Genomic DNA, 113,382 nt, shown 5'->3' on the forward strand with positions numbered 1-113,382 from the left:
TGTTGAGCAGGAAGTTGGGAGTATCAACGTCGGGAAACTCGCGGGTGTTCGTGATGACGAGGACGGTGAGTCAAAGAACTGGGGCCGGCACGGCAACCTCGACTTGCACGGCTGGGCGTTCGACCGCTTCACCAAGATTCTCACGTACAAAGCCAAGGTTTCGGGCATCGAAGTCGTAGAAGTCTCAGAGCGCGACACGAGTAAGACGTGTTGCGTCTGCGGTAGGAAAGACGAGAGTCAGCGTGTCGAGCGTGGGTTGTACGTGTGTGAAGGGCACGACGATGCGTTCAACGCTGACGTGAATGGGGCGGAGAACATCCGTTTCGACTTGAACCAAAGTAACTCTGAATCTTCGGCCAGTTTGGACGAGGATAGGAGTACCGGCTGGTTGGCACAGCCCGGAGTCTACCTTTACGACCTCTCCCGAGGATTCCAACCTCGACGAGAGGTGGTAGACTGCAAACCCTAATATCCCAACTCAGCGGTGCGGTGCCGTGGGATTCCCGCGTTGACGAGACACGACGTGTCTCGTTCGCCCACCAGAACGCTCTGCGTTCTGGGGACGTCTTCAGGCGCGGGAGGATGTCAATGTGTATTCTGGTGCTGGGGATGAATCGCGTATGAAAAGTAAATTAACGATTGGCGTTCCAGATGGACACGAGAGTACCTCACGCCAACCATGACGGATGAATACGACCTAGCCATCATCGGAGGGGGCATCAGCGGGGCGTCGCTACTGTACACGGTAGCGAAGTTCACCGACGTCGAGGACGTCGTGTTGATCGAAAAGGAGCCGGAGATCGCGGCGATCAACTCCCATCACACCAACAACTCCCAGACGCTGCACTTCGGGGACATCGAGACGAACTACACCCTGGAAAAGGCCGAGGAGGTTAAGGAGGGTGCCGAGCTGCTGGCCGGCTACCTCGAGAACCACGATCCCGACCGGGAGATGCACAGCAAGCGCAGCAAGATGGTGCTCGCGGTCGGCGACGAGGAGGTCGAGAAGCTCGAATCGCGGTACCACGACGAGGGCTTTGGCGACCTCTACCCCAAGCTGCGATCGATCGACCGCGAGGAGATCGCGGATCTGGAACCGAAGGTCGTCGAAGGTCGGGACCCGGATATGAAACTGCGCGCGCTGCAGACGCCCGACGGCTACGTCGTCGACTACGGCGCGGTCTCAAAATCGTTCGTCGACCTGGCCGACGAGGAGGACGGCGTCGACGTCTACACCGGCACGACGGTCACCGACATCGACGACGGCGGTGACGGGTTCCGGATCACCACCGACAACGGCATCTTCGAGTCCGACGCCACGGTCGTCGCGGCCGGCTCCCACAGCCTCCAGATCGCCAAGGAGATGGGCTACGGGCAGAACATGTCGCTGTTGCCCGTCGCCGGGAGCTTCTTCCTCGCGGACGACCTGTTGAACGGGAAGGTCTACACCCTGCAGATGAAGAAGCTGCCGTTCGCCGCGGTCCACGGCGACGCCGACGTTCACGACGGCGACATCACGCGGTTCGGCCCGACTGCGAAGGTCGTGCCCACCCTCGAGCGGGGGCGCTTTTCGACCGCCGGCGACTTCCTCGACGTCTTCGGCTTCTCGTCCGACTCGTTCCTCAGCTACGCGAACATCCTCGCCGACCGGATCCTGTTGCCCTACGTCCTCCGGAACCTCGTCTACGACCTTCCGGAGGTCGGCAAGCGCGCCTTCCTCCCGAACGTCCGGAAGGTCGTCCCGACCGTCGAACTCTCCGACATCGATCGGGCGTCGGGCTACGGCGGCGTCAGGCCGCAGATCGTCGACACGGACGCGAAGGACCTCGATATGGGCGAGGCGAAGATCACCGGCGAGGACATCCTGTTCAACATCACGCCCTCGCCGGGCGCTTCGACCTGTCTGAAGAACGCGATGGCCGACACCGAGCAGGTGATCGAGTTCCTCGACGGGGACTACGCGTTCGACGTCGACGCGTTCCGCGCGGAGACGATCGGCCAGTTCCCGCGCGCTGAGGACTCGGACGACGCCACGAACGGCGACGCCGCGGACGATGCCGGTGACACCGGTGACGACGCCGACGTCGCCGAACCCGCTGCCGCCGACTGAGCCGGAAGCCATTCCGTCGTCTCGATCGACCACGTTCGACCGCCGCCGTCGTTCCCGCCACCGCTCCCGGCTCGTCCGAACGGCGTCCCTCGCCGGACGCGCGTCCAGCAAGGCTTTATTATCGCTCCCCCGTACCATTCGGCAGACGATGCCCGGCACGTACGTGACATCGGAAACGAACCTGCCGCCCGACCCGGAGGACGGGGAGATCCGGCTGCAGGTAACCGACCAACACACGAAGGAGATATTCGATACGCGTGCCCGGGTCAGCCGGGATCCCGAATCGCTCTCGGATCCCGAGCCGCTGACGGTACTGAAGGGCCCCCACGAGAACGTCGAGGAGCGGTGGTACATCGACGTCATCGAGGCCGACGTCGAGGAGCCCGACGTCGACGTCGACCTGCTGGAGTCGATTATGGAGGAGACCGCCGACCAAAGCACCGTCATCAACACGCGCTCGGCGGAGGTGAAGACGATCCTGCTGTATCTCGAACGGACCGGCGAGTTCGACTCGGTCTCGGAGGCGAGCCGACGGCTGATGCTCGATCACCTCGCCGAGGAGTATCCGGCGCTGCTTGAGGCATACGTCGATCGCAAGGTCGAACGGGATCGGGCCGGGCTCCGATCGGCGTTGACGGACGCCGAGGAATGATCGGGGACATATCTCACATCGGCGGTGGGCGCCGATGACGGTCGACAGCCTCCGGGAGTACCTCGCGGTCCTCGAGTCACACGACGACCTCCAACGCGTCGAGGAGTCGGTGTCCTGGAACCTCGAGGCCAGCGCGATCACGATGCTGGCCAACGAGCGCGACGCACGGGTCCCGCTTTTCGAACGGACCGAGGCCGCCAGGCTCGTCGGCGATCCCTACCGCGGGAGCGGGAACCGGCCCTGGAACCGGATCGCTCTCGGGCTTGACCTCCCCGCCGACCTCTCGCGATTCGAGTTCTACGAGGAGGTGATCGACCGCCTCCAGGACCCGATCGCGCCGACGGCGGTCGCCGCCGCCGACGCGCCGGTGAAAGACCAGGTCCTGTACGGCGAGGACGTCGACCTCCTCCGGTTCCCGTGGCCATACATCCACGCCGGCGACGGCGGCCGGTACTCGAACCTCCACACGCTCGTCGCACCGGATCCAGACTCGGAGTGGGTCGACTGGTCGTATCACCGCGCGATGATCCACGACGGCGAGACCGCAAGCGTCCTCCTGCTTGCCGGCGAACAGACGCCGAACCTCTACTACTACAAGTACGAACGCCGCGGCGAGCCGATGCCGGTCGCGATCGTCGTCGGCGCAGAGCCGGCCGTCGAGTACACGTCGGTGATGTGGATCCCGACCGACCGCAGCGAGGCCGAGTTCGCCGGCGGGCTCAAGGGCGAACCGATCGAGCTCGTGGAGTGTGAGACGAACGACCTTCGAGTCCCCGCGAACGCCGAGCTCGTCATCGAGGGGGAGATCGTGCCGGATGCCCGGCGAGACGAAGGGCCGTTCGGCGACTACTTCGGCTATATGCACGGCCCCCGTCGGTCGATGCCCGTCCTTGAGGTCTCCGCGATCACCCACCGCGAGGACCCGATCATTCCGTTCTGTGTCGAGGGGTCGGGCGTCGGCTACGCCGAGAACTCCACGAGTTCGATGGAGGCCGGCTGTGTGGGCCCCGACGCAACGCTGGGGCTACGAACCGCCGGGTTCGACGTCGAGTGCTGTGCGCCGTGGACGTCCACCCCGCGAACGGTCTACGTGATCGCCACCGACCGCACCGAACCGGGCTATCTCCACGAACTCGCCAACTTCATCTTCACCACCTGGGGGATGTTGCACGTCGACTTCTTCGTCTTCGTCGACGCCGACGTCGAACCCACCGACTCCCGGGCGGTCGTGGAGGCGCTGGCGCTGCACGCGGATCCGGACGCGGACTTCCACCAGTTCGGCGTCGAGACGATGCCGAAGGTGCCGCTCAACATCTACCAGACCCCCAGCGAGAAGGGCGACATCCAGACCGGCACCTCGAAGGCGAAGACGGCAAAGACCTACATCGACGCGACTCGATCGTCACCGGCGGTCGATCGTCCACCGGAACTGGAGCGACGGGCACGCGAGACGCTCCGTGAGGCGGGCGTGTCGGTCGCTCTCGAGGACGCCCTGCTCGGTGACCGGCCGGATCGTGAACCGACGGCCGGAGGATGGCGCAGATGAACGGACCCGGAATCGGACTCCGCGATCACCTCTCGCGGCTTCGCGATCGGAGTGATATCGTCTCGATAGACGACCGCGTTCACTGGGACGAGGAGGCTGCCGCGGTCGCTTCGGTCGCCGCACGCGAGGGCGGACCCGCCGTCATCTTCGAGGAAACGCCCGGACGCGTTCGGTTCGTCGCGGGCGCGTTCGGCGGCCCCGACCAGCTTGCGGCCCACGATCGCGAACCGTGGGACCGGATCGGCGACGCGTTGACCGCCGGCGAGGACGTCGACGCCGTTCCATCCACCCACGCCTATCACGACCTGCTCGATCTGCTTGCCGGGCGAGGGACCGAACCGATCCCGCGGAGCGACGCGGAGCCGGCAGCGACGCCGGACCCGACTCTCGATCTGCACACCCTCGGGCTGCCGACGCTGTCTGCCAACGCTCGCCCCCTCGTGTCGCTCGGCGTGCTCGCGGTCGATCTGGGTCCCGATGCCGGTACGACGTGGGTCCCGGTCCGCGGCGACGTGCGCGGCAGTTCACGGCTCCGGATCATCCTCCCCCGCGCGTTTCACGACCGTCTCGGGCGCGCTCAGAGCGCTACAGTCGACGGTACTGCGGACGCGGCTGCGACGGGAGTCAGCGTGCTCCTTGGCGTCTCCGCGCCGGTGCTCCTGGCGGCGTTGCAGGGCTGGATCGGCGACCGTGTCCGAACCGACACGCCCGAGCTTGCAGCCGGTCTCGCGCCCGTGGCCGTCTCCCGTGTGGCCGACAGGATCGTCCCTCGCGACGCCGAGGTTCGGATCGACGGCGTTCTCGAACCGACCGCCGATCCGGAGCCGGCCCATCGCGGCGATCGACGATCGGCGACCACGACCGCCGTCGATGCTGCGACCGCGGCCGATGAGTGGCGCGCGGCGTGGGAAGCCACCTGTGCGACCGCCACGGCCGTGGTGCGAGCTGACCGGATCGCGACCCGGGAGGACCCGATCGTGGCGTTCGCACCGCTTGGGGCGCCGCTGTCCGATGACACCCAGCTCGTGAGTCTGCTTGAGGCGGCGCGGCTCTCCCGGCGCGTCAACGGCTACTGGGGCGTCTCGCCGGTCCGATGGGTTCGACTGCCGCCTGAGGGCGGGCTCGGGATCTGTCTGGTCGCCAGCGAGATCCTGTATGCCGGCTTCGAGTGGCAGCTCGCCAACACGCTGTTCTCCTTTTCGAACCTCTTCGATAAGGTCCTGATCGTCGACGAGAACTCGGATCCGACCGACCTCGCGAAGGCGCTCGACGATATGTGGGTGAAGGCGCATCCCGCCAACGACTGGGCCTTCAGCGAGCCGCACGCCCCGAGCGCGACCGCGACGCGCTATCGGCGCGACGGCGAGACCGGCTCGCGGCTCCACATCGCCGCGACGTGGGACCCGCGCTGGGACGAGGAGTACATCGCGCCCCGTGTCACCTTCGAGCAGTCGTTTCCGGAGAACGTTCGCGAATCTGTTCGGGAGCGGTGGGACGAGTTCGGGCTCGATAGGGAGTGATCGCGTCGCCCCGAGGTCGACGACCTACTCGGCGTCCGTGGACTCCGCGTCCGTGGGGACGAACTTCACGCCGTACCGCGGGACGCCCTCCTGTTCGTAGATCCGACGCACCGTCGCGGCCACGGTCTCGCCCACCTCGACGTCGGTCGGGTCGGCGTCGGTCAACTGCCCCGGAAGCGTGATCTCGTCTTCACCCTCCCCGAGATCGACGATCGCGACCCCGTAGGCGCCGTCACGCTGCTGATGGCCGGTGAACTCCGGCGGTGCACCCCCCTGACCGATGACGGTCACGGCGCGGACGGTTCCAGTCCGTGGCGCCTCGAACTCCTCGAAGGTAACGCGCTCGTGACACTCCCGGCAGGCGCCCGTCGGCGGGAACGTCACGCCGCCACACTCCGGACAACGCCCGGCGGCGAGCCGGTACCGCTGGTCGAGCGAGCCCTGCCAGTTCGGCAGACTCACGTGGGCGCCCCCGCCCGCGACCGCGCCGTCGACGATCGTGCCGCGCTTGCGGAGGTAGTCGTCGTAGGTGATCGACTCCCCGCCGTCGAGTTCGTCGACCCCGGCGACCGACAGCGTTCCCCGGCAGGCCATCGAGACCGCGGTGCCGCCGCCGAAGAACGTCGCGACGCCGTGGTGGGCGTCCGGATCGTCCCCGTCGGCGTTCCGGTCGGCCACCGCCGCGAGCAAACCGATCGGGACCGTGGCGGCGCCCGCGTCGCCGATCCGGTCGGCGACGGTGCCGGCCTGCACCGTCCCGGGATCGACCGGAAGATCGCCGGTCGCGCGATACGGGAGGCTCCCGTTCGGCTGATGGACCGCGGCGGCGTCGACCGCCTCGAACCCCGACGCCTCGAGGGGCCCGCCGTCGTCGGCGAGCGTCTCGGTCGCCGCGGTGATCGACTCGCGGATCGCCGTTCGCTGGTAGGTCGTGATGTCGAGGGTGTCGACCGTCTCGGCGCCGCGCTCGCGGTGACGGATCCCCGGATACTCCTCGACGTGCCAGGCCGGATCGCCGACCTCGACCGCGGGGTCGGCCGACAGCACGAACGCGGCCGCGCCGGCGCCCATCGGGTGGTCCGTCTCGGCCGGGTCGCCCGTCGGGCAGTCGGAGACGACGACCAGCGCGGTGCCCGACCTAGCCGCTTCGAGTCCGCGGGCAAGCGCCTCGCCGCCGGCCGCGGTCGATCCGCGAACGGTCGCGGTCGCCACGTCCGTCGGGAGGCCGAGCGCGCGAACGAGCCGCGGCGTGAACTCGCCCTCCTCCATCGGCGGCGTCGTCGTCGCGGTCACGACGAGGTCGATTCGGCCGGGGTCCACGACCGTCGTGGGCGCCTCCGCCGCCCCCTCGTCTCCACCGGCGAGCACGCGCTCGGCGGCGGCGACCGCCATCGTCAGTGCGTCCTCGTCGGCGCCCGCGACGGCCTTCCGCTCGACACCGGGGGCGTGGCTCGTGCCCCAGGCGTCCGCGATCTCCTCACTCGAGAGCCGGAACGCCGGCAGTCGGATCGCCGCGGTCTCGATGCCGACCGGATCGGCGTCCGTCGCGGTCCCGCCGTCGGTCGCGAGATCGCCCGCGACGTCACGCTCGTCGCTCATGCGTCCACCTCCGTGCGCTCGAAGACGTGAACCGTCACCCCGCCGCCGCTGCCGCCGACGTTGTGGGTGAGCCCGTAGGTCGGGTCGTCGACCTGGACGTGGGCCTCCCCGCGCAGCTGGAAGAACGCCTCGACGACCTGGCCGGTTCCGGTGGCGCCGATCGGGTGGCCCTTCGATTTGAGGCCGCCGCTGGTGTTCGTCGGCAGCTCGCCGTCGGGATCGACGACGCCTTCGCGGAGCAGCCGGCCGGCCTCGCCTCGCTCACAGAACCCGAGGTCGTCGTACGCCAGCAGCTCGGCGATCGCGAAGCAGTCGTGAACCTCGGCGAAATCGAGGTCGTCGGGAGTGACTCCCGCCTCCGCGTACGCCTCCTCGCCCGCTTGCACGCTCGCGGGGATGCTCGTGAGCGATTCGCGCTGGAACAGCCCCACGCGCCCGCTCGCTGCGCCGGCGCCGGCGATCTTGACGGACGGGCCGTCGAACTCGGCGGCGACCTCCTCGCTGGCCAGCAGCGCCGCGCTGGCGCCGTCGGTGGTCGGACAGCAGTGATAGAGGTTGAGCGGGTCTGCGACGCCGGGTGCCGAGTTGGCGTCCTCGAGCGAACACTCGAAGCCGAGGTGCGCCTTCGGGTTCTTCGCGCCGTTGCCGTGGTTTTTGACCGCGACCCGGGAGAGGTCCTCGACGGTGGCGTCGTACTCGTCGAGGTAGGCGCTTGCCATCTGTGCGTAGACGCCGGCGAAGGTCGTCCCGCTCATCCGCTCCCACTCGGTCTCGCCGCTGACGCCGAGCCACCACTTGGTCTGGTCGGCGCTCGTGTCGGTCATCACCTCGTAGCCGCCCGCCAACGCGACGTCGGCGGTGCCGGCCCGAACGGCCGTCAGCGCCGAGCGGAACGAGTAGCCGCTTGCCGCACACGCGTTCTCGACGCGGGTCGTCGGGACGCCGTGCAGTCCCAGGTGCTCGGTGACCGCCGGGCTGCTCAGGCCGATCTGTCGGCCGCCGACGCCGAGGGTTCCGAGGAACGCCTCGTCGATGCGGTCGGGGTCCAGTTTGCCGCCCACGCTCTCCAGCGCGTTCTCGTAGGCCGTCTCGAACAGCGTCAGGTAGGTCTCGTCGGGGAAGGAGCCGAACGGCGACTGGCCGGCCCCGATGACGTACACATCCCTCATACCCGCCAGTGGGAGGTCGTTCCACATAAATCGTCCCCTCCGGCGGCGCCGCAGCACGCACGACTCGCGTGAGATCGCGTGTCGTTTGCACGAACTCGCGTGCTGTTTGCGCGAACTCGGGTACCGTTCGCGTGAGCCCGCGGGACTTATTAGGGCGTGTGGCGCTATCACGCCTATGAGCCTCATCGAGAGCGCGCTCTCCGAGGAGCATCGGGAGTTCCGTGACCGGGCGGACGCCTTCGCAACCGACGTGGTCGCCCCGCGGGCCGAGGCGATCGAGGACGCCGACGAGTTCCCCGACGACGTGCTCGCGGAAGCCGGCGACCGTGGACTCCTCGGCGTCCTTCTGCCGGAGGAATACGGTGGGGAAGGGTCCGACTTCCTCTCATACTGTCTCGTGATCGAGCGGATCGCGCAGGCGAGCGGCGCGGTCGCCGAGAGCATCCAGGGCCACACCTTCGCGGCGTTACCCATCGCCCACCACGGCACGGACGCCCAGAAGGAGGCGTACCTCGAGCCGATGGCCCGCGGCGAGTCGATCGGCTCGATGCTGCTCACCGAGCCCGACGCGGGCAGTTCGCCGACCGAGCTGTCGACGGTCGCCGAGGAGACGGACGACGGCTACGCGATCTCCGGGCAGAAGGCCTTCGGAACGAACGCCGGCGTCGCGGACGTCCACCTCGTCGTCGCGCGGAAACGGCCGGCGCCCGAGGAGGGCCACGGCGTCAGCGTCTTCCTCGTTCCGAGCCCCGAGGAGGCACCCGGCTTCACCTTCGACCGCGTGGAGTTCATGGGGATGCGTGGGCACGTCACCGGGGATTCCACCTTCGAGGACGTCGCCGTTCCCGCGGACGCGCTGCTCGGCGAGGTCGGACAGGGCTTCCGGATCGCGATGGGGACGATCGACATGGCCCGAACCGGCCTCGGCGCGATCGCGACCGGCATCGCCACGGCGGCCTTCGAGGAGGCGATCGACTACGCCGGCGACCGCGAACAGGGCGGCAACCCGGTCGGCGAGTATCAGGCCGTTCAGGTGCTCGTCGCCGAGATGGACGCCAAGCTCGACGGCGCACGCCACCTCGTCTATAACTCGGCCCACGACATCGCCGCCGGCGAGGGCGACACCCGCGCCTCCAGCAAGGCGAAGTACGTCGCAAGCGACGTCGTCGAGTACGTCACCCGCAACGCGATCCAGATCCACGGCGGGACGGGCTACCGGACGGATTACCCCCTCGAACGGTACTTCCGCGACGCGAAGATCCTCAGCCTCATCGGCGGGACGACCGAGATCCAGAAGACGACGGTCGCCGAGCACGCGCTCGAGTTATAAGCTCACTGCTGGCTGAGGCACAACCGGCACCAACCGCGTGAGACGCCACCGGTGCCAACTGCCTGAGGCGTCACCGGCACCAACTGCCTGAGACGCCACGATCGGAGTCCACAGCCGGACACCGACCCTTCCCGACATCACTCGTCGCCACGTTCCCTGTCGGGGTCGATCCGGAACCCGACACGGTCGCTCCCGGCGGGACTACCGTGCGCACGGCGGAGCGACCGTTCGAAGGATATTCGCGCGGCTCGCGGACGACACTGCCGAAAAAACGTGAGAACCGATCTGGGACTTGCGTCTCCGTCCGTGGGACCGCGTTGTCGTCGTTACTCGGCGTTGCCCGGTTCCTTCTCGCCCTTCTCGACGGCGAGGAAGTCGGGGTCGCGCTTGCCGAGGTAGGCGTCGACGCCCTCCTTGGCGATGTCCGAGCCGAGCAGGCGGTTCTGCAGCTCACGCTCGTGGGCGAGCGCGTCCGACAGTGGCAGTTCGAGCCCCTCGTTGACGGCGAGCTTGTTGTTGCCAACCGCGAGGTTCGGCTTCTGGACGATCTGGTCGGCGAACTCGCGGGCCGCGTCCTCGATCTCCTCCGGCGGGTGGATCTCGTCGAAGATGCCGCGCTCGGTCGCCTCCTCGGGGGTCAGCGTCTCGCCCGTGATCATCATCTTCAGCGCGGTCGAGCGGTCGATGTACCGCGGCAGCAGCTGCGTGCCGGCCTCGCCGGCGATGAGGCCCAGGTGGACCTCCGGCATCCCGACGCTGTAGTCGTCGTCGTTGCCGACGTAGCGGAAGTCACACGCGAGCGCGAGCTCGAGGCCGCCGCCCATACAGTGGCCGTTGACCATCGCGATGAAGATCGTGTCTGTGGTCCGGATCTTCATGATGACTTCCTTGCTCGTCTGGCTCGCGTAGCCGATCTGCTGGCCGGACTTCTCCTGCAGGACGCCGATGTCGAAGCCGGTCGAGAAGATCTTCTCGTTCGCGCTGCCGAACAGAACCACGCGGACGTCGTCGTCGAACCGGATCACTTCGACGGCGCGCTGGAGCTCCAGCAGGACGTCGATGTGGTGTGCGTTCGCCGGCGGTCGGTTCAATCGGAGATACCCGACGTGGTCGTCGAGGTTGGTCTCGAAGTACTCGAGGTCGAGCTCGGTGAACGATTGCATGTACCCAAACGATCGGAAGCAGTATATAAATAGCTTCTCATACCGAACGACGGTGATATCGGCACAGCAGCCGCTCTCGACGCGATCTACGTCGGATCCCTCTCGTCGGACTCCGGATGGTGGACCACGGATGGCGACGCCGGTGGTACGGAACGCCGCGCCGATCGCCGACGGCGACGCCGGGTTATCCCGATCGCGACGTCGAGTTCGACCCGACGATCGGGTCGACCCGTTCCGATTCGGCTCGTTCCGGCCCGATCCGGATCGTGGATGCGGCCCTCAGCTCGTGTCGGGCCGCTTGCCGTCGTACTTGATCCGCTCGAAGACGGTGTGGCAGCCGTTGCAGTAGTACTGCGACTTCGAGATCTCGCTGCCGAACTGCGACTCCTGCTCGACGTCCGTGGAGTCACAGAACGGACATCCGACCGTCGGCTCGTCGGCGTCGCGGTCGGTCTCGGCGGCGGCGTCAGCAGCGTCCTCGACGTCGGACTCCGCGCCCTCGACGTCGGGGTCCACCTCCCCGCCGGTCCGGCCCTCTGATGCCACCGTCATCAGTCCATCACGTACAGTTCGTTGCTGTCCCCGCGGATCTGAACGAGGTCGGCTTCGGGGATCGAGCCGCCGTTCACGCGGCGACGCGTCTCGTTCCATGCCTCGATGTCGGGGACCGAGCGGTCCACGTTCTCGAGTGAGACCGGCGTTCCCTCGAAGAGGTCCTCGAAGTGGCCGAGGTACGACTCGCGGATCTCGCTTACAGGACGGTCGGTGAACCCGGCCTCGTAGAGCGGGTCCGACTCGGCGTCGTATTCGGCGGGGCCGATGAACGCGAGCGTGTGCGGCAGCGTCTCCTCGAGCGTCGACTGGATGGCGTCGGTCTCCTTCTCGGCGAGGCTCTCGAGACGGGCGTCGTGGTACTCCAGGTGGAAGTACTCGTCCTCGCCCATCTTCGTCACCATTCCGCCGAAGTCCTCGTGGTCGATCGCATCGAGCAGGTACCACGCGGCGCGATCGGCGGTGGCCATCGTCGTGAGATATTCGGGCCACTCGCCGTCGATCGAATCGAGGCTGGCGACGTTGTTGACCGCCTCGGGGTCACGGTGTCCATCGAGCCAGTCCGAGTCGCGCCCCTGGTCCTCGAGGAGCCGGAAGAGCTGTCGGACGTGGCCGACCTCCTCCTGGGCGGCGCTTGCGCCGCCGATGTCGTCCTCCAGCGAGGGACCGGTCAGGGACCACTGTGCGTAGCGGTGTCCAAGAACGATCTTGGTGTCCGTGATCGCCTGGACGTAATCCACGGCGATGTCGGGCCACTCGCTCATGCTGGGGAGAGCACCTCCTGCTCGATGTTGACTTCGTGAACGTCCTCTCGGCGAACGACCGCCAGGAAGTCCCAGTCCTCCTCGTCGAAGGTGTTGTGTGCGTACAGCTTCGCGAGGCGATCGCTGTCCGCCTGTACGTTTCCGATGTGGAGCGTCTCATCGCCCTGGTTGATCCGGGCGAAGACTTCGTAGTATCGTGTCATCGTTGAGTGGTAGTGTGTTTCGTGTGGTGTGTGTCCGTCGTTCGTCTCACAGGCTGATCCCCGATTCGTTCATCTTCCGGCGGACGTCCGCCGTCAACATCTCCTTCGACCAGACGGGCTCCCAGACGACGTCCACGTCGACCGAGTCCACCTCCTCGTACACGAGTAGGCAGCTCTCGATGTCGTTGTGGATCATGTCGTAGGCGGGACAGCCCATACAGGGAAAGGTCATCTCGACGTCGACGTGACCGTCCGCGTAGTCGACGTCGTAGATCATCCCCATCTCGACGAGGCTCACCGGGATGTGCGGGTCCGGGATCTCGTCGACGACGTCCCAGGCCTCCGCCTCGAAGCCGGTCGCGTTCCGGCGGCGGCGCTCGATGAAGTCGCTCGAGGTCGCGGGCGCCGTCGAGTCGTCCGGCGTCGAATCGTCAGGCGTCGGGGTGCTACAGGACATCTTACACCTGCACTTCGACCGTCTTCGACTGGATCAGGTCGACGTATTTCTCGTTGGCCGGGCCACGACCGCGCCAGCGGTCGATGACGTCGTCCCACGAGATAGGCTCGTCGAAGCGCCATTCCTTGTTGTCCTCGTCGAAGGCGACCGGGAACTCGTAATCGAGGACGTACTCGTCGGACGCCTCGTCATAGTGGGCCGGGACGTCCAGATCGAGTTCGTTCATCAGCGGCATCGCACGTTCGAGCCAGTCCTCGCGCAGCTCGTCGTTCGTCTTGCCCTTGATGCAGTACTCGAGCTGGTCGTCGTGTTTCTTCTTGTCGTCCGGCAGGCCGAACCACTCGATCGCCATCGGGAACATCCAGTCGATGGCGTCCTGGAGCTTCGCCCGCGTCTTGTCGCTTTTGTTGGCGAGCCGACGCATCCAGGTCTCGCCGTGGCGCAGGTGGAACTGCTCCTCCTTGTTCACCTTCGTGAGCGCGCGCTTCCAGGGCGCGTAGGAGGTGTTCTCGTGAACGTCGCTGAGGAGGACGATCCCCGCGCGATCGAACATCCCGTGGGCGCTGACGAGTTCCGCGAAATTGTCGATGTGCTGGTCGAATCCGTACGTGTTCCGGAACTCGTGGGGTTCACGCTCGTAGATGAGTTCGTGACGGTCCTCGCCGAGATCCTCGAGGAGTCGGTAGGCGATGTGGCCGTGACCGAGCTCGTCCTGGATGACGCTGATACAGGACGCACGGGCGTCCATCGAGGGGGCGTTGAGCGACTGCTCGTAGTAGGCCGGTGCGCTCATCAGTTCGGTGTCACCCGAAACCGTGAGGATCTGCTTGAGTGCCTTCTCGTAGCCCTCAGTCATCTCCTCGCGCGATTCGATCATCTTGCCGTTCTGTACTTGCTCTTTGAGTTTCGCTTCCGTGGGCATAGCTGACTCGCTATCATCCCTTTGGCTGCGGAGGGTTATAATCCTTTTCTGTATACGAACGGCGTAATTGACCGCCCGAACGTGGCGGGCTCATCCCGGTGAGCCGGCCGTCGTGGAGGGCGACTTTTTTAATCCTCGACGACGTTCGGGCTCGTATGACCTACGAGGTTCGACACGCGGAACCCGGCGATGGCGAGGAACTCCTCGAGCTCTGGCACGGATTCACCGAACACCTCTCGAAATACGACGAGCGCTATCGCCACAAGGAGAGCGCCAACGACCGCTGGCTGCAGTACTTCGAGAACCAGTTGCTCAACTCGAAATACGGAACCGTCGTCGTCGCCGAGGACACCGACACCGGCGACCTCGTCGGCGTCCTCGAGGCCCGCGTGAGGGGAAACCACCCGATCTTCCGCCTGCAGAACCACGGCTACATCAACGGCCACTTCGTCACCGAGGAGCACCGTGGCGAGGGACTGGGCACACGGATGATCGACGCCGTCCGTGAGTGGTTCGGCGAGGATCCCCGTGAGATCGACTTCTACCGCGTCGACGTGATGCACGGCGACGAGGACTCCGCGGAGTTCTACCGCGCCCACGAGTTCGAACCGGTCGAACACGTCTACGAACAGCGCCTCGACGAGGACGCCTAAGTATGGTCGAGACCCATACCGTCGAGTTCGTCGACCTCGATCAGACGATCGAGGTCGCGGAGAACGAGCCGATCCTGGAGGCCGCCGAGGCCGCCGGGATCGATATGCCCTACCAGTGCCGGATGGGCGTCTGTGGGGTCTGTTCGGCCAAGCTCGCCGGCGACAGCGACCCGAGCGACGTCGATCAGACCGAGGGAATGTTCCTCTCCGACTCGGAGAAGGAGGAGGGATACGTGTTGACCTGTATCGCGAAGCCGCGTACGGACCTGAAAATCGAAACCGACCGCGGTCCCTGACCCTGACGACGATCGTCGCCCACGGACTGGCTCGTTGTGCCGTCCGGTGCCCGTCTGCCCTCTCGGGCGTGCCGTCACAGTTTCTTGATCATCGTTCTGTTCGTGATAGCTCTGTTTGCCACTCGTCCCGTCGGTCGCCACTTCGATCGTTCCCGCCCGCAGTTGTGTGTATACGGTAAATGTATACGTTATTTCGATCGGCTGACCGCGCCGACCGGGCCGTCCGTTCGACCGTCTGGTTCATTCGATCATTCGTGGTCGGGTCGGCCTTGGTTCGTCACTTTCGGTTATACAAACAGACATAGTCTTGTAATCTTCTGTGCTCCGACCGGAGAACGGCGGCCGCTCGAGCGCCCGAGTTCGTATACGTAATCGTATACGCAACCGTATACAAAATACGTTTACACCCATAGGGTCGGTCTATGCGTGAAACGAAACGCCCGGACACGCTACAAGACGGCGTGGGACGCCTCCTGGACGGACAGCGGTTCTTCGGGAGCTAGTGCCGGCAACGAAATGGAAAAGGCGTCGTCTGGAAAACGCGTCGTCTCGGCCCTGTTCGTGGGCCGGCTCCGTGTCTACTGACGTTCGCGCTCGCGTAGTTCCGTCCGGCGGATCTTGCCCGTCTCGGTCCGCGGGAGGGACTCGACGAACTCGACCGCGCGGGGGTACTTGTAGGGCGCGAGCGTGTCCTTGACGTGGTTCTGGATCTTCTCGACGAGCGCGTCGTCGCCCGTGACGCCCTCGGCGGTGACGACGAACGCCTTCACGATCTCACCGCGCTCCTCGTGCGGGCTGCCGACGACGGCGACCTCGGAGGTCTCCTCGACCTCCTCGACGACTGCCTCGACCTCGGGGCCGGGGATGTTGTACCCGCTGGAGACGATGAGGTCGTCGTTGCGTGATTTGTACTCGAAGCGTCCGTCCTCTCGCTGGACGAAGATGTCGCCCGGCAGCGACCAGCCATCCGCGACGGCGTCCTCCTGTTTTTCGGGTCGGTTCCAGTACTCGACGCCGGTCGGACCGCGAACCGCCAGGAGCCCGGCCTCGCCGCGTTCACACTCTTCACCCGTGTCCGGGTCGATGATCTTCCCCTCGTAGCCGGGGGCCGCGAAGCCGGTCGCGGTCGGATCGATCTCCTCGTCGTGTCGGTGGCTGATGAAGATGTGGAGCATCTCCGTCGTGCCGATCCCGTCGAGAAGCTTGATGCCGTATTCCTCCTTGACGTTCTCGAAGGTGGTCGGCGTGAGCGGCTCGCCGGCGCTGAGCCCGAGCCGGAGCGAGGAGAGGTCGTACTCGTCGGTCGCGTTCGGATGCTGGGAGAGCATCTGGTTGTAGCCGGTCGGGATCGAGCACATCACGGTGATGCCGTGCTCCTCGGTCGCCTCGAGGAGGTCCTCCGGTGAGGCGTCCTCGACCAGGCTCACGCTCGCGCCGAATCGAAGCGGGAACGTGACCAGATCGCCGTAGCCGTACGCGAACGGCAGCGGCGGATTACCCCCGAAGACGTCGTCCTCGGTCGGCTCGATGCAGTAGCGTGCGTATCCGTCGGCGGTCGACAGCACGTGTCGGTGGGTGTGGACCGCGCCCTTCGGTCGACCCGTCGTTCCGCTCGTGTACAGCATCAACGCGAGGTCGTCGCGCTCGGTCGGGTACGCGTCGAGTTCGGAGCTGGCTGCCTCGAGGAGCTCGTCGTAGTCGTGGTGGTCGTGCTCGACGCCGTTGCGCTGGGCCACGATCACGTCGTCGACCGTGTCGAGATCCGGGAGCGCGTTGTTGACCTCCTCGACCAGGCCGTCGTAGACGACGACTGCCGACGCCTCGGCGTTGTTGATGATGTAGCGAAGCTCCTTCGCACGCAGCAGCTTCATCGACGGGAGCGCGACCGCGCCGATCTTCTGAACGGCCAGACACGTAACGATCGCCTCGGGGCGGTTCGGGAACCGAGCAACGACGCGGTCGCCGGCCTCGACGCCGAGGTCGGTCAGCGCGTTCCCCATCCGGTTGACCCGTTCCTGCAGCTCGGCGTAGGTGATCTCCTCGTCCTCGAAGTGGATCGCCACGGCGTCGCCGTGGCCGTTACGGACGTGGACGTCGACGAGCTGTTCGGCGGCGTTGATCTCCTGTGAGTAGTGGAGCTCCGGGAGCGGGTGGATGTAATCCGGCCGGTCCGATTCGTCCGGGAGGTACTCCTGTGGTACTGATGGCTGCATCTACCCTATCTCATACTATTTCGTCGCGTTATACTTGTTGGTTTTCCTCGGCGATACTTATGGCGCCGGGACGATGCCGTGCCCATCGCCGGAAAGTATAAACCCCTCAATCGACCACCGATTCGGTATGAACCCCGTATCGCAGGCAGTGATCTCCAGATGACGTCGAGACGACCCGGCCGGATCGTCCCGAATACGGGCCAGCGATGATGGCCGAGTACGAGGTCGAACGCGTCCACGAGGAGGTTCGTATCGAGCGTCCTGACGGCAGCGATCGTGGCGACGTCGGCGACGAACGGAGCGGACGCGTCGCCAGGCTGGTGATGGAGCGCGGCGACGGTAGCCTGAACGTCTTCCGACCGCCCAAACTCGAGGCGATGGCCGCGGCGGTCGAGGCGCTTGCCGACGATGTCGACTGTCTCGTCGTCTACGGCGAGGGAGAGTTCTCGGCCGGTGCCGACCTCGAGTTCATTCGTGAGGCACCCATCGAGATGCGGCCGGTCACGATCGACACGATCGCGGCGGCCTCGAGCCGGTATATCCGTGCCGTCCGGGAGTTCCCCGGACCGGTGATCTCGGCCGTGACCGGGATCGCGGCGGGCGGCGGGCTCGGGTTTATGCTCGCGTCGGACCTCAACTACCTCCACGAATCCGCGATCCTCGACACCGCCTTCGCCCGGATCGGCCTCACGCCCGATAACGCGATCTCCTTTTTTCTCGTGAAGACGGTCGGCCCGTACAAGGCTCGCGAGCTGCTGTTCGATCCCGAGCCGATCGACGCCGCGGAGGCGGTCGATCTCGGCTTCGCGAACGCGACCTACGGCGGCTCCGCCGACGACTTCCTCGAGACGGTGACGGATCGTGCACGCGAGCTTGCCGCCGGTCCGACCGCCGTCCACGCGGAGACGAAGACCCTCGTCGACGCCTCCTACGAGGGCCGGCTCAGTCAACATCTCGAACAGGAGCGGACCGCGATCAAGCGAATGAGCGGGACCGACACCTTCGACGAGGGGCTCTCGGCGTTCCTCGACCGACGTGAGCCGGAGTGGCACTGAACCGCGGTCGCACAGCGACACGGGTCGCTCGCGCCCCACGCGCGGGATCGATCGACACAAGTTAGTTCCCGTCGAGCCACCACGTATCGATGACCGACCAGCAGCCCACGTTCGACACGCTCGAGGTCACGGTTTCCGAGGAGGGAGTCGCGACCGTCCGACTCGCCAGCGATCCCGTCAACGCGATCAGCCAGGCGATGCGCCACGAGCTGGCCGACGCGCTCGAAGTGCTCCGTGAGGACCGGGTCCGCGTCGTCGTCTTCGCCGGCACCCCGACGGTCTTCTCGGTGGGTGCCGACGTCGGCCTCTTCGAGGAAGCGCAGGAGTGGACGACCGCCGAGTTCCGCAGCAACTCCCGCGTCCTCGGTCGCGTCTTCGACGGACTCGAGACGATCGAAAAGCCCGTGATCGCCGCGATCGAGGGAACCTGCGTCGGCGGCGGCCTCGAGCTCGCGCTCGCGTGTGACGTCCGAATCGTCGCGCCCGACGCAACGCTCGGGTTCCCGGAGCACAACATCGGACTTATCCCCGGCCTCGGCGGCTGCTCCCGCTTCGTCGAGCTGGTGGGGCCCGGAGTCGCGAAGGATATGATCTTCTCGGGTGATCTGATCGACGGCGCGGAGGCGGCCGAGATCGGCCTCGTGGAACGCGTCGAGGACGACCCCGACGCCGCCGCCGCGGCCTACGCTGAGGACCTCCTTGATCGGCCGCCGCAGGCGCTCGGGCTGGCGAAGCGGGCGGTCAACACGGCACGGGACACCGACACCCGGACCGCCGGCTTCGTCGAGTCGCTCGCCCAGAGCACGCTCCTGAAAACGGCGGACCACGAGGAGGGCGTGGCGGCGTTCCGAGAGGATCGGGATCCGGAGTTCACCGGGGAGTGAGGTGACGGTCCCGATCGGGCGTCATCCTGCTCGGATCGCAGTCAGGCTTCGTCCCGCTTGGGTCGCAGTCAGGCGTCGTTCCACTCGGGGTCGCGGTCCTCGAAGAACGCGGCGATCCCCTCGTCCTTGTCGGCGGTTGCGAACAGCTGGCTGAACAGTTCCGCTTCGTAGTCGATGCCGTCCTCAAGCCCGAGCTGCCCGCTGGCTCGGACCGCGTCCTTGGCGAACTCGAGCGCGACGAGGCTCTTGTCGGCCATCATCCCCGCCAGCTCGGCGACCCGGTCGTCGAGCTCGTCGGGTTCATAGACTTCGTCGACGAGGCCGATGTCGGCGGCCTCCGCGGCATCGATCAGCTCGCCGGAGAGGATCAACCGCAATGCCTGGCCAGTGCCGACGATCCGGGGGAGGCGCTGCGTGCCGCCGCCGCCGGGGATAATGCCCAGGTTGATCTCGGGCTGGCCGAGCTTCGCTCGCGTGGAGGCGATCCGGACGTCGCACGCCTGGGCCAGCTCGCAGCCGCCGCCGAGGGCGTGGCCGTTGATCCGGGCGATCACGGGCTTCGACAGCTCCGCGACGCGTTCGTAGATCCGGGGCCGTTCGCTGACCTCACGCTGGTCGATCGCATCCCGGTCGCGAAACTCGCTCACGTCCGCACCCGCAACGAACGCCTTTCCCTCGGCGTCGCCGGTCACCACGACGACGCGAACCGCATCGTCGTCGTCGATCGCCGCGAGGACGCCGGAGAACTCCTCGCGGACGGTCGCGTCGAGCGCGTTCCGTGCGTCCGGTCGCGAGATCGTGACCGTCGCGACTCCCTCGGCGAGGTCGTCGAGCACCACGTCGACGGTGTCGCAGTCGGCGGAGACGGCCGCGGTGCCGTCCGCGGCGGCATCGTCCGCGGCGGCGCCGTCGTTCCCGGTTCCGTCGGCGTCGACATCGTCCGAAGCGGCGTCACTCGCGTTGGAATCACTCCCAGTCATCGGTCGTCGTCCCCGCTCACGCCGACGATCTCGCCGTCCTCCCAGACGTAGAAGCCCTCGCCGGATTTCTTCCCGAGCTTGCCCGCGCGAACCTTCCGCTTGAGCGTCTGGGGCGGCTTGAACCGCTCGCCGAGCTCCTCACGGAGGTACTCGAGGATGTCGAGCCGGACGTCGAGGCCGACCACGTCGGTCAGCTCGAGGGGCCCCATCGGGTGGTTGTAGCCGAGCTCCATCGCCTGATCGATGTCCTCGGCGGAGGCGACGCCCTCCTCGAGCATCCGGATCGCTTCGACGCCGAGCGCGACGCCGAGCCGCGAGGAGGCGAACCCCGCAGTATCAGTGACCGTCACGGGTTCCTTGTCGATCTCCTCGACGAGGTCGGTCGCCGCCGCGAGCGTGTCCTCGCTCGTCTGTTCGGCGACGATGATCTCCACGAGCCCCATGATGTGGACGGGGTTGAAGAAGTGGAGTCCGACCGCGCGCTCGGGATGCTCGAGCGCGTCGGCGATCGCCGTCATCGACAGCGAGGAGGTGTTGCTGGCGATGATCGTGTCGTCGGTGACGTGCTCCTCGACGTCGGTGAACGTGTCGCGTTTGAGGTCGAGGTCCTCGGGGACGGCCTCGATCACGAACGCCGCGTCCGTGACCGCGCCCGCGAGGTCGGTCGTCGTGTCGATCCGGTCGAGGGCCGCGTCGGCCTCCGCCTGCGTGAGCTTGTCGCGCTCGACGCCGCCCTGCAGGTTCCTCTCGATCGCCTCGACCCCGTCCTCGAGGATCGACTCCTCGATGTCGCGGATCGTGACGTCGTGGCCCGCCATCGCGGTCACCTGTGCGATACCGTGTCCCATCGTCCCGGCTCCGAGTACGGTAACGTTCATCAGTCATAGCTTGCCGAACGGACTCATTAAGATTGTTATCGAGTTCGATGACCCTCGTCGGTTGAAATATCGAATAAACTACTTTTCCAAGTAATTATATTATATATTATGTTTAAGGGCGGTTCAAAAACACGAGCGACGTTCGACGTCTTGGTATCCAAAGTGGACGTTCGTGGAGGGGTTCTCCGGCCAGTCACCCTTTCAGTTACTGAATTGATTTTATACTCGATTCGTTCGGCCCCGATCGATCCCGTCGCCGATCGGTTTTCCATCGTCCGTGATCTTTTCCACCGGCCGTGATCCTTTCCACCGGTCGTGATCCGTGTGTTCACGCGATCGGCTGTAACCTAAAATATCAGTATTGAATACATAATCGTTTCCAGAAACGTACCGTGTGGAGGATCGCCTCCGCACGGTCGGACAACGAAGTCCCGGGGACGAGCGGGACGTGTTCACGCAGTGGGCAGATGGGTTTCGGTGACGGCCGGGGTGGCCGCGCATGTCAGGACTGCCCACTCGCGACGAGCGTCGGGATATATAAGTCGTTCCTGGCGATTCCCTACCGACCGGAAGCGGCGGTGAATTTATATATGGTGACGTAATTAATCGAGGATTCTCCAACCGCACTTCCCAACCGTTCTACAGCAAGACGCGCTCGGCGCCGTCGGCGGCGTCGCGGGCCGCGTCCCGGAGCCACTCCGGCTCGACGTCGGCGATCTGATCGAGGCCGGCCCGCGTCTCGACGCGATCGGGCGCGAACCGGTCGCAGCCGACCGTGATGTCGGCCGTGCCGCGGGTCCCGATCCGCTCGGCGCGCTCCGTGATCGTCGGTTTGTCGAGCGTGAGCAGCGGTCGATGGATCGGGAAGTCGGTGACCGAATCGAGCACCGAGAGGTTTTGGGTGGTCTGACTCGACTTCTGGCCGATGACCTCTCCCGTGACGACTCCGGTGGCCCCGCGGTCCGCCGCGATGTCGGCGGCGACCCGGTACATAAAGCGGCGGAAGACGAGCATCCGGCCCTGCTCGATCGTGTCGGCGAGCCGCCGACAGACGTCGCCGGCGTCGGCGACGTGGATCGCGTCGAGGTGGTTCGGCGCGTACCGTGCCAGCTGCCGCGCCGACTCCTCGGCCCGAGCGCGGTGGTCGGGGCCGCCGAAATCGCCCAGATCGAGGTAGGCCGGCGTGACCGGGACCCCCCGCCGCATCAGCTCGAAGGCGGCAACCGGCGAGTCGATCCCGCCCGAGAGCAGCGCGACGACGGGCCGTTGACTCCCCAGTGGAAGCCCGCCCGGACCCGGGTGCTTCTCAACGAAGACGAACGCCTCGTCGTCGGCGACGTCGGCGCGGAACGTCAGATCCGGGTCCTCCAGATCCACCGTCGGATCCGGGTCCGCGACCGCCTCGAAGACCGCGCTACCCCCCTCGCGCTCGAGCTCCTCGCTCGTGAACGGATGGTCGCCGACGCGGTTGGCCCGAACCGCGAAGCTTCCGCCGTCGAACCGGTCGATTGCGACGGCCGCAAGCGCGTCCGTGACCGCCGCCATCGTCGGAGCGACGGTCATCGCGGGGCTCGCGGAGACCACGCCCGCGGCGTCTGTCGCGGCGTCCACCGCTGCGGCGACGCCCGCGGGATCCGGCGCCTGATCCGACGACGCTGTCGGCTCGATGACCAGGCGGTTTCGTCGATGGCGGACCGGCGCGTCGATCCCGCGGTCCGCCAGGAGCGCGCGCAGGTTCCGGCCGAGCTGTGACTGCATCTCGTAGCGGACGCGCTCGCTTTTCGTGCCGATCGCGCCGACTCGAACCAGGACCGCGTCCGCGTTCGGCGGCACACGATCGACGCCGATCGACGGCGCGGGACCACGTGTCATCGACGATCGTTCGCGGGGCACGGATATATGACCGACGAAACGGGACGATCCGTCGATCCGGCACGTTTTGAACGCCGCCGCCGAGCATCCCGGTATGAACGTCAAAACGTCCGATATGAACGTCAAAACGTCCGGTATGAACGTCATCGTCACCGGCGGTCGCGGGAGTTCGGGCCGCTGGGTCGTCGACGCGCTTGCAGCCGATCACGACGTGGTCGTCCTGGATCGGTCCCTGCCGTCGAACGGCGGCCATCCCGACGTCGAGTATCGGGCGCTGGATCTCACGAAGGCGGGCGGGACCTTCGACGCGATCACCGCGATCGACCCCGACGCGGTGATCCACTGGGCCGCGATCCCAGTGGCCGGCACGCATCCGGGTGTCGACGTCTACCGGAACAACACGCTGGCTGCTCACAACGTCCTCACGGCCGCCGGGCGCGTCGGCGCGGACGTCGTCCAGGCGTCCTCCGACGGGACCTACGGGTTCTTCTTCGCCGAGGAGACGCCGGTCCCCGACGCGCTTCCGGTGACGGAGGACCACGCCTTGCGTCCCGAGGACGCCTACGGGCTTTCCAAGGTCGTGACCGAGGAGATCGCCGAGACGGTCGCACGCCGCGACGACGTCTCGATCGCCTCGATCCGCCCCACCTGGATCCAGGAACCGGGAGCGTACCCCTGCCGGGACCCCGAGTACGTCACGGACCGATCGGCCGGTGCCGGGAACTACTGGTCGTACGTCGACGTCCGCGACGTCGTCGATCTCGTCGTCGTCGCACTGGCCGGCGTCACGGCGCAGGCATCCGAAACGGAGACGGGCGACGAGGGGGAAGGCGTCGAGGGCGTAGACGATGACGGGACGCCGGCCGTGATCGCGGGCCACGAGGCGTTCAACTGCGCCGCTCCCGACAACGCGCTCGGCGAGCCGCTTCGGGAGCTGTTGCGGGACCACTACGGTCGGCTCCCGGCGGACTGCTCGATCGAGGGGGACGCGTCGGCGTACGCCACCGCCAAGGCCGAGCGACTGCTCGGGTGGAAACCCACGCGGTCCTGGCGCGACGCCGCCGACGAGGCGGTCGCGCCGCCGGAGGTCTGACGATCCTCGGCGGAGGCAGGACCCACCGTCTACAGTAACCGTTCCTTGCGTACACGAAATGTTTTTACACCGGCTCGACGACCGTCTACGTGAGATCCGTCGCCATGCCACGAGACCTCTTCACCGAATCGGAGTACGAACGGCGCGTCGAACGCACGAAACAGCGGCTACGCGAGGAGGGATTGGACGCGATCGTCGTCGCCGACCCGGCGAACATGAACTATCTGGCCGGCTACGACGGCTGGTCATTTTACGTCCACCAGGCCGTGATCGTCACCCGCGAGCGCGACGAGCCGGTGTGGGTCGGCCGGGATATGGACGGCAACGGCGCCCGGGCGACGACGTGGCTCTCCGAGGAGAGCATCCGTGCCTACAGCGACGACCACGTCCACTCGCCGCACGATCTCCACCCGATGGACTACGTCGCCGGCGTGCTCGAGGACCTCGACGTCGACGACGGACGCATCGGCCTGGAGATGGACGCGTCCTACTTCACCGCCAAGTCCTACACGCGGCTGCAGTCGAACCTCCCCGAGGCAGACTTCGAGGACGCCACCCTGCTGGTCGGCTGGATCCGGATCAAGAAGTCCGAGCAGGAACTCGAGTATATGCGCGAGGCGACCCGCATCTCCGAGGAGGCGATGCTGGCCGGTCTGGACGCGATCGAAGCCGGCATCCCCGAGTACGAGGCCGCCGCGGCCATCTACGACCGCCTGATCCGGGGCACTGACGACTACGGCGGCGACTATCCCTCGATCGTTCCGCTGATGCCCTCCGGCGACCACACCGGAACGCCCCACCTCACCTGGACCGACCGCCCGTTCACCGACGACGAACTCGTGCTCATCGAACTGTCCGGCTGTCGCCACCGGTACCACTCGCCGCTGGCTCGAACCGCGTACGTCGGCGATCCCCCTGCAGCCGTCCAGGAAACCGCCGACGTCGTGATCGAGGGGATCGAGGCCGCCCTCGACGCCGTCGAGCCCGGCGTCACCTGCGAGGCCGTCGAGACGGCCTGGCGGGAGACGATCGCCCAGTACGGACTCGAAAAGGAGGACCGGATCGGCTACTCGATGGGGCTCGGCTACCCGCCGGACTGGGGCGAACACACCGCCAGCATTCGGCCGGGCGACGAGACGGTTCTCGAGGAGGACATGACGTTCCACATGATCCCCGGCATCTGGGAGGACGACTTCGGCGTCGAGCTCTCGGAGACCTTCCACGTGACCGCCACCGGTGCCGAGCCGCTGGCCGACTTCCCGCGCGAGTTGTTCACGATCTAGCTCGGATCGGTGGTTCCCACGCACGATCGATGGCTCCCCACCACCATCGACGGCTCCCCTGCCACGATCGGCGGACGCGATCGAAACACGGTTCCACGCGGCCCGTCAACCCCCGAGTACCGATGGGCCTCGTGACCGAACTCGTCGACGACGTCAAAGGGGCGGTTCTGGATCCGACCGATGAGCAGAAGGCGATCCTGCTCGCGATCGTCGCGATCATCATCGTCGACAGATACGCCTGGTACCACGACATCCCGTTCGTCGTCCAGACGACTGCCGCGGTCGGCGCGGGCTTTCTCGTCTTCATCCTCGTGAGCTTCCTCATCTCCGGCCAGTTCCCGCCGGACGACGGGACCGGTGACGGGGGGAACTGACGCCGATCCGCGTTGGCCGACGACGCCGAATGACGCAGACCGAGTCGGCGCCCCCACGTTCCCCTCGCTCCGCCCGTTCCGTTCTTCCGCCAGTCCCACGCCCAACGCGTTCCAAACCGTTTATACCGGCCGCGAGGGAAGCGGAGGTATGCCTCGTGAGCAAAAGCAGGTTCGCGAACTGCAAGAGGGAAGCTACGTGATGATGGACGAAGCGCCGTGTAAGATCAACCACTACAGCACCGCGAAACCGGGCAAACACGGCAGCGCCAAGGCCCGCATCGAGGGCAAGGGCGTCTTCGACGACAGGAAGCGGTCCCTGTCCCAGCCGGTCGACGCGAAGGTCTGGGTCCCGATCATCGAGCGCAAGCAGGGCCAGGTCGTCTCCGTCTCCGGCGACGACGCCCAGGTGATGGACCTGGACACCTACGAGACGTTCACGATGCGCATCCCCGAGGACGAGAGCCTCGCCTCCGACGACGAGATCGAGTACCTCGAGTACGAGGGCCAACGCAAGATCGTCGGATAATCGAGATGTTTCCGGGAGCGACGACCGATCGCGAGGCCGCATCCTACGTGGTCGTCGGCGCTCCCCTCGACGCCACGACCACCTTTCAGCCGGGCACCCGGTTCGGACCGGACCGGATCCGGCGGTTTTCCGAATCCTCCGACGATTACGACCACCGGACGGACAGCCGCTTCACCGAACTCGGCGTCCACGATGCCGGCGACGTTCATCCCTGGGACGACGTCGAATCGTACCTCGACCATCTCGCCGCGGAACTCCGCGGCATCACCTTCGACGACGCCGTCCCGGCGCTTCTCGGCGGCGAGCACACCGTCACGTACGCCGGCGTCGAGGCGGTCGATCCGGACGTGCTCGTCGTGCTCGACGCACACTTGGACCTCCGGGAGGACTACGCCGGGAACCCCTGGAGCCACGCCTGCGTCACCCGGCGGACGCTCGACGTCGTCGACCACGCGTACGTGATCGGCGCCCGCACGGGTTCGGCCGCGGAATGGGAACGCGCCGAGGCGGACGACGTGACCGTCGTCCCGCCCGAGAACGTTGGCGAGTGGACGCGGTCGGTTCAGGATGGCGACATCCTCCCGGGCGAGGACTCGTCCGTCTACCTCTCCGTCGACATCGACGCCGCGGATCCCGGATACGCGCCCGGAACCGGCACGATGGAGCCGTTCGGCCTGTCGCCGCGGGAACTGCGGGACGCGGTTCGGGCGGTCGCACCACACGCCGACGGCGTCGACGTCGTCGAGGTGAACGACCGCGACGACGGCCAGACGGCGGCGCTCGCGGGGAAACTGCTTCGGGAGTTCGTGTTCACCCACGCCCATGCCGCCACACGCCGGGACTGACGGGGTGCTCGCGGCGGAGCGTTACTGCTCGGGCGCCGGCGGCAGTCGGCGTTTGTGCGCGCTCGCCTCGTGGAGGTCGACGACGGACTCGACCTGCTCGGGGTCGACGCCGAGTTCACGGACGGTCGCGGCCTTCGAGAGGGGCCCGTGGACGTGCATCGCGAGGATCGCGTCCAGGGTGTCGTACCCGACGCCCATCTCCTCCTCGTCGGTCTGTCCGGTCCACATTCCTGCCGTTGGCGTCTGCATCACCAGATCCTGGGGAACGCCGACGTGGGCGGCCAGCTGGCGTACCTGCATCTTGTAGAGGTTGCCGATCGGGTTGCAGTCGACCGCCTGGTCGCCGTACTTGGTGAAATAGCCCGTCGCCGCCTCCGACCGGTTACCGGTGCCGAGAACGATCCGGTTCTCGGCGTTGGCGACGAAGTAGTTGAGAACCGCCCGCGTCCGGACGTAGACGTTCCCTGCCGCCATCGTGTCTTCGGCGGCCTCCGGATAGCGATCGAAGATCGTCTCGGCGATCGGGTCGATCTCGACGACGTCGTACTCGATATCCAACTCCTCGGCGACGCGCTCGGCGTCGCTCATCGTCTCGGGATCGTTGACCGACGCCGGCATCGTGATCCCGTGAAGCCCGTCCGCGCCGAGCGCTTCGACGGCGAGATACGCGGTGAGCGTCGAGTCGATCCCGCCGGAGAGCCCGAGAACGGCCCCCTCGGCGCCGGCGGCGGCGACCGTGTCCTCGATGAAGGAGACGATCCGGTCGCGGGTCGTTTCAAGTTCGGTCTCCGAGAGCCGGAGGTCGAGCGGCGGGTCCTCGGACAACAGGACGGATTCCGCGGGCGGGTTCGTCATCGAGTCGGGTTTGCGTCGCCGGCGACTAATAGGCTATTGATGGCACCAATTTTTGATCGATCGGGTGGTTATAAACTCACAGGAAGACGATCGATCACTGTTCGTCGAGATGGTCGTCCGCTTTCGCGAGCAATAGCCCCTCCAGCGTCGCGTCGTTACAGCCGGGCTGGCGAGCGGTCGCGAGCGCGTCCTCGATCGGAACCGCACGCGGCTCCAGAAACTCGTTCGTGTCCAACGTCCGCTTGACCGGCTCCAGGTCCCGGGCGAGGACGTAGCCACGACGGTGGCGCAGCACGCCGGTCGAACACCACACCTCCTGCAGCAGCGTCGTCTCGGCCGGCGCGAAGCCGGTCTCCTCGGCCAGCTCGCGCGCGGCGGCGTCCATGTAGGACTCGTCGGATTCGACGATCCCGGCCGGCAACTCGAGCTGTCGCTGCCGGATCGTGGGGCGGTACTGCTCGACGAACAGGACGCCGCCGTCGGCGATCGCGACGACGACGGTGGCGGGCGGCAGCTCGGCCCAGTAGTAGTCCTTTGCCGTTCCGTCCGGCTGTTCGACGCGGTCGTAGCCCGCGGTCAGCCAGCCCGTCTCGTACTCGACCGCGACCGATTCGACGGGCCAATCCGGATCGCCGGGCAGCGAGTGGACCCGGCCATCCCTGAACGCCGGGAGATCCCGGAGGTCGGCGGCCGGTTCGTGGGCGATCGGCCGCTCGCTCGCGCCGGGGCCGTCCGGTTCGTGGTCGGTCGCGTGATCATCGTCGTCGGCCGCGCGGTCGCCGCCGGTCGCGTCGTGATCAGTCACGCCGATCCCCTCCGCACGTCGACGTAAAGGCGCCGGCCATCGTGGACCACCCGGACCCGCCCGTCCTCGCGGACCGCCTCGCGGTTTCGCCGCTGGAGCGCGTCCAGCTCGTCGAACGGGGTGTGCGTGAAGTGCTCTTTGACCCCGAACGGTCCCTCCTGATACCCCGGCGATCGACCGTCGTCCGACGCGAGCGCCCCGGCCAGGTACGGATACCGGCGATCGGTCACGTTCGAGACGTCGACGGTGGGCCCTTCGTCATCGGTCGGCTCCACGGTGAGGTGGTAGGGTTCCCCCGTCCCGAGATAGCTCGGCAGGGCGCCGAGCGCGAGCAGGGCGAGGGCAACGATGCCGATCGCGATGAGGAGGTTCCGCGTGACGCGGCGCATACGACCGGGGTACGGACCCCGAGCGAATACGGGTTTCGAAGCGGTGGGGGAGGGGACTCGCGCCGACGAAGCGGGGAGGTGAGGATCGCGTCGAACGAGTTTTCCTCGTTCGGGACCTGTCACCGGGTATGGTGCCCTCGCCCGGTTCGGAGTTCGGCTTCGAGCTGGCGCTGTGTGCCGCCCTCGAGAAACCCGACCGCGTGGTGGCTCGACAGCTGGGCGGTGCGGTCGCGCGATCGGGCGCGCGGGTCGTCGACGTCTGCGTGCTCGAACCCGGCCCGGGGTTCGCCGATCGAACGTCGATCACCCCGGCGGCGATCCCGGACGCGGCCCTGGCGGCCGACGTTGGTCCCGGAACGGCCGTCCCGGTCGCCGACGCGTTCGATCTGCCGCCGGAACGAGCACGAACCGTGGTCGACGCCGCCGTTGACGCCGGCTACCTCGAACGGGAGCGACGTGATGGGCGAGACCTCGTGCGCGCGATCGCACGCTACCCGGACGACTGGGTCAGCAAACTCGTCGCAATCGAGAATAAGCCGGACCTCGACCGTCCCGGCAACCTACGGGCGCAGCTCCGGTTCGACGTCGAACTCGGCCTCTTCGACCGGGTCTGGCTCGCGACGGCGTCACACGTCACCCGCGCACATTTAAACCGGATCCCGACGGAGGTCGGCGTGCAGCGCGTCGACCCCGAGACCGGCGATCGGGAGGTCGTTCGCGAGCCGACGGCGCTTCCCGTCGCCGATCCGGGGATCGAGATCGTCGCGGCGGAGGGCCTTCGAACCGACGTCGAGGTCGTGACTCCGGCAGCAAAGTCTCGGAAGCGACGCCGGATCGCGGAGCGCGCCTACGGGAAGGGCTGGCGACCGGACCCGCCGGGGTGTGCCCACGCGAGCACGACCGCGGACGGTCGTCCCTACTGCGACCGCTTCGACCGTGTGGTGGACCCCGGTCGAGACTGCGGAAACGGCTGTACGGCGTACGATCCAGCCGATCCGCCCCAGACCGATCACCGGGCGCTGCGGGCGGCCAATTCGGCGTGGGTCGCCGGCCCCGATCGCGCGCCGCGCAGGCAGACGGGGCTCGACCGATTCGGGTGACTGCAGCGCCCCGGACCGTCCAGATTCACCCCAACCGGTACCGTTCGCCGTCGATCGCCAGCGGCTCCTCGAAGGCCTCGTCGGCCGGGTAGAAGTGTGCGAGGTGGACCAGCCGCGTCTCGCTCGCGTTCAACTCGTCGGCCAGATCGAGCGCGCCCTCGCGGGTCATGTGCTTCGTGCCGAAGGTACGCGGCGTGCCGTCCGGACGCTCGTGGCGGCCGCCCATCGGGTGGTGTTCACACAGGGGGGCGGGGACGATCGCGTCGGCCAGCAGCAGGTCCGGGTCGGCGAGGACCTCCCGAGATCGCTCGGGGATGTCGTAGCTCGAATCTCCTGTCAGAGACAGTTTCGTGCCCGTTTCGGGCTCCTCGATCGTGACGCCGTAGCAGACGAGCGGCGGGTGGTCGACCGGGACGAACCGGACCTCGAACCCGCAGGTCTCGAAGGGTTCGATCGGGTCGTGGCCCGCGACGCCGATCCGGTCCTCGAGGTAGTCGTACTTGCGGCGGACCGTCTCGGCGACGCTCTCGTCGGTCACCGGATCGACCTCGTCAGGGGCGTGGACCGTGAGGGCGTCGAAGACGCGATAGGCGTTTCCCAGCCCGTCGAGGTGATCGAAATGGATGTGCGTGACGAGCCCGGCGTCCGGCAGTGGAACGTCGTTCTCAAGGAACTGTTGGCGGAAGTCGGGGCTGAAGTCCACGAGCAGCGACTCGCCGGTCGTCTCGTGTTCGACGTGAACCGAGAACCGCGATCGGGAGATTCCACGCTCGCGGGCCGCGGTGCAGGTGTCACAGTCGCAGCCGACGGTCGGCGTCCCGGTCGTGTCGCCGGTCCCGAGGAGGGTGACCTGCATCTCACCGATAGGTTCGCCGTCACCCGATAAAAACGCGGGGGTGTGTCATCGACGGTCGTCGGAGGACCGACGCGCCAGAGCGACCCGCGGTGCGGCTCCGATACGGTTTTGGGTGCGCCGGCGAAAGCCTTCCCAAATGCTGTCGCGTCAATTCGTCCGGGAGAACCCGGAAACGGTCCGCGAGGCCCTGCAGAACAAGGGCGTCGACGTCGACCTCGATCGGATCCTCAAGGTCGACGAGGAGTGGCGGGAGCTCAAATCGCGGGGCGACGACCTCCGTCACGAGCGCAACGAGGTCTCCTCACGGATCGGTGAGTTGAAACAGGCCGGCGACGAGGCGGCCGCCCAGGAGGCGATCGAGCGCTCCCAGGAGCTCAAAGCCGAGCTGCAGGACGTCGAGGAGCGCGCCGACGAACTCGAGGCGGAGCTCGAGGCGGCGCTGTTGGAGCTGCCGCAGATCCCCGACGAGTCGGTGCCGGTCGGCGCCGACGAGTCCGAGAACGTCGAGCGCCGCCGCGAACTGTTCGACGACGTCCGCGATCTGCCCACGGACGTGGAGCCCCACTACGACCTCGGCGAGAAACTCGGGATCCTCGAGTTCGACCGCGCGGCGAAGGTCTCCGGCGGCGGCTTCTACTTCGCGATGGGCCAGGGCGCCCAGCTCGAACACGCCCTGGTTCAGTTTATGCTCGACGTCCACCGCGAGCAGGGCTATCGCGACGTCTTTCCGCCGCTGCCGGTCGCCAGCCGGTCGATGGAGGGGACCGGTCAGTTCCCGAAGTTCACCGAGGACGCCTACCGGATCGAGGGGTCGAACGACGAGCCCTACGACGAGGACGACCTGTGGCTGTTGCCGACCGCGGAGGTCCCCGTCACCAACCTCCACCGCGAGGAGATCCTCCTCTCGGAGGACCTGCCCCTGAAGTATCAGGCCTACTCCCCGAACTTCCGCCAGGAGGCGGGCGAACACGGCACTGAGACGCGCGGGATCGTCCGCGTCCACCAGTTCAACAAGGTCGAGATGGTGAACTTCGTCCGCCCCGAGGAGAGCGACGAGCGGTTCGAGGGGCTGCTTGACGAGGCCGAGGAGGTCCTCCGCCGGCTGGAACTTCCCTACCGGATCCTCGAGATGTGTACCGGCGATCTCGGCTTCACGCAGGCGAAGAAGTACGACATCGAGGTGTGGGCACCCGCCGACGATATGCCGGAGGGCCCCGACCGCGGCGGGCGATGGCTTGAGGTCTCCAGCGTCTCGAACTTCGAGGATTTCCAGGCGCGACGTGCGGACATCAAGTACCGGGAGGAGCACCACGAGTCGGCCGAGCACCTCCACACGCTCAACGGATCCGGACTCGCCGTGCCCCGCATCGTCGTCGCGATCCTGGAGTATTACCAGAACCCCGACGGGACGGTCACCGTCCCCGAGGCGCTCCGACCGTATATGGGCGGGATGGAGCGGATCGAGGGCCACGATCCGGTCGGCGAGTCCGCGCTCGGCAGCGACGACTGACCGGTCCGGCTCCCCTCGCTTTCCCGCGCCGGACTCCCTCGCTTTCCCGCGCCGAACCCCCTTGCATTCCCGCGCCGGACCGTGGGTTTTTCTCGCGGGTGTCCGTACGCCGGGTATGGACATCGGTCTCGTCGGCGACGGCCCCGCGATCGAGTCGGTCGAAGCGGCACTCGGCGACGTCGAGGTGAACGTTCTCCCGATGGGTGCCGACCCGGATCTCCTCGCCGGGGTGGATTTCGCCGTGGTCGCGGCCACGACCGGTGACCCGGTCTTCGCGACGGCAAACGAGGCCCTTGACGCCTGGATCGCGATCGAGATCGGCGGCATCGGCGGCCACCCGATCGAGTCGATCGACGCCGCGGTGACCGTCCTGCAGGAGGCCTGTTACGACTGTCTCCGCCGTCGCGTGGCGGCCGGCGACCCCGAAACGTGCGACCGACCGACCGGCGTTCGGTCCGCGGTCCGGTATGCCGGCGCGGTGGCCGGGCGACACGCGATCGGCGTCCTCTCGGGCGGAGCGGACGCGGTCCGCGACACGGTCGTGGAGATTCCGGGGCCCGAACGCACCCTGCTTCCGGTTCCGGGCTGTGCGTGCGCCGAGGGGAATGCCACGGCGGCTGCCGGGAAGAATGCCACGGCGGCCGCCAACGAGAACCCCCGCAGCGACCGGTCGGGCAGCCGGTCGATCGGGGTCCTGCGGACGCACCGCGAAGCGTCGCTGGCCGAGACGCTCGATCGGGGCGAACGCGCCGTCGACGACCGGATCGGTCCGATCGAGACGGTCGGCGAGCGCGAGTCCTTCCCGGTCCCCTACTACATCGCACGGACCGCGGACACCCGCGGGTTCAGTGACGTGCGGGCCGCCGAGTTCGCCGCTGGCGTCGACGTCGACTGGGACGCCGCCTTTATGAAGGCGCTCGGCGAGGGGCTCGAGCGATACGCCGCCGGCGTCCATCGTGCGGCCGATCTCGAACGGCAACCCCTCGCCGCCGTCGATGACCCGGTTCACCCCGACGCGTTCGTCACGCCGGAGCGGGTTGCGGTGGATCCGAACGAGTCGATCCCCTGGGTCTCCGGCGTTCGGCTCGACACGTCCGGCGATGAACCCGTCCATCTTCCGGCCGAGTTCGTCCACTTTCCGCCCCCGGAACGCCGGTTTCGCCCCTCGATCACGACGGGCCTCGGCGTCGGCAGTTCCGGCGTCGACGCCCTGCTGTCGGGGCTCTACGAGACGATCGAGCGTGATGCAACGATGGTGGCGTGGTACTCGACGTTCGAGCCCCTCGGGCTGTCGCTCGATGGCATCGCCGATCGGGCCGCCGACTCGGCTGCAGCCGGTGCCGATACCGCGTCCGACCCGGACGGGCCGACCGACGACGCGACGGCGCTCGTCGAGCTTCGGAAACGGGCCCGTGCGGAGGGGCTCACGGTCAGGACGGTGCTCGTGACGACCGACGTCGACGTGCCGGTCGTCGCCGCCGCCGTCCATCGCGACGGCGCGTGGCCCCGATTCGCCGCGGGATCGGCCGCGGATCTGGACCCGATCGCGGCGGCTCGGTCGGCCGTCTCGGAGGCGCTCCAGAACTGGATGGAGCTCCGGTCGATGGGGCCCGAGGCGGCCGCGACCGAGGGTGGCGCGATCGCACACCACGCCGAGTTCCCCGACGAGACCCGGCGGTTCTTCGACCCCGAAACGGCCGTCGGCCCGGACACCGTCGGGAAGTCCGAATACGCCGGAACCACGGAGCTGGATGCCGTTCTCGATCATCTCGACGACGCCGGACTGACGGCGTATGCGGCCCGCCTCACCACCCGGGATCTCGAGACGCTCGGGTTCGAGGCGACGCGCGTGCTCGTTCCGTCGGCACAGCCGCTTTTCACCGGTGATCCCTTCTTCGGCGATCGAGCCCGGTCGGTGCCGGCGACGATGGGCTTCGAACCCGACCTCGACCGGGAGTATCACCCGTTCCCGTGATCAGCCGTTCCCGTGATCGAGGTCGCCGTGTGGGGGATCGCCGTCCGAGTCGACGCCGGTCCGATCGTCAGTCCGCTCATCCCCGGTAGTGGAGGGTTCCACAGGGGCGTCGACGGGGTCCTCGGCGGCATCGTCGACGGGGTCATCGACTGGACCCGCGGGATCGCCGTCGATCGGTTTCCCCACGCGAGCCACCCCACTCGTGTCGTCGAAGACGATGTGTCGATGCGGGTAGGCGACCTCGACGTCGGCGTCGGCGAGCAGCTCCCAGATGCGGGAGTTCACCTGTGACTGGAGTTTGGGGATCTTGTAGGGCTTTTTCGCCCAGTAGCGAAGCTGGAGGAGGATCCCGTCGTCGGCGTACTCCGCCAGCCGGCAGTCGGGCCCGGCGGCGTATCTCGCGGCCCCGATCCGGATGTCGGGGCCGCCGTCGATGACGTCCTCACAGTCGCGGGCGGCACGTTCCATCAGCTGGCGTGCCGCGTCCACGTCGCACTCGTAGGTCACGAGAAGTTCGAGCGTCAGCCGGGTACGTTCGTCCTCGGCGGAGTAGTTGGTGATGTCCCGCTCCCGGGTGTTGGAGTTCGGGATCACGAGGAACGTGTTGTCGATGGTGATCACCTTCGTGTACCGAATGGTGATGTCCTCGACGAAGCCGCGCCGGCCGTCGTCGAGCTCGATCATGTCGCCGATCTCGAAGGGCTGGTCGGCGAGCACGAACAGTCCGTTGATGACGTTCCCGATCAGCGGCGCGAGGACGACGCCCACCACGGCCGAGAAGACGGTGACCGACAACACGAGGTCCGGCAGGCCGAGCCCGGCGACCCACCCGGCAAGGAACAGCGACGAGAGCACCGTCGCGACGCGGACCGACCGGAGGATTGTCTGGGCGACGCTTTGTCTGTGGAACCGGCGGGCCACCGGCCTGCCCAGCAGGCGGACGAGCAGCTTCGAGAGCCACACCCCGACGACGACGACACCGACGGCCACCAGAAGATCGACACCGGGAATCCGCGAGAGCCAGTTGGGCACCGCATCCGTCATCGACGTGGACTGGAGGGCCGCCGTGGCATCCATAGCGTATGGGTGACCCCCATCGGAAAAAGCGTTTCCTCCCACCATCCCTCGATCGCGCTTGTCGGCTGCCGTCGGGTCGCCGCCCGCAGTCGTCTGATTTCACCCGAACCGATAAGCAGTCCCCGACCGAACCCATCGATTATGTCCGCACCCCACCGACACGATCCGACCTTCGAAGTGACACACGAGTCGGCCCCAAGCGACGTCCTTCTGGCCGGATTCTCCAATTACGGGCTGGCGGGATTGACGGCGGTCAACTATCTCGTCGACGCCCTCGATCTCACACAGACCGGTCACGTTGCCGTCGATGGATTCCCCTCGATCACTCCCTTCGAGAACGGCCGTCCCCGGCGTCCGAACCGGTTGTTCTCCCGCGACGACCTCGACATCACCGTGTTGGTCGGCGAACTGCTCGTCCCCGTCCAGTTCGGGGACGCCTTCGCGGCGTCGATCCTCGAGTGGACCGGGGGCGCAGGCGATGCCGACGCCGCGGACGGCGTCGACGATCCCGCCGCCGACCCGACTGCCGTCGCGGACGGGACCGACGCCGCCGAGGTCGCCGTGTTGTCCGGCGTTCCCGTCCCACACGGACCGGAGGGCCATCGGACCTACTACGTCGCGACCGACGACTATCGCGAACGCCGGCTCACTGACGCCGGGATCGAGGGGATGGGGTCGGGCTTTCTCGACGGAACGAACGCGGCGCTGCTCGAACGCGGCATCGACTCGCCGCTCGGCGTGTGCGTGTACGTGACGCCGGTGCACGCCCAGGTCCCCGACGTCGAGGCCGCGATCCGCCTCGTCGAAACGGTCTCGACGATCTACGACCTCGAGATCGATTCGGGACCACTCGAGACGTTCGCGACCGATATACAGCAGTATTACGCCGATCTGGCCGAGCGAATGGACGACCGGAACGCCGACCTTCCCGACGACCGGATGTACATGTAGTCGCCAACACACGTCCGGTCAGCGGGACGTGCTCAGGGCTCAGGCCCGCGCGGGGAACCGGGACCGAAGGAGCCCGCGGATCGCGTCCCGTTCGAGGACGAGGAACCCGACGAGGATGGCCAGGAAGCCGAGCAGCGCGTCGCCGTCGACGAGATGTCCGAGGCCAGCCAGCTGGCCGCCGCGGCCGTGACGGGCTCGGCATAGCCGATCAGGTGCAGCTGCGTCGGGCCGATCGTGTCCAGCAGGGCGAAGTAGATGAGGAACGCGACCACGCCCGACAGCAGCGCGAGGTACGCGAGCGTCCCGATGGCTGCGGGTGTGAGCGTGACGTCGGCGATCGACTCGCCGGTGACCGCGGCGCCGACGCCGAGCAGTCCGGCACCGACCACCATCGCCCAGCCCTGGAGGGCGACGATCGAGAACTCCGTGCGGAGCGGCCGGAGGAGGACCGCGCCCAGCGCGAACGACGCGGCGCTGGCGAGCACGAGCCCGACCCCGATCAGCTCGGTGGAGACGAGCCCGCCGGTCGAGGGATTCGCGATCAGTGCGACGCCGAGAATGCCGATCAGAAAGCCGCCGATCTCGACCGGGCCGACCCGCTCGTTCGGCAACAGGACGGCGGCGAAGGCGGCGGTCAACACCGGCGAGAGGCTGACGACGACCGCCGCGATCGCGGCCGGGACGTAGAGTTCCCCGACGTAGAGGAAGGCGTGATAGACGGCGATGACGAGCACGCCCGTGACGGCGATGCTCGTCCACTCGGTCCGGGTTCGCGGCAGCCATCGTGTTCCGACGACCATCGCGTACCCCAACACGATCCCGCCCGCGATCGCGTAGCGCGCCCCCGCGAACAACAGCGGGGGGAAATACTCCAGCCCGATCTCGATCGCGACGAACGACCCGCCCCACAGCACCGCCAACAGCGAGAACGCCGCGGCGATCGAGATCGGAGACGACAACAACGAATCTCCATTCATTGGTTGTTCGATCGAAGTATCTCTATACTCTTAAACTCATCTCTAACAAAGTTGGTTTTGGGGATGATATATCAAACGGTTGTTTCTGGATCGATCCAGCTCCGATCCCCGTCGGTCCGCTTGGAGGTTCCTCCAAGCGTGTCGATCGGAATACCAATGGATCCCGACGCGAAACTCCGCCCCATGGACGACCGCGACGTTCGCCTGCTCAAGGCGATCGCCGACCTCGGCACCGGCAGCCCGGAACGACTCCACGAGGAGACCGACATCCCGGTCTCGACGATCCACTACCGGCTGAACAACCTGCGTGATGCGGGGGTCATTCGGAACGACCTCTACGACTTCGACCACGAGGAGCTGGGTCTGGGGGTCACGGTGATCGTCGAGATCCTCGCCGACTACGACGGCCCCTACGAGGAGTTCGCCGACGAGCTGTTGACGGTCGAGGGCGTCACGCAGGCGTACTTCACGATGGGCGAGACCGACTTCATCGTCCTCGCGCGGCTCTCCTCATCGGACGCCGTCGAGCGGCTGATCGGCGACTTCGAGGCGCTTCCGGAGGTCGAGCGGACGAACTCCACGTTCGTCATCTCGACGCTGCGCGATGAGCCACGCGGCCCGGCGACCTACGACCTGGAGTCGCTGAACGAAGAGCTCACCGAGTAACTACGACCGTTTGCCGATCTCCTCGCGGAGGACCTCGGAGACGACCTCGCCGTCCGCCTTCCCGCGGAGCGCGCCCATCGCCTCGCCCATCAACCCGGAGAAGGCGCCCATCCCCTCCTCCGCGACCTGATCGGCGTTGCGTTCGACGACCTCACTGACCGCCTCGCGAACAGTCTCTCGATCGACGCCCGCAAGACCCGCCGCCTCGACGGCTTCGTCGGCTGATAGCGTCGGATCTGCGGCGATCTCGGAGAGCACCTCGCCGACGCCCTCCTTAGCGAGGTCGCCGGACTCGACGAGATCGAGCACGCCGAGGAACTGCTCGTCGCCAACGCGCTCGATCGCGACGCCGTTTCGTCGGAGCTCGGTCGTCGTCGACGCCAGCGTGGTGGCAGCAAGCGTCGGGTCGATCCCGCGATCGACGGCCGTGTCGAACAGCGGGAATCGCTGTCCGAAGGCGATCTGCTCGGCGAGACCGGGATCGAGACCGAAGTCCTCGACGTATCGGTCGGTCTTCTCGTCGAGCAGCTCCGGCGTCTCAACCTCGCTCGGATCGGGTTCGACCGGCGGCACGTCGGTCTCGGGGTACATCCGGGCGGCGCCGGGGAGCGGTCGGAGATAGCGGGTGGTTCCGTCCTCGTTCGCGTCCCGGGTCTCCTCGGGAACGCCCTCGATCGCGTCCGCGGCGCGATCGGCAGCCGCCTCGATCGCCAACTCGGAGGTCTCCGGATCCGCGGCGACGATCGCGACCGCGTCGTCGGGGCCCGCTCCGACCGCCTCACGGAGGGAGTCGACCTCGGCCTCGGTGACGCCGTAGGCCGGGAGCTCGTCGGTGTGGAAGATGCCGCCGGCACCGTGCCGTTTGGCGTGGTCGGACAGTTCCGTCCCGAGCCGCCGATCGGGTTGGATCTCCCGACCCACGAGGCCGTCGAAGCCGTACAGCGGGACCGCGGTGACGGCGCCGTCGTCCTCGAGCGCGCCGCGGATGACGCCGGAATCGGTGTCCGCGAACAGGTCGGTCACCTCGCGGGGCTCGCCGACGGCTGCGTCGCGTGCGGCCAGCTCGTCGGCGATCGCGACGAGTTCGGTCTGGCGCCCGACCTCGTTGCGGACGATGTCCTCGATCCCCTGGAGGTCCTGGACGCCCTTGATCTCCACGCGGGCGCCATCGGCGATGGAGACGTTGACGTCCTGGCGGATCGTCCCGAGGCCGCGTTTGACCGAGCCCGTCGACCGGAGCAGGGTCCCTATCCGTTCGGCGGCCTCTCGCGCCTGTGCCGGCGATCGGATGTCCGGCCCGGTGCCGATCTCCACGAGGGGGATCCCCAGTCGGTCCAGCGAGTAGACGACGCCGTCGTCGGTCTCCTCGACGCGCTGGGCCGACTCCTCCTCGAGCAGCAGGTCGACGATCGAGACCGGGCCCTCCTCGGTCTCGATCTCGCCGTCCTGGCCCAGCAACAGCGTGCGCTGGAACCCCGAGGTGTTCGAGCCGTCGATGACCAGCTTGCGCATCACGTGGGCCTGATCGACGACGGACACGTCGAGCAGGTCGGCGATCTGGAGGGCGACCGCGAGCGCCTCCTCGTCGAGGCGTTTCGGCGGCTCGTCGTCCTCCTCGACGAGGCAGGTGGTGTCGTACGCCAGATACGTGAACTCGCGGTCGACGCGGCTCTCCTCGAGGGCGGCCTCGTCGAGTTCGCCGAGCTCGCTCTTCGTCGGGTGGAGGTATCGGGTGAACTCGCGGTCGGCCTCCTCGGGCTCCCGGAGCGTCGTGGGGGAGTCACAGAACAGCTTCGTCGCCGTATCGAGCTGCTGGTGGATCTCCAGCCCGGCGACGAGGCCCAGCTCCTCGTAATCGTACTCGCTCATTGGCAGCGTCTCCGGCTCGCCGGAGTAAAAAGGGTGGCAGTTCGACGCGGACGGATCGCCCCGGAGCGTTCCGTGTGCCGACTGCGTGCGCTCCGGACCAGCACGTTCACGTCCGCGGGGACACAACGCGTGTGTATGTACGCGGTCGTCGGGTGCAACGGTTGTGCGACGATGTGGCTGCTCACCGATCCCGAGACGAGCGAGACGGCTACCTGTCCCCGCTGTCAGAAACGGCACCGGACCGATCGACTCAAGCGCTTCTTCGAGTCCGAAGACCGCGAGGCGGCGCGGGAGGCACGGTCGGCGCTGCTCGCGAAGAAACACGGCGATTCCGAGGCGTTTGCGGAGGTGGACCACGCGAGCGAGCTCGCGGCCCGCGCCGAGGACGCCGGGATCGACGACCGCGAGTACCTCGAGGGCGTCGGCCTCGATCCCGACGAAATCGGGAGCACGGACGATCACACCGCCTCGGGATCCGACGGGGCGTCAGCCGGCCGCTCCCGGCTCGACGTCGTCCGGGAGGCGGTCGACGCGGTCGAGGATCCCACCGAGGAGTCGATCGTCTCGTACGCGACGGCTGACGGCGTCCCGGCCGAGGCGGCCCGCGACCTCCTCGAGCGCCTTCGGCGTCGCGGCGAGGTGTCGGAGTCGGGCGGCACCTATCGCCGGCTCTGAACGAACCTAGAAAACCAAGCCCACTCGGCGGGATCCGTGATGACGGCTGTCTGACGCGGTTTTAAACGATTGCTATGTGTATTCATACCAAATGGCGTCCAGGATCCGAGCCGCCCTCGTGGCCGTGGCCGTTCTCGGCGGGGCGAGTGCGACGGCGCTTGTGGTACGCGCCTTTGCCCCCGGCGTCGCAAGCGCCGAGGCCGTGCGCGTCGCCTTCGGGGCGTGTGGGGTCGGGTTTGTGGCCATCGCGCTCGTTTACGCTCGCGAGGGACGCGCCGAACAGCTCGCGGGGCATCTGCTCGCGAGCGCCGGCTTCCTCGTCGTCGCGGTGGGCGGCGGCGGCCGGATCGCCTGGCTGGGGATCGTGCTCCTGGTGATCGGCGGCGGCGTCCTGTTGCAGGACGCGTTCCTTCGGGGCGGCCGTGGCGGCGCCTCGGTGTGATCGCTGGACGCCACCTGACCACCTGACCGTTCCAGGTGGTTCCAGGAGACCCTCGTTCTCGGTCCGCTGCCGGTCCAGATCCGCTATCGGCTCGAGTCCGCTACCGGCTCAAGTCCGCTATCGGCCCAGGTCCGCGTGTGCCGAGGAGAGGTGTCGCGACCCGAGCGCAGCCAGCAGCGACAGTTCGCCGGCGAGCGCGCCGACCGTGATCGCCTCCGCGAGCGCGTCGGCGTTGCTTCCCGCCGGCTCCCCGCCGCCGCGGACGCCGAGGATCTCGAGCCCTTCGGCCTGTGTCGGGAGCTTCGTTCCGCCGCCGACGGTGCCGACCTCCAGACTCGCGATCGAGACGGAGACGTAGAGATCGCCGCCGTCGGTCACCTCCGCGGTCGTGATCGCGTTGGCCCCCTCCACGACCTGCGCCTCGTCCTGGCCGGTTGCGAGGAACATCGCGGCGACGACGTTCGCGACGTGCGCGTTGAACCCGAGCGAGCCCGCCTTCGCGGACCCGACCAGGTTCTTCCGGGTGTTTATCTCCGCGACGGCCCCGGGAGTGGTGTGCAGTCGGTCTTCAACGATCTCGGCCGGGATCGTGACGTCGGCGGTCACCGACCGGCCGCGTCCCTCGATCGCGTTGATCGCGGCCGGCTTTTTGTCGGTACAGAGGTTGCCCGAGAGCGCCACGAGCGAGGCGTCGGTCTCCGCCTCGATCAGCTCGCAGGCCTCGCCGGTGGCGATGGTGGCCATGTTCATCCCCATCGCGTCCTTCGTGTCGTAGCGGAACCGGAGGTAGACGTTGTTCCCGACGACGTAGGGCGTGACGTCGGTCACCTCCCCGTGGCTCGTCGTCGACTCGGCCGCCTCCCGGAGCCGGTCCGCGTTGTCGCGCGTCCACGCGGCGAGCGCCTCCGACTCGACGATCCCGTCGGTCTTGAACACCGGCGCCCGGGTCATCCCGGTCTTCGTCACGCGCGCGTTCGCGCCGCCGGCCGCATCGAGCACTCCGCAGCCGCGGTTGACCGACGCGATGAGCGCCCCTTCGGTGGTCGCAAGCGGGAGGTATCGGTCGCCCGAGAGCGCCCCGCCCGAGATCGTCACGGGCCCGGCGACGCCGAGGGGGATCTGCACCGCGCCGACCATGTTCTCGACGTTCGGCTCCGCGACGGCGGCGTCGAAGGCGTACGCCCCGGTCGCCTCCAGGTCGGCGCCCGACTCGTCGGCGACGAGCAGCCGGCGAGCCGTCGCCGCCGCGTCCGCGTCGGTGTGGTCCTCGAGTTCGTGCAGGCGGATCTCGCCCTCGCGGACGCGCTCCGCGAGGTCCTCGGCGAGTGACATACCCGGGTGTGCTCGCGGCGCGGGCTAAGGCGTGTCGGTTCGACGCACGCGGACGCCGAACTGACGGCCGGATCCGGGGCCCGAACCGTTAACCCGGTTCGCGTCGGTCCAACGCGTATGACCGACGCCGCGGACCTCGTCCTGCTGGACGGGGAGATCCACACGCTGGCGGAGCCGGACGAGACGGACGAGGCGCTCGCGGTCCGGGACGGCGAGATCGTCCGTCTCGGGTCGAGCGACGACGTCGAGTTCCTCGCCGGAACCGGCACGACCGTCCTCGACCTCGACGGCCGCGTCCTCCTGCCGGGATTCATCGACGCGCACACGCACGTGACGATCGCCGGCCGGAAGCTCGTGCACGCCGATCTGTCGGACGCGACGGGGCCGGCCGACGCCGTCGATCGGCTGCAGGCGCGCGCCGACGAGTTGGACGGGGACTCGGCCGACCCCGACGGCGACCGCTGGGTCATCGGCTACGGCTATGACGAGTCGACCTGGAACGAGGATCGGTACCTCACTCGCGAGGACCTCGATCGGGTAGGGACCGACTGGCCGGTCGTCGCGTTTCGGGCGGATATGCATCTCGCCTCGGTCGACTCGACCGCCTTGGACCGGATCGTCGGATCGATCCCCGATGACTGCCTCCGGACCGACGCCGGCGAGCCGACGGGCGTGATCGTCGAGGACGGGATCGACCCCGTCCGGGACGCCACCGACCCGGGTCTCGCCGAGACGCGCGAGCTCGTCACGAGGGCGCTGACGGACGCCGCCGCGAGGGGGATAACCGGCGTGCACGATATGGTTCGCCGCTCGCACGCCCCGCGCGTCTACCGGGAGCTCGACGCCGCGGACGAGCTGCCGGTCCGCGTCCGGATCAACTACTGGAGCGACCACCTCGATGCGCTCCTGGAGGCCGGACTCCCGTCGAACGCCGGCAGTGACGTCGTCCGGGTCGGCGCGATCAAGACGTTCACCGACGGCAGCTTCGGGGGACGTACGGCGAAGCTTTCGAACCCCTACGCCGACGCGTCCGGTGAAACCGGCCAGTGGGTCGTCGAACCCGACGAGCTGGCCGCTCTCGTGGCCGACGCCGCCGGCGCCGGCCTCCAGGTCGCCGCTCACGCGATCGGCGACGAGGCGATCGACGCGGTCCTCGACGCCTATGAGGACGTAACGGAATCGGGCACTGATGCACGCCACCGGATCGAACACGTCGAACTGGCCAGCGACGAGGCGATCGACCGGATCGCCGCGGACGACGTCGTGGCCTCGGTCCAGCCGAACTTCCGCAAGTGGGCCGGCGACGGCGGCCTCTACGAGCGCCGACTCGGCGATCGACGGACCCGGACGAACCGATTCCGCGACCTCCTCGACGCCGGGGTGACCCTCGCGTTCGGCTCCGACGGGATGCCGATGGACCCCCTCGTCGGGCTCCACTGGGCGGTCAACGACCCCGCTGCGGATCAAGGACTCTCGGTCACCGAGGCGCTCCGTGCCTACACCTGCGGCGGCGCGGTCGCCGGCTTCGACGAGGACCGACTGGGAACGATCGAGACCGGCAAGCGGGCAGATCTCGTCGCCCTGGACGACTCGCCATGGGACCGTCCCGAGTCGATCCGCGACATCGACGTCGACCTTACGGTCGTCGACGGCGACGTCGTTTATAAGGAACTGTGACGGCGTCCGGGGACGGTTTATAAGGGTGGTGGGTCCGGAATCCGACCGAGTCTCGCCATCCCGATAGTGGTATACGTGGCCACGAACCGTGTGGAACGAGACCGATCGACGAGATCGACGGACATCAACGTCCCTGATCAATATAAGGTCCTTCAGGATTCGAATTATATATCTCGATGGTTTTGTGGGAAATATGAGGCCAGAGACGGAGATAAATACTGATTCAGTATACGAATGCTTTGACTGCCTTGATCGAACGGTCGATCCGGAAACCCCGACCTGTGACGACTGCGGCGGCGACCTGTGGAACATCGGCCGATCGCGCGATATGTGATGCCGGCCGCCCTGGCGGTCGCTTCCTTCGTTTTCGGGTCCGGGTTCCAGTGTGTCGAGTGATGTCCTCTCACGGGGAATCCGACGCCGGCGACGACACGCTTAAGGCGATGTACAGATATGTACACTACAAGACGAACCTATACATCGGTGCCCACAATGAACATCACAACCATCATCGAGCGCGTCACGGAGGGCGAGGATCTGACCGTCGAGGAGGCCCGCGAGGCGGCCCGGATCGTCTTCGAGGAGGCCACGGAGGCACAGATCGGGGCGTTGCTTGCGGCGCTCCGGACGAAGGGCGAGACGGAGACGGAGATCGCGGGGTTCGCGACGGGAATGCGCGATGCGGCCCGGACGATCGACCCGGACCGGGAGTCCCTCGTCGACACCTGCGGTACCGGCGGCGACGATTACGACACGATCAACGTCTCCACCACCGCGGCCATCGTCGCGGCTGGAGCGGGGGCCGCCGTGGCCAAACACGGCAACTACTCGGTGTCCTCCACCTCGGGGAGCGCGGACGTGCTCGAGGTGGCGGGCGTCGACATCGAGGCCGAGCCGCCGGCCGTCGAGGCGGCGATCGACGAGGACGGCATCGGCTTCATGCTCGCGCCGGTGTTCCACCCCGCGATGAAGGCCGTGATCGGCCCGCGCAAGGAGCTCGGCGTGCGGACGGTCTTCAACGTGCTCGGCCCGCTCACGAACCCGGCCGGGGCCGACGGGCAGGTCCTCGGGGTCTACGACGCCGATCTCGTCCCGCAGATCGCCCGGTCGCTCGCGCATATGCCCGTCGAGCACGCGCTGGTCGTCCACGGCTCCGGGATGGACGAGATCGCACTCCACGACGAGACGGTCGTTGCCGAAGTCGAAGGCGAGGACGTCACCGAGTACACCATCGCGCCGGCCGACCTCGGCCTCGAACGCGCGCCGATCGAGGACGTCGCGGGCGGCGGTCCCGAGGAGAACGCGGCCGACCTCCGCGGGATCGTCACCGGCGAGGTGACCGGCCCGAAGCGCGACCTGATCCTCGCGAACGCCGGCGCGGCCGTCTACGTCGCGGGCCTGGTCGACTCCCTCGAGGCGGGCGTCGACGCGGCCGCCGAGGCGATCGACTCCGGCGCCGCCGCCGAGAAGCTCGCCGCGTTGTGCGGCGACACCGCCGAATCGGGGCCTGAGGAGACGGACGTTGGCGCCGAGGCGGACGACTGATGGCCCGCGCGAAGGTCTGCGGACTCACCCGCGGCGCCGACGTCCGCGCAACGATCGAGGCCGGTGCCGACGCCGTCGGGGCCATCACCGAGGTTCCGGTCGACACGCCGCGGGAGGTCGACCCGGCGACTGCGGCCGACCTGCTGGCCGGCGTGCCGCCGTTCGTGACCGCCACGCTCGTGACGATGCCCGACTCCCCGGAACGGGCGGTCGAACTCGTTCGAACCGTCGGCCCCGACGCGCTGCAACTGCACGGCGAGTGGACTCCCGAGGAGATCGGCTACGTCCGCGCGGAGACCGGCGTGAAGGTGCTCGTCACCGTCGACGCCGACGAGCACGCGCTGGCCGAGCGGCTGGACGAGGCGGTCGACGCGCTCGTGGTCGACTCGACGACCGAGGAGGGCGCGGGCGGCACCGGCCGGACCCACGATTGGGAGGCGACCGGCTCGCTTGCGACCCGGCTCACCTCGCCGGTCGTACTTGCGGGGGGTTTGGACCCCGAGAACGTCGCCGAGGCCGTTGAGACTGCCGACCCGTATGCAGTCGACGTCGCCTCCGGCGTGGAGCTGTCCGGCGGCCGCAAGGACCACAATGCGCTCGCGCGGTTCGTTCGTAACGCCGGTCGGGAGGTGACGCTCGCGTGACGACTCGCTCCGAGTCGGAGTCCGCTCCCTCGCGTACGGATCTCGATCCCTCGTTGTCACGGGAGGCATTCGTCGACCACGTTGCGGACGCCGACGGTCCAGCCGTGGTTCGGATCGCGATCGAGCTCGACGTCGACGTCTCGCCGCTGACCGCCTACGCCGCGCTCGCCGACCGGAGCGACCACAGCTTCCTGCTGGAGTCGGCGGAGAAGGTCGCCTCGAGCGACCCGGACGGCGCCTTCGCGCCCAGCACCGGCGCCGACCGCCACGCGCGCTACTCCTTCGTGGGGTACGACCCCGAAGCCGTTCTCTCGGTGTATCCCGACCGAACCGACCTGACGCGGCTCGGCCCCGCTGCCGATCTGCTCGAGGGGGACGTCACGCCGGCTGACGGGGACGTTCTCGACCGTGTTCGCGGCGCGTTCCCGGACGTGGAGCGTTGCGGATTCCCCGAGACGGACCGGCAGACGCTCTCGGGTGGATTCGTCGGCTTTCTGGCGTACGACGCGGTCTACGACCTCTGGCTCGATGAGATCGGCGTCGACCGTCCCGATCCGGTCGTGCCCGACGCCGAGTTCTGTCTCACGACGCGCACGCTCGTCTTCGACGAGGTCGCCGAGACCGTCGACCTCGTTCTCACGCCGGTCGTCACGCCCGCCGACGATCCCGGTGCGGTCTACGACGACCGGGTCGCGGAGGCGGCCGACGTTCTCGCGGACCTTCGGGCTGCCACCGATCCGGACCCCGGCGGATTCACGGGGATCGCGGAGACGGCGGGACCACAGGAGGACTACGAGGCGGCGGTTCGGACGACCAAGGAGCGCGTCCTCGACGGCGAGGTCTACCAGGGCGTCGTCTCCCGGACGCGGGAGCTGTACGGCGACGTCGACCCGCTGGGGCTCTACGAGGCGCTCCGGGAGATCAACCCGTCGCCGTACATGTACCTCCTGGACCACGGCGATCGGTCGATCGTCGGCGCGAGCCCGGAGACGCTCGTGTCGGTGCAGGACGACAGGATCGTCTCGAACCCGATCGCCGGGACCTGTTCCCGCGGTGACAGCCCGGTCGAGGACCGGCGCCTCGCCGGCGAGATGCTCGCCGACGAGAAGGAGCGCGCCGAGCACACGATGCTCGTCGACCTCGCCCGCAACGACGTCCGGCGCGTCTCCGAGCCGGGATCGGTGCGCGTCGAGGAGTTCATGAACGTCCTCAAGTACAGTCACGTTCAGCACATCGAGTCGACTGTCACGGGAGCGCTCGCCGACGACGTCGACGCCTTCGACGCGACGCGCGCGACGTTCCCCGCGGGCACGCTCACCGGCGCGCCGAAGGTGCGCGCGATGGAGATCATCGACGAGCTCGAACGCTCGCCTCGCGGCGTCTACGGCGGCGGCGTGGGCTATTACTCCTGGACCGGCGACGCGGACTTCGCGATCGTCATCCGGACGGCGACGATCGACCACGACGTTTCGGTCGGCCACGACGTTCCGACTGACCACGACGTCCCGATCGACGCCGTATCGGATGTGTCATCCTCCCCTTCCTCCTCCGAGACCCGGCCCACGGACCGGATCACGATCCAGGCCGGCGCGGGCCTGGTCGCCGACTCGGACCCGACCGCCGAGTACGAGGAAACCGAACAGAAGATGGACGGCGTGCGCGCCGCAGTCGAGGCGATTCGGGAGGCAGGAGGTGATGCGGACCGATGACGACCCGAGTCACGTTCGTGGACAACTACGACTCGTTCACGTACAACCTCGTGGAGTACGTCTCCGAACAGCCGCTTCCGGGCGGCGTCGAGACGACCGTGCTGAAGAACCGGGCGACGCTGTCGGACGTCCGGGAGACCGACCCGGACGCGATCGTCATCAGTCCGGGCCCGGGACACCCGAAGAACGACCGGGACGTCGGCGTCACGACCGCGGTCCTGCGGGAGCTCTCGCCGACGATCCCGACGCTCGGCGTCTGTCTGGGGCTCGAGGCCGCCGTCTACGAGTACGGCGGATCGGTGGGCCACGCGCCCGAGCCGGTCCACGGGAAGGCCTTCCCGATCGACCACGACGGCAAAGGCGTCTTCGCCGACCTCGACCAGGGATTCCGCGCCGGGCGATACCACTCGCTGATCGCGACCGAGGTTCCCGACTGCTTTGCGGTCACCGCGACCACCGACCATAACGGAACGGAGCTCGTGATGGGGATCCGCCACCGCGAGCATCCGATCGAGTGTGTGCAGTTCCACCCCGAAAGCGTCCTCACGGGCGTCGGCCACGACGTGATCCGGAACTTCCTGGCCGCGGTCGCGGCGCCGACGCCGTGACCGCTATCACGGCCCGCTATCGCCGCGCGACGACCACTTCCGAACGAGTCGCTCGACGGTCGGGCCGTTTCTAGACGATTCCGGACGTCGACAGCAGCAACAGCAGCGCGACGACGACCGCGGCGATCGTGACGAGTTTCCAGGCGATCGCAAGCACGATCCGCCCGACCACGATCACGATGGCCGCGGCGACCAGCGCGATCAGGATCTGGCGGAGCGGGGTCGACGCGAACCCCGGCTGCAGGAGCAGCGACCCGGCCGTCGCCGTGAGTTCGGAGTCGACTGCTGCGGTCTCGGCGGCGGGAAGGATCCCGTTCATACCGTCCCGGAGGGACAGCGACGACATAAGTCTGTGGCCGATCCAGTGTCAGACACATATATAAAATACGTCAGATAGAGCACGTATCGGGCACGTACCGGGCACGTTCGGCCCGTTTCGGGGAGCTGTGCCGCTGATGTGTGGTCCGGTCGATATTCCAACCAAATCCTCGAACACCCCTTCGATTCCACTGTATAAACCGCTGCCTGCTACCGGTATTCGGGTTTTCGGATTCACTTTCGCTCCGGAGGGGGCATCCTTATGAGGCTCGGTAACTGAATACTGAACCGTACGGGCGCGATATCGGTTCGCGCCGTCGAGAAATACTAACGTATCCGACACGATCGCCACCTATTGGGCCGGGAAGGGAAGATACAAGGGTCCACCACAACAGTACCATATCACGATAGATGCACGAGACAGCACACGATCGAGGGGGCGTCATCCCGCGATGAGCGGGAGCGATCTCTCCGCCGACGAGCTCGAACTGCCGATCAAACGCACCACGGGCGAGACACTCGAAGACCGACTGACGGCCAACGCCTATCACAACATTCTGCCGGCCCGCTACCTCCGCAAGGACGCCGACGGAAACCAGATCGAAACCCAGGAAGAACTGTTTGTCCGCGTCGCGAAGAACGTCGCGCTCGCGGAGGCAGTCTATGAAGCCGAGAAACGGGACACCGAGATCACGGTCACGCCCGACCAGCTCAAGCCCGACCACCCGCGCCGCGATGAACTCGCGGCCGAGGTCTTTGGGGCCGGGGTCACCGCCGCCGACGACAGCGAAACGACGCTCACCGCCCACAACGTCAACAAATTCGCCTACGAAACGATCGTTCCGGATCTCCCGGCCGAGATCCGCGACCACGTCGAGGACACGGCCGCGACGTTCCGCGAGGGGATGGAGTCGCTGTCCTTTATGCCGAACTCGCCGACGCTGATGAACGCCGGCGACGAGCTCCAGCAGCTGTCGGCGTGTTTCGTCGACTCACCCGCCGACGACATCACCGACATCCATCAGACCGCCAAGGAGGCCGCAGAGGTTTTCCAAAGCGGCGGCGGAATGGGGTATGCGTTTTGGAAACTCCGCCCCTACGGTGACGCGGTCGGCTCCACGGGCGGGATCGCCTCCGGGCCGATCACCTTTATGCGGACCTACGACCAGATGTGCGAGACGATCGCCCAGGGCGGCGCCCGGCGCGGCGCCCAGATGGGCGTGATGCGCGTCTCCCACCCCGACGTCATCCAGTTCATCCACGCGAAGAACAAGGACGTCTCGCTGGCCCACTCCCTGCGGCTCAACGACCCCGACGACTACACCCACACCTCCTTCAAGGACGCCCTTGCGGAGGCCCGCGAACTGATCGACGACGAGGGGCGCGTCCCCAAACACCTCCGAAACGCCGTCGAGGGGCACCTCTCGAACTTCAACATCTCCGTGGGCGTCACCGACGACTTCATGGAGGCGCTGTACAACGACGAGGAGTTCGTCTTCACGAATCCCCGCACCGAGGAGCCCCACATCGCGACCGCGGAGACGAAGGAGCTCTACGAGATGTTCGACCTCGGCCACCACGTCGAGGTCGGCGAGGAATTGTCGATCCCGGCCGACGAGATTTGGGAACATATGGTCGAGGGCGCCCACGAGAACGGCGAACCCGGCGTCATCTACCTCGAACGGGTGAACAAACAGCACTCCTTCGACGTCGAGGAGCATCCCGACCACCGCATCCTTGCAACGAATCCGTGTGTCACCGGTGACACGCTGATCAGTACAGAAAACGGCCTCGTCGAAGCTGAAGAACTCTACGAACAGGGCGTCGCGCGTGACGTCGTGGTCGACGGTCGTCTCAGTGAGGAGACGCTCAAGGAGGCGAGCAGCGTCTACAAGACCGGTGAAAAGGACGTTTATAAACTCTCCACCGAGGAAGGGTATGAACTCCGTCTGACCGCCGACCATCGCGTGATGACCGACGACGGCTGGGTCGAGGCGGAGAACCTCGATACCGGTGATACCGTCCACGTTCAGAACCGGAAAGGCGCGTTTGGACAGCACGGATCGACCGAGGAAGGCCGAGTCCTTGGCTGGCTCGTCGGTGACGGGCACCTCAAGCACGGCGAGGAACGCGCGGTTCTCAATTTCTACGACGAGGACAGTCAGATTTCCGACGCGTTCGCCACGGACGTAAATGACGTCGTCCGTGAGCCGACCGGAAACGCTGACTACGAGGTCGGTGTTTCGGAGATCTCTCGAAGCGATGACTATCGCGGTGCACAGGCAGTCGAGCAGCGCGTTCGGTCGTCTCGACTGTACGAGTACGCTGCAGAGGCTGACCTCGTCGACGAGAAACTCCAGGTACCCGACGCAGTAATGCGAGGAAGCGAGGAGATGGCCCGCGGATTCCTTCGCGCCCTGTTTACTGCTGATGGCGGCGTACACGGAACTCACGAGAAGGGGAACTCGGTTCGTCTGACAAGCACGAGTACGGACCTTCTGAAGCAGGTTCAGCGACTTCTGCTTAACTTCGGAGTCCACAGCAAAATCTACGAGGAACGCCACGAAGCTGGCGTTCAGGAGATGCCGGACGGAAACGGTGGAACGGCCGAGTACGAACGTCAGGCGGATCACGATCTCGTCATCTCCAAGGACAATCTGTTACGGTTCCGCGACGAGATCGGCTTCCTGCTCGACTCGAAGAGTGAGGCACTCGAGGAGCGACTCGACGACTACGATCGTGGTCCCTATTCCGAGCGATTTGAAGCGACGGTCGCGTCCGTTGAGCCGGACGGCCACGAGGCCGTGTATGACCTGACTGAACCCGACACCAGTTCGTTCGTTGCTAACGGTCTCGTGGTTCACAACTGCGGAGAACAGCCGCTCGAGGAGTACGAGGCCTGTAACCTCGGCCACATCAACCTCTCGACGCTCGCCGACCAGGGCGCGCCCGACTGGCGCGTCTGGAGCGAGGAGCACGCCGACGAGTACGACTCCCAGGAGGCGGCCGTTGACGCCTTCCTTGAGGAGGCGATCGACTTCGAGGAGTTCGACCAGCGCATCGACTACGGCACGCGCTTCCTCGAGAACGTGGTCACGATGTCGGACTTCCCGGTTTCGGAGATCGAACAGAAGGTCCGGGATATGCGGAAGATCGGCCTCGGCGTGATGGGGCTGGCCCAGCTGTACATCCAGCTCGGCGTCCGGTACGGCTCCGAGACCGGCAACGAGATCGCCGGCCAGCTGATGACCCACATCAACCACGTCTCGAAGGAGACTTCCCACGAGCTGGCCGCGGAGCGCGGCTCCTTCAACGACTGGGCCGACTCGAAGTACGCGGATCCGACGGAGTACCGCGAGTGGTTCGAACACCACACGGGCGAGGACGCCGACGAGTGGGCGGACGGGTACCCGATCCGGAACCACAACACGACGACGATCGCGCCGACGGGAACGACGTCGATGATCGGCAACACGACCGGTGGCTGTGAGCCGATCTACAACGTCGCCTTCTACAAGAACGTCTCCGACGACGTCCAGGGCGACGAGATGCTCGTGGAGTTCGACGACTACTTCCTGCGAACGCTTGAGGCCAACGACGTCGACGTCGAGGCGGTCAAACGCGAGGCCCAGGAGCAGATGTCGAACAACGAGTTCGACGGCGTCGAGGGGCTCGACACCGTTCCCAACCCCATCGGCGAGCTATTCGTCGTCACCGGCGACCTCTCGGGCAAACAGCACGCGGCGGTCCAGTGTGCCTGCCAACGCGGGGTCGACTCGGCCATCTCGAAGACCTGTAACTTCCCCAACTCGGCGTCGCCCGAGGACATGGACGAGGTGTACCGATACATCTACGACCACGGCGGAAAGGGCGTCACCGTCTACCGCGACGGCACGCGCTCGAAGCAGGTGCTGACGACCCGTGCGAAGAACGCGGAGTTCGCGGACGAGTCCGAGGCGGCCGAGACGATCGTCGAACAGATCGAGGAGGTCTTCGGCGGCGTCGAGGCGTTCCTCGACAACGAGGACGTTCGGGCGCAGATCGACGCGGAGATCGACGGCCTGCTCGAGGCCAGCGAGCGACCGACGGTCAACTACGCGGAGACGCGTCCCCGTCCCGACTCGCTCAACGGCGTCACCCAGCGGGTCGAAACCGGCTACGGCAAGCTCTACGTGACCATCAACGAGGACGAGAACGGCGGGCCCTTCGAGCTGTTCGCCAACATCGGCCACTCGGGCGGCTACACGAACTCCTTCACGGAGGCGCTCGCGAAGGTCATCTCGACGGCGCTCCGCTCGGGGGTCGACCCGGTCGAGATCGTCGACGAGCTGCAGGGTACGCGCAGCCCGAAGGTCGCCTGGGACAAAGGCGAGCAGATCCAGTCCATCCCGGACGCGATCGGCACGGCGCTGCGTCGCTACCTCGACGACGAGATCGACAAGGGGATCCCCCAGCAGCAGTCGCTGAGCGAGCTCGAGGAGGACGGCACAGAGGACGTGCCGGCAACCGGCGCGGAACAGACCGACGGCGGCGGGGTTGCTGCTGACGCGGCGGCCGACGAGGTCGGTCCGGCGCCGGGTACCGGCAGCGACGTCGCCGAGCCCGAGCAGGACGCCACGCAGGACCTGATCGCGGCCGGCGAGTCGCCGGAGTGTCCCGAGTGTGGCGGTCTCAGCCTCTACTTCTCGGAGGGCTGTAAGACGTGCGAGTCCTGCGGCTGGTCCGAGTGCTGAATCGGTAACGGTACCCTGACGTTCGGGTTCGCGTTCGTGCGGTCTTTTCGTTTTCGCGGTTTTGCGGCCGGGTTCTCACCGCGAGAGGTACGACATCAGCTGACAGTCCCGCCAGCTGTGCGTGTGTGTGGTTCGCGCCGGCGCCTCGACGTCGAAGGAATCGACTGCCGCATAGAAAACGGTCTCCGGGTCGTCGTACCGCCGGAAGAGCCACCAGGTGCGCGCGAGCAGTCGGAGCCGCCGCGCGATCGAGAGCTCGGGGGTTTGCGAGAGCGTATCATAGTCGAGATCCCGGATCAGTCGGTGGTGGTCGGCGTACAACACCGCCGCGAGCAGGACCGCGAGCTGGCAGTCCGCGGGCAGATACCGGATCCCCGCCACACCCTCAGCGTAGAGATCCTCGGTGCGGGCCAGTTCCGCCCGGATCGCGGCGGCGACCGACCCGTCAAAGCGCAGCTCGCGGACCTGATCGACCGAGGCGCCGTGTTCGCGTAGCGTTTCGGCGGGCAGGTAGACCCGGTCACGCTCGCGGACGTCCTCGCCGACGTCCCGCAGGAAGTTGGTCATCTGGAACGCCTCGCCGAGCGTCGTGGCGTGTGGAAGCGCCCGTTCCGGGTCCTCGACGTCCATCACTGCGGTCATCATCCGACCGACCGCCGCCGCCGACCCATCCATATACGCCTCGAGGTCGGCGTACGTCTCGTACCGCGATCGGTCGACATCGCTGGCCATCGCCTCGAGGAACACCGCCACGTCCGTCCGGGCGATTCCGGTCTCGGTCCTGAGGTCACGGAACGCGGCGAGCACCTCGTCGTCCGGATCCTCGCCCGGGGGCTCCTCACCGAGGACGATCCGTCGGATCCGTTCGATCTCGGCCCGTTGTTCGGCCGGCGGAGCGGTGTTGGCCGCGTCGACGATCTCGTCGGCGACGCGGAAGAAGCCGTAGAGGACGTAGGTGGGGTACCGGATCCGCTCCGGCAGGAGGCGCGTGGCGACGTGGAAGGTTGCCCCCGTTTGCCGCTGGATCCGCTTGCCGCGGGCGACCCGGTCGTCGTCGATCATCGGTCCACCCGTGACGCGTCACGATCGGCCGTGATCGATCGATCGGACGTGTATGTGCGGGTTCCCATACCATCGGATCACACGGGACGTAGACCCATAATTGTTCGTGCGCTTTCGATCGACGGCGACGGCGTCGACGGCCCGATCGTCGTCCGGTTCGACCTGCTCAATAGAACGTATCGCTGCAGTCGTAGACCACGCCGTGGGTCGGACAGACGTACTTGCAGTGGCGGTGCTGCATCGGTCGCGTACACAGCGGACAGGGTCGTCCGCCGGCGTCGGTGGGCGTCGCCTCCGGGTCGGTCGCCTCCGGGTCGGTTGCTTGTGCCGACCCGTCACCCTGCCGTGACATACCCTCGAAGAGGCACCGACCGGCCTTAACTCCGATCGGTTTCGAGGTCGTGTGTGACGTCGTCGGACGCCGGTTCCTGCGGGTCGGCGGCGCGACCCCACGTCCCGCGGTGGCGGGGATCGAAGACGCGGGCGTCGAACCGGTCGGCACGAACGAGCCCGACACCGAAGACTACGGCGACGGCGGCCGGCAGAAGGGCCCCGAACCAGAGACTGATCCCGCCCCAGAGGATCACGAAGCTCACCATATCGTCGAGCATGAACGGGCACGACTCGAGCCGGTCGAGCAGTCGCCGCCGGTCGAAGGCCCGATCGAGCGCGACGACGGCAACGGTCGCCGAGAGCACCCAGCCGCGGTAGTTCGAGAGTGGAACGTCGTAGAAGGCGCCGCCGGCGTCGTAGCGCCAGAACCCGAGCGCGACCGCGCCGGGATCCAACACGACGTCCATCGCGATCACGGCCGCGATCACGGCCAGCAGGCGGGCGATCGCGGTCTCCGCGCGCGTATCCAGCAACAACAGACACAGCAGGTACGCGTTCACCACGAGCGGGATGAAAAAGACCGGCAGCGCCAGCGGGACGCCGCCGAGCATCGGCCCCAGATCGATCCCGTAGGTGAACGCGCCGTATGGCCACCCCGTCGCCACCCCGACTGCCTCGATCGCGTAGGTGTAGGCGACGAGCACGCCGATCCAGGCCGCCGCCCGCCGATCGACCAGCGGCAACACCCCGGCGACGAGCGGCGAGCGCATCACCACGACCCCCATCAGCAGGAACCACGGGTTGAACGCCAGCGGTTCGGGAAGCCACCCCGCCGCGCTCGCAACCAGCGAAACTGCTCCGACGATCGGGAACACCACCGCGATCGTGAACCGATTCTCCGCAACGAGCCGGTCGAAGGCGACCTCGACGTCCGCACGCGTTCGCGGGAATCGATTCAGTGCGCTGCCGAGCGGTCCGCCCCCGTCTTCACGCGACACCTACGATCACCCCAACGAGGGCCCACACCTCGACAACGAGGGCCCACACCTCGACAACGAGGGCCCACACCTCGATCGGCAGTCCCGCGTCTGCCGGCCGGACGATCCTGGTTAGGCCGCCGATCGTGAGGGCCGTCCCCACGACGGTGTTGAGCGCCGGGAACCACCAGTAGGCCCGCTCAACCGCCACGTCGGTCGCCGCGACGGCGACGACGAAGATCGGGTAGACGCCCAGCAACGCTCCGAGCCCGGGATCGACGGTTGCGAACGCGGCCGCCGCCAGCGCCCAGCAGCCGGCACAGTACATGTACGTGCGTCGCTCGCCCAGCACGGTCGCGGTCGTCCGGATCCCCGCCGCGCGGTCGGGCTTGATGTCGGGAACCGCGGAGAACGTGTGCATCGCCATTGCCCACACCCAGGCGCTGACGAGGGCGGCCGTCGGTGGATACGTCCCCGAGACTGCGACGTAGGCGGCCGCGCCCGGGAGAACGTACAGGCCGTTCGAGACGGAATCGAGAAGCGGCGTCGTCTTCAACCGGGCCGGCGGCGCGCTGTAGCCGACCGCAAGCAGGAGGAAGCCGCCGAGGTACGGCCACGCGATCGGCGGCGTCACGGCCAGCGTCACGAGGCTCAGAAGGCCGGCCGCCACGATCGCGGCGGTGACGACGCGGTCGCCGCGCCACCGTGACTCGCGTCCGTCCTCGGCCGCCTTCTTCGGGTTCTCGGCGTCGATGTCGGCATCGAACAGGTCGTTAACTCCGTACAGGAGGACGTTGGCGGGCACCAGGAAGTAGCCGAACAGGACGAGTGCCGCCGGACCGAACAGTTCCGGAACGGCGTCGGCACCGTATGCGACGCCCACGATGACCGGTCCGGCCAGATAGAACCAGAACCGGGGCCGTGACAGCACCAGCAGGTATCGGAGCCGGCCACGAACCGTCGGGACGGGAGCCTGGCTCGCGGCGTCGGATCCGCCGTCGCATCCGGTCGACTCGGTCGGCTCGGTCGACGTCACGATCCCGTCATGTACTCCGCGGTCAGTTGGCCGCTGATGAGACACATCGGGACGCCGATCCCCGGGGTGGTGTACGAGCCGGTGAAGTAGAGCCCGTCGACCGCCTCGGAGACGTGCGGCGGCCGCAGTAGCGACGTCTGCCGGAGCGTGTGTGCGAGCCCGAGCGCGGAGCCTCGGTAGCTGTTGTAGCGGTCGTCGAACTCGCTCACCGAGAACGTCTCCTCGAGGACGATCCGGTCGCGCAGGTCGGTTCCGGTGTGCTCGGCGATGTCCTCGAGGATCAGGTCGCGGTACCACGACCGTGTCTCCGCGTCATCGTCGAGGCCGGGCGCGATCGGCACGAGGGCAAAGAGGTTGCTGTGGCCCGCCGGCGCTACCGTGTCGTCGGTCTTCGACGGGACACAGAGGTAGTAGGCAGGGTCTTCGGGCCACGCGGGATTCGCAAAGATCCGGTCGAAGTGTTGCTCCCACTCCGTGGGCAACACGAGCGTGTGGTGGGCCAACTTGGGGACCTCACCCTCGACGCCGAGGTAGATCAGGAACGCCGAGGGCGCGTAGGTCCGCGAGTCCCAGTACTCGTCGGTGTACTGCCGCTTTTTCGGCGGGAGGAGTTCCCGTTCGGTGTGGGCGTAATCGGCGTCCGAGACGACCAGGTCGGCGAGGTACCGCTCGCCGTTTTCGGCGTCGACCGCGAACCCCCCGCGACGACCCTCGATCGCGGTCGCCTCGGCACCCGTAACGTACTCGACGCCCAGCTCCGCCCCGAGATCGACGACGGCGTCGACGACCGCGCCGATCCCGCCGTCGGGATAGTGGACGCCCATGTTGAAATCGACGTGGCTCATCAGGTTGTACAGCCCCGGCGTGTTCCGCGGCGATCCGCCGAGAAACACCAGCGAATACTGCATCAGCTGTTGCAGCTTCGGATGGTCGAAATAGCTCTCGACGTGGTCCTGCATCGAGCCGAGCAGCGAGAGCCCGTGGGCGTGTCGGAGGACGTCGCGATCGACGTAGTCCCGGAGTCGTGGCCGGTCCTCGTAGACGAAGTGTTCCATCCCGACCTCGTAGGTGTATTCCGCCTCCGTGAGATATCGTTCCAGGGCGTCCCCGGCGCCCGGTTCGTAGGACTCGAACAGCTTCCTGTTCGTCTCGAGATCGGGAACGACGTCGACCTGATCGCCATCCTTCCAGAAGACGCGATAGTGCGGATCGAGCTGCGAGATCGAGTAATAGTCGGACGGCGATCGACCGAAATGCCCGAAGAAGCGCTCGAACACGTCCGGCATCAGGTACCACGACGGCCCCATATCGAACCGGAACCCGTCGGTCTCGAGTCGGCTCGCCCGCCCGCCGAGCTGCTCGTTCTTCTCGAGGAGGGTCACCTCGGCGCCCGCATCGGCCAGGTAACACGCCGTCGAGAGCCCGCCGAACCCGCCGCCGATGACGATGATCGACTCGCCCGAAAGCGACCCGATCTCCGGATCCACATCCATAGCGATCGTACGTGCGTCCGGGGTATAAAGGTCGTCCAGAACGCGTCGTCGGTGCGTCGTTCCGGCGTCGAATCGGGCACGTCGTTCCGGGGTCGGATCGAGCGCGTCGTCGGTTCGTTCCGGCGCCGGACCGGTCGGATCCGGAACCACAGGGGTTATCGGGTACAACGGTGAAACGAGCCGATACATGGCTCAACGAGAAACCTGGGCGACCCGTGTCGGGTTCATCCTCGCGGCGATCGGTAGCGCGGTCGGACTCGGGAACCTCTGGCAGTTCCCGTTCAAGACGGCGACGAACGGCGGCGCGGCCTTCGTCGTCTTCTACCTCGCTGCCGTCCTCCTGATCGGCTTTCCGGCGATGCTTTCGGAGTTCGTGCTCGGTCGCCGGACGAAACGCAACGCGATCGACGCCTTCGGCCGGCTTGGCTCCGGTCCGTGGCGGATCGCCGGCGCACTCGCGGTGGTGACCGGCTTCTGGATCCTCTCGTACTACAACGTCGTCGGCGGGTGGGTCCTGCGGTACATCGTTGGGAGCATCAACGGCGCGTACTTCGCGAACCCCGGCGAGTACTTCGCCGCCGTCTCCGCCGGTCCGGGGGCGGTCCTCGCACAGGCGGTCTTCCTTGCGATCGTCGTCGGTATCGTCGCGCTCGGGATCGAGGACGGCATCGAGAAGGCGACCAAGGTGATGGTGCCCAGCATCGTGATCCTGATGGTCGCGCTGGCGATCTGGGTGGCGACGCTGCCCGGATCCGGCGAGGGCTACGCCTTCTTCCTGTCGCCGGACCTCTCGACGATGATCGAGAACGCCGGCACCATCATCCCGTTCGCGGTCGGCCAGGCCTTCTTCACCCTCTCGCTCGGGATGGCGATCATGATCACCTACTCCTCGTACGTGGGGCGTGACGACAACCTGATCCTCGACGGCGGCTCCGTAGTCATCACGAACACCCTCGTCGGGATCCTCGCCGGACTGGTCGTCTTCCCGATCCTGTTGACGATCGGTGCCGGGGCGGACATCACCACCGACACCGGCGGCGCCGGCGCGCTGTTCGTCGCCACCGCGGCCGGCTTCGGATCGGTCCCCTTCGGCCGGCTCTTCGGCGTCGTCTTCTTCGGCGTCGTGTTCATCGCGGCGCTCTCCTCGGCGATCAGCCTGCTCGAGGTGACCGTCTCGTACGCCAACGACAACTACGACGTGCCGCGGCCGATGCTGTCGATCGCGATCGGTATCGCCCTCTTCCTGCTCGGGGTGCCCTCCGCGTGGGACACCGCCTGGTTGACCTGGTTCGACAACATCGCCTACCAGGCACTCCTCCCGCTGTCCGTACTGCTTACGGTCCTGTTCGTCGGGTGGGTCATCGGCCGGGAGTCCGTCGAGGAACTGCTCTCGGGCGCCGAGGGATACGCGACGTTCGGTACCGTCTGGCTATGGACCATCCGCCTCGTGGTCGTCGGCGGCGTGCTGCTCACGCTCGCGCTCGGCATCAACGAGCTGTTCCTCGTGGAGGACGCGGCGTTCTTCGCGCCGTTCTGAGCGTCGGCGTCCTTCGCGCCGCCGCCCGCCGTCGATGCGTCTCGTCAGCCTTTTTCGCGCCGGTCCCCGAGCGCACGACGATGACGAGATCCACGTGGCGGACCCGGATCGGCTTCATTCTCGCCGCCGTCGGGAGCGCGGTCGGGATCGGGAACATCTGGCGGTTCCCGTGGTTAACCGCCGAGAACGGCGGGGCGGCGTTTTTGACGCTGTATCTCGTGTTGGTCGTCGGCGTCGGCGTTCCGGGACTCATCGGCGAGTTCGTGATCGGCCGTCGAAGCAACCGCAATCCGGTCGGGGCCTTCGACGAATTGGCCGGACGGTGGTACCGCCCACTCGGCGCGATCGCGTTGATCGCGTGTCTGGTGATCCTCTCGTTTTACTCGGTCGTCGGCGGGTGGATACTGCGGTACACGTTCGCGAGCACCACCGGAGCCTACTTCGCGGCGCCCCAGCAGTACTTCGCCGCGATCGATTACGGGCTCGGCGCGGTCGGGTTCCACGTCCTCTTTCTGGCGGCGACGGTCGCCATCGTCTACCTCGGCGTCGAACGGGGGATCGAGCTGTCGACGACGGTGATGGTGCCCGGGATCGTCGTCCTCTTCGGCGGGCTCGCCGTCTGGGTCTCGACGCTGCCGGGGGCCGGCGGCGGCTACGACTTCTACCTCTCGCTGGACGTCTCGTACCTTCGTGAGAACTTCTTCAGCGTCCTGCCGGCCGCCGCCGGACAGGCGCTTTTCACCCTCTCGGTCGGGGCCGGCACGATGCTCACCTACTCGTCGTACCTCGGCGAGGACCGGTCGCTTGCCGCCGACGGCACCCTGATCGCGGTTCTCAACACCGCCATCGGCGTGCTTGCGGGACTGGTCATCTTCCCGCTGCTGTTCTCGCTCGGCGTCTCACCCGGCCAGGGCGGTCCTGGCGCCCTGTTCGTGAGCCTCGCCGGTGCCTTCGCCGAGCTTCCGTATAGCCGTCTCGTCGGCGTCGTCTTCTTCGGCGTCGTTCTGCTGGCGGCGCTCTCCTCGGCGATCAGCATCCTCGAGGTGCTCGTCGCCTACCTCGTCGACGAACACGACCTTTCACGTGGCTGGGCGACCCTCGGAACGGGCGGAATCTTCCTCGTCACCGGAACGATCGCCGCGCTCTCGCCGTCCGCCTTCGGGCTGCTCGCCGACACGCTCTCGAACGTCGTGCTCACGGCCGGCTTGATCGGCTTTCTGCTCTTCGACGGGTGGGTGCTCGGCCGACTCGCCCGTGAGGAGTTCGGCCGAGGGGCCGGCCCGATCGCCCAGATATTCGAAGCGCCGTGGTACTACGCGATCGCGGTCGTTCTGCCGGTCTTTCTCGCGTTCACGCTCGTCACAAGCGTGGCGGGAATCGTCGGGATCGACACCTCCACCGGCTCGGCTATGGCACTGGCCCTGATCGGCATCACCGCGGTGGTCCTCACGTTCCGTCGTCACGGGATCCCGGTCGAACGCTCGGCCTGAAACACCTCGATCGGCCGGAGTACCTCTCAAAGGGTACAATTATACCGATCCGTGTCGTATATACCTTCCGTGCGTGCACAGTCGTCGGCGATCGGCGCGATCATGATTCTGGGGGTAGTCATTGCCCTCACAACGACGGTCGGAGTCGCCGGCCTCGCCGCCGTGACCGACGACGCCCCGGGGAGCACCGGGGCGACCATCGTCGAGACTGAGGTGACCGAATCGGCCGTTTCCGTGATTCACGGCGGCGGCGACGCGCTCGCCGCCGATTCGGTCTCGATACGGATCGAACACGACGACCAGGTCGACCGCTATCGGCTGGACAGGACCGACGGTCCGGGCACCGTCACCCCGGTCACCGGGACGTGGCGCCCCGGTGACGAGTGGCGACTCACGTCTCCGCCGTACGGCGACGCGGACACCGTCGTCGTTTCCGTCGTCCACGACGCCTCGGGTGAGGTGCTCGACCGGACCACCCGCGACCTCGCCGCCACGAACGATGCCGGTGACGGCGACGACACCGATGACGGCGACGACACCGATGACGGCGATGCTGATGATGACGAGGAGGAGCCCACCGCACCGACCCTCGAGTTCGCCTCGATCGACGGGCTCGAGGACGCCGACACGGACCACGAGTACGAACCCACCGTCACGGTCGCCGAAACCGCGGGTGTGACCGCCGAGAACGTGACCGTGACGCTCACGATCGAGGCCGACGACGGCGTCGAGGAGACGATCGACGTCGGAACCGTCTCCGCGGACGGGACCGCGACGGTCACCTTCGAGGACGTCGGCGACTTCGACGCGGGGCGTTACGAGTGGACCCTGACTGTCGAGTCCGACACGACCGACCCGATGGCGGAGACCGGGACGATCCTGGTCGAGGAGGAGGACGAGTCGCCGGCGATCGAGATCGAGGAGGTTCGCGGCCTCGAGGATGGCAGCACGTCGGGGTCCTACGCGCCGGCGATCGATATCAAGGAGGATAACGGCGCGCTCGCGGAGAACGTTTCCGTCTCACTCCAGATATATGCTGGCGACGACGTGGACGAAGAGGACGAAGTCGACGAAGAGGACGAGAGCGAGGGGTCGATCGTCTACGAGGAGACGAACACCTCCATCGGGTCCCTCATCGCGGAGACCGCCACCGTGGAGTTCAGGGTCGGGACCCTGGGTCCCGGCGAGTACACCTACGAGGTCACCGCCGACGCGGATGACGTGGATCCGGTTTCCGAGGACGGCGACTTCGAGGTTGACGGCCCCGAGCTGGAGATCGAGGACGTCAACGGGCTGGACGACGCCGACTCCGTTACTCCGACTGCGGCGTCCGTCGAGATCGAGGAGGACGAGGGCGTTCGGGCGGAGAACGTGTCGGTTCGGTTCCTTGTCACCGACGGGGACGGAAACGAGGTCTTCAACGTGACGAACGACTCTCTCGGTGCCATCCACGACGAGTCTCGGACCGTACCCTTCGATACGGGACAGCTTGAATCGGGCGAGTACAGCTACGAGATCACGGTCGATGCCGACGACACGGATCCGATCACCGAGAACGACGACTTCGAGGTCGCGGCGGTCAGTCACTTCGAGACGCTGACCGCGACGACCGAGGAGACCGGGAAATCGGGGAAGGTGAAGGACGCGACCGTCTCCTGGCGCGCGGACGACGTCGAGATGGTCACGATCGCGATCGAGGGGATCGACGACGATCTCGAGGCGGAGTTCGAGGGGTCCGAGGCCGTATCGGGGACCACCACCTTCGAAAATGTGAACGACCAGGGCATCACGATCCGTGCGACCGTGGAGGGTCCCGATGACGGGATGACGTGTACGGTCGAGGACGTCGACGGCTCAACGTCGTTCACCCGGGCGGACTTCTCGTGTGAACGGGACTGAGACCCCTCCCCGTGGCTCCGGCGGAAACGGTCCACTCCGTGATCGTCGCTTCCGTTTCGATCATTGACGTACCATCCTATCGACAGGCCCTTATGGGCGGTTCCCGAACCCCCGGCTATGACTGCCGTCGGCATCGACGCGATCGAGATCCGCACGGGCAAGCTACAGCTCGACCTGCCGAACACCTTCGCCCCCAAGAAGGGCGAGGACCCCGAGAAGTACACGAAGGGGCTCGGCCTTGAGACCTCCTCGTTCCCGGACGTCTACGAGGACATCGTCACGATGGGGGCCAACGCGGCCAAGTCGTTGCTCGACCGGAAGGGACTGGCGCCCGACGAGATCGGCCGGATCGACGTCGCGACCGAGTCGGCCTTCGACCACTCGAAGCCGGTCTCGACCTACATCGCCGGCTGTCTCGAACAGGTCTACGACGGCGACTTCCGACACGCCAACAAGGGCGAACGGAAGTTCGCCTGCGTCTCGGGCACCCAGGCGATCGACGACGCGTACAACTGGATCCGCGCCGGCCGCAACCGCGGGCGCGCGGCGCTGGTGATCGCGACCGACACGGCGCTGTACGAGCGGGGCGACCCCGGCGAGGCCACCCAGGGCGCCGGCGCCGTCGCGATGCTCGTCACCGAAGACCCCTCGATCGTCGAGTTATCCACCGAACAGGGCTACGGAAGCATGGACGAGACGGACTTCCTCAAGCCGAACCAGCAGTTCCCCAGCGTCGACGGCAAGCGCTCGATGCAGGTGTACCTGTCCCGGATGCGCGAGGCGCTCGAGGACTACGAGTCGATCGTCGGTCCAGTCGAACCCGACACCGTCGCGTACGCCCCGTTCCACACCCCGTTCCCGGGAATGGTCCGGAAGGCGGGGCTGTTCGCCTACCGACACATCACCCGAAACACCTCGATCGAGGACGAGCTGGCCGACTCGATCGGTCGCCAGCCCCGCGAGGACGACTACGGCTCCCGGGAGGCCTACGAGGAGGCGATCAGCGAGTATATGGACGCGCTCAAGGGAACCGACCGGTATCAGGACTGGTACGCCGAGACGATCGAACCGACCCTCGGGCTCTCGCGGGTGGTCGGCAACTGGTACACCGGATCGGTCCACCTCGCTCGCACGAGCGCGCTCCGTGATGCGGCCGAGCGCGGCCTCGACGACGCGTTCGTCGGCGAACGCCTGTTGGTCGGCTCGTACGGCTCCGGCGCCCAGGCGGAGATCCACTCCGAGACGGTCCGGCCCGGCTGGCGCGAGGAGATCGAGGCGCTCGACATCGACGAGCAGCTCGCGTCGCGGTACGACCTCTCCTTCGAGGAGTACACGCAGGTCCACGAGGTCCACGACTACGACAAGTCGGTCGACGTCGAGGAGTTCACCGTCCCCGACGGCGAGTTCGTCTTCACCGGCTGGGGCCGGATGAACGAGCGCACCTACGACTACGTCGAGTAGGACCCGTATTCGCCCACCGCGGGACGCACGGATCCGCGTCGATCAGGCGTCCGGGTCGATCGGCACCCCATCCTCGGTCCGCGGGGCGATGTGGTCGATGAACGACTCGACGTCCGGCTCCCGGACCGTCACCGAGACGTCGATGTCGCCGAGTTCATCCGGCGAGCCGACCGCGAAGGTCACGACACCCTCGAAGGCGGGCTGTTTCTTGATCGCGAACTCGAAGCCGTCCTCGTCGGCGGTCTCGAAGAACACGCGGCGAGCCGTGTCGAGGATCTCCTGCTCGTGGAGCACGTCCGAGAACGGATCCAGCGTGTGCGTCTCCGCGACGAGTCGGCCGTCGCGGAACGTCAGCTCCGCCTCCGGGAAGACGTGTCTGACGGCGTCGGCGACCCGGTCGGTGACCTCCGTGTCGTTGACCGGAGCCTCGATCCGCACGTCGATGCTGTAGATCACGATCCGTCGCCCCGTTCGGCCCGAACGGCAGTGTCCCCGGTCGTGTCGTCGGATCCCGCGTCGATCCTGAGGAGGTCCCGGACCCGGTCGCGAAACGCCGACAGTGAGTCGGTGTTGTCGATCTCGACGTCGGCCGCGTCGATCACCGCTCCCAGCCCGAGATCGAGTTCCCGCTCGTCGCGTTCCCGAAGCGCCTCGACGTCCGCGTCGGCCGCGTCACGGCCACGGGCGGCGAGGCGCTTCGCGCGAACGTCGAACGGTGCCCGGATCGCCACGAGCGTGAAGTCGTCACCGAACGCCTCCCGGAACCGCTTGAGCTCGACCGGTGACCGGAGCCCGTCGACGAGCACCGTTTCCACGTCCGACCCCGCCGTCTCGATCGCCTCCCGGATCCGGGGGACGGTCCGGGCCGCGATGGCGTCGGGTCCCTCCTCCTCGCGAAGCTCGCCGGCGACTCGACCGTGGTGCTCGGCCGGATCGATCCCGCGGTTCCGACACGCCTCGCGGATCACGTCGCCCATCACGACGACCGGGATTCCCGCTTCCGTCGCGACCGTCGCCGCTTCCCCTTTTCCGCTCCCGGGAAGCCCGACGGTACCGATAACGCGCATTACTCCGTCGTCGGCCGCGACCGCCATTAAGCGCTGCGAAGCGACCCCGATCCGTTCGAGCACGCCGGCGACGACGTCGATCGACGGTGATCGACGGCCGAGAACCTCATCCCTTATAAGCGATCGACCGTACGTTCCGATGAGGGCACGTAGCTCAGCCAGGAGAGAGCGTCGGACTTCTAATCCGATGGTCGTGGGTTCGAATCCCACCGTGCTCGTTGAATTCACCGTGAGCGTGCATTTGTGAGTTACTGGTGAGTACGGTCCGGGACAAACAGCACTTGACCGGCAACGTCGTCGATGTTCGGCAGCTCAACAATCTTCAGTCGTTCGAGAACCGTGGCCGTTTCCCGGAAGTTCACCATCATTCACCTAGTCAACCGCGACCGAGGAGACGGAGCAGAACTGCTTAACGGTTCCAGGTATTCGGACGGCGTAGACGATGGGAAACGGGACCGTACACTACATCGAGTGGGTCGAATATCCACACGCTCGGCTTCGCGTCGAAATCGACAAAACCGCGGGCGTTCCCACTCGATTCGTCGTTCAACTCGAACGGCGTGTCGACGAGTTCTGGCAGCAGGTCGTTCGATTCGATCACGACCCGGAGAATCCGATGGGACACGACATCATCGAGGAAGGACTCCATATGGACGTGTACCGTAATGGTGAAAAGAGCCGCGTGAAAGACGACTTCCCACCCGTGGACTTAACACGAGCGCCGCGCTACTGTATTGCGTACATTGAGCAGCACGCAGGGATACTGCTCCGGAGGTTCGAACAATGGCACGATCTGAATCAGGATCCGACCCGCGGGATGAGCCGATGAGCGACGCCGAACTCGACGCGTTCGAGGACGCCGTCGACGACCTCGGCGAGCGCGTGAGCGAGTACCTTGCGGACGGGACCGACCACACCGCAGCCGAAATAGAAACCGACGTCGACGAGCTTCCGATGCCCGACCCACTTGACGATCGAGCCGTCAACGAGTAGCTACTCCCTGCCAGCGTCTCAACGATATCCTTATAGCCCCCGGCGGCGGCCCTAGAGCCCCTCGCCCTGATACGCGCCGTCGTAGGTGTCCTCGTGGTCCGCCGCGGCGAGGACGAGCTGGGCGATCCGTGCATCGCGTTCGATCGTGATCGGCCGGCCGACCTGCAGGAGTCCCTCGCCGACCCCCTCATAGCCCGCGTCCCAGACCGCGGTGTTGAGCATACAGGAGTTCCGCAACAGCGAGGAGCGTGGGTAGACGAACCCGACGTGCCCCTCGGGGATCCGGACCGGTTCGCCGTACTCGACGACGTAGGCACCGGGTTCGAACCGATAGACATCCGCATCGCCATCTGCATCACCACCCTCGATCGGCACCGGCGTCCGGTCGCCGACTGTCTTTCCGTCGCGGCCGATGTGTCCCGGGGTGGTCTGCTCGTAGGCGGTTCCGAGGGTGAGATCGACGCCGTTCGGCTGTCGCTGTGCGGCTGTGAGGTCGGCGCCGGCCGCCTCGAGCGCGGCGGCGACGCGGGCTCCGGATTCGAACATACCCAGCGATCGACCCCCGGCCGGCAAAACCGTATCGACGGGTCCACGCCGAAGCACACGACGGGCCCACGTCGAAGTCACGCGCCGACGTTCCATCGACGCCGTCGAGACCGATCGGCGTCGATCGTCGTCGATCGCCGTCCGTGTCCTCTGTTCTCACTGGCCAGTTTTGTTGCGTGTTACCGCGATCTCGATCACCCCAAAATTGCCGGACACAGCGATCCTACACGGTCGTATAGGCGAAAAACTCGCGGGATTTATATCCGAGGCGACTCGACTTACGGTCGATATGGGACAAACGATAACTGAGAAAATCCTCGATGACCATCTCGTCGACGGCGAGCTGACGCCCGGCGAGGAGATCGGCATCGATATCGATCAGGTACTCACGCAGGACACCACGGGGACGATGGTCTGGCTCCAGTTCGAGGCGCTGGACATGGACGAGGTCCAGACGGAGCTGGCCGCGCAGTACTGTGACCACCAGACTTACCAGTTCGACTTCAAGAACACCGACGACCACCGCTTCCTCCGTTCGGCCGCGGGCACCTATGGCGCATACTTCTCCCGCCCCGGCAACGGCATCTGTCACCAGGTACACAAGGAGAACTTCGCGGCGCCCGGCAAGACGCTCCTCGGCTCCGACTCGCACACCCCGACCCCCGGCGGGCTCGGCCAGTTCGCGATCGGCGCCGGCGGGCTCGATATCGCCGTCGCGATGGGCGGCGGCGCCTACTACGTCGAGATGCCCGAGATCGTCAACGTCCACCTCGAGGGCGAGCTGCCCGAGTGGGCGACGGCCAAGGACATCGCGCTGCACCTGCTCGGCGAGCTGACGGTCAAGGGCGGCGTCGGCAAGGTCTTCGAGTACACCGGCCCCGGCGCGGAGTCGCTCACCATCCCCGAGCGGACGACGATCACCAACCTCGGCACCGAGCTCGGCGCCACCTCCTCCATCTTCCCGACCGACGAGAAGACGAAGAGCTGGCTCGCCCGACAGGGCCGCGAGGACGAGTACGTCGAGCTGCAGCCCGACGACGACGCCGAGTACGCCGAGGAGATCACGGTGAACCTCGACGAGCTCGAGCCGCTCATCGCGTGCCCGTCGATGCCCGACAAGGTCGTCCCGGTCAGCGAGGTCGCCGGGACCGAGGTCGAGCAGACGATCATCGGCTCCTGTACGAACGGCGCCTACGAGGACATCCTCCCGGCCGCGAAGATGCTCGAGGGCCGCGAGGTCGCCAAACACACCGAGATGATCATCGCGCCCGGCTCCAAGCAGGCCTCTGAGATGCTGGCCCGTGAGGGCTGGACGTCCGAGCTGATGGCCGCCGGCGTCAACTTCTCCGAGGCGACGTGTGGCGCCTGCATCGGCATCGGCCACGTGCCCGCCTCCGACTCCGTCTCCCTGCGGACCTTCAACCGCAACTTCGAGGGACGGACGGGCATCGAGGACGACTCCGTCTACCTCTGTTCGCCCGAGGTGGCCACCGCGGCCGCGATCAAGGGCGAGATCGTCGACCCGCGGGACCTGGCCGACGAGCTCGACGACCTCGAGGCCCCCGGCCTCGAGATGGGCACCACCTATACCGACGGTATGGGCCAGGACGACGCCGACATCATCACGCCCGAGGAGGCTATCGACGACGAGCTGATCAAGGGTCCGAACATCGGCGACGTTCCCCTCCGGGACGGCATCGACTCCGAGGTCGCGGGTGAGGCCCTCCTCAAGATGGAGGACAACATCACGACCGACCACATCATCCCGGCGACGGCGGACATCCTCAAGTTCCGCTCGAACATCGACAAGCTCTCGGACTTCACGCTCTCGCGCATCGACGACACGTTCGCCGACCGCGCCCGCGAGGCCGACGGCGGCGTGCTCGTTGCCGGCGAGAACTACGGTCAGGGCTCCTCGCGTGAACACGCGGCCCTGTGTCCGATGTACCTCGGCATCGAGGCGGTCTTCGCGCAGAGCTTCGCCCGCATCCACAAGGCGAACCTCTTCAACTTCGGGATCGTCCCGCTCGAGATCGACGCCGAGACCTACGACCGGATCGACCAGGGTGACGACCTCGATATCCTCGAGGACGTCGACGCCGCGGTCCGCGCGGGCCAGGAGGAGTTCCAGGTCAGCGTGAACGGCGACTGGGAGTTCAGCGCGACGCTTGACGCCTCCGACCGCGAGCTCGACATCCTCGCGGCCGGCGGCAAGCTCTCCTGGACGAAACGGCAGCACCAGTCCGACGGCGCCGCGCCCGCCGACGACTGATCACGGTCGAACCGCTCGGTCGACCCGAGCACCGACTCTCACGTTCTTTGCCACGTTCGACGGAACCGAGCACCGACCGGCGTCGGCCATAGCCTTACAAGACGGGACGACGAACGGGACGGGTATGGATGACCTCCCCGATGATGCAGACGTCGTCATCGTCGGCGGCGGGGTGATGGGAACGAGCACGGCGTTCTTTCTCGCCCGGGAGACCGACCGCGACGTGCTGCTTCTCGAGAAGGACGCGATCGCCGCGGGGTCGACGGGCGACTCCTCGGCGATCCTCCGACACCACTACGGAGACCAAGCGATCTACAGCCGGATGGCCTGGTGGAGCCACGAGTTCTACCGGCGCTTCGAGGCGGAGACGGGTCAGCCGCTCTCACACGCCGAAAACCCGCTCGTCCGATTCGGTGTCGAGGGGACGCCGAGCGGCGAGTACGCCCAGGACGGGTACGAGGTCCTCTCGGAGCTGGACGTTCCGGTCACGCGGTACGAACGCGAGTCGCTCCCCGACCGATATCCGATGGTCGCGGACGCCGAGCGGTACGACTTCGCGGTCTCCGACGACGCGGCCGGCTACTCGGACGGCTCCGACGCCGCGAAGGGGTTCGAACGCGCCGCGCGGGAGCAGGGGGCGACCGTCGTCACCGGCACCGCCGTCGAGTCGATCGTGACCGATGAGAACGGGAGCACGGTCGTCGGCGTCGACGCCGACGGGACACGGATCGTGTGTTCGGAAGTCGTAATCGCCGCGGGTCCCTGGACGCCGCGGCTCGCGGCGACGGTGGGCGTGGAGCTGCCGATCGTCCCAACCAGGGAGCAGGTCCTCATCCTCGACCCGCCCGCGGAGTACGCCGAGACGCATCCGTCGCTCGTGCCCACAACCGCGCTGCCCGGCGGGGAGTGGTACGTCCGACCCGACGTCGGCGACGGGATCCTCGTCGGAACCCATCACACCGGGGAGGCGGTCGATCCCGACGAGTACGACGCGACGCCGGACGAGTCGACGATCCTTGAGCTGGTCGACCGGCTCGGCGACCTGATCCCCGAGCTGCGCGATGCGGGGATCCAGGGCCGCTACTGCGGCGTCTACTCGAACACGCCCGATCACGACTTCATCATCGACGCGGTCGGCCCGACAGGCTGTTACGTCGCCTGCGGCTTCTCGGGACACGGCTTCAAACAGGCGCCCGCGGTGGGCCGGATCGTGACCGACCTGGTCACCGAGGGCACGAGCGAGTTCGTCGACCTCGAGTACTTCTCGCTGAGCCGGTTCGAGGGGTCCCCGGAGGGGCACGGCGCGCCTGCCGACAACGTGTGACCAACGTCGAACTGGGGGAGCAAACTCGGATCGGGAAACGCGGATCCGAAGTCTCGAAGCGATCCGTCTACTCGACGAGCTCGATCTCGTCGTCGCCGTGGGGAACCACGCAGATGAACGCCCCGCGCTCGGGGCCGTCGTTGTGGTAGGCGTGTTCGGCGCCGGCCGGAATGAACAGCGAATCGCCGTGTGAGACCGTCCGTTCCTCGCCGTCGAGGGTGATGGTGTACTCGCCGGCGAGGACGTACTGGACGTGCTCGACCGCGTTGGTGTGCAGCGGGACGGTCGCCTCAGGCTCGAGGATGAACCGACGCATCGCGAAGTTGGGCGCGCCGTCCGTCTCGTCGATCAGCACGCCGCGACCCAGCCCCTCTGCGGCTGTGACGACCTCGTAGTCGACCTCCGAATCGCGGGTTATCGTCGGCGTCGGTGACATACCGGAACGAAGGCGGCGCCGGCGTAAAACCGTGCGGATCGGTCGACGCAAGCCGCGTTACAGGAAGTCCTCGACGTGGTCGGCGACTTCCTCGGGGGTATCGCCGACGGGGACGCCCGCGTCGTTGAGCGCGTTGATCTTGGACTCGGCGGTGCCGGTGCCGGAGCCGGAGACGATGGCACCGGCGTGGCCCATCCGCTTGCCCGGCGGCGCGGTGCGGCCGGCGATGAAGCCGGCGACCGGCGTGTCCATGTGCTCGCCGATGTACTTGGCGGCCTGCTCTTCGTCCTCGCCGCCGATCTCGCCGCACATCACGACGGCGTCGGTCTCCTCGTCGGCCTCGAACGCCTCGAGCGCGTCGATGAAGGAGGTGCCGATGATCGGGTCGCCGCCGATGCCGACCGCGGTCGTCTGGCCGATGCCGCGGTTGGTGAGGTTATCGACGACCTGGTAGGTGAGCGTGCCCGACCGCGAGACGAGCCCGACGTTGCCGTCGGTGAAGATGTTGCCCGGCAGGATGCCGAGTTTCGACTCGCCCGGCGTGATGATCCCGGGACAGTTGGGGCCGAGCAGTCGCGTGTCGACCTCCGAAAGGCGCTTGTTCACCTTGGCCATGTCCTGGGTCGGGACGCCCTCGGTGATCGCCACCACGAGATCGAGGCTGGTGTCGAGCGCCTCGAAGATCGCGTCCGCGGCGAACGCCGGCGGCACGAAGATCACGGAGGCGTCCGCGTCCTCGGCCTCGACGGCCTCGTCGACGGTGTCGTAGACGGGGACGCCGGCGACTTCCTCGCCACCCTTGCCGGGGACTGCGCCCCCGACGACGTTCGTCCCGTATTCGATCATCTGTTCGGCGTGGAACTTCCCCTCCCCGCCGGTGATGCCCTGTACTACGACTCGTGTGTCATCGTCCACGAATACACTCATTGTTCTACCTCCGCGGCATTGGCGACCGCACGCTGGACGGCGTCCTCCAGCGTCTCCTCGACCTCGACGAGGTCGGCGTTCAGGATCTCCATCCCCTCCTCGGCGTTCGTTCCGGCCAGCCGGACGACCACCTTCTTGGGGATCTCGTCGAACTGCTCGAGGGCCTCGTTGATCCCCTTGGCGACCTCGTCGCCGCGAGTGATCCCGCCGAAGATGTTGAAGACGACGGCGTCGACGTTCTCGTCGGAGAAGACCATGTCCAGCGCGTTCGTGACGCGCTCGGCCTTCGCGCCGCCGCCGATGTCGAGGAAGTTCGCGGGCGACCCGCCGTAGTGGTCGACCAGATCGAGCGTCGTCATCACGAGCCCGGCACCGTTGCCGATGATGCCGACGTTTCCGGACAGGCGGACGTAATCGAAACCGTACTCGCCGGCCTTTCGTTCGAGGTCGTCCTCGTAGGACTCCTCGGCCATCTCGGAGAGTTCGGGCTGGCGGAACAGCGCGTCCTCGTCGATGTTCATCACGGCGTCGGCCGCGATCACGTCGCGGTCGCCCGTGATCATCACCGGGTTTACCTCGATCTCGGAGGCGTCGCTGTCCTCGTAGAGGTCGTACAGCGTCGAGAGGATCGAGGCGACGTCGAGTGCGACGTCGGCGTCGACGCCGGCCTCGTAGACGACCTTGCGGGCCTGATAGGGGTGCAGGCCGAAGGCGGGGTCGACGTGCTCGCGGGCGATCGCGTCGGGGCTCTCGGCGGCGACCTCCTCGATGTCAACGCCGCCCTCGGTCGAGACCATCAGGACCGGCTGGCCCTCGCCGCGGTCCATCGTCACGCCGACGTAGAGTTCATCGACGAAATCGACGCCGGACTCGACGAGGACGCGGTCGACGGTGTAGCCCTTCAGATCCATCCCTAGGATCTCCTCGGCGTACCGTTCGGCCTCCTCGCGGTCGGTCGCGATCTTGATGCCGCCGGCCTTGCCGCGGCCGCCGACGTGTACCTGTGCCTTGATGGCGGCCGGGTACCCGATCTCGTCGACCGCGTCGAGGACCTCCTCGACGGATTCGGCCAGCTGCGAGTCGGGAACCGGGATCCCGGCATCGGCGAAGATTCCCTTCGCCTGATACTCGTGAAGTTTCATTGGCGTCCGAAAAGGGGGTCGTCGGGCGCTTAAATCCCGCTCTTTCGACTCGCGAACCGGCGGCCCGTTCGACCCCGAACGGCAACGGTTTTGCCGGTGGCGGACGCGTTCCTCCGACGATGGATCGGGAGTTCCTCCGCCGGCTCCTCGTCGAGGAGGCGTTCGCCTATGGCTTCACGATCGCCTTCTGGGGATCCGGGGTTCTCCTCGTCGATGCCTTCGGCGTGTTCGGGATCCGTGGGGTCCTCGCGTACGCGGTCGGAGCGGTCACCGGCTTCGGGCTCCTGCTCGTGGGAACTTTCGACGGGGTACTCGCGGCCGTCGACGTCGACGGCGACCCGAGCTACCACGTGCTCGCGGGGATCCACTACGTCGCCGCACTCGTGCCGATCGTGACGGCGCATTTCCTGGTTCGGGCGGACATTGGGCAAACGCCCACCGTCTTCCTCGTCGGCGTCTCCGTCCCGGTCTGGTACAATCTGTTCGTGACGGCCGAGGAGGTTCTCACGACGTGGCTCCGGCGGATCGAGCGGACGACGGAGCGGCGTCGATGAGGGTCGTGGTCCGAGTGTCGATGAGGAACGTCGACCGGGCATCGATCGTCGTGGTCACGTCGGCGAATCCGACCCTGCCCGGGTTCCGAGATCGTGATCGGCGATGAAGGCGTCGATCCGGTCCCACGTGAGCGTCGTTCGGGCGCCGTACTCCCGGGTCGCGAGCGCGCCGGCGGCGTTGCCGATCCGGAGCGCGTACGCGAGATCGGCGTCACGGAGATGAGGAGCGGTCGTCCCCGGAATCCCGCGGTTCGATCCCCCGAGATCGGTCGAATCGCCGGCGTCCACGTCCCCCGCGAGTTCGTTCCCGATCTCGGGTTCGCGGCCGCGAGCGGACTCGAAACACGCGGCGATGAAGCCGGCAGCGAACGCGTCGCCGGCGCCGGTCGTGTCGACCGGATCGACCGGGAAGGCGGGCGCACGACACAGATCACGGTCGGCGGTGTCGACGGTGCCGGTGGTGTCGACGGCATCGGCGTCGCCGACGATGTCGATGGCGCCGGCGGTAGGGTCCCGGACCGCGGCCCCCTCGCTGCCGAGCTTGACGACGAGAATCGGCGCGTCCGTCGCCGTCGAGTCGAAGCCGGATTCCTCGAGCGTCGCCGCCTCGCGTCGGTTCACCAGGAGGACGTCGACGTGCTCGAAGGCGCTCGTGTAGCCCCGGTCGCCGATCCGCCGACCGGGGTCGAAACTCACCGCGGCGCCGTGGTCGGCCGCCGTCCGCGCGAGTTCCGTCGCAACCTTCGGGTCCTGTCCGGTCAGATGCAGGTGGTCGAGGTCGGCGAGTCGAGCCGCGGGGAGGTCGGCGGCGGTATACGCCTCGTTGGCGCCCGACGCGGACAGCACCATCACCTCGCCGCCGGCGTCGACGATGAGGTACTTCACCGACGTTTGGCGGCCCTCTCGGACCGACACGGGGTCGCAGTCGACCCCAGTGCGGTCGAGTTCGCGCAGCGTTAACGTACCCGGATCGTCGTCCCCGACGCTGCCGAACAGCTCGGCACGAACCCCGAACCCCGACAGACCCGTGGCGACGTTCGCCGCGCTTCCGCCGCCGGCCTGCCGGAGGTGGTCGATCGGTCGTTCACCGTCCGGCTCGGGAAGCCGCTCGACCTGCATCGTGACGTCCCAGTTGACGTGGCCGGCGCACAACGCCCGCGGCGCCTCGGAGACGTGGTCGGCCGGCCCGTCCGCGTTCCGGGTCACGGCTCCGCCCACGGGGTTTCGGCCCCATCGCCGAACAGCTCGCGCATCAGCGTGACGATGCTTTCGGGCGGGAACTGGCCGCTTTCGGTGACGATCGCGTCCATGTATCGCGGCGGCGTCACGTCGAAGGCGGGGTTCTCGACCGCGATGTCGCCGATCCCCGCGCGCGTTTCGGGGTCGATCACTTCGTCCTCGTCGCGGGTCTCGATTTCGACGGTGTGGCCCGTCAGCGTCTCCGGATGGAGCTTGATCGTCTGGGCCGCCGTCATGATCGGGACGCCGCGCTCCCGGGCGTTGACCGCGAGTCCGGAGGTGCCGATCTTGTTGATGACGGAGCCGTCGGCGGCGATCGAGTCCGCTCCGACGAGCACGTGGTCGGTCTCATCGAGGTACCGACGCGCCGCGGAGTCGACGATGAGGGTGACCGGCACGTCGAGTTCCCGGAGCGCCTCGGCGGTGATGTGTCCCTGCCTCCGGGGGCGGGTCTCCTTGACGATCGCCGACAGGGATTTCCCCTGGTTCAGGGCGGCCTCGATACAGGCCAGCGCGTCCGTGGAGTGACAATGCGTCATCACCACGTCGCCGTCCTGCAGCCGGTTCGCGCCGACCTCCCCGAGCCGGCCGCGGGCCTCCTCGAGTCGGCGCGTGAATCGGGCGCTCGCCCGAACCACGCGTCGCCGGAGCGCTTCGACGTCCTCGCCCTCCATCCGCTGGAGCACGTACCGGAGCGCGTTCGGCAGCGAGACCGCCGTGGGACGGGTCTCGTGAAGTCGGCGGGCGGCGGCCCGCATCGTCGCCCGGAACCGCGCGGGATCGTCGACGTCGATTTCCCGGGCCTGTTCGGCGAGCGCCTCCGCGGCGGCGCCGGCGATCGTCGCGGCGCCCCGGATCTCCATCGATGCGATCGACTCGGCGGTCTCCTCGACGGCCGGCACGAGGTCGGCGGCTCCGCGGTCGTCGGTCATTCCATAAAGGTTCATGCCCCGACCACTTATACGACTATCCCGGATCCGGCGTCGCCGATCCCGATATTTCGACGATCGTCGATCTCAAAATCGTCGCATAACAGAACCCTTTTGCCCCGTCTGGCGGACTCACACACAATGAGTCAGGGTGGTCCGACGTGACGATGGACGACCGGATCGACGACCTCCGCGAGCGTCGGGAGCGGGCGCGGAAGGGCGGCGGCGAGGACCGCATCGCGTCCCAACACGAGAAGGGCAAGATGACCGCTCGCGAGCGGATCGACTACTTCCTCGACGACGGGACGTTCCACGAGTTCGACCAGTTCCGGACCCACCGTAACCACTCCTTCGGGATGGAGGAGACGAAGATTCCCGGCGACGGCGTCGTGACGGGATACGGCGACGTGAACGGCCGCAAGACGTTCGTCTTCGCGCACGACTTCACCGTCTTCGGCGGATCGCTCGGCGAGGTGTTCGCCGAGAAGATCTGCAAGCTGATGGACACGGCGATGGAGGTCGGCGCGCCCGTCGTCGGCCTGAACGACTCGGCCGGCGCCCGGATCCAGGAGGGCGTCGGCGCGCTGGGCGGGTTCGCGGAGATCTTCCGGCGCAACACCGAGGCCTCCGGCGTGGTCCCACAGATATCCGGGATCATGGGCCCCTGTGCCGGCGGCGCCGTCTACTCCCCGGCGATCACCGACTTCACCGTGATGGTGAAGGACACCTCCCACATGTTCATCACCGGGCCGGACGTGATCGAGACGGTGACCGGCGAGGAGGTGACCTTCGAGGAGCTCGGCGGCGCGGTCACCCACTCCTCGCGAACCGGCGTCGCCCACTTCGCCGAGGAGTCCGAGGAGGCGGCGCTCGACCGGATCGCTCGCCTGCTGTCGTACCTCCCGCAGAACAACGTCGAGGACCCGCCGCGAGTCGATCCCTGGGACGATCCCGAACGCGCCGACGAGGAGCTCGAGACGATCGTTCCGGACGCGCCGCGAAAGCCCTACGACATGACCGAGGTGATCGAGCGCATCGTGGACGAGGGATCGTTCCTCGAGGTGCAGGCGAACTTCGCGAAGAACCTCGTGATCGGCTTCGCCAGGCTCGACGGTCGGTCGGTCGGGATCGTCGCGAACAACCCGCGGGTCAACGCCGGCACGCTCGACATCGAGGCCAGCCAGAAGGGCGCTCGCTTCATCCGGCTGTGTGACGCGTTCAACGTCCCGATCCTCACCTTCGAGGACGTGCCGGGCTTTATGCCCGGCACCGACCAGGAGCACAACGGGATCATCCGCCACGGCGCGAAGCTGCTGTACGCCTACTCGGAGGCGACCGTCCCGCTGCTCACCGTCATCACCCGCAAGGCCTACGGCGGCGCCTACTGCGTGATGGCCTCGAAACACGTCGGCGGCGACGTCAACTACGCCTGGCCGACCGCCGAGATCGCGGTAATGGGCCCGAAGGGCGCGGTGAACGTCCTCTATCGCGAGGAGCTGGCCAACGCCGAGGACCCCGAGGCACGCCGGCAGGAGCTGATCGAGGAGTATCGCGAGGAGTTCGCGAACCCCTACACCGCCGCCGACCGCGGCTACATCGACGACGTGATTGAACCGACCGAGACCCGGGCACGGCTCGTCGACGACCTCGAGCTGCTCGCGAGCAAGCGGACCGATCTCCCCGAGAAGAAACACGGTAACCTCCCGATCTAACCAGATGCCGACGAACACGACGGGCACGGACTCCCCGGATGCGGACGCTCCCAGGGCGAGATCCGCCGACGCGGACGTCCGCGACCGACTCTCGATCCCCGCCGACGCCGACGACGAGGAGGCCGCCGCCATCGTCGCCGCCATCGCGGCCCATCTGCGGGATCAGGATCGCGCTCGCGCCGTCGCGGTGGCGGCCGAACGCGCCCACGGCGAGACGGACGACGGCTGGACCGGTGATCGATGGGCGTTCGCGGGACGAACGGCCGCACTTGGAGGACGGACCGGCCGTGTTCCCGACGGGGCGCCCCGTGACGCCTGGACCGCCGCCGGCCGGCGTGACCGTTTTTAAACCTATCAGTCGTCGTCGCCGTCGCCGCCGTCGTCGCCGCCATCGTGTCGTGCCGCGGTCGGGTTCACGCGCGCGAACTCGACCCCGGCCCGGCGGGCGGTGCGCGCGTCGCGGTCGGAATCCCCGACGAACATCGATCGCTCCGGGTCGGCCGACAGCGCCTCGATCGTCGCCCGAAGCGGCTCGGGATCGGGTTTGTACGTCCCGATCGTGTCGCGGCCGACGATCGCGCTCACTCGGTCGTCGAGCCCGTGGGCCCGCAGGGCGATCCGGCAGGCCTCCTCGGCGTTGAGCGAGCAGACCCCGGTCCGGGACGCTCGATCGGTCGAGAGCGCGTCCGCGACCGCGAGCCGTCGCGACTCCCGGGCGCCGTCGTGTTCGTGGGCGGCGATGGCCGCCTCGACGGCGTCCGCGATGCCGTACTCGGGGGCCGCCTCGAGGAGGTCCCAGAGGCGGTCGCTCGGGGGTTTGACCGCGTGTTCGGTGTACACGGCGAGCACGTCCTCTGCGACGACGTTCCAGTCGACGGTCAGCCGGACGAGCGTCCCGTCGAGGTCGTAGATCACGGCGTCGTAGGCGTCGGGGTCGAACCCGAGATCGAACTCGGTCATACCTCACGATTGGGAGGCAGTCACACTGTGTGTTTCGGTCCGCGTGATCGCCGCAGGGTCCCTCGCTCCCCGGCAGTTACTCCCCGTCGGCCGCTTCCCACAGGGCGTACATATCGTCACGCGGGGGCTCGGGAATCGGGGTCCCGTCGAGGACGACGGACCCGCCGGCATCGGCCCCGCCTTGGTCGCCCGATCCGCCGGCGTCGGTCCCGCCGTGGTCGCCCGACCCGCCATCGGTCGGCAGTATCTCGCCGATCGTCGCCGCCGCGATGCCGAGCGATTCGACGGCCTCGATGGCCTCCGCGGTCCGGTTCGACGGGACGGCCGCAAGCAGCGCGCCGGAGCCGAAGGTTCGGAGCGGATCGACGTCGACCGCCGCACAACACGCCCGGGTTTCCGGGCGGATCGGGACGTCCGCGCGGTGGATCTCCGCACGGACGCCGGCCGCGTTCGCCATCTCGTGGAGGGCGGTGAGCAGGCCGCCCTCCGTCGGGTCGTGCATTGCCGTGGCGAACTCCCGGATCGCGGCTGCCTCGGGCACGACGCTGACGTCGTCGAAGAAGCTGCGGGCGGCCTCGAGGGTCGCCTCCTCGACGCCGGCGGCTCGACACTCCTCGGCGAAGTCGCTCGCGAGGATCGCCGTCGCCTCGATGCCGGCACCCGTCGTCAACACGAGCCGATCGCCGGGACGTGCGCCGCCGGACGGGAGGAATCGATCCGTGGTTCCCATCGCGGTCATCGAGAGGAGCGGCCGGTCGATCGCGGGCAGGTATTCGGTGTGGCCGCCGACGATCGCGACGCCGAGGTCGCTCGCCGTCTCGTCCAGTTGCGTGGCGAGCGTCCGGCGCGTGTCGGGGTCCTCATCGGGGAGAAAGACGGTGCTCGTCACCCACCGTGGGTCCGCGCCGCTGACCGCGACGTCATTGCACGCGACGTGGATCCCGAGCTGGCCGGCACGTTCGGCCGCCAGCGAGATGGGATCGGCGCTCACCACGAGCGTCCGGTCGCCCAGGTCGATCGCGGCCGCGTCCTCGCCGTAGGCGGCGCCCTGGATCACGGACGGGTCGTCAGCGCCCACCGCACCGAGGAAATCCGCGAGCCCCTCGGGATCGAGTTTGCCCGTCATCGCTCGGCGCCAGGAGTGGCGAGGGCGGTTGTCTCGGACCGGAGGAACTCGGCGACCGCCGCGGGATCGGCGTCCAGCCCGCCACCCTGGGCGAACGTCCGGCTACCGCCGCCCCCGCCGCCGAACTCGTCGGTGACTGTGTCGACGATCCCGCCGGCGTCGAGGGGCGCCTCCCCCGTCGTCGCGACGACCACGAACGGCGTGCCGTCCGCGCCGACGACGGCCACGACGTCCGGGAATTCGGGGTCGGTCCCCACGGCGTCCTCGACCGGTCCCTGCAGATCGTTCGGGCCGACGTCGGCAAGCGGGCCGTCATCGTCGATCGTCCCGACGGCCCAGGTCGCCGTGGCTGCGTCACCGTCGCCGTCGCCGTCGCCGTGGTCGGAGCCCGCATCGAGGGCGGAAGAACCGGACGCATCGACCGTCTCGAGGTCCGCGATCCGGGCCGACAGGACCGCCTTTCGCAGCGACGCCACCTCGGCGGCCAACTCATCGGCCTCCTCGCGAAGCCGGTCCACGGTCTCGGGGAGATCGGCCACGCTCGCGTCCGCCGCGCGACTCGCGGCCCGCGCGGCTCGGTGGACGGTGGCGCGGTGCTCGATCCCGGTCGGGCCGACGGCGAACTCGATCCGGGTTCGGCCCTCGCCGGGGTTCGACCGGTCGATGAGTTCGATCGGACCGATCTCGCGCGTGTTCGAGACGTGGGTGCCGCCGCAGGCGGCGGTATCCCATCCTTCGATCGTCACGACGCGGACTGACGCTGCCCGGTGGGCCATCGCACCCTCCTCGGTTCGCTCGTTGAACGCGATGTCGGGCAGCGCTCGCGCCTCCTCGGCCGGCATCGTCTCCCACGTAACGGGGAGGGCGTCCCACACGGCACGGTTCGAGAGCCGCTCGAGCTCGATCAGGTCGTCCTCGTCGATCGGGTCTGCGGTCGTGAGGTCCACGCGTATCGTCTCGGTGCCGATGTCGAAGCCGGCGTAGCCGAGATCGTCGAAACAACGCCGGGCAGCGCCGTAGAGCACGTGAGAGGCCGTATGTGCCCGCATACAGTAGGTTCGGAACGTGGGGTCGATCGAACACGCGACCGTCTCCCCGACCGTGACCGGCGGTTTCTCGGCGAGGTGGTGGACGACGCCGCCGTCGACCGTCTCGCCATGGGTGACGGCGACGTCGGCGATCGTTCCCCGGTCCGCGGGCTGACCGCCCGACTCGGGGTAAAAGTACGTCTCCGCGAGTTCGACTGCGGTCCCGTCGATCCGCTCGACGGTCGTCTCGAACGCCAGCACGTCGGGATCGGCGGGTGCACGTGAGGCCGTCATACCCACCGGTGGGCGGCGATGATCCAAAAAGGTGCGCGCTTCGGCGGGCGTTACTGTGTAATCGTCGGTCGACCCGAAGTGCTACTCCGCCAACTCAAAGGCGATCTCAACTTCCGCCTGGTACTCCCGCTCGGGCGCGTTCTTCACCTCGACGCCGAACTCCTGTACCTCCGCCCAGTAGACGTTCTCGAGGGTGTCCTCGGCGCGGTCGATCGCGTCGTCGGCCGCGTCGTCGAAGCTCTCGGTGCTCGTTCCGATCAGGGATATCTTCTTATATACCATACCGCGAGATAGCGCGCGCGGCAGTATAAAAGTACCCCGCGACCCGTTCGGGCCGCCGGCTCCGTCCCGCAGCCGGACCGATCGTCGTCTCAGGGACTTCCCGGCCGCCCCTGCATCACGTCGAACTCGCCGGCGTCGTCGACGCCGATGACCGCCCAGTCGAACGGCGGTTTGAGTTTCAGGAGGTGGTCACGGAGGTCCGTCGCCGCCCGCCGCCACGTCACGAAACATCGCAAGCGCGGCGTCTCGCCGCCATCGGCCAGATACGGCTCCGGGTCGGTGGCGTCGTCGGCACACACCGGTGTGACGAGGACGCGTCGCCACTTCCGCTCGGCGACGAATTCGGACCCGTCCCCGTCGACGGTGTATCCTAGTTCACGGAAAACGTCTCTGGCCTCCGTCGTCGGTGGCATGCTAACAGGGGCCATCTACTCGAGCGTTCGGGCTCCTGTGTGATAAACTTTCTCACGACCCGCCGCTGACCGGCGGGAAGAGCGCGAGTTCGTCGCCGTCCTCCAGCTCGGTCGCGAGCCCGTCCTGGTGGAGGACGTTCCGGCCGTTCCGCAGTAGATTGATGTGGTCGGCGAGATCGCCGTCCTCGAGCACTCGATTGCGGAGATCCGGTCGCTCCGCGAGAAGCGCGTCGAGCGCGTCCCCGACCGTATCGCCGGGAGCGGCCGCGACGGTCACGGTCCGGTCGCCGGCCAGTTCCGCGAGATCAGCGAACAGCTTCCACTCCATATCCGACACACCGGTTGCCGGGAGTATGAGGGTTGCGTCCCGACTCGCGATCAGCCGCCGTCTTGGGTTCGGTCAGCCGTGCCGTCCCCGCCACCATCGTTCCCGATCTCGTCCGTCGACTCGGCGTCGGCCCCGGCCGCAGCGTCGGACGCCGCCGGTGTCGTTGCCGAGGTTTCGAACCGACGGATGGCATCGAGCCGACCGACGAGGTAGACGGCGTCTCCGGGCTCGAAGACGTGGCTTCTTGGCGGAAGTGCTCGAACGGACCCTTCGGCGGGCCGGATCGCCGCAACGACGGCGGAGACGTCGCCGACCGCGGTGCCGACCAGCTCGCTTCCCGCAGCGACGGTGACGACGCTCATCGTCTCGTCGGCGCTCCGCAGCAGGCTCGCGAACTCGCGGTCGGCCTGCGGCTGGGCGGGAAGCGTCACCAGCCGGTACGTCGCCGCATCGTCGAGGCGCTCCGCGTCCGCGGCGTCGAGCGCGAGCGTCGCCACGTCGCCGGCCGTCGCGCGGAGCTCGGCGGTCGCGACCCGTTCGGGGGTCTCACCGCCGCGCCACACCTGTACGACGTCGCCGGGTGTCGCGGTGTTGGCCGGATCGGCGATGATCGCCACCGCGGCGGTACCCGGCGCGAGCGTCGGCCCGAGGCCGGCCGCCCGGGTTCCGACGGCGAAGTACTCGATCTCGCCGCGCTCGTCGACGTCGACGTCGACGTACGTGATCCCGAAATCTTCCTTCACGCGGGCGACGAGCCGGGTTCGAAGCTCCTCGACGGTCAGCTGCCGGGGGAACAGCAGCGTTTTCTCCGCCATCTCGGCCTTCCGATCGGGGGAGACGGCCTCGTAGGATTCCATATCCTCGATCTCCTCGGCCGGCGGGAGCGTGACCGGAGTCACGCGGCCGACCGTCCGCACGACTGCACCGACCTCTCCCTCGAGCCGCTTGCCGCCGGCCAGCGAGAAGACGTTCCGCGCAACCGTGTCGCCGACGCGGAGGCCTGCCGGGGAGACCGCCGCCGCGACGCCGACGGCGACGACGTTGAACAGGACGGCGTCGAGCCGCAGGAGTTCGAACTCTCCGCCGCCGATCAGCCCGCCCAGCGAGGTCGTGTTGAGGTACAACACGACCACCGCGACGCCGAACAGGATCGCGACGCCCTCCGGGGCCCGCTGACGGAAATACCACCGGTAGAGCGCGGCGATCGCCCCCGTGATCAGCAGCGCCAGACACGCGAACAGCAGGAGGGTCGCGGCCGCCCGCAGGGGCTCGCTGAAGGTGACCACCGAGGCAAGCGGTACGGCGTCGGTCGCGACCGAGAGACCCGCCTCGAGAGCCGATGCTCCGGTTCCGGTCACGCCGCCACCTCCGTGAACCGGTCGAGCGCGTCGCGGGTTCCCACGACGAACAGCTCGTCGCCGGCCGACAGCTCTTGCCCCCCGCGCGGGGCGATCACCCACGATCCGTGCTTCGCGGCCACGATCGCGACCTCGTACCGGTCGCGGACGTCGACGTCCCCGATCGTAGCCCCGTCGAGCGGGCCGCCGGCGACGACCGAGACGCGCCGGAAACGATTTCCGGCCCGGCGGATCAGGGCGGTCAGCTCGAACTCCCGCCGCGTCCCGCGCGAACGGACCAGGACGCTCCCACGGTCGGCCTCGAGCAACGGACGCGCGTCGGACCGCGTCACTGCGACCGTGATCCGCCCCTCTCCGCCCGTGGTGACGGGAACCGAGAGGGACGGTGCGTCGGCGTCGGCTTCGGAATCGGCTCCCCCGTCGGTGGCGAGGTCGTCATCGGTGGGGTTCCGAGCAGCGGGGGCGCCGTCCACGCGGTCGGCGTCCGGGCTCGATCGTGCCGAGACGACGGTGCCGTCGACGGCGCTGCCGGGCGTAAAAACCGTCACCTCGTCGCCGCGGGCGATGCCGGTCGGTATCAACGCGGCGATCGAGACCGCCCGTCGCCCGTCCGGAACCCGCCGCGAAAGGCCACCCGTCGGGGGCGCAGCCTGGACGGTTGCCCGTGCGTGTTCATCGATGCCCACGGAGACGTCCGCAAGCTCAAACTCCGTCCGAAGCCGGTCGGCAAAGCGGGTCTCGAGCTCCGCGATCGGGAGGTCCGCCGGGAATGTCCACTCCCCGTCGGCGATCGATTGACGAGTTTCGGCCGACAGCGGCGGGTAGCCCTCCATATCGCCGACCTCTCCGACGATCTCGACTCGTGCCCGGCCGCGGCCACCGACGAAGTCGACGACGTCCGCCGACAGGGTCCGGTTCCGCAGCGAGCGCAACGACAGGCGTTTTGGGGCGTTTGCGCCGAGTGTGTCCCCTTGTGCGTGTGCGTACAGCGCGAGCATCAGGACGACGATGATCGCCGTCAGGATCGCCGGCGCGCGCTCGGATGCGCGAACCGAAGGATCGTTGAGCGCAAGCAGACCGCCGTTGACCCCGGCTATCGCAAGCGCCAGGACGACGACACCGAACCCCGGGATCGTCACCCCGGTGAAGTACTTGAACAGGAAGCCGAGGACGCCCGAAACGATCGCCGGAATGATCCCGGTGAGCAGTCCGAGGTAGATCCCGTAGAGTATCTCGACTGGCAGTTCCATATCCGCCGGTCACACGGCTCACGTATACCGTTATCGGCGGCCGCCACGTCGTGGGACGACGCCGGATCACCCGGACCCGGAACCGGTATCGGAACCGCGTCCGGATCCGGCGTAATCGCTCCCGACGACCTCGCGGATCCGTTCGGCGGTGACCGTCCCGACGCCCTCGACCTCCCGGAGGTCGTCCTCGCGGGCGGTCATCACGGCCTCGACGGTGCTGAAGTGGTCGAGCAGCGATCGGGCGGTGACGGGGCCGATGTCCGCGATAGCGGAGACCACGTACTCCTGCTGTTCGGCCATCGTCTTCGTCGTCTTCTCGCCGTGGACGCTTACCTCGCGGTCGCGGGTCTCCTGTTCGCGGCGGGCGATCGTCTCGAAGAGTTCGGTCGTGTCCTCCTCGTCGTCGGTGCGCAGCACGCTGAGTCCGAAGTCGACCGCGAGCGAGGCGATCGCGCCCCGGATCGCGTTCGGGTTCACGTTCCGCTGCGTGTAGAGGTCGCCGCCCTCGATGACGATCACGGGGCGGGCGTAGGCCCGCGAGAGCTCGCCGACCTGCTCGAAGACCGATCGGTCGCCGTCGAGGAGGGAGTCGACGAAGTCGGCCGCCGATTTGCGCTCGACGGCGACCCGGTCCGAGAGCACGTAGTCGCCGACCGCGAGCGTCTCCAGACGGGTGCGGATCCCCGAGCGCGTCGAGAGGTCCTTGGCGATCCCGGCGTCGAGCTCGCGCTGGTCGATCACGACCTCGACGACGTCGTCAGCGTCGGCGACGCCAGCCGTGGCGACCACGCCGTCGTCGTCAATACCGTCCCCGATCGCGTCCGCCGTTGCCTCATCGGCGGTCGTCTCCGCCGCGAAGTCGGTCAGACCTGGCTGTCCGTCGGCGTCGGGACTCGCGGCGTCGTCGGGGCCGACGCTTCCGCGATCGACGTCTCCGGAGCCGGCAACCTCGGCGTCGGCAGCCTCGGAACCGGCGTCCTCGTGGTCGGTTGCGTTCCCCGTCTCGCCGCCCGGCTCCTCGAACGCGTCCAGGTTCGCCTGGTCCTCGTCGGCTATTTCGGCCTCGAGGTCGCCGGTCGCGGCCTTGAGGTCGCGAAGCTCCTGGCGCATCTGTTTCTCCCGGCGGCGGGAGATCCAGAAGAACGCCTCGTCGCGGGTGTCCTCGGCCATCAACACGACCACGCGTCCGCTGGCCTGCCGGCCGGTCCGACCCTTCCGCTGGATCGACCGGATCGCGGTCGGAACCGGCTCGTAGAACAACACGAGGTCGACCTCGGGAACGTCGAGCCCCTCCTCGGCGACCGACGTCGAGACGAGCACTTCGAACTCGCCGGCGCGGAAGGCGTCGAGCGTCTCCTGCTGTTCGGTCTGGCTCATTCCGTCCGAGCCTTCCTTGTCGCCCTGTCCGACGAACCGCTCGACGTCGACGCTTGCCTCGAGGAACTCCACGAGCGCCTCCGCGGTATCCCGTGATTCGGTGAAGACGATCGCACGGTCGCCGCCGTTGACGCCGAGCGTCTCCGCGAGCAACAGCCGCGTCTTCGAGAACTTCGGGTGGAGATCGTCGAACGCCTCCGCTTTGCGCATCGCCTCGCGGACCTTCGGCTCGGCGACGAGCCGCTGGCTCGCCTTGGAGGCACCCGAGGAGCGGGCCGCGTTCCGCTGGCGCTCGAAGTACCGGCGCAGCGACTCGACCGACTGCGTCTCCACGAGCTCGACCGCGCGCCGGAGCTTCATCACCTCGGCGTGGGTCGACATCCCGGTGTACCCGTCCGAGTTCCCGGCGTCCATCATCCGCTTGAGCTCCCCGCGCATCGCGTTGAGCTGGCGCTGTGAGAGGTCGGGATCGGTCGTGTCCGCGACGCCGATGGACTTGAGCTTCTCGAGCCGGTCGGCGATCACCTCGTTCAGCGCGTCGCGGATCGCCAGCAGCTCATCGGGAAGTTCGATCTGCTCCCAGCGAACGTCGGTGTCGTGGGTGTACTCGTCGACGTCGGCGTCGTCCTCGGTCATCACCTCGACGTTGTCGATCCCGAGGTTCTCACAGACGATCTCGATCTCCTCGAGGTCGCCGCCCGGGGAGGCGGACATCCCGGTGACAAGCGGGTCGGCGGCGTCGGCGTGGTAGCGCTCGGCGATATAGACGTACGAATAGTCCCCGGTGCCCCGGTGACACTCGTCGAAGGTGAGATGCGTGACGTCCCGCAGCGATATCCGGTTGCCGACGAGGTCGTTCTCGATCACCTGCGGGGTCGCGATCACGATCCGCGCCGACTCCCAGAGATCGCCGCGGTCGTCCGGCGAGACGTCGCCGGTGAACACGACGATCTCGTCGTCGGGGACCGACAGCGCCTCCCGGTAGAAGTCGGCGTGCTGTTGGACGAGCGGCTTGGTCGGCGCCAGAAACAGCGCCGTTCCGCCCGCCTCCGCGAGTCGGTCGGCGGTGACGAGCAGGCTCACCGTCGTCTTTCCGAGGCCCGTCGGGAGGCACACGAGGGTGTGGCCCGCACGCGCCGCGGTCGCGAGCTCGATCTGGTAGCGGCGTCGCTGGAGAACGCCCTCGACGAGCAGGGGGTGGTCGATGCTCACCGCGTCGGCCTCGGTCGCCATCGGCGGGTCTTGGCCGGCATCGCGGAAAAGGGTTCGCGATGCGTGGTGGAAGTGGTCGACGGACTCGAGACCGGATCCGTCGGCCGCTGACGCGAGCCAGCGGCCGAATCGAACCAGCGACCGGAGGCGGGTGACCTATCGGTCCGTGTCGTCGTCGGGGATGCGGTCCTCCGACAGCCGGTCCTCCGGGACGTCCTCGCCCACGAGCGCGGCCCACTCCGCGACCCGCGATCGGCTCGTTCCGGCCGGGGTGGTGGGTGTGTGACCGTTCATCACTTGTACCTGATCGAAGCCGTCGTCTTAATCGTTACTCCGGTTGCCGCCGCTCGGGAACCCGTTCGGCGTCGTCGTCGGCCCGAAGCACCCGATACCCCTCGAGTACGCGACCCAGTCGGGGCATCGAGGCGACGACGGCGTCACAGGACGGTCGAACCGCGTCTTTCGGGACGAATCCGATCGAGAGCCCGGCGACCTCGAGCATCGGGAGGTCGTTGGCGCCGTCGCCGATCGCCACCGTGTCGGCCATCGGGACGCCGACCTCCTCGGCCAGCGACTCGAGGGCGTCGTCCTTGGTTCCCTCGATGAGCGGCCCCTCGGCGTCCCCGGTCAGGCGACCGCCGGACTGCGGTAGCCGGTTCGCGACGATCGTGTCGACGGAAACGCCCTCGCGTTCGAGGGCCGCCTCGACGCCGCGCTCGAACCCGCCGGTGAGGATCGCGACGTGATGGCCCGCCGCCTGTAGCCGTTCGATGAGAGCCGCCGATCCCGGTCGAACCCGGACGTCGTCGAAGGCGGCCTCGACGTCCGCCTCGGGGAGCCCCTCCAGCAGTTCCGCCCGCTGGTAGAGGCTCTCCGCGTAGCTGATCTCGTCGTTCATCGCCCGCTCGGTGATCGCCGCGACCTCGTCGGCGACGCCGGCGCGCTCGGCGAGCAACACCGTCATCTCGGAGTCGGAGAGCGTCCCGTCGAAGTCGAACGCGATGAGTCGCATACCCACGGTTGCGTGGCGATCGATTAAACGTCGATGATCCGTCGTCTGGACGGATCGCTCCCGAACACCAGACTTCCTCCCGGACACACGACTTTTTACCGGACAGGCCGTCAATGACGTATATGGGTATCCTCTCACGCGCCTCGTACGTCATCCGCTCGAAGGTGAACTCGATCCTGAACCGGGCGGAGGACCCGACCGAGACGCTCGACTACTCCTACGAACAGATGCGCGACGAGCTCCAGGACGTCAAACAGGGGATCGCCGACCTGACGACCCAGAAGAAACGGCTGGAGATCCAGAAGCGTCGCCTCGAGGAGAACGTCGAGAAGCACAACCGCCAGGCGCGGGAGGCCGTCCAACAGGACCGCGACGACCTGGCGCGGCAGGCCCTCGAGAAGAAGAACTCCAAGATGCAGCAGATCGAGGAGATCGAGGGCCAGATCGCCGAGCTCCAGTCCACACAGGACTCGCTGGTCGAGAAAAAGAACGAACTCCAGAGCCGGATCGAGGAGTTCAGAACGAAAAAGGAGACGATGAAGGCGCGCTACGAGGCGGCGGAGGCGTCCACGCGCGTGTCGGAGGCGATGACCGGCGTCGGCGACGAGATGGACGACGTCGGGCGGGCGATCGAGCGCGCGGAGGACCGGACCGACGAGATGGAGGCGCGGTCGCAGGCGATGGACGAGCTGCAGGACACCGGCGCCTTCGACGACGCCCTCTCGGACAAGGACAGCATCGACCGCGAGCTCGAGGAGGTCTCCTCGGACCGGGAGGTCGAGGCCGAACTGGAGACGCTCAAGTCCGAGGCCGGAACCGGCGCCGATGGCGATGGGTCGGGTTCCGCGGCGTCGACGGACGAGGTCGAGTCGGAACTCGCTGATCTCGAGGCGGAGGTCGACACGGCGGACGCGGACGAGGACGTCGATGTGGCCGACCTGGAGACTGAGGACCTCGGGGCGGAGGACGTCGACGCAGAGAATCGGTAACCGCCCGTCAGAACACCGATCTCACTCCGTCCGAACGCCGATCCCTTACTCCCGGACGCCGATCCCCTACTCCCGGACGCCGATCCCGTTTGCGTCCGCATCGAGCTGGATCCGTCCACTCGAGAGGTCGGGGCCGGTGAAGGGATCGGCGGCAAGCAACAGTGAGCCGTCGAGGTCGGCGTAATCGACGAGCGGCGCGAGCTGTGCCGCGGCGGCGATCGACGCGTTCGTCTCGATCATACAGCCAAGCATCACCTCGAGCCCGTGCGCGCGGGCCGCCGCGATCATCCGTCTCGCCTCCCGGATCCCCCCGGTCTTCATCAGCTTCAGGTTCGCGATGTCACACCGGTCGGCGATCCGCGGGACGTCTGAGAGCGTGACGCAGGATTCGTCGGCGGCGATGGGCAGCGCGGACCGTTCGTAGGCCACGCGCAGCCCCTCGGGGTTTTCCGCCGGTACGGGCTGTTCGATGAACTCGACCCCGTACTCCGCGAGCCACTCGCTTTTCCGGACGGTCTCGGATGGTGACCACGCCTCGTTGGCGTCGACGCGGATCGTCGCCTCCGGCGCGGCCGACCGGACGGCCTCGATCAGCTCGCGGTCGCGATCGGTCCCGAGTTTGATCTTCAAGATCGGGTATCCTGCGTCGACGGCGGCCTCGGTCTTCTCGCGGACGCGCTCCGTCGTGTCGAGGCCGATCGTGTAGGAGGTCCGCGGTGTCGCCGTCGGGTCGAGCCCCCACAATCGGTGGAGCGGAACGCCGAGCCGGCGGGCCGCGAGATCGTGTACGGCGATCGAGACGGCCGTTCGGGCGGCGGGATTCCCGCGAACCGTGTCGGCCATTCGGGACTCGATCGCGGCGAGCGCGTGGGGGTCATCGATCTCCTCGACGACGGCGAGCAGGTCCGGCAACACCGCCGCGACGGTCTCCGGCGTGTCACCGTAGTGGGCCGCCGGCGCGGCGCCGCCGATGCCGGTCATTCCGCCGCCGTCGGTGACCCTGACGATCACGTTCTCGGCGTGGGTCTGTGTTCCCCTGGAGATGGAAAAGGCGGTCTCGAGCTCGACGGAGAGGCGCTCGAACGACGTCGAGAGGCTCATCCCTCGAGGACCTCCGCCTCGATCGCCTCGACGATCGGGCCGGCACCGAAGCGGACCGGATCGCTGACGGGCGCCGCGAGGTCGGCGGCCAGCTCGTCGACGGCGCTCCGGGCTGTCGCGTCGTCCGCCACGTCCTTGGTGTTGAGCGCGCCTGCGATCACGTCCGCGTCCGCGACCGGGGCCGAGAGGCCCTCATAGAGGTCGACGTACTCGGGGATCGGCGGCAGCTCGAAGGACTCGTAGCCGTGGATCGCCTCGCGGCCGGCCGCGTGACACAGCACCAGCGCGTCGGGCATCGACCCGTGAAGGATGCCGCAGGTGACCGCCGAGTAGGCCGGGTGGACGATGCTGCCCTGTCCCTCGACGACGAGCAGGTCGTGTTCGTCGCCCTTCTCGAGGATCATCTCCTCGACCGCGCCGGCGGTGAAATCGGATATCACCCGGTCGATCGGGTTGCCCCAGCCCTCGATCAGGATCCCCGTCTGTCCGGTCGGGATCACCGCCGCATCGATCCCGCGATCGCGAGCGGCCGCCACGATCTCCATCGTCGCCGTCATCTTCCCGACCGAACAGTCGGTCCCGACGGTACAGATCACGTCCGCGTCCACGTCGCCGGCACGTCCCTCGGCGACGCCGAGCCCCTCGTGGGGATCGCGCACGTCGATCAGTTCGACGCCGTGCTCGGCTGCGAGCGTGGCGAACTCCTCGTCCTCGTTCAGGAAGTAATGAAGCCCTGCGACCACGTCACAACCCGCCTCGATCGCCGCCCGGATGTCCGCGCGCCAGGAGTCGTCCAGGCCGCCGCCGATCGGCGCGATCCCGACGAGGAGGGCGTCGATGCCGTGGTCGTCGGGACCGCCCTCCGCCTCCAGAAGGTCCGCGAAGGACGCCGCGATCGGCGCATCGTCGATCGTCGCCGCGTCGCTCTCGACGAGGTGGTCGTGCACACGCGTGCCGGCGGTTTCGCGGTCGAGAACCGCAGCGACCTCCTGATCACCGTACCGCATCACGCCGAGGGCGGTCTTCGCTCGGTCCGGGAACTTCTCGTGGGCGAGGATCGCGATTCGCTGGTGGTCCATACCGGATACAGATCCGGGATGGATATAAAAACGAGCGACTGGTCCTCGTCGAGGGCGCCGTCGAACGAGGTCCGAAACGCCGGTGGGCCGGCGATCAGTAGAGCAGGTCGTCGTTGTTCTCGATCATGTACAGCGAGCGGGCCGCGATGTTGACGCCGTGATCGCCGACGCGTTCGAGATCGCGGATCGTGAGTAGCAGCCGTGAGACGTCGCGCATCGTCCCCTCGATGTCCTCGTCGCTTCCGAGCTGATCGCGCTGGATCAGGTCGCGCACGACCAGTTCGCTGGCAGCCTCACACAGCTCATCCACCTCGTCGTCCATCTCCGAGACCGCATAACACGCCTCGGCCGTCTCCTCGCGATAGGCGTTCATCGCGGTCTCGAGCATCTCCAGCGTGGCGTCGCCGATACGCTGGATGTCGACGTCGGGGTAGAGCTCCTGGTGTGCCTCGCCGGCGTATCCGCCGAGATTGGTGGCGAGGTCCGCGATCCGCTCGAGGTCGGTGATTATCTTAAAGGAGGCGGCGATGAACCGGAGGTCGCCGGCCACCGGCTGTTGGAGCGCGATGAGGTCGATACAGTCCTGTTCGAGATCGAGGTAGAGCTCGTTGACCTCCGCGTCGCCGGTGATCACCTCCTCGCCGAGGTCGCCGTCCTGTTGTTCGAGTGCGTCGAGCGCCAGCCGCAGACGCTCCGCGACGACCTCGCTCATGTAGAGCACGTCGTCGCGCAGTTCGTCGAGTTTGGTCTGGTATTCCTTGCGAACCATCGGTGAACCCGTATGTCGGTGAACCCGTGTCGTCGTTCCGTCGGGGACGAACGCCCCGACTTCGTGCGTCGATCCGATCGCTTCCAGTCGAATGGTCGGGGATACTTAAATATGCCCCCCGCAGTGGCCCGTCGGGTATCTCGCCGCGTGTCCGATCGTCGATCGTCAACCGCTGACGGTTGAGCGGCGATCGTCGATCGCCGACCTCCGAAACGGCGTGTCGCTACCCGAACTTGCCGGTGATGTAGTCCTCCACGCGCTGGTTCTCGGGGTTCTCGAAGATCTGGTCCGTATTGCCGAACTCGACGAGCTGGCCGCCGGTGAGAAACACCGCGGTCTTATCGGAGATCCGGGCCGCCTGTTGCATATTGTGCGTGACGATGATCACGGTGTACTGTTCGGAGAGGTCCGCGATCAGGTCCTCGACCTTCGCGGTCGCGACGGGATCGAGCGCGGAGGCCGGTTCGTCCATCAGGACGACCTCCGGATCCGGCGCGATCGCGCGGGCGATACAGAGCCGCTGTTGTTGGCCGCCGGAGAGGTCGAGTCCGGAGCTGTCCAGTTGGTCTTTCACCTCATCCCACAGGGCGGCGTTGCGCAGCGCCTCCTCGACGCGGGCATCCATATCGCCCTCGAAGCCCTGGATCTTCAGTCCGTAGGCGACGTTGTCGTAGATGGACTTCGGGAACGGATTCGGCTTCTGGAACACCATCCCGATCTTCCGGCGGAGCGCGACCGGATCGATGTCCTCGGCGTAGATGTCGGTTCCGCGGAACCGGACGGTTCCGGATATCTTCGCTGCGTCGATCATATCGTTCATCCGGTTGAGACACCGGAGATACGTTGATTTCCCACAGCCGGACGGACCAATGATCGCCGTCACTTCCCGTTCGGGGATGCCGACCGTAACCGACTGTAGCGCCTGTTCGTCGCCGTAGTGAACCGTCAGATCCTCGGATCGGATCACCGACTGCGACTCGGGGACGTCCTCGATCGTCGGCACGAGGTCGTCGGTCTCGCCGGGCCGAACCGTGTCGTCCGTGGACGAGTCGTCCGGTGTTGGATCGGGTGAGGATGACGAGTCGGCGTCGGTTTCTTGGATGTGGTAACTGTCGCTCATTGGTAGATCGATCGCGGTGAGAACGCACAACGGGAACACGTCTGGACGGACGGGAGCCGTCGCCGGCGAGTTCGGCCAACCGGGAGCGCCCAGGAGTCGTCCGTCATCACCTAGTGGAGGGCTTCGTGGACGTAAATAACCTACTATAAGATCTATATAGATATATATTCAGACACGGATCTCTGCGGAAAATCCGCGATTTACTCCAATTCCCGTTCTGGTATATCACGCCGACATCCGAAGATGTAACGGGTATATGGTGGATTGGCGATCCGAAGTCTGGGCGGTATATATATAGTTACATTTATACATAGCCTACAGAGAGATACGCTATGGAAACGCGGAAAGTCCAGGTGACGGGTGGGTCCACGTACACGGTGTCGATCCCCAAGACGTGGGCGAACCGGAACGACGTCGAGGCCGGCAGCGAGGTCGAGTTCTACCCCGACGGGGACTCGCTGCTTTTGAGCCCGCGATCCGACGACGAGGGGACCACCGGAACCCTCGACATCACCGACCTCACTGATCGCGAGCTCACTCGGGCAGTGATGACGATGTACGTGAGCGGCTTCGACGTCATCGCGCTTGAGGGCTCGGAGATCACCACCGAGCAGCGGTCGACGATCCGGGACGCGACCCAGAGCCTCGTCGGGCTGGAGGTGCTCGAGGAGACCCGCGATCGAGTCGTGGTCCGGGACCTACTCGATTCCTCGGAGCTGTCGATCCACAACGCGGTCACCCGAATGCGGCTGATCTCGACGTCGATGCTTTCGGACGCGCTGACGGCGCTTCGCGATCTCGACGACGGTCTCGCGCGCGACGTCATCCGGCGTGACGACGATCTCGACCGGCTGTGGATGGTCGTCTCCCGCATCTTCCGGTCGACGCTGCGGACGCCGAAGGCGGCCGAGGAGCTCGGGTTGCCCCGTGAGGCGTGTTTCGATAACCACTCCAGCGCCCGCCAGCTCGAGCGGATCGGCGATCACGCGACCAAGATCGCCCATCTGACCCTCAACATCGACGAGCCGCTCCCCGACGACGTCCTCTCGGCGATCGATGACCTTCACGAGGACGCCGTCGAGGTGATCGACACCGCCATGGACGCCCTCTTCGAGGACGACACGGAGCAGGCGACGGCGATGGCGAACGACGCGCGCGAACACGTCCGCGACATCGACGACCGGGTTCGCCAGATCGACGAGCTGCTCCGCGATCTGGACCCGACGCGGGCACAACTGCTCGGGCTCGTCGTCGATTCAGTCCTCCGGAGCGCCGATTACGGCGGCAACATCGCCGAGACGGCGCTGCAGAAGGCCGCGCCGACGCCGTAGATCCGGTCGATCGGTTTCCTGGATCCGGGGCTGTCGGCCGGTCCCGCAACCTCTTTCCGCTCGCTCCGCGAACCGCTGGGTATGAGCGACGAGCCGTTCGATCCGGACGAGATCGAGAGCTACCGGGAGGCGGGGGCGATACTCGCCGATGCGATGAATGAGGCACGGGAGATGGTCGAGCCCGGCACGACCCATCTCGAGATCGCCGAGTGGACCGAGGACTACGTCCGGGAGCAGGGCGCCGGGTTGGCGTTTCCCGTCAACATCAGCGTCGATGAGGAGGCCTCCCACGCGACGCCGGGCGTCGACGACGACGCGGCGATCGGCGAGGAGATGGTGTGTCTGGACGTCGGCGTCCACGTCGACGGCTACATCGCCGACGCCGCGGTGACGGTCGACCACACCGGATCGACCGAGCTCGTCGAGGCCTCGGAGATGGCCCTCGAGGCCGCGGTCGACGAGGCCGGTCCGGGCGTCCCGGTCGGCGAGATCGGGCAGGCGGTCGAGGACGTTATCCGTGGCTACGGCTACACCCCGGTGTTGAACCTCTCGGGCCACGGCGTCGAGCGGTACGACGCCCACACCGGCCCGAACGTCCCGAACCGCGGCGTCGACCGGTCGGTTACGCTCGAGCCCGGCCAGGCGGTGGCGATCGAGCCGTTCGCGACCGACGGCCGCGGCAAGGTCGGGGAGGGGCCGACCGAGGAGATCTTCGAGCTCAAACACGACCGGAGCGTTCGCGACCGCCGCGCCCGGCAGGTCCTCGACGCGATCCGGGAGTTCGACGGGCTCCCGTTCGCCGCCAGATGGCTCGACATCGAGGGCGTCGAGATGGCGCTGCGCCGGCTCAAACAGCGGGACGTGATCACGGGCTACCCGGTGCTCAAGGAATCCGACGGACAGCTCGTGAGCCAGGCCGAACACACGATCCTGGTCACCGAGGACGGCGTCGAGGTCACGACCGCGGGCATTCACCGGTTCGATTGAGACCGTCGTGGTCGCGGCAGTGTGTCGTGTCCCGCCTCACGCGTTGTTCATTCTGGTCGCGGTCTCGTGGCCACAGCGCGTACAGACCGCAACGCGGTACGGCTCCCGGGAGAAGGCGGCGTTCTCGGGGTCCTCGCTTTCGGTCCGGATCTCGACGCGGACGCGATGGTGGGTCTCCTCACCGCAATCGGCACAGCGCTCACGAACGTCGTCGGGACCGGCGGCGGGCATCGCCATACGGCTCCGCCTACTCGGGAGCTCCGCAAAAAGCCTCGCCTCCCGGCGGATTTCGATCGATCCCGACGGCGAGCGGCGCGTCGATCGGGACGCCCGCGAGCGTCCCGAACGAGTGGATTCAAGTCCGCGCCCTCGCAACCGGAGAGTATGAACCCAGGGGATCGCGTCCGCGTCGAACGGGCGGACGTCACGAACGAGGGCGTGTTGATGCCCTCCTCGACGGCCGAACATCTCGTGATCAAACTCGATGGCGGATACAATGTCGGCGTCGACCGCGAGGCGGCGTCGGTCGACGTCCTCGAGTCGGACGTCCACGTGGTCGACGACGAGCCGGACCCCGAGGCCGGCGACGTCTCGGAGATCACCTTCGACGACGACCTGCCGACGATTTCGCTCATCTCGACCGGCGGGACGATCGCCTCGACGGTGGATTACCGGACCGGCGCGGTGACCGCGCGGTTCGACGCCGAGGACGTTCTCCGGGCAGTCCCCGATCTGGCCGGGCGGGCGAACTACCGCGGGCGGGTGGTCGCGAACATCCTCTCGGAAAACATGGACCCGTCCATCTGGCAGGACCTCGCGCATGCGGTCCACGAGGAGATCGCGGCCGGAGCCGACGGCGTCGTCGTGATGCACGGCACCGACACGATGCAGTACTCCGCCGCCGCGCTCTCGTTCATCCTCGAGACGCCGGTCCCGATCGTTCTCACGGGCAGCCAGCGCTCCGCGGACCGCCCCTCCTCGGACAACGTGATGAACGCTGTCTGTGCGGTCGAGGCAGCCAAATCCGACTGCGCGGAGGTGCTCGTCTGTATGCACGCCGATGAGTCCGACGATGCGTGCGCGCTCCACCGCGGGACGCGCGTGCGGAAGAACCATACCTCCCGGCGGGACGCCTTCGAGACGGTCGGCGCGAAGCCGCTCGGGGAGATCGACTACGAAACCGCCACGGAGGACGGTTCGGACGGGGCGGTCGCAGACGAGGCGATTACGCTCCGCCGCGAGTACGCGAGCCGCGGAGAGACCCTCGACATTGAGCCCGACCTCGCCGCCGACGTCGAACTTGCCACCTTCGCTCCGGGAATGGACCCGGCCGCCTGGGAGTACCTCGAGGACGCGGCGGGCGTCGTGGTCGCGGGCACGGGGCTCGGACACGTCCACACCGATCTCATCCCGCGGATCGAGGCGCTCGTCGACGACGGGACGCCGGTCGTGATGACGAGTCAGTGTCTCGAGGGGCGCGTCTGTGACCGCGTCTACGACACCGGCCGGGACCTGCTCGATGCGGGCGTGATCGAGGGCGGCGACATGCTTCTCGAGACGGCGATGGTGAAGCTGATGTGGGCGGTCGCCAACGCCGACGACGTCGCGGGGACGATGCGAACGTCGCTTGCGGGCGAGCTCACCGCCGAGTCACGGCCCTGGCGATGACCCGTCGCGATCGATCCGGCTGCGATCGGCGGTTCGGGGGCCGTTGATGGCGCCACCCGCCGCCTCCGATCTCCTCGTCACGGTGGTTCCCCTCGCCGTCGACCTCGCGACGGTCCGGTCGCTCGTGTATTACGGCGCCATCTACGGCGTCGTCCTCGCGGTCGCGGTCTGGATCTACCGCGACGCACGCGACCGTGGCATCGGCTATCCGGCCGTCTGGGCGGTCGCGACGCTCGTGTTGACGATCGTGCCGGTGCTCGCGTACCTCTACGTCCGCGGCCAGCGAACCCGAGAGCACGCGACCGAGCCGGCCGATCGGGATCCGTAGGGAACGGAACCGCCCGATCGAGACTTCCCAGAACCGACGGGAACTTGCCTTATGCCGTCTCGGTGTCCGTCTCGGCCCCGTTTCGTGGGAGCACGATGACGGGTCGATCGCTGTTCGTTACGAGCTTCGTGCGAACGCTGCCAGAGAGGAAATCGAGGATCCGTCCGCCGCCGCGTGACCGAAAGGCGACCGTGGTCGCATCGTGCTCGGCGGCAGCGGCGGTGATCGTTTCGGCGACGTCGGTTCCGTAGTGAATCGCGGTCTCGATCGGGACGTCGTCGTTCTCGGCGAGCCCGCGGATCGCCTCGAAGGCCTCCTCGGCGACCTCGCGACGCTGTTCGACGCTCGCCTTGTCGATCCCGCCGCCGGCCTTTTCGATCACGTTGATGACGACGAGTGCGGTCTCCGTGTCGAGGTATCCCGAGAGGGCGTCGTAGGTGGCGACGGCGTCGGCCTCGCTCGAGATCGGGACGAGTATGCGGTCGGTGAGATCGGTCATACTAGACGGTTTGAACCCCGTCGGTATAGTGTTGTGCGCTTCAGATTTCGCTCGCCCACACCCGGTAGTCGTCGTCGAGCTCGAAGACGGTTCGGAAGGTCCGCTCGATGAAGTCGGCGATCCGGTTGGCGTCCGAACGAGCCGTGATCACGGCGTTCGTCCCCTCGGCGTCCTCGGGGCTGTGCAGCTCGTCGATCCGGAACTCGGGATAGTCGTCAAGCAGGGTTTTCAGTCGATCGAGCTCGTCGTCGGTGACGTCGAGAACGACCTCGGTGCCCGCCACCTGGATCCACGGCGGGAGGTCGTCCTCGGTCGTCGTGGTGTCGCTGTCGGCGTCGACGTCGAGGGTCGCCACCGGGCTCGACCGGGCACGGTGGGCACTCACCGCGTCGGCGAACAGCGCGTGCCGCTCCGTCTCCTCGGCGGCGTCGAATCGGGTCATACGGCACGGTTTCGCGGCGGGCCTAATAAGGCGGGCGGTGGGACGGAGTTCTCGGATAGTGGAACGAGTTTTGGACGGTGGGACGGAACATACGATCTCGATGTGGGAGCATTCGATCGCGATGCAGGATCGATCGACAACGCGCGTCGCAGCTGAATGGTGGCATAGCGCAACTATAAATATATAAATTAAATATAATATATTGTATATTTATAATTCTGCAGATTAAAAACGCAGGAACTGGTACCATCGACCCCCTTCGGACCGGTTTGAGATCGACGGATGAACTATTTGATCACCGAGTAGCGACGATAGAGCGACCGTACTACGGAGAAACGGCTGAGAAAGACCACTCAAACACTCCTTTCGGTGACGGCTGTTCACGGCTGATCGCCGAGTGACGGCTGCTCGACGCCGACCTGCGATCACCTTATCCACCGGAATCGTGGCGGTCTCCCGGACGATAGATAGTATGTATCTAAGTAAAATATACGAGGTATTTGTATATTAGTATTATAACTAATCGTTCTGGCCCGCGATCGTTTTTGGTAATGACAAAAACTAACCGTCTCGAACGAGATGTGGTAGTATGGCTCGTGAGACCGAAAAACGAACCATCCAATCGGTCGATCGGGGGTGTGAGATCCTGGAGACCCTTCGCCGGAACGGACCGTCGACGATCTCGGAACTGGCGGCCGACTCGGAGCTGTCGGCCGGCAGCATCCACACGTACCTTGCGACGCTGCGGGATCACGGTTTCGTCGACAAGGACGGGACACAGTATCGGCTGGGATCGATGTTCATTCCCTTCGGCGTCCGTGTTCGAAACCGATCGGACCTCTATGCCGCCTCGAAGACCATCCTTCAGGAACTCGCCCAGGAGACCGGCGGCTGTGTCCACCTGACACGTGAGTACGACGATCGGCTTCTGATACTCGAGGAGGTCTACGGAGCGAACGCGATCGGCCAGGAGTTCCACGTCGAAAAGCGTGGCCGGCTGCAGCGACATCTGCACTGTACGGCGAACGGAAAGTCGATCCTGGCGTATCTGTCCGACGATCGGGTACGGGAGCTGCTTGCGGACCACGGACTCCCGTCCCGAACCTCACACACGATTACGGACCGCGAGACGCTGCTCACGGAACTCGAAACGATCCGGGAACACGGATACGCGCGGAACGATCAGGAACATATGCCGGGCATACGGGCGGTCGGCGCACCGATCCGCCGTGATGAGGATGGCGCGGTCATTGGATCGGTTAGCGTCTCCGGATCGGCCGCGAGCTGGACCGGCACCCGGTTCGAGGAGACGATTCCGGCTGCCGTCACGGAGGCGGCCACCGACATCGAAATACGGATTCACTCGCGAGAACGAGAGGTTTGGTGAGACGGGAGTTGGGGGGGCTTGGTGAAGCAAGAGCCAGGGAGATCCCTCGTCGATCCTCCGGAATAATTACACGTATATAGGTGTAATTCACCGGGGTGTGATGGCGAGATCTGTCTGGCTCGGCGCGCGAATACCCGCTGAGTTTGACTGTATTTGTCATTACCAAAAGATCTCATCGTGAGGCGATTCGGTCCTCGGGCGGTTGGCACAGCGATCCGTACCGGGCCGACGGAGTCGATCGACGACTCGTTGGAGGGCTGACGACGGAATGGGTGCGGTTTTCTGTCACGATTATAGTCCCCACGGAATATGTTCACAACCACCGGAATATTTATAACGATTGTAACCAAGAGTTCGGTCGCATGGCAGAGGATGACTACTACGTGAGCATCGACACCGGTGGGACCTTCACCGACGGTTACGTGTCGTATCCTGATGGATCGACGACGGTCAAGGTCCCGACGACGGACCACGACCTCACGGTGTGTTTCCGTAACTGTATCGACAAGGCGGCGGATAAGCTCGACAAACCGACCGAGGAGTTCCTCGTCGACACGGACGTTATCCGATTCTCGACGACGATCGGGACGAACACGATCATCGAGCGGTCGGGACCGAAGATCGGGCTCATCGCGACGGCCGGCGAGGAGGACGGCCTGTTCAGCGCCGAGGACGATGACGGTCTGATCTCGGGGGAAGACCTCGTGATCGGCGTCGAGGAGCGGACCGACGCCGACGGCGAGGTGGTCGATCCCGTGGACGCCGACGAGGTACAGGCGGCCGCAAAGACCCTGATGAACAGGGGCGCGAAGCTCATCCTGATCAGCTTCGCCAACTCGTTCCACGACGAGACGAACGAGGAGCGGGCACGCACGGTCATCGAGACCGAGTATCCGCCCCACTACCTCGGCCCCAACCAGGTGCTGACCGCCAACGAGGTCAGCAGCCGACCGGGGTATCGAACGCGCACGTACACGGCTCTGGTCAACGCGTACGTCCATCGGCCGATGGCCCGCTCGCTTTACAAGGCGGAGGACGACGCCCGAAACAGCGGCTACTCGAACCCGCTGCTCATCGGCCAGTCGACCGGCGGCGTCGCCGGCGTCTCCAAGACCGTCGCGTTGCACACCTACAACTCCGGCCCGGTCGCGGGAGTGCTCAGCGCCGACGCGTTCCGGGAGCTGTACGACCTGGAGTCGGTGATGAGCGCGGATATGGGCGGCACGAGCATCGACCTCGGCACGATCGTCGACGGCGAGCTCGAACGAAACCTCCTGCCGGAGGTCGCCGATATGCCGGTCCACGTCCCGATGATCGACGTCCACACGGCCGGCGCCGGCGGCGGCAGCGTCGCCTCGGTGAGCGACGGGGAGCTCTCGGTGGGCCCCGAGAGCGCCGGTGCGGAACCGGGACCGGCGTGTTACGACCTCGGCGGGTTCCAGCCGACGACGACGGACGCGGACGTCGCGCTTGGGTACATCGACCCGGACTACTTCCTCGGCGGGGACCAGCAGCTCAGCGCGGACCGGGCCGAGGAGGCGATCGAGCGGCAGGTCGCCGACCCGCTCGACGCCTCGGTCGCGGAGGCCGCGCTCCAGGTCAGACGGCGCGTCGACCGAAACATCGCCGACAGCATCGAGTCGCAGCTGGCCGAGCGTGGCGAGGACCCGGCCGACGTCACCCTGATCGCCTACGGGGGCGCGGGGCCGACCCACTGCTGTACCTTCGCCGCAGCGGCCGGCGTCAACCGCATCATCACCGCCCCTGCCGCGGCCGAGTTCAGCGCCTTCGGCGGCGCGACTCTGGACGTCGAACACCGCTACTCGGCGGCGCTCGGCGAGACCATCGCCGGAGACGTTCCCTCGGTCGACGGGAACGCGTTCCGCCGAACCGTCGAGCGGCTGGAGGCGGAGGCGATCCAGGACATGGCCGGTGAGGGATTCGACGCGGACGACGTCGCGCTCCAGACGTCGATCCTGGCGCGTCTCGGCGACGAGATCCACGAGGTCGACGTGCCGTCCCGAATCGGCGGTCCGGACGACCTCGACCCCGTGATCGACGCGTTCGACGCCGATCCGGAGGACGAGATCGACCTTGACACGCTGGTGTTGACCGCGGTCGGGCCCGTCGCCACCGAGGATCTCGCTCGACACGAACTCGGGGACGCGGATCCCAGCGACGCCCGGAAGGGATCCCGCGAGGCGTACTGGCCCGTCGACGGCTGGGTCGAGACCGACGTCTACCAGCGTGAGGAGCTCGAGCCCGGCAACGTCGTCGAGGGACGGGCGCTGATCGAGGCGACCGACACGACCTACGTCGTTCCCGACGACTGGACCTACACGATCGACGAATACGCCAACGGGATCATCGAACGATGAGCTTCGGATCGCCGCCGGCCGTCGACTACCTCGAAGGACTCTCGACGGAGCAGCCGTTCGTGCCCCTCGTCGACACGCTGGCGGCGGAGATCAACCAGGTGCCCCACGAGATCTACCACCGGAACGCCACGCAGTCCGCGAACGGCCGGCAGCGCGCACAGCGGCTCTTCGAGCACGACGCAGTGGCGACCACCCTCGACCGGACGCTGCTGTGTGACGTCCTCGACGCGGCCGTCGAGTGGAGCGATGACGCCGATCGCTTCGTCGTCGACTCAGTCTCCGGCGGCGGCGAGCTGAGCGCGCCGACCGACGTGGCCGCCGCGGGACGCGTCCCGACGGTCCTCGACGTGGCCGAACGACTCACCACGACCCTCGAGGACGTCGCGGTCGTCGGCGGACTCCCCGGTCCGGTCGCGACCTTCAACGAGCTGCTGCCGGACGCACGCCTCGACGCGAACCAGGAGACGACGGCGCTGATACGGGAGGTCTTCGGCGACGTGGCACGGGCCTACGGCCGGGCGGGCGTCGACGCGTTCCTCGTGACCGAGTTCGCCACGGGAGCCCAATCGCCGTCCGCCGTCATCGAGACGAACGTCGCGGCGTTGGAGATGCTCGGGAACATCGCCGAGTTCTTCGGCGTTCCCGTGGCGTTCGTGCCGGAGGGGTACGACGTGGACGTCGCGGCCGAGATCGCCGAGCGGACGTCGATCGACGGCGTGCTCCTCGACAGCAGCGATCCCGCGACGCTCGCCGACCGATTCCCCGACCTCCGCGTCGGCGGCGGGATCACTCCCGAGCTGCTCGCGGAGTCGACGGACGAGATCGAGTCCACGATCGAGGATCGCTTCACGGACGCGCCGGACGCGGTGTTTCCCGCCAGTGGAACCGAGATCCCGCCGGAAACGCACCCGAGCAAGCTCACGGCCGTCTCCCGCGTCGTGGAGGCGACGACGTGAGCGGACCGAGAAACCATGACAGGACATACCGACACATCGAACTCGACCGACCGCATCACAGCGACAGACAGCATCGACCGGCCAACCGAGCAGACCGACGGAACCGATCCGACTGACGGAATCGCAGCGACCGACGCGTTCGAACACGACCGACGGAGTGAGACCAGATGAGCACGACGAAACGGATCACGGAATACCTGGAGATCGACCTCGAGGACCGGACGTGGACCTGCACCGAGTGTGCCGAGACCATCGCGCCGGCCGACGAGAACTACAAACGCGGCTGTGTGGTGCGTGAACGCCATCCGCACGAGGTCCATCGACCCCTGATCGAGGACGCCGAGTACTCGTTCGCGCCGGACCCCGACTGGGTGCGGATCGTGGAGTTCTACTGCCCGGGCTGCGGGACGATGATCGAGAACGAGTACCTCCCGCCGGGTCATCCGATCACCCACGACACCGAGTTGGACGTGGACGCGCTCGTCGAAAACGGAGGGTCGCGATGACGACGCGCATCAACATCGACGCGGGCGGGACGTTCACCGACTGCTTCACCCTTCACGACGGCGAGGCGGTGTCGGCGAAGACGCCGACGACCGAACACGACATGTCGGAGTGTTTCTTCAAGGGGATCCGCAAGTGTGCGTCCCAGCTCGATGTCGACCTCGACGAACTCATCGCCGACGTGGACTCGATCCGGTACTCCACGACGACCGCGATGAACCGACTGATCGAGCGAAAGGGGCCCAAGCTCGGGCTGCTCACCACGGCCGGCGTGCAGGACTACCCGCAGATCGGTCGCGGCCCGCGGTGGGCGGACGGTCTCACCGACAACGAGCAGCGGAACATCTCCGACGCGGAGAAGCCGGAGTACCTCGTCCCCGACTCCCGAACCAATGGGATCCGTGAGCGCGTCGACAGCGAGGGAACCGTCCTCCGGCCACTCGACGAGGAGCACGCCCGCGAGCAGATCCGCGACCTCGTCGACCGGGGCGCGCGGGCGATCGTCGTCAACCTGCTGTGGTCCTACGAGTACCCCGAACACGAACAGCGGATCCGGGAGCTCGTCCGCGAGGAGTACCCGCCCTCGTACCTCGGGAGCATCCCCGTGTTCCTCTCCTCGGAGGTAATGCCGACCAAACAGGAGTACGAGCGGACCAACACGACGCTGCTGGACGCCTACCTCTCGGAGCTGATGCAGGAACACATCGCCGACATCAAGGAGCGGCTGGAGGCGTACGGCTACGAGGGGGACGTCCAGATGCTGCACAACACCGGCGGGATGGCCGAATCCTACAAGACGACCGCCGTCGAGACGTTCAACGGCGGGCCCGTCGCCGGGCTGAAGGGAGGCGAGTACCTCTGTGACCTGCTCGGCTACGACAAGGCGGTCGTGACGGACATGGGCGGCACGAGCTTCGACATCGGCATCCTCACCCAGGGCGGCGTCCAGTCCTACGAGTTCGAGCCCATCATCGACCGCTGGCGCGTCTCGGGGACGATGATCGAGTCGAAGTCGATCGGCGCGGGCGGCGGGTCGATCGCCTCCGTCAACGACGAGCTCGGCGGCCGGCTGGAGGTCGGCCCCGAGAGCGCCGGCGCGGACCCCGGTCCGGCCTGTTACAACCGCGGCGGCACGAAGCCGACCGTCACGGACGCGGACGTGGTGCTCGGGTTCATCAACCCGGAGAAGTTCTACGCCGGCAACCAGCGGCTGGCGGTGGACCGCGCCGAGGAGGCGATCGAGACCCACGTCGCCGACCCCGCGGGAATGTCGGTCACCGAGGCCGCGCGCAACATCCGCCGGATCGCCGACGGCAATATGGGTAACACGGTCCGCAAGGAGACGATGCTTCGGGGTCACGATCCCCGGGAGTTCATCCTCTACAGTTTCGGCGGGGCCGGACCCCTCCACGCCGCCTCCTACTCGTCGTACCTCGACATCGACACCGTCGTGACGACGCCCTACTCGCCGGTCTTTTGCGCGATGGGGTCGGCGACGATGGACACGCTGCACCTCTACGAGCAGTCCAACTCGATGTACCTGCGCGAGTCGGGCGAGGAGGCCGTCTACTCGGCCGACTACGAGTCGTTCAACGAGACCGTCGCGGATCTCCGTGCGAAGGGGCGTCGCGACATCGAGAGCGAGGGCTACGACCCCGACGACATCACCTACGAACTCGAGCTGGATATGCGGTTCGGCGGACAGATCCACGTCGCCCGCATCAGGTCGCCGCGGCTCGAGATCCACGACGAGTCCGACGTCGAGGCGATCTGTGACCACTTCATCGACCAGTACACGGACCGCTTCTCCTCGTACTCGGTGACGCCGAGCCACGGCATCACCGTCGAGAACTTCGCGCTGAAGTCCCGCGTCGAGAGCTCGGACATCGACCTGCCGACCACGACGGTCGGCGAGCGCGACCCGGCGGCGGCGAAGGCGGGCTCCCGGGACGTCCACTGGGAGTCGAGCGACGGGACCGTCTCGACCCCGGTCTTTGAATACGACGACGTCCGACCGGGAATGGCGATCCGGGGGCCGGCAGTCGTCGACGCGGACTACACGACGACCGCGGTCCCCGACGGCTGGACGTACCGGATGGACGAGTACCGCAACGGAATCCTCGAAACCGACGGAGCAACCCAATGACTGTCAACCGCGACCAACTGATCGACTGGCTCGACCTGGAAGAACCGACCGACGAGGAACTGGCCTGTATGGACGACCTCGGCCACGGCGACTACGAGATCTACTCGGAACGCCTCCGGCTGATCCTCGACGAGGGCGTCGACGTCTTCGTCCGCTCGGGCGTCTCACAGTTCATTGCCGCCCGCGACCTGGCGGTGGCGATCTACACGCCACAGGGGGACCTCATCGACTCGGCGGCGGGAGCGTACCTGCACGTCGTCACGGGCATCCCGCCGCTGAAGTACGTCATCAACAACTTCGCCGACGACGAGACCGTCGGCGTCGAACCGGGCGACGTCTTCTACGCCAACGACGCCCTCTACGGCGGCATCCACAACCCGGACCAGATCGCCTTTATGCCGATCTTCCACGAGGGGGAGATCATGGCGTGGGTCTCCGCCGCCGTTCACACGACCGAGACCGGCGCGATCGAGCCCGGCGGGATGCCCATCTCGGCGCGGACCCGCCACGACGAGGGAATGAAGCTCTCGCCGATCAAGATCGGCGAGGACTACCAGCTCAAGACCGATATGCTCGAGATGCAGAAGAACTTCATCTCGCGAGCCCCCCGGATGCACGAGATCGATCTCCGGGCGCGGCTGACGACCTGTGACCGGGTCAGACGCCGGGTGAAGGACCTCATCATCGAGAAGCAGGGCCCCGACTTCTTCAAGGGACTCATCCGCCGGAACATCGAGGAATCCCGGACGGGCGCGAAGGAACGGGTCGACTCCTGGAACGACGGGACCTTCCGGACCGTCCACTTCGCTGACTCCGTCGGGTACGAGGACGGCCTCTGGCGATTGAACGCGACGATGGAGAAGGAGGGACCGGAGATCTCCATCGACTACACCGGGACCTCCCCGGAGAACGACGGATCGTTCAACTCCCAGCCGGTCGCCTCGATCGCCCACACGGCGAACTACCTGTTCAGCGTTCCCTTCCACGACCTGCCGAAGAGCAACGGGACCTACGACCTGATCGACTTCGAGATCCCGAAGGGATCGATCCTGTACCCGGACGCCGAGGCGTCGACCGTCCAGGCCGTGATGGTCAATCAGGTGGTGATGGACTCCACGACGACGCTGTTCTCGCGGTCGATGTACGACGACGAGACCGAGAACGAACACGTCACGGCCCCGATGGCCAACACCGGCGCCGGATACGCCTTCGGGGCGGTGAGCCAGCACGGGGAGCCGGTCGCCGACCTGATGTCGCACGCCCTGAACACCGACGGCACGGGGGGACAGGCTCGCCGGGACGGCGAGGACGAGGCGATCTTCCCGTGGTGTCCGTTCGGGCACGCCTCGAATATGGAGTTCGTCGAGAACGAGTACCCGTTCACCCACCAGTACTTCCGACACGGAACCGACTCGTGTGGCCACGGGAAACACCGCGGCGGGATCGGGATGCAGATGGCGTACATGCAACACCACGTGCCCGCCGTCGAGTGGCTCTCGATCTGTCACAACTCGAAGCTCGTCACCGGACAGGGGCTGTTCGGCGGATATCCGCCCCGAACCATCCCCGGTCTCACGGTCACCGATTCGGATCTGAAGGAACGGATGGCGAACGGGGAGTACGTCCCGGACGACATGATCGAGCTCCTCCAGGAGCAGCCGCTCGACGCCGACTACAACGTCACGAGCCACGTCCGGGAGTCACAGCCCTACGAGAACGGCGACCTCTTCATCGGCCACTCCGGCGGCGGCTGCGGCTACGGCGACGCGCTCGAGCGCGACCCCGAGGCCGTGATGGAGGACATCGAAGCCGATCGTGTCTCCCACTGGGCCGCGGAGAACATCTACGAGATCGAATACGACGAGGAGTCGCTGACCGTCGATGAGGAGGCGACCGAAAAGCGCCGCGAGCGCTACCGGGAGCAGCGCCTCGAGGAGGCGGTCCCGTTCGAGGAGTTCCAGGACGATTGGGAGCAAAAGAAACCGCCGGAGGAGATCCTCGAGCACTACGGCAGCTGGCCCGAGGCGGAGAAGGAAGGTCCCGTGCTCCGGATGTAACGATCCGGAGCCGGTATCGACACACATATTTCACTATCAACACACCATGACCGACGTATACGACCCGATCGAGACGGACCCGTGGGACGACGTCGTGGCACGCCACGAGTCGCTGCTGTCCGACCAGCTCGCGTACCTCGCCGAGCACTCCGACTACTACCGCCGGAAGTTCCGGGAGTGGGACGTCGACCCGGCGTCGATCACGACCCTCGAGGCGTTCCGGGAGATCCCCTTCACGACGAAGGAGGACGAGCGACGCAACCAGGCCGACCCGGACCCCGACCAACCCCTCGGCGCGCACCAGGCGGTCCCGACCGCGGACCTGAACCGCACCATCTCGTCGTCGGGAACGACCGGCAAGCCGACCTACTTCGGGCTGACGGCGAGCGACCGCGAGCACTGGAACGCGGTCATCAAGCGGTGTTTTTACGCCACCGGGATCCGCCCCGAGGAGACGGTGATCTTCGGCGTCGGCCAGACGATGGTCCCCGGCGGCACGCCGTACTTCGAGGCGATGACCGAGCTGGGGGCCAACGTCGTCCCCGCCGGCGGCGGGAGCACCGAGCGGCTGCTGGACGCCCTGCAGGACCTACACGCGCCGGTATTGTTCACGACGACCTCGCACCTTCGGTACCTTACGGAGCGGGCGCCGGAGATCATCGACCGGAGCGTCGACGAGCTGCCGGCCGTCAAGCTGATCGGCGGCGGCGGGCCGGGGATCTCCTCCCCCGAAATTCGGCGGACGCTCTACGAGGCGTGGGACGCCGATCTGGTCCGCGAGCTGATGGGTCTCGGCGACGTCGTCGGCTGTCTGTGGGCCGAGTGCGCCGCGGAGGCCGGGATGCACTACTGCGGACAGGGATACGCCCACGTCGAGCTGCTCGATCCCGACACGGAGACGGTGATCCCGTTCGAGGAGGGTGCGGAGGGCGAGCTCGTGTACACCCCGCTCGGCCGCGAGGCGACGCCGCTGCTCCGGTACCGGTCGGGCGATTACGTCCGGATCACGGGCACCGACTGCGAGTGCGGGCGCACGTCGCCGCGGATGCAGTGTATCGGCCGCGTGGACGAGATGCTCATTTATAAGGGAATGAACGTGTTCCCGTCCGCGATCCGCGACGTCGTCGCCGAGGTCGAGGGCACGCTCCCGTACGCCCGGGTCACGGTCCCCGACTCCGACACCGTCCGCTTCGAGTCGCCGATCCCGGTGACCGTCGTCCTGGATCCGGATTCGGACCGGGAGGCCGACGCCGTCGTCGAGGACGCGATCGACCGCGTCCGGTCACGACTCAAGGTCCGGATCGACCCGCAGCCGGTCTCACCCTCGGCGATCGAGCTCTCCGAGTACAAGACGAACCTCGTGGAGGTGGAGTCGGAAGCGACGGAGGCGTAGGCGTCTCCCGGACGAACACAGTTATGTACGATATAATGTATAAATACAAACTATTCATACTACAAACACGTTTGATCACCGACTGAACGTCGATCGATGGCGGGTTCTCCGGTCCAGGACGTTCGATCGAGTCGTCCCCTCCCGCTTCGTCGTGTCGATCCGGGCACAGGATCAGCTCCCGCCATACTGAGCGACGTAGCGCCGATGCGGGTCGAACGACCACATACACGTTATAAATAAATACGGTGACTACCGCGTTCGAACCGGTGACTGCCGATCACCACTGCAGAGACGCGACCCGCGAGATCGAGGATCGGTGGTTCCGACCGATGTAGTCGAACGTCACACAGATATTTAGAATACATACATATAATTTAAAATACATTTAGGATACGAAGCGGAGAGAGGTACCGTGACGGAACCGCGGCTCACGATCGATATCGACCCACCCACGGCCGGGCCACCATCGGACGCCGATCAACCCACCCACGGCCGGGCCACCATCGGACGCCGATCAACCCACTTACGACCGGGCCACCATCCGCGCCGATCGACCCACAGGTCTTTCCCCTCGTGCGGTGACCGGACGGTATGCACCGACGGGAACTCGCCCCGCTGATCGACCACACCGTGCTCGGACCGACGACGACCTGGGACGACGTCCGGATCGTCCTCGAGGCCGCGGTCGAGCACGGGATGAACGCGTGCGTGCCGCCGTGTTACCTCGAGGAGGCGACCGCGTTCCTCGACGCGGAGCCGGCCGAGGCGTCGACGGAGACGCTGCTCGTGACCGTGATCGACTTTCCCCACGGACAGGGCTCGACCGCCGCCAGGCGGGAGGCGGCCGTCGCCGCCTGGAACGACGGCGCCGACGAGTTGGACGTCGTGATCTCCATCGGTCGGCTGAAAGCCGGCGCGGACGACGCCGTTGCGGCCGATCTGGCGGAGGTGGTCGCCGCGGTCCCGATCCCGGTGAAGGTCATCGTCGAGACGGCCCTGCTGACCGACGCGGAGACGCGGCGCGCCTGCGAGGCCGCGGTCGCCGCCGACGCCGATATGGTCAAGACCTCGACCGGATTCGCCGACGGCGGGGCGACGACCGACGACGTCGAACTGATGAGCGAACATCTCCCGGTGAAGGCGTCCGGCGGGATCGGCAGCTACGAGGCGGCGATGGCGATGATCGAGGCGGGCGCGGAACGGATCGGTGCGTCCTCCGGCGTGGCGATCCTCGAGGGCGCGCCGGAGTGACGAACGGTCCGGGGTCGTGAGCGGTCCCGAGTGACGGGCGGTCTCGAGTACGATCGACGACGAGGACCGATCCGATCAACCGTCGGCTCGGTCTCCGGGCCGGTTCGGTCCTCGCGTCGGATCAGTCTTCGGATCGATCGTCGTCGGACGTTCGCGACCGAGCGCCCGATCCGAACAGCCGGGACCGGATGCCGCGGTCGTGTTTCTTCTCGGCGAGCAACACCGAACAGTCGACGTCATAGAGGACGTCGAGCACGAGCGAGCCGCGCACGAGCCGCGAGAGCAGCCCCTTCTCGGTGGCGCCGATCACGAGCATCGTCGCGTCGGCGGCGGCCTCGGCGATCCGGGTCTGGACGTCGCCGGATTCGATCCGAAGGGTTGCGTCCGCGAGGTCGTTCTCACTCGCCCAGTCCTCGAGGAACCGCCGGCCTGCGGCCGGATCGTCGGCGACGTGTAACAGCGTGACCTCGGAGCCGTACTCCGCGCGCAGCATTCGGGCGACGGCCGCCGACAGCTCCGAGTCGGGGCCGCCGGCGGTCGGGACGAGGATCCGCGAGGGGTCGTAGCCGCGGTCCTTGAACACGAGGATGTCGCTGGGCAGCGAGTGGGCGATCTCGTCGATCGCGGACTCGGCGCGGCCGGGCGAACCGTGGACGTCCTCGCCCCACCCCATCACCGTGAGGTCGGCGCCGTAGGTCCGGGCGGCGTCGAAGACCTCCTCGAACGTTCGGTGCGAGAGGATCACGTGCGTCTCGACGTCGACGCCGAAGGTCTCGGCGTCCTCCTTGGCGCGCTCGAGGAGGTCATAGGCCGCATCGTGAGCCCCGCGTTCGCGGGCCGCCTCGAGGGAGGTCTGGTCGGGAACGTTGGCGATGTTGACGGCGACGACGGTTCCGTCCCGCTGCTTGGCGACGGCGGCCGCAAGCGAGATGAGGTGGCCCTCGGTCGCGGGGTTCGCGAGGGGAACCATCACGCGGTAGTCGGCAGCCTCGGGCTGGACGGACGTGGCCGCGGAGACGGCCGCATCGGGCATCTCCTCGGCGCGATCGAGGACCCACGTCCCGAGCACGCCGGAGCTCTCCACCCGGCTCCGGGCGTAGCCGAAGTACCAGAGGGTCGCGAACGCGACCAGTCCGGCCGAGAGCACGATGACCCGCGGTTCGATGTAGGCGATGAGCGCGAAGGAGGTGATCGCTCCGACGATCGGGACGATCGGATACAGCGGCACCGTGAAGTCGGGATCGTAGCCATCGGGCTCGGCCTCACGCATCACGATCAACGCGATGTTCAACAGCCCGTAGACGATGAGGTGAAGCACCGATCCCGCCGTCGCGAGGGTTTCGAGGTTCCCGAACACGAGGAAGACGATGATGAGCGCGCCCGTCACCGCGATCGATTTATATGGCGTCCCGAATCGACCGTGGATCTCGTTGAGTTTCGGGGTGACGATCTTCTCCCGACCCATCGCGAAGTTGATCCGGGACGAGGAGAGGATCGAGGCGTTCGCCGAGGAGGCCGTCGCGAGCAGGCCGCCGAACAGCAACGCGCCCCAGCCGAGAATCCCGATGCTGTACCCCAGTATCGAGTACTGGCCGAACAGCAGCTGTGCGGCCTCGACGACCGCGGTATCGTTGTTCGCCACCATCTCGGTCGGCACCGCCGCAAGCAGGACGACCAAGAACAGCGCGTAGATGGTGGTGACGATCACGACGGAGCCGATGACCGCGATCGGGAGGTTCCGTCCCGGGTTCTTGATCTCCTCGGCGACGGAGGTGATCTGGACGAACCCGAGGTAGGAGACGAAGATGATGGCCGTGACCGGCAACACTTCCCCGGCAGCGCCCGGCGGGGCGATCGGGCGCAGCGATGAGAGCTCGGCGTTCAGCATGCCGACGATCGTGAACAACCCGAGGATCGCAAGCAGGGTAAGCACGATGATGTTCTGCAGGCCACCGGTCTCCTTGGCGCCGACGTAGTTGACCCCAACGAACAGGACGGCCCCGATCAGGCCGATCGTCTGGGCCGCGGACAACGATACCGGGCCGAGCGCGAGCGCCGGTGCGCCCACGAGCGCGTTGACGTACTCGCCGAAGCCGTACATGTAGAACGAGGACGCGAACGCGAGCCCGAGCCAGTTCGCCCACCCGCTTATCGACCCGAACAGGGGCCCGAGTGCACGGTTGATGTAGAAATACGCCCCGCCGGACTTCGGCATCGCGGTCCCAAGCTCGGAGGCGGACAACGCCGTGAACAGGGCGACGACGCCGCCGATCACG

Annotated in this window: 105 protein-coding genes, 1 tRNA gene and 2 pseudogenes (1 of these 108 only partly in view); 55 read left to right on the forward strand and 53 right to left on the reverse strand. The window is 67.1% G+C overall.

What is annotated here, in order from left to right; translation table 11 throughout:
• The 5 genes from BLW38_RS08695 to BLW38_RS08715 form a co-directional block, all read left to right on the forward strand.
• The coding region (locus BLW38_RS08695; protein ID WP_143040829.1) for a zinc ribbon domain-containing protein at window positions 1–469 on the forward strand (469 nt) is incomplete at its 5' end.
• Between the two features lie 210 nt (window positions 470–679).
• On the forward strand, window positions 680–2,110 hold the full coding sequence (locus tag BLW38_RS08700) for an FAD-dependent oxidoreductase (protein ID WP_092816870.1): 1,431 nt from the start codon (window positions 680–682) through the stop codon (window positions 2,108–2,110).
• A 148-nt stretch (window positions 2,111–2,258) separates the two neighbouring features.
• Window positions 2,259–2,762 (forward strand): hypothetical protein, encoded by a 504-nt coding sequence (locus tag BLW38_RS08705; RefSeq protein WP_092816871.1) that lies wholly within the window; start codon window positions 2,259–2,261, stop codon window positions 2,760–2,762.
• Between the two features lie 34 nt (window positions 2,763–2,796).
• A complete protein-coding gene (locus BLW38_RS08710; protein ID WP_092816872.1) occupies window positions 2,797–4,308 on the forward strand; it encodes a UbiD family decarboxylase in 1,512 nt (503 codons plus the stop codon).
• Window positions 4,305–5,828 carry a UbiD family decarboxylase gene (locus BLW38_RS08715; protein WP_092817017.1) on the forward strand — a complete coding sequence of 508 codons (1,524 nt, stop codon included), beginning with the start codon at window positions 4,305–4,307 and terminating at the stop codon, window positions 5,826–5,828. The genes BLW38_RS08710 and BLW38_RS08715 overlap by 4 nt, the downstream gene beginning before the upstream one ends.
• A 24-nt stretch (window positions 5,829–5,852) precedes the next feature.
• Here BLW38_RS08715 and BLW38_RS08720 read toward each other — a convergent pair whose 3' ends face one another.
• Window positions 5,853–7,427 (reverse strand): zinc ribbon domain-containing protein, encoded by a 1,575-nt coding sequence (locus BLW38_RS08720; RefSeq protein ID WP_092816873.1) that lies wholly within the window; start codon window positions 7,425–7,427, stop codon window positions 5,853–5,855.
• The gene (locus tag BLW38_RS08725) at window positions 7,424–8,596 is read right to left on the reverse strand and encodes a thiolase C-terminal domain-containing protein (RefSeq protein ID WP_092816874.1); all 1,173 of its coding nucleotides are present in this window, start codon (window positions 8,594–8,596) and stop codon (window positions 7,424–7,426) included. The genes BLW38_RS08720 and BLW38_RS08725 overlap by 4 nt, the downstream gene beginning before the upstream one ends.
• A gap of 175 nt (window positions 8,597–8,771) precedes the next feature.
• On the opposite strand from BLW38_RS08725, the gene BLW38_RS08730 reads away from it, so the two are divergent.
• Window positions 8,772–9,926, forward strand: coding sequence for an acyl-CoA dehydrogenase family protein (locus BLW38_RS08730; RefSeq protein ID WP_092816875.1), 1,155 nt, complete (start codon window positions 8,772–8,774; stop codon window positions 9,924–9,926).
• A gap of 326 nt (window positions 9,927–10,252) precedes the next feature.
• Here the strand turns inward: BLW38_RS08730 and BLW38_RS08735 are convergent, their stop codons facing one another.
• From BLW38_RS08735 to BLW38_RS08760, 6 genes are all read right to left on the reverse strand, one after another.
• Window positions 10,253–11,089 carry an enoyl-CoA hydratase/isomerase family protein gene (locus BLW38_RS08735; RefSeq protein ID WP_092816876.1) on the reverse strand — a complete coding sequence of 279 codons (837 nt, stop codon included), beginning with the start codon at window positions 11,087–11,089 and terminating at the stop codon, window positions 10,253–10,255.
• A 279-nt stretch (window positions 11,090–11,368) separates the two neighbouring features.
• The gene (locus BLW38_RS08740) at window positions 11,369–11,641 is read right to left on the reverse strand and encodes a PaaD-like zinc ribbon domain-containing protein (RefSeq protein WP_092816877.1); all 273 of its coding nucleotides are present in this window, start codon (window positions 11,639–11,641) and stop codon (window positions 11,369–11,371) included.
• Window positions 11,641–12,405 (reverse strand): Phenylacetic acid catabolic protein, encoded by a 765-nt coding sequence (locus BLW38_RS08745; protein ID WP_092816878.1) that lies wholly within the window; start codon window positions 12,403–12,405, stop codon window positions 11,641–11,643. Before BLW38_RS08745 ends, BLW38_RS08740 begins: the two co-directional genes overlap by 1 nt.
• A complete protein-coding gene (locus tag BLW38_RS08750; RefSeq protein ID WP_092816879.1) occupies window positions 12,402–12,608 on the reverse strand; it encodes a phenylacetic acid degradation PaaB family protein in 207 nt (68 codons plus the stop codon). The genes BLW38_RS08745 and BLW38_RS08750 overlap by 4 nt, the downstream gene beginning before the upstream one ends.
• 46 nt (window positions 12,609–12,654) lie before the next feature.
• On the reverse strand, window positions 12,655–13,065 hold the full coding sequence (locus BLW38_RS08755; RefSeq protein WP_092816880.1) for a metal-sulfur cluster assembly factor: 411 nt from the start codon (window positions 13,063–13,065) through the stop codon (window positions 12,655–12,657).
• Between the two features lies 1 nt (window position 13,066).
• On the reverse strand, window positions 13,067–13,987 hold the full coding sequence (locus BLW38_RS08760; RefSeq protein WP_092816881.1) for a 1,2-phenylacetyl-CoA epoxidase subunit PaaC: 921 nt from the start codon (window positions 13,985–13,987) through the stop codon (window positions 13,067–13,069).
• Between the two features lie 155 nt (window positions 13,988–14,142).
• Between BLW38_RS08760 and BLW38_RS08765 the strand changes: the two genes are divergently transcribed.
• A complete protein-coding gene (locus tag BLW38_RS08765) occupies window positions 14,143–14,640 on the forward strand; it encodes a GNAT family N-acetyltransferase (RefSeq protein ID WP_092816882.1) in 498 nt (165 codons plus the stop codon).
• Between the two features lie 2 nt (window positions 14,641–14,642).
• Complete coding sequence (locus tag BLW38_RS08770) at window positions 14,643–14,936, forward strand: 2Fe-2S iron-sulfur cluster-binding protein (RefSeq protein WP_092816883.1); 294 nt, start codon at window positions 14,643–14,645, stop codon at window positions 14,934–14,936.
• A 578-nt stretch (window positions 14,937–15,514) separates the two neighbouring features.
• On the opposite strand, the gene BLW38_RS08775 is transcribed toward BLW38_RS08770, so the two are convergent.
• Window positions 15,515–17,149: an acyl-CoA synthetase gene (locus BLW38_RS08775; RefSeq protein ID WP_092816884.1), complete on the reverse strand. Its 1,635-nt coding sequence runs from the start codon at window positions 17,147–17,149 to the stop codon at window positions 15,515–15,517.
• 209 nt (window positions 17,150–17,358) lie between these two features.
• Here BLW38_RS08775 and BLW38_RS08780 point away from each other — a divergent pair, with 209 nt between their 5' ends.
• Window positions 17,359–18,204: an enoyl-CoA hydratase/isomerase family protein gene (locus BLW38_RS08780; RefSeq protein WP_218143047.1), complete on the forward strand. Its 846-nt coding sequence runs from the start codon at window positions 17,359–17,361 to the stop codon at window positions 18,202–18,204.
• 89 nt (window positions 18,205–18,293) lie between these two features.
• Window positions 18,294–19,088: an enoyl-CoA hydratase/isomerase family protein gene (locus tag BLW38_RS08785; protein ID WP_092816886.1), complete on the forward strand. Its 795-nt coding sequence runs from the start codon at window positions 18,294–18,296 to the stop codon at window positions 19,086–19,088.
• 68 nt (window positions 19,089–19,156) lie between these two features.
• Here BLW38_RS08785 and BLW38_RS08790 read toward each other — a convergent pair whose 3' ends face one another.
• From BLW38_RS08790 to BLW38_RS08800, 3 genes are all read right to left on the reverse strand, one after another.
• The gene (locus BLW38_RS08790; protein ID WP_092816887.1) at window positions 19,157–20,068 is read right to left on the reverse strand and encodes an enoyl-CoA hydratase/isomerase family protein; all 912 of its coding nucleotides are present in this window, start codon (window positions 20,066–20,068) and stop codon (window positions 19,157–19,159) included.
• Window positions 20,065–20,946 (reverse strand): 3-hydroxyacyl-CoA dehydrogenase family protein, encoded by an 882-nt coding sequence (locus BLW38_RS08795; RefSeq protein ID WP_092816888.1) that lies wholly within the window; start codon window positions 20,944–20,946, stop codon window positions 20,065–20,067. Before BLW38_RS08795 ends, BLW38_RS08790 begins: the two co-directional genes overlap by 4 nt.
• Before the next feature lie 639 nt (window positions 20,947–21,585).
• Window positions 21,586–22,818 (reverse strand): tRNA sulfurtransferase, encoded by a 1,233-nt coding sequence (locus tag BLW38_RS08800; protein ID WP_092816889.1) that lies wholly within the window; start codon window positions 22,816–22,818, stop codon window positions 21,586–21,588.
• Between the two features lie 136 nt (window positions 22,819–22,954).
• Between BLW38_RS08800 and BLW38_RS08805 the strand changes: the two genes are divergently transcribed.
• The 5 genes from BLW38_RS08805 (at window position 22,955) to speB (ending at window position 26,939) form a co-directional block, all read left to right on the forward strand.
• Window positions 22,955–23,911, forward strand: coding sequence for an NAD-dependent epimerase/dehydratase family protein (locus BLW38_RS08805; protein WP_092817018.1), 957 nt, complete (start codon window positions 22,955–22,957; stop codon window positions 23,909–23,911).
• A gap of 104 nt (window positions 23,912–24,015) precedes the next feature.
• Window positions 24,016–25,194 (forward strand): M24 family metallopeptidase, encoded by a 1,179-nt coding sequence (locus BLW38_RS08810; protein WP_092816890.1) that lies wholly within the window; start codon window positions 24,016–24,018, stop codon window positions 25,192–25,194.
• 122 nt (window positions 25,195–25,316) lie between these two features.
• Complete coding sequence (locus tag BLW38_RS08815) at window positions 25,317–25,568, forward strand: hypothetical protein (protein ID WP_092816891.1); 252 nt, start codon at window positions 25,317–25,319, stop codon at window positions 25,566–25,568.
• A 148-nt stretch (window positions 25,569–25,716) separates the two neighbouring features.
• Window positions 25,717–26,094, forward strand: coding sequence for a translation initiation factor IF-5A (locus BLW38_RS08820; RefSeq protein ID WP_092816892.1), 378 nt, complete (start codon window positions 25,717–25,719; stop codon window positions 26,092–26,094).
• Window positions 26,095–26,099: 5 nt separating this feature from the next.
• Window positions 26,100–26,939 carry an agmatinase gene (gene speB, locus BLW38_RS08825; protein WP_092816893.1) on the forward strand — a complete coding sequence of 280 codons (840 nt, stop codon included), beginning with the start codon at window positions 26,100–26,102 and terminating at the stop codon, window positions 26,937–26,939.
• Between the two features lie 21 nt (window positions 26,940–26,960).
• Here the strand turns inward: speB and BLW38_RS08830 are convergent, their stop codons facing one another.
• From BLW38_RS08830 to BLW38_RS08840, 3 genes are all read right to left on the reverse strand, one after another.
• Complete coding sequence (locus tag BLW38_RS08830; RefSeq protein WP_092816894.1) at window positions 26,961–27,794, reverse strand: NAD+ synthase; 834 nt, start codon at window positions 27,792–27,794, stop codon at window positions 26,961–26,963.
• A gap of 94 nt (window positions 27,795–27,888) precedes the next feature.
• Window positions 27,889–28,500, reverse strand: a complete 612-nt coding sequence (locus tag BLW38_RS08835; protein WP_092817019.1) for an NUDIX hydrolase — start codon at window positions 28,498–28,500, stop codon at window positions 27,889–27,891.
• Window positions 28,501–28,595: 95 nt separating this feature from the next.
• Window positions 28,596–28,988, reverse strand: a complete 393-nt coding sequence (locus BLW38_RS08840) for a hypothetical protein (RefSeq protein ID WP_092816895.1) — start codon at window positions 28,986–28,988, stop codon at window positions 28,596–28,598.
• A 128-nt stretch (window positions 28,989–29,116) separates the two neighbouring features.
• On the opposite strand from BLW38_RS08840, the gene BLW38_RS08845 reads away from it, so the two are divergent.
• Window positions 29,117–30,088 (forward strand): DUF5787 family protein, encoded by a 972-nt coding sequence (locus BLW38_RS08845; protein WP_092816896.1) that lies wholly within the window; start codon window positions 29,117–29,119, stop codon window positions 30,086–30,088.
• A gap of 25 nt (window positions 30,089–30,113) precedes the next feature.
• Here BLW38_RS08845 and BLW38_RS08850 read toward each other — a convergent pair whose 3' ends face one another.
• Window positions 30,114–30,944 carry an MBL fold metallo-hydrolase gene (locus tag BLW38_RS08850; RefSeq protein ID WP_092816897.1) on the reverse strand — a complete coding sequence of 277 codons (831 nt, stop codon included), beginning with the start codon at window positions 30,942–30,944 and terminating at the stop codon, window positions 30,114–30,116.
• A gap of 136 nt (window positions 30,945–31,080) precedes the next feature.
• Here BLW38_RS08850 and serS point away from each other — a divergent pair, with 136 nt between their 5' ends.
• Window positions 31,081–32,454, forward strand: a complete 1,374-nt coding sequence (gene serS, locus BLW38_RS08855) for a serine--tRNA ligase (protein ID WP_092816898.1) — start codon at window positions 31,081–31,083, stop codon at window positions 32,452–32,454.
• Window positions 32,455–32,569: 115 nt separating this feature from the next.
• Window positions 32,570–34,429, forward strand: a complete 1,860-nt coding sequence (locus tag BLW38_RS08860; RefSeq protein WP_092816899.1) for a YcaO-like family protein — start codon at window positions 32,570–32,572, stop codon at window positions 34,427–34,429.
• On the opposite strand, the gene BLW38_RS08865 is transcribed toward BLW38_RS08860, so the two are convergent.
• Window positions 34,430–35,506: a mechanosensitive ion channel family protein gene (locus tag BLW38_RS08865; RefSeq protein ID WP_177167467.1), complete on the reverse strand. Its 1,077-nt coding sequence runs from the start codon at window positions 35,504–35,506 to the stop codon at window positions 34,430–34,432.
• Window positions 35,507–35,647: 141 nt separating this feature from the next.
• Here BLW38_RS08865 and BLW38_RS08870 point away from each other — a divergent pair, with 141 nt between their 5' ends.
• Window positions 35,648–36,457, forward strand: coding sequence for a proteasome assembly chaperone family protein (locus BLW38_RS08870; RefSeq protein WP_092816901.1), 810 nt, complete (start codon window positions 35,648–35,650; stop codon window positions 36,455–36,457).
• 39 nt (window positions 36,458–36,496) lie between these two features.
• On the opposite strand, the pseudogene BLW38_RS08875 reads toward BLW38_RS08870, so the two are convergent.
• A pseudogene (locus BLW38_RS08875) lies at window positions 36,497–37,434 on the reverse strand (DMT family transporter).
• Window positions 37,435–37,617: 183 nt separating this feature from the next.
• Here BLW38_RS08875 and BLW38_RS08880 point away from each other — a divergent pair.
• Window positions 37,618–38,100, forward strand: a complete 483-nt coding sequence (locus tag BLW38_RS08880; protein WP_092817020.1) for an Lrp/AsnC family transcriptional regulator — start codon at window positions 37,618–37,620, stop codon at window positions 38,098–38,100.
• Here the strand turns inward: BLW38_RS08880 and gatE are convergent, their stop codons facing one another.
• A complete protein-coding gene (gene gatE, locus BLW38_RS08885) occupies window positions 38,101–39,969 on the reverse strand; it encodes a Glu-tRNA(Gln) amidotransferase subunit GatE (protein ID WP_092816902.1) in 1,869 nt (622 codons plus the stop codon).
• A gap of 135 nt (window positions 39,970–40,104) precedes the next feature.
• Between gatE and BLW38_RS08890 the strand changes: the two genes are divergently transcribed.
• Both BLW38_RS08890 and BLW38_RS08895 read left to right on the forward strand, forming a co-directional pair.
• Window positions 40,105–40,644 carry a DUF5817 domain-containing protein gene (locus BLW38_RS08890; protein WP_092816903.1) on the forward strand — a complete coding sequence of 180 codons (540 nt, stop codon included), beginning with the start codon at window positions 40,105–40,107 and terminating at the stop codon, window positions 40,642–40,644.
• A 91-nt stretch (window positions 40,645–40,735) separates the two neighbouring features.
• Window positions 40,736–41,086 (forward strand): hypothetical protein, encoded by a 351-nt coding sequence (locus tag BLW38_RS08895; protein WP_143040830.1) that lies wholly within the window; start codon window positions 40,736–40,738, stop codon window positions 41,084–41,086.
• 117 nt (window positions 41,087–41,203) lie between these two features.
• Here BLW38_RS08895 and hmgA read toward each other — a convergent pair whose 3' ends face one another.
• Complete coding sequence (hmgA, locus tag BLW38_RS08900) at window positions 41,204–42,418, reverse strand: hydroxymethylglutaryl-CoA reductase (NADPH) (RefSeq protein WP_092816905.1); 1,215 nt, start codon at window positions 42,416–42,418, stop codon at window positions 41,204–41,206.
• 117 nt (window positions 42,419–42,535) lie between these two features.
• On the opposite strand from hmgA, the gene BLW38_RS08905 reads away from it, so the two are divergent.
• From BLW38_RS08905 to trpG, 6 genes are all read left to right on the forward strand, one after another.
• On the forward strand, window positions 42,536–44,095 hold the full coding sequence (locus BLW38_RS08905; protein ID WP_092816906.1) for an amidohydrolase: 1,560 nt from the start codon (window positions 42,536–42,538) through the stop codon (window positions 44,093–44,095).
• Window positions 44,096–44,288: 193 nt separating this feature from the next.
• On the forward strand, window positions 44,289–44,429 hold the full coding sequence (locus BLW38_RS15775) for a rubrerythrin-like domain-containing protein (RefSeq protein WP_143040831.1): 141 nt from the start codon (window positions 44,289–44,291) through the stop codon (window positions 44,427–44,429).
• A gap of 158 nt (window positions 44,430–44,587) precedes the next feature.
• Window positions 44,588–45,640 carry an anthranilate phosphoribosyltransferase gene (gene trpD, locus BLW38_RS08910; RefSeq protein WP_092816907.1) on the forward strand — a complete coding sequence of 351 codons (1,053 nt, stop codon included), beginning with the start codon at window positions 44,588–44,590 and terminating at the stop codon, window positions 45,638–45,640.
• Window positions 45,640–46,284 (forward strand): phosphoribosylanthranilate isomerase, encoded by a 645-nt coding sequence (locus BLW38_RS08915; RefSeq protein WP_092816908.1) that lies wholly within the window; start codon window positions 45,640–45,642, stop codon window positions 46,282–46,284. The genes trpD and BLW38_RS08915 overlap by 1 nt, the downstream gene beginning before the upstream one ends.
• Entirely contained in the window at window positions 46,281–47,993 is a 1,713-nt protein-coding gene (gene trpE / locus BLW38_RS08920) for an anthranilate synthase component I (protein ID WP_092816909.1), read from the forward strand. Before BLW38_RS08915 ends, trpE begins: the two co-directional genes overlap by 4 nt.
• Entirely contained in the window at window positions 47,990–48,601 is a 612-nt protein-coding gene (trpG, locus tag BLW38_RS08925) for an anthranilate synthase component II (RefSeq protein WP_092816910.1), read from the forward strand. The genes trpE and trpG overlap by 4 nt, the downstream gene beginning before the upstream one ends.
• Before the next feature lie 70 nt (window positions 48,602–48,671).
• Here trpG and BLW38_RS08930 read toward each other — a convergent pair whose 3' ends face one another.
• Window positions 48,672–48,920, reverse strand: coding sequence for a hypothetical protein (locus tag BLW38_RS08930; protein ID WP_245710119.1), 249 nt, complete (start codon window positions 48,918–48,920; stop codon window positions 48,672–48,674).
• 451 nt (window positions 48,921–49,371) lie between these two features.
• Here BLW38_RS08930 and BLW38_RS08935 point away from each other — a divergent pair, with 451 nt between their 5' ends.
• Window positions 49,372–53,652, forward strand: coding sequence for an LAGLIDADG family homing endonuclease (locus BLW38_RS08935; RefSeq protein WP_092816911.1), 4,281 nt, complete (start codon window positions 49,372–49,374; stop codon window positions 53,650–53,652).
• Window positions 53,653–53,727: 75 nt separating this feature from the next.
• Here BLW38_RS08935 and BLW38_RS08940 read toward each other — a convergent pair whose 3' ends face one another.
• The 5 genes and pseudogenes from BLW38_RS08940 to BLW38_RS08960 form a co-directional block, all read right to left on the reverse strand.
• Window positions 53,728–54,714, reverse strand: a complete 987-nt coding sequence (locus tag BLW38_RS08940; protein ID WP_092816912.1) for a phytoene/squalene synthase family protein — start codon at window positions 54,712–54,714, stop codon at window positions 53,728–53,730.
• Window positions 54,715–54,880: 166 nt separating this feature from the next.
• A complete protein-coding gene (locus BLW38_RS16705) occupies window positions 54,881–54,970 on the reverse strand; it encodes an HVO_2523 family zinc finger protein (RefSeq protein WP_303645605.1) in 90 nt (29 codons plus the stop codon).
• 217 nt (window positions 54,971–55,187) lie between these two features.
• Window positions 55,188–56,045, reverse strand: a pseudogene (gene cruF, locus BLW38_RS08950) (bisanhydrobacterioruberin hydratase); the annotation flags it as partial.
• On the reverse strand, window positions 56,035–57,063 hold the full coding sequence (locus BLW38_RS08955) for a prenyltransferase (RefSeq protein WP_394327079.1): 1,029 nt from the start codon (window positions 57,061–57,063) through the stop codon (window positions 56,035–56,037). The pseudogene cruF and the gene BLW38_RS08955, both read right to left, overlap by 11 nt.
• A complete protein-coding gene (locus tag BLW38_RS08960) occupies window positions 57,057–58,553 on the reverse strand; it encodes a phytoene desaturase family protein (RefSeq protein WP_092817022.1) in 1,497 nt (498 codons plus the stop codon). The genes BLW38_RS08955 and BLW38_RS08960 overlap by 7 nt, the downstream gene beginning before the upstream one ends.
• 187 nt (window positions 58,554–58,740) lie before the next feature.
• On the opposite strand from BLW38_RS08960, the gene BLW38_RS08965 reads away from it, so the two are divergent.
• The 4 genes from BLW38_RS08965 (at window position 58,741) to hmgB (ending at window position 64,940) form a co-directional block, all read left to right on the forward strand.
• Window positions 58,741–60,090 carry a sodium-dependent transporter gene (locus BLW38_RS08965; RefSeq protein ID WP_092816916.1) on the forward strand — a complete coding sequence of 450 codons (1,350 nt, stop codon included), beginning with the start codon at window positions 58,741–58,743 and terminating at the stop codon, window positions 60,088–60,090.
• A gap of 80 nt (window positions 60,091–60,170) precedes the next feature.
• Entirely contained in the window at window positions 60,171–61,580 is a 1,410-nt protein-coding gene (locus tag BLW38_RS08970) for a sodium-dependent transporter (RefSeq protein WP_092816917.1), read from the forward strand.
• A gap of 69 nt (window positions 61,581–61,649) precedes the next feature.
• Window positions 61,650–63,479 (forward strand): COG1361 family protein, encoded by a 1,830-nt coding sequence (locus BLW38_RS08975; protein ID WP_092816918.1) that lies wholly within the window; start codon window positions 61,650–61,652, stop codon window positions 63,477–63,479.
• A 117-nt stretch (window positions 63,480–63,596) separates the two neighbouring features.
• Window positions 63,597–64,940 carry a hydroxymethylglutaryl-CoA synthase gene (gene hmgB, locus BLW38_RS08980; RefSeq protein ID WP_092816919.1) on the forward strand — a complete coding sequence of 448 codons (1,344 nt, stop codon included), beginning with the start codon at window positions 63,597–63,599 and terminating at the stop codon, window positions 64,938–64,940.
• A 42-nt stretch (window positions 64,941–64,982) separates the two neighbouring features.
• On the opposite strand, the gene BLW38_RS08985 is transcribed toward hmgB, so the two are convergent.
• Complete coding sequence (locus tag BLW38_RS08985; RefSeq protein WP_092816920.1) at window positions 64,983–65,396, reverse strand: coaE operon protein; 414 nt, start codon at window positions 65,394–65,396, stop codon at window positions 64,983–64,985.
• Window positions 65,393–66,007 (reverse strand): AAA family ATPase, encoded by a 615-nt coding sequence (locus tag BLW38_RS08990; protein ID WP_092817023.1) that lies wholly within the window; start codon window positions 66,005–66,007, stop codon window positions 65,393–65,395. The genes BLW38_RS08985 and BLW38_RS08990 overlap by 4 nt, the downstream gene beginning before the upstream one ends.
• A gap of 143 nt (window positions 66,008–66,150) precedes the next feature.
• Here BLW38_RS08990 and BLW38_RS08995 point away from each other — a divergent pair.
• The 3 genes from BLW38_RS08995 (at window position 66,151) to BLW38_RS09005 (ending at window position 67,000) form a co-directional block, all read left to right on the forward strand.
• A tRNA-Arg gene (locus BLW38_RS08995) sits at window positions 66,151–66,225 on the forward strand.
• A 224-nt stretch (window positions 66,226–66,449) separates the two neighbouring features.
• Window positions 66,450–66,836: a DUF7718 family protein gene (locus BLW38_RS16935; RefSeq protein ID WP_092816921.1), complete on the forward strand. Its 387-nt coding sequence runs from the start codon at window positions 66,450–66,452 to the stop codon at window positions 66,834–66,836.
• Window positions 66,791–67,000, forward strand: a complete 210-nt coding sequence (locus tag BLW38_RS09005; protein WP_092816922.1) for a hypothetical protein — start codon at window positions 66,791–66,793, stop codon at window positions 66,998–67,000. Before BLW38_RS16935 ends, BLW38_RS09005 begins: the two co-directional genes overlap by 46 nt.
• 51 nt (window positions 67,001–67,051) lie before the next feature.
• Here the strand turns inward: BLW38_RS09005 and BLW38_RS09010 are convergent, their stop codons facing one another.
• A complete protein-coding gene (locus tag BLW38_RS09010) occupies window positions 67,052–67,546 on the reverse strand; it encodes a deoxyuridine 5'-triphosphate nucleotidohydrolase (RefSeq protein ID WP_092816923.1) in 495 nt (164 codons plus the stop codon).
• Between the two features lie 289 nt (window positions 67,547–67,835).
• Here BLW38_RS09010 and BLW38_RS09015 point away from each other — a divergent pair, with 289 nt between their 5' ends.
• Both BLW38_RS09015 and BLW38_RS09020 read left to right on the forward strand, forming a co-directional pair.
• Window positions 67,836–69,818, forward strand: a complete 1,983-nt coding sequence (locus BLW38_RS09015; RefSeq protein ID WP_092816924.1) for an aconitate hydratase — start codon at window positions 67,836–67,838, stop codon at window positions 69,816–69,818.
• A 124-nt stretch (window positions 69,819–69,942) separates the two neighbouring features.
• The gene (locus BLW38_RS09020) at window positions 69,943–71,142 is read left to right on the forward strand and encodes an NAD(P)/FAD-dependent oxidoreductase (RefSeq protein ID WP_092816925.1); all 1,200 of its coding nucleotides are present in this window, start codon (window positions 69,943–69,945) and stop codon (window positions 71,140–71,142) included.
• 67 nt (window positions 71,143–71,209) lie between these two features.
• Here the strand turns inward: BLW38_RS09020 and BLW38_RS09025 are convergent, their stop codons facing one another.
• From BLW38_RS09025 to sucC, 3 genes are read right to left on the reverse strand one after another with little or no spacing between them, the layout of a single operon-like run.
• A complete protein-coding gene (locus BLW38_RS09025; protein WP_092816926.1) occupies window positions 71,210–71,578 on the reverse strand; it encodes a cupin domain-containing protein in 369 nt (122 codons plus the stop codon).
• Between the two features lie 57 nt (window positions 71,579–71,635).
• Window positions 71,636–72,505 (reverse strand): succinate--CoA ligase subunit alpha, encoded by an 870-nt coding sequence (gene sucD / locus BLW38_RS09030; RefSeq protein ID WP_092816927.1) that lies wholly within the window; start codon window positions 72,503–72,505, stop codon window positions 71,636–71,638.
• Window positions 72,502–73,647, reverse strand: a complete 1,146-nt coding sequence (sucC, locus tag BLW38_RS09035) for an ADP-forming succinate--CoA ligase subunit beta (protein WP_092816928.1) — start codon at window positions 73,645–73,647, stop codon at window positions 72,502–72,504. The genes sucD and sucC overlap by 4 nt, the downstream gene beginning before the upstream one ends.
• 119 nt (window positions 73,648–73,766) lie before the next feature.
• Between sucC and BLW38_RS09040 the strand changes: the two genes are divergently transcribed.
• Entirely contained in the window at window positions 73,767–74,201 is a 435-nt protein-coding gene (locus tag BLW38_RS09040; RefSeq protein WP_092816929.1) for a hypothetical protein, read from the forward strand.
• A 54-nt stretch (window positions 74,202–74,255) separates the two neighbouring features.
• On the opposite strand, the gene BLW38_RS09045 is transcribed toward BLW38_RS09040, so the two are convergent.
• Together BLW38_RS09045 and BLW38_RS09050 are read right to left on the reverse strand one after the other, a co-directional pair.
• Entirely contained in the window at window positions 74,256–75,407 is a 1,152-nt protein-coding gene (locus BLW38_RS09045) for a carbohydrate kinase family protein (protein ID WP_245710120.1), read from the reverse strand.
• Window positions 75,404–76,372, reverse strand: coding sequence for a ribose 1,5-bisphosphate isomerase (locus BLW38_RS09050; protein ID WP_092816930.1), 969 nt, complete (start codon window positions 76,370–76,372; stop codon window positions 75,404–75,406). Before BLW38_RS09050 ends, BLW38_RS09045 begins: the two co-directional genes overlap by 4 nt.
• Window positions 76,373–76,536: 164 nt before the next feature.
• Here BLW38_RS09050 and BLW38_RS09055 point away from each other — a divergent pair, with 164 nt between their 5' ends.
• Window positions 76,537–78,081: an acyl-CoA carboxylase subunit beta gene (locus BLW38_RS09055; protein WP_092816931.1), complete on the forward strand. Its 1,545-nt coding sequence runs from the start codon at window positions 76,537–76,539 to the stop codon at window positions 78,079–78,081.
• 4 nt (window positions 78,082–78,085) lie between these two features.
• Window positions 78,086–78,430 (forward strand): acc operon protein, encoded by a 345-nt coding sequence (locus BLW38_RS09060; RefSeq protein ID WP_245710122.1) that lies wholly within the window; start codon window positions 78,086–78,088, stop codon window positions 78,428–78,430.
• Window positions 78,431–78,435: 5 nt separating this feature from the next.
• Here the strand turns inward: BLW38_RS09060 and BLW38_RS09065 are convergent, their stop codons facing one another.
• The 11 genes from BLW38_RS09065 to serB all read right to left on the reverse strand — a co-directional run bounded on the left by BLW38_RS09065 (window position 78,436) and on the right by serB (window position 88,721).
• Entirely contained in the window at window positions 78,436–79,041 is a 606-nt protein-coding gene (locus BLW38_RS09065; protein WP_092816932.1) for an HAD family hydrolase, read from the reverse strand.
• Window positions 79,042–79,117: 76 nt separating this feature from the next.
• Window positions 79,118–80,167 carry an AIR synthase family protein gene (locus tag BLW38_RS09070; protein ID WP_092816933.1) on the reverse strand — a complete coding sequence of 350 codons (1,050 nt, stop codon included), beginning with the start codon at window positions 80,165–80,167 and terminating at the stop codon, window positions 79,118–79,120.
• Window positions 80,164–81,489, reverse strand: coding sequence for an alanyl-tRNA editing protein (locus BLW38_RS09075; RefSeq protein WP_092816934.1), 1,326 nt, complete (start codon window positions 81,487–81,489; stop codon window positions 80,164–80,166). Before BLW38_RS09075 ends, BLW38_RS09070 begins: the two co-directional genes overlap by 4 nt.
• Before the next feature lie 81 nt (window positions 81,490–81,570).
• Window positions 81,571–81,771 (reverse strand): dodecin, encoded by a 201-nt coding sequence (locus BLW38_RS09080; protein WP_092816935.1) that lies wholly within the window; start codon window positions 81,769–81,771, stop codon window positions 81,571–81,573.
• 89 nt (window positions 81,772–81,860) lie between these two features.
• Window positions 81,861–82,199, reverse strand: coding sequence for a DUF7116 family protein (locus BLW38_RS09085; RefSeq protein WP_092816936.1), 339 nt, complete (start codon window positions 82,197–82,199; stop codon window positions 81,861–81,863).
• 37 nt (window positions 82,200–82,236) lie between these two features.
• Complete coding sequence (locus BLW38_RS09090; protein ID WP_092816937.1) at window positions 82,237–82,512, reverse strand: ubiquitin-like small modifier protein 1; 276 nt, start codon at window positions 82,510–82,512, stop codon at window positions 82,237–82,239.
• 50 nt (window positions 82,513–82,562) lie between these two features.
• Window positions 82,563–83,870 (reverse strand): TrkA C-terminal domain-containing protein, encoded by a 1,308-nt coding sequence (locus tag BLW38_RS09095; protein ID WP_092816938.1) that lies wholly within the window; start codon window positions 83,868–83,870, stop codon window positions 82,563–82,565.
• On the reverse strand, window positions 83,867–85,120 hold the full coding sequence (locus tag BLW38_RS09100; RefSeq protein ID WP_092816939.1) for a potassium channel family protein: 1,254 nt from the start codon (window positions 85,118–85,120) through the stop codon (window positions 83,867–83,869). The genes BLW38_RS09095 and BLW38_RS09100 overlap by 4 nt, the downstream gene beginning before the upstream one ends.
• Before the next feature lie 66 nt (window positions 85,121–85,186).
• Window positions 85,187–87,730 (reverse strand): DEAD/DEAH box helicase, encoded by a 2,544-nt coding sequence (locus tag BLW38_RS09105; RefSeq protein WP_092816940.1) that lies wholly within the window; start codon window positions 87,728–87,730, stop codon window positions 85,187–85,189.
• 135 nt (window positions 87,731–87,865) lie between these two features.
• A complete protein-coding gene (locus tag BLW38_RS16255) occupies window positions 87,866–88,003 on the reverse strand; it encodes a hypothetical protein (protein ID WP_177167468.1) in 138 nt (45 codons plus the stop codon).
• A 34-nt stretch (window positions 88,004–88,037) separates the two neighbouring features.
• Complete coding sequence (gene serB, locus BLW38_RS09110) at window positions 88,038–88,721, reverse strand: phosphoserine phosphatase SerB (RefSeq protein ID WP_092816941.1); 684 nt, start codon at window positions 88,719–88,721, stop codon at window positions 88,038–88,040.
• 122 nt (window positions 88,722–88,843) lie between these two features.
• Here serB and BLW38_RS09115 point away from each other — a divergent pair, with 122 nt between their 5' ends.
• Window positions 88,844–89,710: a PspA/IM30 family protein gene (locus BLW38_RS09115; RefSeq protein ID WP_092816942.1), complete on the forward strand. Its 867-nt coding sequence runs from the start codon at window positions 88,844–88,846 to the stop codon at window positions 89,708–89,710.
• A 66-nt stretch (window positions 89,711–89,776) separates the two neighbouring features.
• On the opposite strand, the gene BLW38_RS09120 is transcribed toward BLW38_RS09115, so the two are convergent.
• The 4 genes from BLW38_RS09120 to pstB form a co-directional block, all read right to left on the reverse strand.
• Window positions 89,777–90,811, reverse strand: a complete 1,035-nt coding sequence (locus tag BLW38_RS09120; protein WP_092816943.1) for a dipeptide epimerase — start codon at window positions 90,809–90,811, stop codon at window positions 89,777–89,779.
• Window positions 90,808–91,890 carry a DUF1611 domain-containing protein gene (locus BLW38_RS09125; protein ID WP_092816944.1) on the reverse strand — a complete coding sequence of 361 codons (1,083 nt, stop codon included), beginning with the start codon at window positions 91,888–91,890 and terminating at the stop codon, window positions 90,808–90,810. The genes BLW38_RS09120 and BLW38_RS09125 overlap by 4 nt, the downstream gene beginning before the upstream one ends.
• 94 nt (window positions 91,891–91,984) lie before the next feature.
• Window positions 91,985–92,659, reverse strand: coding sequence for a phosphate signaling complex protein PhoU (phoU, locus tag BLW38_RS09130; protein ID WP_092816945.1), 675 nt, complete (start codon window positions 92,657–92,659; stop codon window positions 91,985–91,987).
• Between the two features lie 223 nt (window positions 92,660–92,882).
• A complete protein-coding gene (gene pstB / locus BLW38_RS09135) occupies window positions 92,883–93,779 on the reverse strand; it encodes a phosphate ABC transporter ATP-binding protein PstB (RefSeq protein WP_092816946.1) in 897 nt (298 codons plus the stop codon).
• Window positions 93,780–94,111: 332 nt separating this feature from the next.
• On the opposite strand from pstB, the gene BLW38_RS09140 reads away from it, so the two are divergent.
• Window positions 94,112–95,110 carry a phosphate signaling complex PhoU family protein gene (locus BLW38_RS09140; RefSeq protein WP_092816947.1) on the forward strand — a complete coding sequence of 333 codons (999 nt, stop codon included), beginning with the start codon at window positions 94,112–94,114 and terminating at the stop codon, window positions 95,108–95,110.
• Between the two features lie 81 nt (window positions 95,111–95,191).
• Window positions 95,192–96,097, forward strand: a complete 906-nt coding sequence (gene map, locus BLW38_RS09145) for a type II methionyl aminopeptidase (protein WP_092816948.1) — start codon at window positions 95,192–95,194, stop codon at window positions 96,095–96,097.
• Between the two features lie 36 nt (window positions 96,098–96,133).
• Here the strand turns inward: map and BLW38_RS09150 are convergent, their stop codons facing one another.
• A complete protein-coding gene (locus BLW38_RS09150; RefSeq protein ID WP_177167469.1) occupies window positions 96,134–96,334 on the reverse strand; it encodes a DUF7835 family putative zinc beta-ribbon protein in 201 nt (66 codons plus the stop codon).
• Between the two features lie 147 nt (window positions 96,335–96,481).
• On the opposite strand from BLW38_RS09150, the gene gatD reads away from it, so the two are divergent.
• On the forward strand, window positions 96,482–97,765 hold the full coding sequence (gatD, locus tag BLW38_RS09155) for a Glu-tRNA(Gln) amidotransferase subunit GatD (RefSeq protein WP_092816949.1): 1,284 nt from the start codon (window positions 96,482–96,484) through the stop codon (window positions 97,763–97,765).
• 46 nt (window positions 97,766–97,811) lie between these two features.
• Window positions 97,812–98,093: an ABA4-like family protein gene (locus BLW38_RS09160; RefSeq protein ID WP_245710124.1), complete on the forward strand. Its 282-nt coding sequence runs from the start codon at window positions 97,812–97,814 to the stop codon at window positions 98,091–98,093.
• A 49-nt stretch (window positions 98,094–98,142) separates the two neighbouring features.
• On the opposite strand, the gene BLW38_RS09165 is transcribed toward BLW38_RS09160, so the two are convergent.
• Window positions 98,143–98,592: a universal stress protein gene (locus tag BLW38_RS09165; RefSeq protein WP_092816950.1), complete on the reverse strand. Its 450-nt coding sequence runs from the start codon at window positions 98,590–98,592 to the stop codon at window positions 98,143–98,145.
• A 40-nt stretch (window positions 98,593–98,632) separates the two neighbouring features.
• A complete protein-coding gene (locus BLW38_RS09170; RefSeq protein WP_092816951.1) occupies window positions 98,633–99,034 on the reverse strand; it encodes a hypothetical protein in 402 nt (133 codons plus the stop codon).
• A gap of 589 nt (window positions 99,035–99,623) precedes the next feature.
• Here BLW38_RS09170 and BLW38_RS09175 point away from each other — a divergent pair.
• From BLW38_RS09175 to deoC, 9 genes are all read left to right on the forward strand, one after another.
• Window positions 99,624–100,421 (forward strand): IclR family transcriptional regulator, encoded by a 798-nt coding sequence (locus BLW38_RS09175; protein ID WP_092816952.1) that lies wholly within the window; start codon window positions 99,624–99,626, stop codon window positions 100,419–100,421.
• Window positions 100,422–100,783: 362 nt separating this feature from the next.
• Window positions 100,784–102,799: a hydantoinase/oxoprolinase family protein gene (locus tag BLW38_RS09180; RefSeq protein WP_092816953.1), complete on the forward strand. Its 2,016-nt coding sequence runs from the start codon at window positions 100,784–100,786 to the stop codon at window positions 102,797–102,799.
• A complete protein-coding gene (locus BLW38_RS09185) occupies window positions 102,796–103,755 on the forward strand; it encodes a uroporphyrinogen decarboxylase family protein (protein WP_092816954.1) in 960 nt (319 codons plus the stop codon). Before BLW38_RS09180 ends, BLW38_RS09185 begins: the two co-directional genes overlap by 4 nt.
• A gap of 15 nt (window positions 103,756–103,770) precedes the next feature.
• Entirely contained in the window at window positions 103,771–103,926 is a 156-nt protein-coding gene (locus BLW38_RS16260; protein WP_177167470.1) for a hypothetical protein, read from the forward strand.
• On the forward strand, window positions 103,923–104,261 hold the full coding sequence (locus BLW38_RS09190; RefSeq protein WP_092816955.1) for an acetone carboxylase subunit gamma: 339 nt from the start codon (window positions 103,923–103,925) through the stop codon (window positions 104,259–104,261). Before BLW38_RS16260 ends, BLW38_RS09190 begins: the two co-directional genes overlap by 4 nt.
• A complete protein-coding gene (locus BLW38_RS09195) occupies window positions 104,258–106,405 on the forward strand; it encodes a hydantoinase/oxoprolinase family protein (protein WP_092816956.1) in 2,148 nt (715 codons plus the stop codon). Before BLW38_RS09190 ends, BLW38_RS09195 begins: the two co-directional genes overlap by 4 nt.
• Window positions 106,402–108,462 (forward strand): hydantoinase B/oxoprolinase family protein, encoded by a 2,061-nt coding sequence (locus BLW38_RS09200; RefSeq protein WP_092816957.1) that lies wholly within the window; start codon window positions 106,402–106,404, stop codon window positions 108,460–108,462. The genes BLW38_RS09195 and BLW38_RS09200 overlap by 4 nt, the downstream gene beginning before the upstream one ends.
• Window positions 108,463–108,508: 46 nt before the next feature.
• The gene (locus tag BLW38_RS09205) at window positions 108,509–109,855 is read left to right on the forward strand and encodes a phenylacetate--CoA ligase family protein (protein WP_092816958.1); all 1,347 of its coding nucleotides are present in this window, start codon (window positions 108,509–108,511) and stop codon (window positions 109,853–109,855) included.
• Between the two features lie 591 nt (window positions 109,856–110,446).
• Window positions 110,447–111,106: a deoxyribose-phosphate aldolase gene (deoC, locus tag BLW38_RS09210; RefSeq protein WP_092816959.1), complete on the forward strand. Its 660-nt coding sequence runs from the start codon at window positions 110,447–110,449 to the stop codon at window positions 111,104–111,106.
• Between the two features lie 121 nt (window positions 111,107–111,227).
• Here deoC and BLW38_RS09215 read toward each other — a convergent pair whose 3' ends face one another.
• On the reverse strand, window positions 111,228–113,382 hold the 3' portion of the coding sequence (locus BLW38_RS09215) for an amino acid permease (RefSeq protein WP_092816960.1). It continues 143 nt past the right edge of the window; the window shows 2,155 of its 2,298 coding nt (coding positions 144–2,298); its start codon lies off the right edge, out of view; its stop codon occupies window positions 111,228–111,230.

The sequence above is a fragment of the Halopenitus malekzadehii genome (assembly GCF_900108505.1).
In the GTDB taxonomy this organism is placed as follows: domain Archaea; phylum Halobacteriota; class Halobacteria; order Halobacteriales; family Haloferacaceae; genus Halopenitus; species Halopenitus malekzadehii.

What these genes read in the sequence shown, in the direction of transcription:
- BLW38_RS09165 (WP_092816950.1), bottom strand. Translation starts at nt 98,592, where the DNA reads ATGACCGATCTCACCGACCGCATACTCGTCCCGATCTCGAGCGAGGCC.
- BLW38_RS09065 (WP_092816932.1), bottom strand. Translation starts at nt 79,041, where the DNA reads ATGACCGAGTTCGATCTCGGGTTCGACCCCGACGCCTACGACGCCGTG.
- gatE (WP_092816902.1), bottom strand. Translation starts at nt 39,969, where the DNA reads ATGAGCGAGTACGATTACGAGGAGCTGGGCCTCGTCGCCGGGCTGGAG.
- BLW38_RS08880 (WP_092817020.1), top strand. Translation starts at nt 37,618, where the DNA reads ATGGACGACCGCGACGTTCGCCTGCTCAAGGCGATCGCCGACCTCGGC.
- BLW38_RS08745 (WP_092816878.1), bottom strand. Translation starts at nt 12,405, where the DNA reads ATGAGCGAGTGGCCCGACATCGCCGTGGATTACGTCCAGGCGATCACG.
- BLW38_RS09005 (WP_092816922.1), top strand. Translation starts at nt 66,791, where the DNA reads ATGGCACGATCTGAATCAGGATCCGACCCGCGGGATGAGCCGATGAGC.
- BLW38_RS08895 (WP_143040830.1), top strand. Translation starts at nt 40,736, where the DNA reads ATGGCGTCCAGGATCCGAGCCGCCCTCGTGGCCGTGGCCGTTCTCGGC.
- BLW38_RS08725 (WP_092816874.1), bottom strand. Translation starts at nt 8,596, where the DNA reads ATGAGGGATGTGTACGTCATCGGGGCCGGCCAGTCGCCGTTCGGCTCC.
- serS (WP_092816898.1), top strand. Translation starts at nt 31,081, where the DNA reads ATGCTGTCGCGTCAATTCGTCCGGGAGAACCCGGAAACGGTCCGCGAG.
- BLW38_RS09040 (WP_092816929.1), top strand. Translation starts at nt 73,767, where the DNA reads ATGGATCGGGAGTTCCTCCGCCGGCTCCTCGTCGAGGAGGCGTTCGCC.
- BLW38_RS09060 (WP_245710122.1), top strand. Translation starts at nt 78,086, where the DNA reads ATGCCGACGAACACGACGGGCACGGACTCCCCGGATGCGGACGCTCCC.
- BLW38_RS08930 (WP_245710119.1), bottom strand. Translation starts at nt 48,920, where the DNA reads ATGAACGGGATCCTTCCCGCCGCCGAGACCGCAGCAGTCGACTCCGAA.
- map (WP_092816948.1), top strand. Translation starts at nt 95,192, where the DNA reads ATGAGCGACGAGCCGTTCGATCCGGACGAGATCGAGAGCTACCGGGAG.
- BLW38_RS08770 (WP_092816883.1), top strand. Translation starts at nt 14,643, where the DNA reads ATGGTCGAGACCCATACCGTCGAGTTCGTCGACCTCGATCAGACGATC.
- BLW38_RS08755 (WP_092816880.1), bottom strand. Translation starts at nt 13,065, where the DNA reads ATGTCCTGTAGCACCCCGACGCCTGACGATTCGACGCCGGACGACTCG.
- BLW38_RS08765 (WP_092816882.1), top strand. Translation starts at nt 14,143, where the DNA reads ATGACCTACGAGGTTCGACACGCGGAACCCGGCGATGGCGAGGAACTC.
- BLW38_RS16260 (WP_177167470.1), top strand. Translation starts at nt 103,771, where the DNA reads ATGACAGGACATACCGACACATCGAACTCGACCGACCGCATCACAGCG.
- BLW38_RS09200 (WP_092816957.1), top strand. Translation starts at nt 106,402, where the DNA reads ATGACTGTCAACCGCGACCAACTGATCGACTGGCTCGACCTGGAAGAA.
- BLW38_RS08735 (WP_092816876.1), bottom strand. Translation starts at nt 11,089, where the DNA reads ATGCAATCGTTCACCGAGCTCGACCTCGAGTACTTCGAGACCAACCTC.
- BLW38_RS08970 (WP_092816917.1), top strand. Translation starts at nt 60,171, where the DNA reads ATGACGAGATCCACGTGGCGGACCCGGATCGGCTTCATTCTCGCCGCC.
- BLW38_RS08990 (WP_092817023.1), bottom strand. Translation starts at nt 66,007, where the DNA reads ATGCGCGTTATCGGTACCGTCGGGCTTCCCGGGAGCGGAAAAGGGGAA.
- BLW38_RS08750 (WP_092816879.1), bottom strand. Translation starts at nt 12,608, where the DNA reads ATGACACGATACTACGAAGTCTTCGCCCGGATCAACCAGGGCGATGAG.
- BLW38_RS09075 (WP_092816934.1), bottom strand. Translation starts at nt 81,489, where the DNA reads ATGACGGCCTCACGTGCACCCGCCGATCCCGACGTGCTGGCGTTCGAG.
- hmgB (WP_092816919.1), top strand. Translation starts at nt 63,597, where the DNA reads ATGACTGCCGTCGGCATCGACGCGATCGAGATCCGCACGGGCAAGCTA.
- BLW38_RS08715 (WP_092817017.1), top strand. Translation starts at nt 4,305, where the DNA reads ATGAACGGACCCGGAATCGGACTCCGCGATCACCTCTCGCGGCTTCGC.
- BLW38_RS08810 (WP_092816890.1), top strand. Translation starts at nt 24,016, where the DNA reads ATGCCACGAGACCTCTTCACCGAATCGGAGTACGAACGGCGCGTCGAA.
- BLW38_RS08815 (WP_092816891.1), top strand. Translation starts at nt 25,317, where the DNA reads ATGGGCCTCGTGACCGAACTCGTCGACGACGTCAAAGGGGCGGTTCTG.
- BLW38_RS09050 (WP_092816930.1), bottom strand. Translation starts at nt 76,372, where the DNA reads ATGACCGACGACCGCGGAGCCGCCGACCTCGTGCCGGCCGTCGAGGAG.
- BLW38_RS09175 (WP_092816952.1), top strand. Translation starts at nt 99,624, where the DNA reads ATGGCTCGTGAGACCGAAAAACGAACCATCCAATCGGTCGATCGGGGG.
- BLW38_RS09070 (WP_092816933.1), bottom strand. Translation starts at nt 80,167, where the DNA reads ATGACGGGCAAACTCGATCCCGAGGGGCTCGCGGATTTCCTCGGTGCG.
- BLW38_RS08790 (WP_092816887.1), bottom strand. Translation starts at nt 20,068, where the DNA reads ATGACTGGGAGTGATTCCAACGCGAGTGACGCCGCTTCGGACGATGTC.
- BLW38_RS09180 (WP_092816953.1), top strand. Translation starts at nt 100,784, where the DNA reads ATGGCAGAGGATGACTACTACGTGAGCATCGACACCGGTGGGACCTTC.
- BLW38_RS08940 (WP_092816912.1), bottom strand. Translation starts at nt 54,714, where the DNA reads ATGATCGACGACGACCGGGTCGCCCGCGGCAAGCGGATCCAGCGGCAA.
- BLW38_RS09020 (WP_092816925.1), top strand. Translation starts at nt 69,943, where the DNA reads ATGGATGACCTCCCCGATGATGCAGACGTCGTCATCGTCGGCGGCGGG.
- BLW38_RS08730 (WP_092816875.1), top strand. Translation starts at nt 8,772, where the DNA reads ATGAGCCTCATCGAGAGCGCGCTCTCCGAGGAGCATCGGGAGTTCCGT.
- BLW38_RS09190 (WP_092816955.1), top strand. Translation starts at nt 103,923, where the DNA reads ATGAGCACGACGAAACGGATCACGGAATACCTGGAGATCGACCTCGAG.
- BLW38_RS09100 (WP_092816939.1), bottom strand. Translation starts at nt 85,120, where the DNA reads ATGGAACTGCCAGTCGAGATACTCTACGGGATCTACCTCGGACTGCTC.
- BLW38_RS09160 (WP_245710124.1), top strand. Translation starts at nt 97,812, where the DNA reads ATGGCGCCACCCGCCGCCTCCGATCTCCTCGTCACGGTGGTTCCCCTC.
- BLW38_RS09185 (WP_092816954.1), top strand. Translation starts at nt 102,796, where the DNA reads ATGAGCTTCGGATCGCCGCCGGCCGTCGACTACCTCGAAGGACTCTCG.
- BLW38_RS09015 (WP_092816924.1), top strand. Translation starts at nt 67,836, where the DNA reads ATGGGACAAACGATAACTGAGAAAATCCTCGATGACCATCTCGTCGAC.
- BLW38_RS08860 (WP_092816899.1), top strand. Translation starts at nt 32,570, where the DNA reads ATGGACATCGGTCTCGTCGGCGACGGCCCCGCGATCGAGTCGGTCGAA.
- speB (WP_092816893.1), top strand. Translation starts at nt 26,100, where the DNA reads ATGTTTCCGGGAGCGACGACCGATCGCGAGGCCGCATCCTACGTGGTC.
- pstB (WP_092816946.1), bottom strand. Translation starts at nt 93,779, where the DNA reads ATGAGCGACAGTTACCACATCCAAGAAACCGACGCCGACTCGTCATCC.
- BLW38_RS09105 (WP_092816940.1), bottom strand. Translation starts at nt 87,730, where the DNA reads ATGGCGACCGAGGCCGACGCGGTGAGCATCGACCACCCCCTGCTCGTC.
- BLW38_RS08865 (WP_177167467.1), bottom strand. Translation starts at nt 35,506, where the DNA reads ATGGATGCCACGGCGGCCCTCCAGTCCACGTCGATGACGGATGCGGTG.
- BLW38_RS08850 (WP_092816897.1), bottom strand. Translation starts at nt 30,944, where the DNA reads ATGCAGGTCACCCTCCTCGGGACCGGCGACACGACCGGGACGCCGACC.
- BLW38_RS08795 (WP_092816888.1), bottom strand. Translation starts at nt 20,946, where the DNA reads ATGAACGTTACCGTACTCGGAGCCGGGACGATGGGACACGGTATCGCA.
- BLW38_RS08805 (WP_092817018.1), top strand. Translation starts at nt 22,955, where the DNA reads ATGAACGTCATCGTCACCGGCGGTCGCGGGAGTTCGGGCCGCTGGGTC.
- BLW38_RS08890 (WP_092816903.1), top strand. Translation starts at nt 40,105, where the DNA reads ATGTACGCGGTCGTCGGGTGCAACGGTTGTGCGACGATGTGGCTGCTC.
- BLW38_RS09125 (WP_092816944.1), bottom strand. Translation starts at nt 91,890, where the DNA reads ATGGACCACCAGCGAATCGCGATCCTCGCCCACGAGAAGTTCCCGGAC.
- BLW38_RS09205 (WP_092816958.1), top strand. Translation starts at nt 108,509, where the DNA reads ATGACCGACGTATACGACCCGATCGAGACGGACCCGTGGGACGACGTC.
- hmgA (WP_092816905.1), bottom strand. Translation starts at nt 42,418, where the DNA reads ATGTCACTCGCCGAGGACCTCGCGGAGCGCGTCCGCGAGGGCGAGATC.
- BLW38_RS08700 (WP_092816870.1), top strand. Translation starts at nt 680, where the DNA reads ATGACGGATGAATACGACCTAGCCATCATCGGAGGGGGCATCAGCGGG.
- deoC (WP_092816959.1), top strand. Translation starts at nt 110,447, where the DNA reads ATGCACCGACGGGAACTCGCCCCGCTGATCGACCACACCGTGCTCGGA.
- BLW38_RS08760 (WP_092816881.1), bottom strand. Translation starts at nt 13,987, where the DNA reads ATGCCCACGGAAGCGAAACTCAAAGAGCAAGTACAGAACGGCAAGATG.
- BLW38_RS08785 (WP_092816886.1), top strand. Translation starts at nt 18,294, where the DNA reads ATGACCGACCAGCAGCCCACGTTCGACACGCTCGAGGTCACGGTTTCC.
- BLW38_RS08780 (WP_218143047.1), top strand. Translation starts at nt 17,359, where the DNA reads ATGGCCGAGTACGAGGTCGAACGCGTCCACGAGGAGGTTCGTATCGAG.
- BLW38_RS08800 (WP_092816889.1), bottom strand. Translation starts at nt 22,818, where the DNA reads ATGACACGTGGTCCCGCGCCGTCGATCGGCGTCGATCGTGTGCCGCCG.
- trpG (WP_092816910.1), top strand. Translation starts at nt 47,990, where the DNA reads ATGACGACCCGAGTCACGTTCGTGGACAACTACGACTCGTTCACGTAC.
- BLW38_RS08935 (WP_092816911.1), top strand. Translation starts at nt 49,372, where the DNA reads ATGAGCGGGAGCGATCTCTCCGCCGACGAGCTCGAACTGCCGATCAAA.
- sucD (WP_092816927.1), bottom strand. Translation starts at nt 72,505, where the DNA reads ATGAGTGTATTCGTGGACGATGACACACGAGTCGTAGTACAGGGCATC.
- BLW38_RS16255 (WP_177167468.1), bottom strand. Translation starts at nt 88,003, where the DNA reads ATGAACGGTCACACACCCACCACCCCGGCCGGAACGAGCCGATCGCGG.
- BLW38_RS08870 (WP_092816901.1), top strand. Translation starts at nt 35,648, where the DNA reads ATGTCCGCACCCCACCGACACGATCCGACCTTCGAAGTGACACACGAG.
- BLW38_RS08710 (WP_092816872.1), top strand. Translation starts at nt 2,797, where the DNA reads ATGACGGTCGACAGCCTCCGGGAGTACCTCGCGGTCCTCGAGTCACAC.
- gatD (WP_092816949.1), top strand. Translation starts at nt 96,482, where the DNA reads ATGAACCCAGGGGATCGCGTCCGCGTCGAACGGGCGGACGTCACGAAC.
- sucC (WP_092816928.1), bottom strand. Translation starts at nt 73,647, where the DNA reads ATGAAACTTCACGAGTATCAGGCGAAGGGAATCTTCGCCGATGCCGGG.
- BLW38_RS08960 (WP_092817022.1), bottom strand. Translation starts at nt 58,553, where the DNA reads ATGGATGTGGATCCGGAGATCGGGTCGCTTTCGGGCGAGTCGATCATC.
- BLW38_RS08775 (WP_092816884.1), bottom strand. Translation starts at nt 17,149, where the DNA reads ATGCAGCCATCAGTACCACAGGAGTACCTCCCGGACGAATCGGACCGG.
- BLW38_RS08705 (WP_092816871.1), top strand. Translation starts at nt 2,259, where the DNA reads ATGCCCGGCACGTACGTGACATCGGAAACGAACCTGCCGCCCGACCCG.
- BLW38_RS09055 (WP_092816931.1), top strand. Translation starts at nt 76,537, where the DNA reads ATGGACGACCGGATCGACGACCTCCGCGAGCGTCGGGAGCGGGCGCGG.
- BLW38_RS08905 (WP_092816906.1), top strand. Translation starts at nt 42,536, where the DNA reads ATGACCGACGCCGCGGACCTCGTCCTGCTGGACGGGGAGATCCACACG.
- phoU (WP_092816945.1), bottom strand. Translation starts at nt 92,659, where the DNA reads ATGGTTCGCAAGGAATACCAGACCAAACTCGACGAACTGCGCGACGAC.
- trpD (WP_092816907.1), top strand. Translation starts at nt 44,588, where the DNA reads ATGAACATCACAACCATCATCGAGCGCGTCACGGAGGGCGAGGATCTG.
- BLW38_RS09150 (WP_177167469.1), bottom strand. Translation starts at nt 96,334, where the DNA reads ATGGCGATGCCCGCCGCCGGTCCCGACGACGTTCGTGAGCGCTGTGCC.
- BLW38_RS08740 (WP_092816877.1), bottom strand. Translation starts at nt 11,641, where the DNA reads ATGACGGTGGCATCAGAGGGCCGGACCGGCGGGGAGGTGGACCCCGAC.
- BLW38_RS16935 (WP_092816921.1), top strand. Translation starts at nt 66,450, where the DNA reads ATGGGAAACGGGACCGTACACTACATCGAGTGGGTCGAATATCCACAC.
- BLW38_RS08965 (WP_092816916.1), top strand. Translation starts at nt 58,741, where the DNA reads ATGGCTCAACGAGAAACCTGGGCGACCCGTGTCGGGTTCATCCTCGCG.
- serB (WP_092816941.1), bottom strand. Translation starts at nt 88,721, where the DNA reads ATGCGACTCATCGCGTTCGACTTCGACGGGACGCTCTCCGACTCCGAG.
- BLW38_RS09080 (WP_092816935.1), bottom strand. Translation starts at nt 81,771, where the DNA reads ATGGTATATAAGAAGATATCCCTGATCGGAACGAGCACCGAGAGCTTC.
- BLW38_RS08830 (WP_092816894.1), bottom strand. Translation starts at nt 27,794, where the DNA reads ATGACGAACCCGCCCGCGGAATCCGTCCTGTTGTCCGAGGACCCGCCG.
- BLW38_RS09195 (WP_092816956.1), top strand. Translation starts at nt 104,258, where the DNA reads ATGACGACGCGCATCAACATCGACGCGGGCGGGACGTTCACCGACTGC.
- BLW38_RS08845 (WP_092816896.1), top strand. Translation starts at nt 29,117, where the DNA reads ATGGTGCCCTCGCCCGGTTCGGAGTTCGGCTTCGAGCTGGCGCTGTGT.
- BLW38_RS09140 (WP_092816947.1), top strand. Translation starts at nt 94,112, where the DNA reads ATGGAAACGCGGAAAGTCCAGGTGACGGGTGGGTCCACGTACACGGTG.
- BLW38_RS09120 (WP_092816943.1), bottom strand. Translation starts at nt 90,811, where the DNA reads ATGAGCCTCTCGACGTCGTTCGAGCGCCTCTCCGTCGAGCTCGAGACC.
- BLW38_RS09085 (WP_092816936.1), bottom strand. Translation starts at nt 82,199, where the DNA reads ATGGCCCCTGTTAGCATGCCACCGACGACGGAGGCCAGAGACGTTTTC.
- BLW38_RS09010 (WP_092816923.1), bottom strand. Translation starts at nt 67,546, where the DNA reads ATGTTCGAATCCGGAGCCCGCGTCGCCGCCGCGCTCGAGGCGGCCGGC.
- BLW38_RS09115 (WP_092816942.1), top strand. Translation starts at nt 88,844, where the DNA reads ATGGGTATCCTCTCACGCGCCTCGTACGTCATCCGCTCGAAGGTGAAC.
- BLW38_RS15775 (WP_143040831.1), top strand. Translation starts at nt 44,289, where the DNA reads ATGAGGCCAGAGACGGAGATAAATACTGATTCAGTATACGAATGCTTT.
- BLW38_RS09170 (WP_092816951.1), bottom strand. Translation starts at nt 99,034, where the DNA reads ATGACCCGATTCGACGCCGCCGAGGAGACGGAGCGGCACGCGCTGTTC.
- BLW38_RS09025 (WP_092816926.1), bottom strand. Translation starts at nt 71,578, where the DNA reads ATGTCACCGACGCCGACGATAACCCGCGATTCGGAGGTCGACTACGAG.
- BLW38_RS09090 (WP_092816937.1), bottom strand. Translation starts at nt 82,512, where the DNA reads ATGGAGTGGAAGCTGTTCGCTGATCTCGCGGAACTGGCCGGCGACCGG.
- BLW38_RS08820 (WP_092816892.1), top strand. Translation starts at nt 25,717, where the DNA reads ATGCCTCGTGAGCAAAAGCAGGTTCGCGAACTGCAAGAGGGAAGCTAC.
- BLW38_RS08720 (WP_092816873.1), bottom strand. Translation starts at nt 7,427, where the DNA reads ATGAGCGACGAGCGTGACGTCGCGGGCGATCTCGCGACCGACGGCGGG.
- BLW38_RS08915 (WP_092816908.1), top strand. Translation starts at nt 45,640, where the DNA reads ATGGCCCGCGCGAAGGTCTGCGGACTCACCCGCGGCGCCGACGTCCGC.
- BLW38_RS08840 (WP_092816895.1), bottom strand. Translation starts at nt 28,988, where the DNA reads ATGCGCCGCGTCACGCGGAACCTCCTCATCGCGATCGGCATCGTTGCC.